The organism is Opitutales bacterium (assembly GCA_013215165.1).
Classification (GTDB): Bacteria; Verrucomicrobiota; Verrucomicrobiia; order Opitutales; family JABSRG01; genus JABSRG01.
On sequence record JABSRG010000004.1, the window covers coordinates 1 to 97,776 of the forward strand.

Annotated in this window: 89 protein-coding genes and 4 tRNA genes; 51 read left to right on the plus strand and 42 right to left on the minus strand. The window is 51.2% G+C overall.

Annotated elements, in window-relative coordinates; all coding sequences use genetic code 11:
- Positions 1 to 153: 153 nt before the first annotated feature.
- Positions 154 to 528, minus strand: a complete 375-nt coding sequence (locus HRU10_00685) for a hypothetical protein (protein NRA25749.1) — start codon at positions 526 to 528, stop codon at positions 154 to 156.
- A gap of 218 nt (positions 529 to 746) precedes the next feature.
- On the opposite strand from HRU10_00685, the gene HRU10_00690 reads away from it, so the two are divergent.
- The 10 genes from HRU10_00690 (at position 747) to HRU10_00735 (ending at position 8,208) form a co-directional block, all read left to right on the plus strand.
- On the plus strand, positions 747 to 914 hold the full coding sequence (locus HRU10_00690; GenBank protein ID NRA25750.1) for a hypothetical protein: 168 nt from the start codon (positions 747 to 749) through the stop codon (positions 912 to 914).
- An 828-nt stretch (positions 915 to 1,742) separates the two neighbouring features.
- Entirely contained in the window at positions 1,743 to 2,048 is a 306-nt protein-coding gene (locus HRU10_00695) for a hypothetical protein (protein ID NRA25751.1), read from the plus strand.
- A gap of 4 nt (positions 2,049 to 2,052) precedes the next feature.
- Positions 2,053 to 2,463, plus strand: a complete 411-nt coding sequence (locus HRU10_00700) for a type II toxin-antitoxin system VapC family toxin (protein ID NRA25752.1) — start codon at positions 2,053 to 2,055, stop codon at positions 2,461 to 2,463.
- Position 2,464: 1 nt separating this feature from the next.
- Positions 2,465 to 3,166: a ribonuclease HII gene (locus HRU10_00705; protein NRA25753.1), complete on the plus strand. Its 702-nt coding sequence runs from the start codon at positions 2,465 to 2,467 to the stop codon at positions 3,164 to 3,166.
- An 8-nt stretch (positions 3,167 to 3,174) separates the two neighbouring features.
- A complete protein-coding gene (locus tag HRU10_00710; GenBank protein ID NRA25754.1) occupies positions 3,175 to 3,942 on the plus strand; it encodes a pyridoxine 5'-phosphate synthase in 768 nt (255 codons plus the stop codon).
- An 18-nt stretch (positions 3,943 to 3,960) separates the two neighbouring features.
- Complete coding sequence (locus HRU10_00715; protein NRA25755.1) at positions 3,961 to 5,487, plus strand: NAD(P)H-hydrate dehydratase; 1,527 nt, start codon at positions 3,961 to 3,963, stop codon at positions 5,485 to 5,487.
- Positions 5,488 to 5,519: 32 nt separating this feature from the next.
- Positions 5,520 to 5,750 (plus strand): type II toxin-antitoxin system VapB family antitoxin, encoded by a 231-nt coding sequence (locus tag HRU10_00720; protein ID NRA25756.1) that lies wholly within the window; start codon positions 5,520 to 5,522, stop codon positions 5,748 to 5,750.
- On the plus strand, positions 5,731 to 6,102 hold the full coding sequence (locus HRU10_00725; protein ID NRA25757.1) for a VapC toxin family PIN domain ribonuclease: 372 nt from the start codon (positions 5,731 to 5,733) through the stop codon (positions 6,100 to 6,102). Before HRU10_00720 ends, HRU10_00725 begins: the two co-directional genes overlap by 20 nt.
- A 104-nt stretch (positions 6,103 to 6,206) precedes the next feature.
- Positions 6,207 to 6,809, plus strand: coding sequence for an HAD family phosphatase (locus tag HRU10_00730; GenBank protein NRA25758.1), 603 nt, complete (start codon positions 6,207 to 6,209; stop codon positions 6,807 to 6,809).
- Positions 6,810 to 7,155: 346 nt separating this feature from the next.
- The gene (locus tag HRU10_00735) at positions 7,156 to 8,208 is read left to right on the plus strand and encodes a glycosyltransferase (protein ID NRA25759.1); all 1,053 of its coding nucleotides are present in this window, start codon (positions 7,156 to 7,158) and stop codon (positions 8,206 to 8,208) included.
- A gap of 179 nt (positions 8,209 to 8,387) precedes the next feature.
- Here HRU10_00735 and lipB read toward each other — a convergent pair whose 3' ends face one another.
- The 4 genes from lipB to HRU10_00755 all read right to left on the minus strand — a co-directional run bounded on the left by lipB (position 8,388) and on the right by HRU10_00755 (position 10,790).
- Positions 8,388 to 9,068 (minus strand): lipoyl(octanoyl) transferase LipB, encoded by a 681-nt coding sequence (gene lipB, locus HRU10_00740; GenBank protein NRA25760.1) that lies wholly within the window; start codon positions 9,066 to 9,068, stop codon positions 8,388 to 8,390.
- Positions 9,069 to 9,131: 63 nt separating this feature from the next.
- Entirely contained in the window at positions 9,132 to 10,160 is a 1,029-nt protein-coding gene (ilvC, locus tag HRU10_00745) for a ketol-acid reductoisomerase (GenBank protein NRA25761.1), read from the minus strand.
- 49 nt (positions 10,161 to 10,209) lie between these two features.
- A complete protein-coding gene (gene ilvN / locus HRU10_00750) occupies positions 10,210 to 10,683 on the minus strand; it encodes an acetolactate synthase small subunit (protein NRA25762.1) in 474 nt (157 codons plus the stop codon).
- A 30-nt stretch (positions 10,684 to 10,713) separates the two neighbouring features.
- Positions 10,714 to 10,790: transfer RNA gene (locus HRU10_00755), tRNA-Val, on the minus strand.
- Between the two features lie 303 nt (positions 10,791 to 11,093).
- On the opposite strand from HRU10_00755, the gene HRU10_00760 reads away from it, so the two are divergent.
- Both HRU10_00760 and HRU10_00765 read left to right on the plus strand, forming a co-directional pair.
- A complete protein-coding gene (locus HRU10_00760) occupies positions 11,094 to 13,535 on the plus strand; it encodes a penicillin acylase family protein (GenBank protein ID NRA25763.1) in 2,442 nt (813 codons plus the stop codon).
- A 163-nt stretch (positions 13,536 to 13,698) separates the two neighbouring features.
- A complete protein-coding gene (locus tag HRU10_00765; GenBank protein ID NRA25764.1) occupies positions 13,699 to 14,706 on the plus strand; it encodes an RNA polymerase sigma factor RpoD/SigA in 1,008 nt (335 codons plus the stop codon).
- Positions 14,707 to 14,820: 114 nt separating this feature from the next.
- On the opposite strand, the gene HRU10_00770 is transcribed toward HRU10_00765, so the two are convergent.
- Positions 14,821 to 15,402: a methyltransferase domain-containing protein gene (locus HRU10_00770; GenBank protein NRA25765.1), complete on the minus strand. Its 582-nt coding sequence runs from the start codon at positions 15,400 to 15,402 to the stop codon at positions 14,821 to 14,823.
- Positions 15,403 to 15,473: 71 nt separating this feature from the next.
- The gene (locus HRU10_00775; GenBank protein ID NRA25766.1) at positions 15,474 to 15,749 is read right to left on the minus strand and encodes an HU family DNA-binding protein; all 276 of its coding nucleotides are present in this window, start codon (positions 15,747 to 15,749) and stop codon (positions 15,474 to 15,476) included.
- Between the two features lie 241 nt (positions 15,750 to 15,990).
- Between HRU10_00775 and HRU10_00780 the strand changes: the two genes are divergently transcribed.
- A complete protein-coding gene (locus tag HRU10_00780; protein NRA25767.1) occupies positions 15,991 to 17,055 on the plus strand; it encodes a 3-deoxy-7-phosphoheptulonate synthase in 1,065 nt (354 codons plus the stop codon).
- A gap of 67 nt (positions 17,056 to 17,122) precedes the next feature.
- Positions 17,123 to 18,112, plus strand: a complete 990-nt coding sequence (locus tag HRU10_00785; GenBank protein ID NRA25768.1) for a malate dehydrogenase — start codon at positions 17,123 to 17,125, stop codon at positions 18,110 to 18,112.
- 40 nt (positions 18,113 to 18,152) lie between these two features.
- On the opposite strand, the gene HRU10_00790 is transcribed toward HRU10_00785, so the two are convergent.
- Complete coding sequence (locus HRU10_00790) at positions 18,153 to 18,875, minus strand: hypothetical protein (GenBank protein ID NRA25769.1); 723 nt, start codon at positions 18,873 to 18,875, stop codon at positions 18,153 to 18,155.
- Positions 18,851 to 21,838 (minus strand): hypothetical protein, encoded by a 2,988-nt coding sequence (locus HRU10_00795; GenBank protein ID NRA25770.1) that lies wholly within the window; start codon positions 21,836 to 21,838, stop codon positions 18,851 to 18,853. Before HRU10_00795 ends, HRU10_00790 begins: the two co-directional genes overlap by 25 nt.
- 158 nt (positions 21,839 to 21,996) lie before the next feature.
- On the opposite strand from HRU10_00795, the gene HRU10_00800 reads away from it, so the two are divergent.
- Positions 21,997 to 23,472 carry a trypsin-like peptidase domain-containing protein gene (locus HRU10_00800; GenBank protein ID NRA25771.1) on the plus strand — a complete coding sequence of 492 codons (1,476 nt, stop codon included), beginning with the start codon at positions 21,997 to 21,999 and terminating at the stop codon, positions 23,470 to 23,472.
- 86 nt (positions 23,473 to 23,558) lie between these two features.
- Here the strand turns inward: HRU10_00800 and HRU10_00805 are convergent, their stop codons facing one another.
- The 4 genes from HRU10_00805 to trkA form a co-directional block, all read right to left on the minus strand.
- Entirely contained in the window at positions 23,559 to 25,304 is a 1,746-nt protein-coding gene (locus HRU10_00805; GenBank protein ID NRA25772.1) for an alpha-amylase, read from the minus strand.
- Positions 25,305 to 25,322: 18 nt separating this feature from the next.
- Positions 25,323 to 26,582: a glycosyltransferase family 4 protein gene (locus HRU10_00810; GenBank protein NRA25773.1), complete on the minus strand. Its 1,260-nt coding sequence runs from the start codon at positions 26,580 to 26,582 to the stop codon at positions 25,323 to 25,325.
- 83 nt (positions 26,583 to 26,665) lie between these two features.
- Positions 26,666 to 28,144 carry a TrkH family potassium uptake protein gene (locus tag HRU10_00815; protein ID NRA25774.1) on the minus strand — a complete coding sequence of 493 codons (1,479 nt, stop codon included), beginning with the start codon at positions 28,142 to 28,144 and terminating at the stop codon, positions 26,666 to 26,668.
- A 3-nt stretch (positions 28,145 to 28,147) separates the two neighbouring features.
- Positions 28,148 to 29,500: a Trk system potassium transporter TrkA gene (trkA, locus tag HRU10_00820; protein NRA25775.1), complete on the minus strand. Its 1,353-nt coding sequence runs from the start codon at positions 29,498 to 29,500 to the stop codon at positions 28,148 to 28,150.
- A gap of 121 nt (positions 29,501 to 29,621) precedes the next feature.
- Between trkA and HRU10_00825 the strand changes: the two genes are divergently transcribed.
- Positions 29,622 to 30,086 (plus strand): EVE domain-containing protein, encoded by a 465-nt coding sequence (locus HRU10_00825; GenBank protein NRA25776.1) that lies wholly within the window; start codon positions 29,622 to 29,624, stop codon positions 30,084 to 30,086.
- Positions 30,087 to 31,088: 1,002 nt separating this feature from the next.
- On the opposite strand, the gene HRU10_00830 is transcribed toward HRU10_00825, so the two are convergent.
- The 3 genes from HRU10_00830 to HRU10_00840 form a co-directional block, all read right to left on the minus strand.
- A complete protein-coding gene (locus HRU10_00830) occupies positions 31,089 to 31,682 on the minus strand; it encodes a hypothetical protein (GenBank protein ID NRA25777.1) in 594 nt (197 codons plus the stop codon).
- An 813-nt stretch (positions 31,683 to 32,495) separates the two neighbouring features.
- Positions 32,496 to 32,921: a hypothetical protein gene (locus tag HRU10_00835; GenBank protein ID NRA25778.1), complete on the minus strand. Its 426-nt coding sequence runs from the start codon at positions 32,919 to 32,921 to the stop codon at positions 32,496 to 32,498.
- Between the two features lie 819 nt (positions 32,922 to 33,740).
- Positions 33,741 to 34,451 (minus strand): divalent cation transporter, encoded by a 711-nt coding sequence (locus tag HRU10_00840; protein NRA25779.1) that lies wholly within the window; start codon positions 34,449 to 34,451, stop codon positions 33,741 to 33,743.
- Positions 34,452 to 35,159: 708 nt separating this feature from the next.
- Here HRU10_00840 and HRU10_00845 point away from each other — a divergent pair.
- Positions 35,160 to 35,321, plus strand: a complete 162-nt coding sequence (locus HRU10_00845; protein ID NRA25780.1) for a hypothetical protein — start codon at positions 35,160 to 35,162, stop codon at positions 35,319 to 35,321.
- A 30-nt stretch (positions 35,322 to 35,351) separates the two neighbouring features.
- Here the strand turns inward: HRU10_00845 and HRU10_00850 are convergent, their stop codons facing one another.
- From HRU10_00850 to HRU10_00875, 6 genes are all read right to left on the minus strand, one after another.
- Positions 35,352 to 36,062 (minus strand): NRDE family protein, encoded by a 711-nt coding sequence (locus HRU10_00850; protein NRA25781.1) that lies wholly within the window; start codon positions 36,060 to 36,062, stop codon positions 35,352 to 35,354.
- Between the two features lie 17 nt (positions 36,063 to 36,079).
- Complete coding sequence (locus HRU10_00855) at positions 36,080 to 36,580, minus strand: hypothetical protein (protein ID NRA25782.1); 501 nt, start codon at positions 36,578 to 36,580, stop codon at positions 36,080 to 36,082.
- Entirely contained in the window at positions 36,570 to 38,342 is a 1,773-nt protein-coding gene (locus HRU10_00860; protein ID NRA25783.1) for a GNAT family N-acetyltransferase, read from the minus strand. The genes HRU10_00855 and HRU10_00860 overlap by 11 nt, the downstream gene beginning before the upstream one ends.
- Positions 38,343 to 38,360: 18 nt before the next feature.
- Positions 38,361 to 39,374, minus strand: a complete 1,014-nt coding sequence (locus tag HRU10_00865; GenBank protein ID NRA25784.1) for a D-alanine--D-alanine ligase — start codon at positions 39,372 to 39,374, stop codon at positions 38,361 to 38,363.
- Between the two features lie 138 nt (positions 39,375 to 39,512).
- Positions 39,513 to 39,953 carry a YHS domain protein gene (locus HRU10_00870; protein ID NRA25785.1) on the minus strand — a complete coding sequence of 147 codons (441 nt, stop codon included), beginning with the start codon at positions 39,951 to 39,953 and terminating at the stop codon, positions 39,513 to 39,515.
- 43 nt (positions 39,954 to 39,996) lie between these two features.
- Positions 39,997 to 40,494 (minus strand): hypothetical protein, encoded by a 498-nt coding sequence (locus tag HRU10_00875; GenBank protein ID NRA25786.1) that lies wholly within the window; start codon positions 40,492 to 40,494, stop codon positions 39,997 to 39,999.
- 88 nt (positions 40,495 to 40,582) lie between these two features.
- On the opposite strand from HRU10_00875, the gene fmt reads away from it, so the two are divergent.
- The 7 genes from fmt (at position 40,583) to HRU10_00910 (ending at position 48,788) form a co-directional block, all read left to right on the plus strand.
- Positions 40,583 to 41,584 carry a methionyl-tRNA formyltransferase gene (gene fmt / locus HRU10_00880; protein ID NRA25787.1) on the plus strand — a complete coding sequence of 334 codons (1,002 nt, stop codon included), beginning with the start codon at positions 40,583 to 40,585 and terminating at the stop codon, positions 41,582 to 41,584.
- A gap of 48 nt (positions 41,585 to 41,632) precedes the next feature.
- A complete protein-coding gene (locus HRU10_00885) occupies positions 41,633 to 42,247 on the plus strand; it encodes a LysM peptidoglycan-binding domain-containing protein (protein ID NRA25788.1) in 615 nt (204 codons plus the stop codon).
- A gap of 10 nt (positions 42,248 to 42,257) precedes the next feature.
- The gene (locus HRU10_00890; protein NRA25789.1) at positions 42,258 to 43,193 is read left to right on the plus strand and encodes a ParB/RepB/Spo0J family partition protein; all 936 of its coding nucleotides are present in this window, start codon (positions 42,258 to 42,260) and stop codon (positions 43,191 to 43,193) included.
- 42 nt (positions 43,194 to 43,235) lie between these two features.
- Positions 43,236 to 44,489: an L-rhamnose isomerase gene (locus tag HRU10_00895; protein ID NRA25790.1), complete on the plus strand. Its 1,254-nt coding sequence runs from the start codon at positions 43,236 to 43,238 to the stop codon at positions 44,487 to 44,489.
- Positions 44,490 to 44,631: 142 nt separating this feature from the next.
- Positions 44,632 to 46,944 (plus strand): response regulator, encoded by a 2,313-nt coding sequence (locus HRU10_00900; GenBank protein ID NRA25791.1) that lies wholly within the window; start codon positions 44,632 to 44,634, stop codon positions 46,942 to 46,944.
- On the plus strand, positions 46,910 to 47,929 hold the full coding sequence (locus HRU10_00905) for a HAMP domain-containing histidine kinase (protein NRA25792.1): 1,020 nt from the start codon (positions 46,910 to 46,912) through the stop codon (positions 47,927 to 47,929). The genes HRU10_00900 and HRU10_00905 overlap by 35 nt, the downstream gene beginning before the upstream one ends.
- A 1-nt stretch (position 47,930) precedes the next feature.
- Entirely contained in the window at positions 47,931 to 48,788 is an 858-nt protein-coding gene (locus HRU10_00910; protein NRA25793.1) for a response regulator, read from the plus strand.
- A gap of 9 nt (positions 48,789 to 48,797) precedes the next feature.
- Here the strand turns inward: HRU10_00910 and deoC are convergent, their stop codons facing one another.
- From deoC to HRU10_00940, 6 genes are all read right to left on the minus strand, one after another.
- Positions 48,798 to 49,472 (minus strand): deoxyribose-phosphate aldolase, encoded by a 675-nt coding sequence (gene deoC, locus HRU10_00915; GenBank protein NRA25794.1) that lies wholly within the window; start codon positions 49,470 to 49,472, stop codon positions 48,798 to 48,800.
- Between the two features lie 13 nt (positions 49,473 to 49,485).
- Positions 49,486 to 50,352, minus strand: coding sequence for a branched-chain-amino-acid transaminase (gene ilvE, locus HRU10_00920; protein NRA25795.1), 867 nt, complete (start codon positions 50,350 to 50,352; stop codon positions 49,486 to 49,488).
- 46 nt (positions 50,353 to 50,398) lie between these two features.
- The gene (locus HRU10_00925; GenBank protein NRA25796.1) at positions 50,399 to 52,393 is read right to left on the minus strand and encodes an ATP-binding protein; all 1,995 of its coding nucleotides are present in this window, start codon (positions 52,391 to 52,393) and stop codon (positions 50,399 to 50,401) included.
- 130 nt (positions 52,394 to 52,523) lie between these two features.
- Positions 52,524 to 52,597 (minus strand) — tRNA-Gly (locus tag HRU10_00930).
- Positions 52,598 to 52,851: 254 nt separating this feature from the next.
- Complete coding sequence (locus HRU10_00935) at positions 52,852 to 53,796, minus strand: SDR family oxidoreductase (protein ID NRA25797.1); 945 nt, start codon at positions 53,794 to 53,796, stop codon at positions 52,852 to 52,854.
- 270 nt (positions 53,797 to 54,066) lie between these two features.
- Positions 54,067 to 54,143, minus strand: a tRNA-Val gene (locus tag HRU10_00940).
- A gap of 128 nt (positions 54,144 to 54,271) precedes the next feature.
- On the opposite strand from HRU10_00940, the gene HRU10_00945 reads away from it, so the two are divergent.
- The 5 genes from HRU10_00945 to HRU10_00965 all read left to right on the plus strand — a co-directional run bounded on the left by HRU10_00945 (position 54,272) and on the right by HRU10_00965 (position 58,283).
- A tRNA-Ser gene (locus HRU10_00945) sits at positions 54,272 to 54,361 on the plus strand.
- 229 nt (positions 54,362 to 54,590) lie between these two features.
- Entirely contained in the window at positions 54,591 to 54,770 is a 180-nt protein-coding gene (locus HRU10_00950; protein NRA25798.1) for a type II toxin-antitoxin system ParD family antitoxin, read from the plus strand.
- 5 nt (positions 54,771 to 54,775) lie between these two features.
- Positions 54,776 to 56,320: an SAM-dependent DNA methyltransferase gene (locus HRU10_00955; protein NRA25799.1), complete on the plus strand. Its 1,545-nt coding sequence runs from the start codon at positions 54,776 to 54,778 to the stop codon at positions 56,318 to 56,320.
- 2 nt (positions 56,321 to 56,322) lie between these two features.
- Positions 56,323 to 57,321: a virulence RhuM family protein gene (locus tag HRU10_00960; GenBank protein NRA25800.1), complete on the plus strand. Its 999-nt coding sequence runs from the start codon at positions 56,323 to 56,325 to the stop codon at positions 57,319 to 57,321.
- Between the two features lie 356 nt (positions 57,322 to 57,677).
- Positions 57,678 to 58,283, plus strand: a complete 606-nt coding sequence (locus HRU10_00965; protein ID NRA25801.1) for a Fic family protein — start codon at positions 57,678 to 57,680, stop codon at positions 58,281 to 58,283.
- Between the two features lie 64 nt (positions 58,284 to 58,347).
- On the opposite strand, the gene HRU10_00970 is transcribed toward HRU10_00965, so the two are convergent.
- Positions 58,348 to 59,436, minus strand: a complete 1,089-nt coding sequence (locus HRU10_00970) for a metallophosphoesterase (protein ID NRA25802.1) — start codon at positions 59,434 to 59,436, stop codon at positions 58,348 to 58,350.
- A 117-nt stretch (positions 59,437 to 59,553) separates the two neighbouring features.
- On the opposite strand from HRU10_00970, the gene HRU10_00975 reads away from it, so the two are divergent.
- From HRU10_00975 to eno, 10 genes are all read left to right on the plus strand, one after another.
- A complete protein-coding gene (locus HRU10_00975) occupies positions 59,554 to 59,970 on the plus strand; it encodes a hypothetical protein (GenBank protein NRA25803.1) in 417 nt (138 codons plus the stop codon).
- Positions 59,970 to 61,436 carry an MFS transporter gene (locus HRU10_00980; GenBank protein ID NRA25804.1) on the plus strand — a complete coding sequence of 489 codons (1,467 nt, stop codon included), beginning with the start codon at positions 59,970 to 59,972 and terminating at the stop codon, positions 61,434 to 61,436. The genes HRU10_00975 and HRU10_00980 overlap by 1 nt, the downstream gene beginning before the upstream one ends.
- Positions 61,429 to 63,474: a CAP domain-containing protein gene (locus HRU10_00985; GenBank protein ID NRA25805.1), complete on the plus strand. Its 2,046-nt coding sequence runs from the start codon at positions 61,429 to 61,431 to the stop codon at positions 63,472 to 63,474. The genes HRU10_00980 and HRU10_00985 overlap by 8 nt, the downstream gene beginning before the upstream one ends.
- Before the next feature lie 6 nt (positions 63,475 to 63,480).
- Positions 63,481 to 64,083, plus strand: coding sequence for a nicotinate-nucleotide adenylyltransferase (locus HRU10_00990; GenBank protein NRA25806.1), 603 nt, complete (start codon positions 63,481 to 63,483; stop codon positions 64,081 to 64,083).
- Between the two features lie 99 nt (positions 64,084 to 64,182).
- Complete coding sequence (gene rsfS / locus HRU10_00995; GenBank protein ID NRA25807.1) at positions 64,183 to 64,542, plus strand: ribosome silencing factor; 360 nt, start codon at positions 64,183 to 64,185, stop codon at positions 64,540 to 64,542.
- Positions 64,543 to 64,695: 153 nt separating this feature from the next.
- Positions 64,696 to 65,583, plus strand: coding sequence for an NAD(P)-dependent oxidoreductase (locus tag HRU10_01000; GenBank protein ID NRA25808.1), 888 nt, complete (start codon positions 64,696 to 64,698; stop codon positions 65,581 to 65,583).
- 15 nt (positions 65,584 to 65,598) lie between these two features.
- Positions 65,599 to 66,084 (plus strand): alpha/beta fold hydrolase, encoded by a 486-nt coding sequence (locus tag HRU10_01005; GenBank protein NRA25809.1) that lies wholly within the window; start codon positions 65,599 to 65,601, stop codon positions 66,082 to 66,084.
- Positions 66,056 to 66,340 carry an alpha/beta hydrolase gene (locus HRU10_01010; protein NRA25810.1) on the plus strand — a complete coding sequence of 95 codons (285 nt, stop codon included), beginning with the start codon at positions 66,056 to 66,058 and terminating at the stop codon, positions 66,338 to 66,340. The genes HRU10_01005 and HRU10_01010 overlap by 29 nt, the downstream gene beginning before the upstream one ends.
- 139 nt (positions 66,341 to 66,479) lie before the next feature.
- Positions 66,480 to 66,908, plus strand: a complete 429-nt coding sequence (locus HRU10_01015; protein NRA25811.1) for a response regulator transcription factor — start codon at positions 66,480 to 66,482, stop codon at positions 66,906 to 66,908.
- Between the two features lie 276 nt (positions 66,909 to 67,184).
- The gene (gene eno / locus HRU10_01020; GenBank protein NRA25812.1) at positions 67,185 to 68,504 is read left to right on the plus strand and encodes a phosphopyruvate hydratase; all 1,320 of its coding nucleotides are present in this window, start codon (positions 67,185 to 67,187) and stop codon (positions 68,502 to 68,504) included.
- A gap of 487 nt (positions 68,505 to 68,991) precedes the next feature.
- On the opposite strand, the gene HRU10_01025 is transcribed toward eno, so the two are convergent.
- Entirely contained in the window at positions 68,992 to 69,513 is a 522-nt protein-coding gene (locus HRU10_01025; protein NRA25813.1) for a GNAT family N-acetyltransferase, read from the minus strand.
- A 28-nt stretch (positions 69,514 to 69,541) separates the two neighbouring features.
- Positions 69,542 to 70,468 carry a YceI family protein gene (locus HRU10_01030; protein NRA25814.1) on the minus strand — a complete coding sequence of 309 codons (927 nt, stop codon included), beginning with the start codon at positions 70,466 to 70,468 and terminating at the stop codon, positions 69,542 to 69,544.
- A gap of 228 nt (positions 70,469 to 70,696) precedes the next feature.
- Here HRU10_01030 and gndA point away from each other — a divergent pair, with 228 nt between their 5' ends.
- From gndA to HRU10_01075, 9 genes are all read left to right on the plus strand, one after another.
- Positions 70,697 to 72,202 (plus strand): NADP-dependent phosphogluconate dehydrogenase, encoded by a 1,506-nt coding sequence (gene gndA / locus HRU10_01035; protein NRA25815.1) that lies wholly within the window; start codon positions 70,697 to 70,699, stop codon positions 72,200 to 72,202.
- A 98-nt stretch (positions 72,203 to 72,300) separates the two neighbouring features.
- Positions 72,301 to 73,617: an MFS transporter gene (locus HRU10_01040; protein ID NRA25816.1), complete on the plus strand. Its 1,317-nt coding sequence runs from the start codon at positions 72,301 to 72,303 to the stop codon at positions 73,615 to 73,617.
- Positions 73,618 to 73,888: 271 nt separating this feature from the next.
- Positions 73,889 to 76,639: a response regulator gene (locus HRU10_01045; protein NRA25817.1), complete on the plus strand. Its 2,751-nt coding sequence runs from the start codon at positions 73,889 to 73,891 to the stop codon at positions 76,637 to 76,639.
- Positions 76,620 to 78,443 carry a translational GTPase TypA gene (typA, locus tag HRU10_01050; GenBank protein NRA25818.1) on the plus strand — a complete coding sequence of 608 codons (1,824 nt, stop codon included), beginning with the start codon at positions 76,620 to 76,622 and terminating at the stop codon, positions 78,441 to 78,443. The genes HRU10_01045 and typA overlap by 20 nt, the downstream gene beginning before the upstream one ends.
- Positions 78,440 to 79,213 (plus strand): phosphoribosylformimino-5-aminoimidazole carboxamide ribotide isomerase, encoded by a 774-nt coding sequence (gene hisA / locus HRU10_01055; GenBank protein NRA25819.1) that lies wholly within the window; start codon positions 78,440 to 78,442, stop codon positions 79,211 to 79,213. The genes typA and hisA overlap by 4 nt, the downstream gene beginning before the upstream one ends.
- Positions 79,214 to 79,363: 150 nt before the next feature.
- Entirely contained in the window at positions 79,364 to 80,500 is a 1,137-nt protein-coding gene (gene rho, locus HRU10_01060) for a transcription termination factor Rho (GenBank protein ID NRA25820.1), read from the plus strand.
- A 58-nt stretch (positions 80,501 to 80,558) separates the two neighbouring features.
- Positions 80,559 to 82,325, plus strand: coding sequence for a hypothetical protein (locus tag HRU10_01065; GenBank protein NRA25821.1), 1,767 nt, complete (start codon positions 80,559 to 80,561; stop codon positions 82,323 to 82,325).
- Positions 82,326 to 82,374: 49 nt separating this feature from the next.
- Entirely contained in the window at positions 82,375 to 83,157 is a 783-nt protein-coding gene (gene hisF / locus HRU10_01070; protein ID NRA25822.1) for an imidazole glycerol phosphate synthase subunit HisF, read from the plus strand.
- 6 nt (positions 83,158 to 83,163) lie between these two features.
- Positions 83,164 to 84,072: a carbohydrate kinase gene (locus HRU10_01075; protein NRA25823.1), complete on the plus strand. Its 909-nt coding sequence runs from the start codon at positions 83,164 to 83,166 to the stop codon at positions 84,070 to 84,072.
- A gap of 328 nt (positions 84,073 to 84,400) precedes the next feature.
- Here HRU10_01075 and HRU10_01080 read toward each other — a convergent pair whose 3' ends face one another.
- From HRU10_01080 to HRU10_01130, 11 genes are all read right to left on the minus strand, one after another.
- Entirely contained in the window at positions 84,401 to 85,060 is a 660-nt protein-coding gene (locus HRU10_01080; GenBank protein NRA25824.1) for a metallophosphoesterase, read from the minus strand.
- A gap of 11 nt (positions 85,061 to 85,071) precedes the next feature.
- Complete coding sequence (gene ribF / locus HRU10_01085; GenBank protein ID NRA25825.1) at positions 85,072 to 86,031, minus strand: riboflavin biosynthesis protein RibF; 960 nt, start codon at positions 86,029 to 86,031, stop codon at positions 85,072 to 85,074.
- 23 nt (positions 86,032 to 86,054) lie between these two features.
- Positions 86,055 to 86,783: a tRNA pseudouridine(55) synthase TruB gene (gene truB, locus HRU10_01090; protein NRA25826.1), complete on the minus strand. Its 729-nt coding sequence runs from the start codon at positions 86,781 to 86,783 to the stop codon at positions 86,055 to 86,057.
- Positions 86,784 to 86,789: 6 nt separating this feature from the next.
- Positions 86,790 to 87,800, minus strand: a complete 1,011-nt coding sequence (locus tag HRU10_01095) for a DHH family phosphoesterase (GenBank protein NRA25827.1) — start codon at positions 87,798 to 87,800, stop codon at positions 86,790 to 86,792.
- A gap of 3 nt (positions 87,801 to 87,803) precedes the next feature.
- Positions 87,804 to 88,169, minus strand: coding sequence for a 30S ribosome-binding factor RbfA (gene rbfA, locus HRU10_01100; protein ID NRA25828.1), 366 nt, complete (start codon positions 88,167 to 88,169; stop codon positions 87,804 to 87,806).
- Positions 88,170 to 88,206: 37 nt separating this feature from the next.
- Entirely contained in the window at positions 88,207 to 90,714 is a 2,508-nt protein-coding gene (infB, locus tag HRU10_01105; protein ID NRA25829.1) for a translation initiation factor IF-2, read from the minus strand.
- Positions 90,715 to 90,782: 68 nt separating this feature from the next.
- On the minus strand, positions 90,783 to 92,024 hold the full coding sequence (nusA, locus tag HRU10_01110) for a transcription termination/antitermination protein NusA (protein NRA25830.1): 1,242 nt from the start codon (positions 92,022 to 92,024) through the stop codon (positions 90,783 to 90,785).
- 619 nt (positions 92,025 to 92,643) lie between these two features.
- Entirely contained in the window at positions 92,644 to 93,624 is a 981-nt protein-coding gene (locus tag HRU10_01115) for an ADP-ribosylglycohydrolase family protein (GenBank protein NRA25831.1), read from the minus strand.
- Between the two features lie 83 nt (positions 93,625 to 93,707).
- Entirely contained in the window at positions 93,708 to 94,652 is a 945-nt protein-coding gene (locus tag HRU10_01120) for a hypothetical protein (GenBank protein NRA25832.1), read from the minus strand.
- A 131-nt stretch (positions 94,653 to 94,783) separates the two neighbouring features.
- On the minus strand, positions 94,784 to 95,260 hold the full coding sequence (locus tag HRU10_01125) for a hypothetical protein (GenBank protein ID NRA25833.1): 477 nt from the start codon (positions 95,258 to 95,260) through the stop codon (positions 94,784 to 94,786).
- Positions 95,257 to 95,880 carry a DUF445 family protein gene (locus tag HRU10_01130; GenBank protein ID NRA25834.1) on the minus strand — a complete coding sequence of 208 codons (624 nt, stop codon included), beginning with the start codon at positions 95,878 to 95,880 and terminating at the stop codon, positions 95,257 to 95,259. The genes HRU10_01125 and HRU10_01130 overlap by 4 nt, the downstream gene beginning before the upstream one ends.
- Positions 95,881 to 95,924: 44 nt before the next feature.
- Here HRU10_01130 and HRU10_01135 point away from each other — a divergent pair, with 44 nt between their 5' ends.
- From HRU10_01135 to HRU10_01145, 3 genes are all read left to right on the plus strand, one after another.
- Positions 95,925 to 96,944: a ligase-associated DNA damage response exonuclease gene (locus HRU10_01135; GenBank protein NRA25835.1), complete on the plus strand. Its 1,020-nt coding sequence runs from the start codon at positions 95,925 to 95,927 to the stop codon at positions 96,942 to 96,944.
- A gap of 108 nt (positions 96,945 to 97,052) precedes the next feature.
- Complete coding sequence (locus HRU10_01140; protein ID NRA25836.1) at positions 97,053 to 97,226, plus strand: hypothetical protein; 174 nt, start codon at positions 97,053 to 97,055, stop codon at positions 97,224 to 97,226.
- Positions 97,227 to 97,234: 8 nt separating this feature from the next.
- The coding region (locus HRU10_01145) for a winged helix-turn-helix domain-containing protein (protein NRA25837.1) at positions 97,235 to 97,776 on the plus strand (542 nt) is incomplete at its 3' end.

Genomic DNA, 97,776 nt, shown 5'->3' on the forward strand with positions numbered 1-97,776 from the left:
AGAAGCGAAACTTCGGTTCTTTTTTCGCTTTCTGATTTAGCTTCCATCTCTGTGTTTGAAGTTTGTCCGGAAGGAGGTCCATGTGCACTTTATGGGAGTCCAGATAGCTTCTGTCCGGTGTTCCGTAGTGGACCTCAGGGTCAAGCGGCTTCATTACATTTTGATCGTTGCATGTTTACAGTTGGATTCCTTCGCTCCGAGTGGATTAGACTCTTCCTTGCTACTATGAATCCATCCGACTTCCAATCGGTTAGGACAACCGACCGGATCTCTCAGGTTCCTCGACTTCTCTTTGCCTACGCGCTGTCTCCAGTCACCCCGGGGAGCCCAATGGTTGCACTCAGGTATCACTTCACCATTGGTTGCAGACTTCACCATATCCGGAAGGATGGTCACTCCCATTAAGCGTAACGAGGCCGAATCGAGTTCACTTTCGTTACGGCTCGCAGGTTCGGCTAAGCGGGCTTCGGCTTGGGGATTACTCCTTTCACCGCCGCTTCGCCTACATGATGGATACCTAGTTGTCATGATGATTTCGTTTCAGATCATTAGAGAAGTCAGGCTTGGCCTGACGCACCGGAAGACGCGAAATGAGCGCGGAATTGTTTTTTAAATCGTTGTCGTGATCGCTGTCGTTGTCGGTCTGTGACTTTGATCGGTTTGATGGTTTTGATTTTTGATCCGCTAATGGACGCGAATCCACGCGAATTTTTGGGTTGGTATGCTGGGCTCTGAGTATCTCAGGTGTGAAATCCATTACAGGTCATTTTAGTGCGATTGATGCCGAGCTGGGGCTCGGCGGTCCCGGGAAGACGAACGCTGAGGTCTTGGCCGCGGAAGACGCAGAAATGACGCGGAATCTTTTAAATCGTTGTCGTGTTCGTGATCGCTATCGTTGGCGGTCGGTAACTTAGATCGGTTTGATGGTTTTGATTTTTGATCCGCGAATGGACGCGAATGAACGCGAATTTTTATAACATGTTGTGCCGAGCTGGGGCTCGGCGGCTCCCGGGGGAGAAGGATTCTAGCTCAGGCAGCGGACGAAGGTGTCGCGGAGGACGTCGGGCTGGTCGTTGGGGCGGGCAAGGATGCCTTCGAAGGCGCGGGTAAATTCGAGCTGGAAGTTGATGAGTTTGCGGAGGGGGACGCGGTCGGCGGTAGCGGCGAGGCGTCCGGCGTACCAGGCGTTTTGTGAAAAATATTGAAGGGGCTTTTACGTGGTTCGCCGGGAAAGAGGTCGTTGAATTGGTGGCTGAAATCTATGTTATTGCGGGGCGTTTGGAGCGATCTGTGCCGAGCTGGGGCTCGGCGGTCCCAGGAGGACGAACGCTGGGTTTTGCCGCGGAAGACGCGAAATGAGCGCGGTGTTTTCCTTAAATCGATGTCATATTCGTTGTCGGTGTCGCGATACCGCTGATCACAGGCGCGATCACGCGGCAAGTGGTCAGTTCTGAGGGTTTACTGTTTTTTACCCGAAAATGTCAGTAGACTCGAATGAAGTTATAGACGACAGCTCTGGACCGATCTAAGTCGCCAGTCGCTGGTAGCGCATCACGTGCGCATTCAGTCGATTCGGATGTCGATGTTTGGCTTTGGTGATGGGGCTCTGGAGACCGGTGCTTGGTGGCCGCCGATTGGTATTTGCAATCGGTGGATTTCGATGACGAAAACGACCACGATTTACGGTCGTTATTCTGATATAACAGCGTTGCAAGTATACTAGTCCACACTAGTCTATCTTTATGCAATACGATCAAAACGAACCAGCCACCTGGACTGTCGCCGAGGCCAAGGCGCGGCTTTCTGAGGTGATACGGTCTGCCAAGGCACAGGGGCCTCAAAAAATCGGCCTGAAGGAACCGTGTTATATCATCTCCGCAGAAGAATTTGCGAAATTGAGGCAACCGGAAGTGCCCTTAGGACAATGGCTGGTAGAAAACCTTGCGAACGTTGGCGAGATCGAGCTGCCCAGCCGGGAGGGGCATCACCGCGAAAAACCATTTTGGGCAGACTGGACTGAGGAGGATTGGGGTGAGATCAAAGACTAGCTGCTTGTTTGATACGAACTTACTTTCAGAACTTACACTGCCCAGGCCCAATCCTAGTGTCGTGCGCTTCATGATGCAGGCAGGAGATGCCTACATATCGGTCATTTCTATTCACGAGATGACATTTGGCTTGGGCTTGATGGAAAGGAATTCAAAAAGAGCCCGTCACTTAAAGGCGAAAATCGATGAGCTCATGCAGGCTTATACATCCAGCACTCTCAGCGTATCGCATGAATGCGCCCGCATCGCAGCCGATTTAAGGATATCCGCTCAAAATGCTGGCCGAGCTTTATCCTTTGGAGACGCCGTCATCGCCGCCACTGCCCTAGAGCATCACCTCCAGCTCGCCACTCGGAACACTAAGGATTTTGAGTTCCTAGCGATTGATTGCGTGAATCCCTGGCAGGAGGACTAATATGGCTGCCCTCTCCCCAAGCCGCTGGCTGCATGACAAACGACTGATCGCCGAGCATCCGGTGATCATCGGCGTCGATGAAGTCGGACGTGGCTGTTTGGCTGGCCCGGTGGTCGCCGGGGCTGTCGAGCTGAATCGGGCATTTTTTCAAAGCCGCATGCGTCGCGCCGCAGCTCTGGAATTTCGCGACAGTAAACAACTCACAGCTAAACGTCGCGAGGCCCTACACAAAACCATTGAAGACTGGTGCAGCGAAGGCTCCATACGCCTGGCTATCGCATCGGCCAGTGTCGAAGAAATAGACCGGCTCAACATTCTAGGCGCCAACACGCTAGCAATGCGGCGCGCCCTCAGTGAATTGTTAGGCGAATCCGTCGGCCCAACACGCATCCTCGTCGATGGGCGGCCGGTGAAGCACCTCGGATACGATCATCGCGCCATTGTAAAGGGTGACGACACGAGCCTCGCTATTGCTATCGCATCGGTAGCAGCGAAAGTGTTTCGGGACCGTCTCATGGCTGAGCTTGCCACATCATTTCCTCATTACGGCTTCGAAGAAAACGCGGGGTATGGCACAGCCAAACACCGTGAAGGCCTCAAACGGCATGGCCCTTGCAAACACCATCGTTATCTATTTATACAGAAAATATGTGGCTCAGAGCCCGCTTACAGGCAAAACGAGTTTAGCCTCTCCACCGAATAGTCCACACCATGAACGTCCCCATCCAACTTGGAGTAAATATCGACCACAGCGCCACCGTCCGTCAGGCACGCTATCGCGAATTTGAGAAAGACTGTGGCAGCAATATCGAGCCCGATCCTGTCGACGTCGCACTCTGTGCGGAAAAGGCCGGCGCTGACGGCATCACCCTCCATCCGCGCGAGGACCAACGCCACATCCAACTTTCCGATGTGCGCCGCATGCGTGAAGCGATTGGCACCCGCATGAACCTGGAGATGGCCTGTACCGATGAGATGGTAGACTTTGCTCTGGAAATCATGCCGGAGTGCGTGCTGCTCGTGCCAGAAAAACGCGAAGAAGTGACGACTGAAGGTGGCCTGGACGTAGCAAGCCAAGTGGATCGCGTAAAGGCCGCCACGCAGCGACTCCAGGAAGTGGGAATCGAAGTGAGCCTATTCATCGACTCAGATGATCGATCGATCAATGCCTCCGCAGAAATCGGAGCCGATATGGTCGAGCTGCATACAGGCGCTTACGCGAATCTCTTCTACGAGAAAAAGACCCGCAAAGAAGAGCTAGAGAAGCTCATCGCTGGCTCAGAGCTAGCACATGAACATGGTATTTTAGTCAACGCGGGCCACGGCATTAATTACACCAATGTCACCGACCTCGTAACTCAGGTGCCACATCTCTACGAGCTCAACATTGGCCACGCTATCATCTCTCGCGCCATCTTTACCGGCATCGACTCTGCGGTCCGCGAAATGCGAGCCAAGATGCATTGCGCGTTTCGTTAAGCATTGGCTGATGGCTCAGTGACATCCAATAGGTCCAGTCCCTTACATCCGATCCTCACTTGTTCTGCAGCAAAGGCGTTTGAGGACGCTTTTTTTGGAGACGACCTTGCACGAGCTGAAAGTGCCATGCGCCGCGCTGGTATGACCGTAGGACGTGCAATATTGGCGGATCTTCCAAAGAGCTTTTTCGAGCACCCTTTCCCCACACACCTGATTGTTCTTTGCGGCAAGGGAAACAATACCGGCGATGCCCTCTATGCCGCCTATGCTATCGCTCTAGAACAAAATGTTGAGGTAACACTTCTTCTGTGTGCAGATCGCGACGCGTGGAGTCCGTCGATCCAGCGCGCAGCGGATACTCTGGCATCCGAAGCACCGTGCACATTCATGAGCGCGTCAGATTTCGCCCAGCCCACACGTCATACTGAGGCCATCGAAATCGTGATTGATGGCATCGTCGGCATGCAATTTCGCCCTCCTTTAAGGGAGCCTGTTAGATCCCTGATACACAAGGTGAATCAACTCGATGGGATCCATGCACGCATCGCCATCGATATGCCCAGCGGAATAAATGCTAACGATGCAGACGCTACCTTCCGCGCTGACTTCACGTATGCTACAGGCATCCTGAAAACAGAACTCATCGAGAGCGCTCCAGAGATTACTGGGCGTATACGCTACGTCGATATCGGCTTCTTTGACGACGCGCCCGCAGATAGCATACATCGCGTCTATAGCCATCCCGCAAAGCCCGCCCCGCTGCGACCCGCTGCTTGCGATAAACGCACCTTTGGCCATTTGCTTCTCATTGCAGGATCGCGGTCGATGCCGGGAGCCTTACTCATGGCGGCAAAAGCGGCTATCCGTTCGGGAGTCGGCTTGCTGACAATCGGAGCACCTGAATCTATTTGTGCACAGCTCCAAGGGATAATCCCTGAAGCTATGTGGCTCCCTTGGCCGGAAAACGATTCGGGCGGACTCTCACTCGAAGGGACTACTCTGATCGAGGCCCACAAATCACGCTATAACGCTATGGCGCTCGGACCAGGAATGGGTAGCGCCCCCGAAACTAAAATCTTGATCAGCACACTCATTCTTGGATGGGACAAACCGCTCCTCCTTGATGCCGATGCGCTCTTTCCAGGAGCAGTTGAGGCAGTTCAACAATCCATTGAAAAACGATCAGCAACTGTCCTTACACCCCACGCCGGAGAACTGGCACGGATCGCTCATAACCGGACACCGACCCGACTAGCTGAAGACATACATGGCTTTGTGATTGAAAAAGGCCCCAGGTCCTGGGTGCACGACGCTGGGACTTCAGTACTCGTCCCTCACGGTGGCCCGGTTCTCGCACGCGGTGGCTCAGGCGATATCCTTGCCGGTCTCGTTGCTGGATTCATAGCTGCCACAGCGAATAAAATTGGAATTGAAACCGTCTGCGCTGCCGCTGCCCACCATGGCCTCGCAGCAGATCGTCTATGCCACCATTCAGGGGAGCAATTCGTTCAGACTACTGATATATTAGTGCATCTAGAGAGTTGACGTGATGCATACAAATTTCGATATTCGTATGCATGAGAACCACGTTAAACATTGATGATGCACTGCTGAAGCGGGCAATGGAACTGACTGGTGAAAGCCAGAAGACGGCCGTGGTCAATATGGCTTTAAAAGCCTTGATCTCTCAAGTTGCGGCTAGAAAACTCATGCAGATTGGTGGCTCACAAACGAATTTCGAGACGGCACCGAGGCATCAAAGAGTCGCTGAAAGTCAGGCTAAATACTATGTCTCAGATAATTCCTGATACGTGCATCTGGGTCGACTTCATCCATCAAAATGATACGCATCTAAATGAGCTTTTACTCGCTGATCGAGTGATAGTGATGGACTCAATTGTCGGAGAACTCGCCGTTGGAAATCTAAGTCAAAGAGATAAAACCCTAGAGTTTTTACATGAACTCGACCACATCGATGAGCCTAGCTTTCACTCAACGCTCGCTTTCATAGAAGACAACCAGCTCTTCGGAATCGGACTGAGCTGGGTTGATACAATTGTGCTTCATGCGGCCCAAATGGCTGGCGTCGCGCTGTGGACGCGTGATAAGCGAGTCGCATCGGTCGCGAAGGCTCTCGGCTTTGCGCATGATCTGAGTTAAATCGGTGGATGGCATTTCGACAAATCCCGATGGCGGCGACGAAGCGCCGCTCTCCAGAACTTCCGGGTTGAAGGAGCACGTTCTGGCGTTACCCCTTGCTCAGCATGATTGAATTCACCCCTCCCGAGAAGACCTACGACGGCTACCTGTTTGACTGCGACGGGACGCTGGCGGATACCATGCCGCTTTATTACGAGGCGTGGAAGGAGGCGATCGGCATTTTGGCACCCGAGGTCGATTACTCGCCCCAGTTTTTCTATAGTATGGGCGGATTGAGCGTCGCCGACACGGTTCACAACATCAACCGCCTGTGGGGAACTTCAGTCGAAATCGCAGCAGCGGATGAGCTTAAGGAAGCTGCTGTCGCACGTTTATTCACCGACGTCCAACCTATAAAACCTCTGGTTGATTATGCTCACGCTTGTTTAGATGCCGGTCATCCCGTCGCCGTCGTGTCGGGAAGCCCACGCTCTGAGGTGGAAAAGACGCTACACTCTATCGGTTTGTTAGACCGCATCCCTATACGTGTTTGTCAGGGAGAAGTGGCTCGCGGCAAACCAGCACCGGACCCCTTTCTGCGGGGAGCCGAACTCCTGGGTGTAGAACCTACAAAATGTCTTGTTCTGGAAGACTCAGATCTCGGCGTTCAGTCGGCTATCGATGCTGGGATGGATTGGATAAAAATACCGAATACGATGGGTATCTAACTTTTACTCTCGGGTCGGCGATGAGACTACCGTTTGCAGAGTGCACAGAAAGCTGCCAGAGCATGTTCGCGTGCCTTTTATGGGTGAAGCCTTCGGCGATTCACATTCACTCGTCGCAAAGACTGCCCATCATTTGTACCGCCTCGCTTCGAGCTTCCCTTCCTGAATGTGGTAAAGCGTGTATTGCGTGGGAATCGATGGAGAGGGATTTACTCAGACTCAGTCAGGTTGATTTCCATGCCGAGCAGTCTCTAAAAGCCAAAGAACTTCACCGAGAATCTTTCAGCATCGATCAAATGGTGAGGCGCACTTTCGATGTATATAGCCTGAGTATGTCTGGCTCGCTATGATCTTCCATTTCGAACTCCCTCAGCCTAAACGAGTAGGCGGCCTCGAACAGGCTGTATACGACATCGTATCGGCACTGAATGACTTTACACATCAGACACACGCACGCGTAGGCGAATATACTCCAAATAGTCTGCGCGGCGTGCAAGCCGTGCACTTCCACGGCATCTGGGACATGGCCCATATGAGTGTAGCAAAACGATGCAGAGAACTAAACATACCCTACATCGTCAGCCCTCATGGTATGTTGGAGCCGTGGCCACTGAGACATAAGCCCTTGAGAAAATGGGTCCACAGAGCACTGTTTACCAATCGCTATCTACGCGGGGCTCAATTTATTCTGGCAACCAGTGACATGGAAGCCGAACAGCTCAAGCGCTTATTTCCGGACCAGACCATTCACAATCTACCCTTGGGGATTGATAAGGTCCCGCCTATCGAACACCCAGAAGCACGGCGAAACACTGGAGTTAAGCCAGATCGTTTCCTCATTTTGTTCCTCTCCAGGATCGATGCTAAAAAAAACTTGGATGGTTTGCTCCACGCGCTGCTTAGGCTGGATACATCGACCGCCAAGAAAATCTCACTCGCGGTCATCGGCAAGGGCGAAGGGCGCTACTATCAAGAATGCATTAATCTTGGTAAACAATGCCGTGAGCGCGGCATCGAAATACAGTGGCTCGGCCCAATGTGGGGTAATGAGAAATGGTACTGGCTTTCTGGCTCAGACCTATGTGCTCTCCCATCGCTCTCGGAAAACTTTGGCTATGTATACCTCGAAAGTCTAGCTGTAGGCACCCCTATTCTTTGTACGCCGCACACACCCTGGGGGAGGATCAATGACCCAGAGAGTAGGGTTGTGTGTCAGACCGATGTAGATGCTATTGTAACAGGGCTCAAAAGCGGAATTGAGCGTTTTTCTCAATTCAAGAATCGCTCAAAAGTCCGAGAGAACACTCATCGGGAATACCATTGGGAAGCTCTGGCTCGACGCTATGCTCCGCTCTATCCATCGCCCCCTGAGGACACCTTCACACATGCCCCGTTTTGACCCCATCGCTCATCGCTCCCTCAAGAACGATACAGACTCTATCTATATTCATGCGGAGAGCTGCTTGGGGCTGCGCCAAAACATTGCTGCGCCCTGTTCCACAGTTTTGTTATAATGTGCGCAATCAGATGCTTTGTCCCTTTGGAGCCCAGACCGGAAGGGCAGTGCGCATTTATCCTTCAGCGGATCTCAGAGAGTAAAGACTCGAAGCCTTCGCTTAAAATTTGCTTCACGCGCACAGGATCCGGTGATTCGCCATCCATCTCAACCGCCATAGAAGTGACGGTGCCATCCGTGATACCGCAGGGGACGATGCCCTCAAAGTGGTGTAGATTAGGATCAAGGTTTAGAGAGAATCCGTGGTAAGTTATCCATTTACTCGATGCTAGCCCAATCGCAGCGATCTTCCGTTCCCCGAGCCAAATGCCCGTTTTTCCAGGTCGCCGCGTACCGGCCAGTCCGTAATGAGCTATTGAGCGAATGACGTAATCTTCGACCCCTCGCAAAACCCGGTGGAGATCTCGGGATTGCTGAACGTCGGCGATCACGTATCCCACGATCTGACCTGGGCCATGGTACGTCACATCTCCACCACGATTGGACTTCACCAAATCCACTGCTTCCTGGGCGCGCCGAGTCTGATCCCAAAGCACATGACGCTCGGCTCCCGTACGTGCGCCGATCGTAAATACCGCTGGATGCTCTAAAAGCGCTAAGGTATCTTCACGCTCCCCCGCCTTACGCTGTGCGACGTAGTGTTTCTGGCGCTCCAGGGCTTCCTCATAATCGATCACGCCCCAGTCCTCAACGAGACTAGACTCAGTCCGAGCAAGCGTAATCACTGGAGAGGTATCACTCATTTCAAGGCACAAAAAAGTGCGATCCCCGCAGAGATCGCACTGAATTAAATCGTTACTCCGCGCTTAGTTATAAGCGGCCTGAACACCCTTGATGTTCTTCTTTGCAACCCAAGGCATGAGACTGCGCAGGTGAGATCCTGTCTCTTCGATCTGATGTTTTTCACCTTCTTCAAGCAGGCGATTGTAATTGGGCAATCCGGCTTTGTATTCCTTAACCCAATTTTCAGTGAACTTGCCTGACTGGATGTCTTTGAGCACGGCGCGCATGTTTTCTTTCACATCTTCTGTGATGACACGCGGGCCACTTATGATGTCACCATATTTAGCAGTCTCAGAGATGGAGAAACGCATTCCAGAAACGCCCGACTCGACCATGAGGTCGACGATAAGCTTGAGCTCATGGAGACATTCGAAATAAGCCATTTCTGGTTGGTAGCCAGCCTCGACGAGCACTTCAAAACCAGCCGTAACGAGCGCGGAAGCGCCACCACAGAGAACAGCTTGCTCGCCGAATAGATCGGTTTCGGTCTCTTCCTTGAAATTCGTCTTGATCACGCCTGCACGCGCGCCCCCGATGCCGCCAGCCCATGCCAGTGCGATTGCCTTGGCGTCACCCGTTGCATCGTTATGGATGGCAATGAGTGATGGAACGCCCTTGCCTTCGACATACTGAGAACGCACCACGTGGCCCGGACCTTTAGGTGCAACCATGATCACATTTACATCGCTACTTGGCTTGATGAGGCCGTAATGAATCGCGAGTCCGTGTGTAAAAATGAGGGTCTTGCCAGCAGTGAGGTTGGCCTCCACATCTTGCTCGTAGACATCTGCCTGACGCATATCGGGGACAGCGATCATGATGACATCAGCAGCTTTGACGGCATCGGCTGTATGCATGACCACGAAACCCTGCTCCTCAGCCACAGTGCGGGACTTACTCCCGGAGTAAAGGCCGATGATTACGTCGTAACCGGAATCCTTGAGATTGCGCGCATGCGCATGGCCCTGAGAGCCATAACCAATGACAGCAAGCTTCTTTCCTTCGAAAGCGCTCATGTCTACGTCTTTTTCAGTATATACAGTAGCAGGCATTCTTATGCTTGTTTGGGTTTTATAATAGAAAGAAATTGTTTATTCGAGCTCAGCGGCCACGGCTGAGTGCGACATTTCCAGTGCGGGCCATCTCTTCGATACCAAATGGAATTACCATGTCCAAAAATGCACGGATCTTGTTAGCATTCCCAGTGACTTCGGAAATCACCGTGTCTGGGGCCACATCGATGATTTTGGCGCGGAAAATATCGCAGATCTGAACAAATTCAGCGCGTTTCTCGGAGCCGCAGTTTACCTTGAGCATAATCAGCTCGCGAGCAACGGACTCATCGCCACGAAAATGTTTTACTTCGATAACATTTACCAAGCGTTCGAGCTGCTTGAGCGCTTGGTCGAGCTCTTGCTCGTCGCCGATGATCGTAGCAGTGATACGCGATAAGCCGTCTTTTGTCGGACCCACGTTCAGCGTTTCGATATTGAATCCACGGCCGCTGAACATGCCGGCTATCCTAGCCAGCACGCCAAACCGGTTTTCGACTAAGACTGATATCGTGTAGCGCATCGGGCAGGCTTTTCCTAAATCCGTTTAAAATGGTGGGTGCTACAGGATTCGAACCTGTGACCTCCTGGGTGTAAACCAGGCGCTCTAACCAACTGAGCTAAGCACCCCTGGGATCAGGGAAAGCCTTCGAAGATGATCGGTGCACCTTTCAGATCAAGAATATATTTTGAAAAACGAGTAACCGGGCAGTTACGAGATCAACGCGGAACTGATCGAAACTTAGATAACGAGACCAATCTGGTCGCGATATATCTGTCATCTGACTCAGGTTTTGATTCGCTACTCGGCAATCGCTCCCGCGATCACGCTACAAGAACTGAATGCGTCCCGTATTTTTGATCACATTATAGCCGCTTTTTCCCGACGATAAATATTGCCATGCCGCGTTATTACACCCTGATGCGTGGGGCATGAAATTGAGGCGCCCTTTCGCTGTCATCTTCGGAATTTTTATCGTATTTACTATCCTTTTAGTCGCTGGAGGGCTCTGGGTTCGTGGCACGCTACGCGGATCACTCGCTCAGTTAGAAGGAGAAAGCGTTTTGCCTGGTTTACGAGGTCGTGTGTTAATCCAACGCGATGCACTGGGTATTCCCACAATTTCAGCATTCAACAAACTAGATCAGGCTCGCGCGATCGGGTTTTTACATGGGCAAGAGCGGTTTTTCCAAATGGATCTACTTCGGCGCGTCGCAGCAGGTGAACTGGCCGAAATCATTCCGGCAGCGCTCGAAGTCGATAAGGAGCACCGCATTCATCAGTTCCGCAGACGTGCACTCATCAGTTTCGAACAACTCGATACTGTAGAAATCCTCATCCTAGAGGCCTATGCCGAAGGCGTGAACGCTGGGGTCGACCAGTTGAATGCTAAACCCTTTGAGTATTTCCTGCTCGGTGGAGAGCCGACTCCTTGGACACCAGTTGACAGCCTGCTCGTCGCACAAGCCATGACGCTGGACCTCATGGATTCCAAGGTAATTGCAGATCGCTATCGTGGACTCCTGCACCGTCATCTCAGTCCGGAAGTTTTTGATTTTTTCTATCACAACGGTTCCCGATGGGAGGCCACACAGGATGGTTCGAATAAACCCATATTAGCCATTCCTAGTGCGACGGAATTCGAGTCCATCACAAAGGATTGGCCAGCAGCCCCAGCCTCTCCTATGTGGGCTCGTCAACCGTCGAAGGAGGCTTCTCGATATTTTCCTGAAACTGGCCCTAACAACGGAAGTAACAGTTGGGCTATTGCGGGACATCGTAACGGCAATGGAGACGCTGCCTGGGTCGCTAACGACATGCACCTAAGCATCCGCATTCCACATATTTGGTATCGAGCAGCATTTCAGACTCAATCGGATAGCGGCGAAGCAATTTTGGTCGCCGGAGCCACCCTACCCGGAACGCCTTCGGTGATCGTTGGAAGCAATGGCTCCGTCGCCTGGGGCTTAACAAATAGCAATGCTGATACCGGCGATGCAGTTATTATCGAGATCGATCCCGCAAACCCGAACAACTATCTCACTGCACAGGGCTCCATGCCGTTTACACAGGAAACCGAACAGATACAGATCGGTGCGGATTCCCTCGAAGCACTTAACTTCCGTAGCACGATCTTTGGACCGATTGTGGGCGAGGATGATTTGGAAAGACCCATTGCGGCACAGTGGACCGCTCATTTTGAGAACGCCGTAAACTTTCAGATCGATTCACTGGCTCAAGCAAGTTCTGTTGCCGAGGCCCTCCAAATTGCCCAAAGTGCAGGGACACCTTCACTCAATTTCATTGCGGGTGATCGGGCCGGAAATATCGGTTGGACACTCATGGGCAGAGTCCCGGAGCGAAGGGGCAGTTATAATGGGTTTCTTCCGATTCTCTCCAGTGCACCGGATGCACTATGGGTGGGGCCAATAGACACGAGCTCATATCCGACCCTTGAAGACCCAGACCATGGGATTTTGATCACTGCAAACGCGCGCATCGTAGGAGGCGAGGCCCTGCAAACCGTCGGAGACGGTGGCTATGCAATGCCAGCTCGGCAATTTCAGATCCATGACCGGTTGCATCGTTCAGAGTCAATCGGGATAGATGAAAATGCGGCTGCAATTATGGACTCGCGAGTGTTTGCGATGAATCCCTGGAGAGACATTTTGGTCGAATTCCTAGAGCAGATGCCGGACATATCTCCGAACGAGGCAACAATTCTAGACATAGCCAAAAAGTGGGACGGCTCAGCAGACGCCTCCTCTGCCGCTTATCGAGTGATTCGAGAATTTCGGGGCGGCATTATGGATCGGATGCACAACCGCATCTTGGGCACCATACTCGAAAAAGACTCCAGCCTTTCTGGCCTGCGTGGATTCAACGATGCCCGCATCCCCATCGAAGAAGCCTATCTTTTGGTCGCCGAAGAGAAACCTGCATACTTAACAGACCCCTATTTTGGAGATTGGGAGTCGGAGTTCCAATATGTTCTGGACAGTGTGATCACCCACGCGACAAGTAACGGCGAGTCGCTGGAAGGCTATACCTGGGGAAAAGCCAATGTCTTCCATATGCAACATCCTATCTCTTCGGCAGTCCCGGCACTATCTCCATTTCTAGATTTCGAGCCTGTGAGCATCTCAAGCGACCGCTTCGCTCCGAATGCCTTATTTGGCAACCATGGACCATCCCAGCGTATGATTATTGAAGTAGGAAAAGAGTCAGAAGCACGGTTCACCATGCCGGGGGGACAATCAGGCCACCCCCTCTCTCCTTTCTACCGATCAGGACATGTCCAATGGCTTCAAGGAGTGGACAGTCCACTTTTGCCAGGAGAAGAGGTTTATCGACTCGTAATAAATCCAGAATAATCGTTCCTTATTTTTGGAACAATTTTGGGAGAATCGGGTTATCTTCCTCAAAACCCTAAGAGTGAAACCGATATTTTAAAATATTTTGCATCAGACTCTTTGACTTTGCTAAAAAACGTTATTTTTTCATCAAAGGTACACCAAACAACACCGATCTACTTCCATGAGCACTCTCGATTACGACCAACAAGAAAACTCAGCAACCGAGCTTCCCTCCGAATCTCGTGTCCGTCGCTCTCGGGTCCTCGAGGATGCGGCCAAACCTTCTCTCGGTGAGCGTAATCCGCTTCAATTTTATCTCCAAGAGATTGGAAAGACCCCTCTCTTGAAGCCTGACGAAGAAGTTAATCTCGCAAACCGCATCAAGAAGGGCGACATGAAAGCCCGCAACCACATGATCCAGGCAAATCTGCGCTTGGTGGTAAAGATTGCTGGTGACTACAGCAATTTCGGACTCCCGCTCAATGACCTCATCAGTGAGGGAAATCTGGGGCTGGTAAAAGCAGTAGAACGCTTCGACCCCGATAAAGGAGGTAAACTGAGCACTTATGCAGCATGGTGGATTAAGCAATCGATCAAGCGCGCACTCGCGAACCAGGGTAAAACTATCCGCTTGCCCGTGCACCTTGTCGACAAGATTGCCAAGATGCGCCGAATCATCACCGAGCTGACTGAGGAATTTGGACGCGAGCCTACCGATGAGGAAGTCGGTCGCGAGATGGGCCTACCAGTCCACAAAGTTTCTCACCTAAAGACCGTTTCCGTGCGTCCAGCATCACTCGACGCTCCTATCGGCAAAGAGGAAGATACGAGCTTTGGAGAAATAGTCGGCGACGAGAATGCTATTTCTCCTTTCGAAAACCTTCGTGCAAATTCGCTTTCAGAGGATGTGACCGAAATGCTTGACCGCCTGGAAACCCGCGAGTCAGCCATCATAAAAATGCGCTTCGGCCTAGAAGGCGATCGGCCACTCACACTCGAGGAAGTCGGCCAACATTTCGACATCACACGCGAACGCGTCCGCCAGCTACAAAACATTGCCATCAAAAAAATGCGCAATGCCATGACGGAAAAAGAGCGCCAGCGCTCGGTCGATGAAGTTCGCGAAGAAAATATCAAACGCGGTAAGATGCGCGTCATTCGTGACTTTATTGCAGGTCAAGAAGACTAGATAAATCTACTTGCACAAACTTTTGGGCAGAGCCCGTGGCTGATTTATTTAGTCGCGGGTTTTTTCATGCAATCCCCATGAGTAACTGATGCAGTAAAGACCGCACGCTCATCTCTACTGGCGACGATACAGGCGCAGTTCCTCTTCTCCAACACGTTCTTCGAAAGCGACTCCTGGCAGCCATTTTTCGAGGAGCTCAAAATGCTCATCGAAGCACGCATCTAATTGAGCATCACTGCTGAAATAGGGTGGTCCTTCTTCAAGATCGGGATAATCGTTTTTGAAGAAAATGCCCAAAAATAATCCGCCTACTCTGATGGCTTTCGCAGCAGCCTCAGCATAAGCCTGACGCTGCGAGGGATTAATAGCGCAATAGAGCGTGTGCTCAACGAGGACGTTGAATCCCCCCGTCCAAGCCGCACCAAGAAAATCAATTTGTTGGAAATCTAAATTTTGCGGATTTTCGTATTCTTGTGCGCGGCATAATGCTTCCGCTGAAATATCCACCGCGAGCACTGTCGCCCTCGGAGAACGGCAGGCAACGTAACGGGCATCATGGCCCAAACCGCATCCTGGCACCAGTATTTTGCCTGAAAACTCTAATCCGTTTTCCAGCGCTTCGACCAGAGGAGGCGCCACATGCCCCTTGTCCCATGGAGTATCATTTTGCAGATAACGTCGGTTCCAATCGGTCATCGTAATGGGCACAAAAAGACCCGCTTCATTAGTTAGAAGCGGGTCTCAGAAATCTTGGGGAATTAAGCGCCTTAAACGAGAGACTTCAGACCGGAGCCAGCCTTGAACTTAACAGCCTTAGAAGCCTTGATCTGGATCTTCTCGCCAGTTTGTGGGTTAACGCCAGAACGCGCTGCGCGCTCGACGACTTCAAAAGTACCGAAACCAATCAGCTGAACACTGCCGTCCCTTGTGATTCCAGCCTTGATGCCATCAAGAACAGATTCAACTGCACGCTCGGCAGCGGCTTTGGATGCGTCATCACCCAGGAGAGATTGTACTTCGGTTACGAGATCACCTTTATTCATAGAATAGATTTTGAGGTAGTTAGTTAATTCAATTGAGTTCGTTGCAACCAATCGGCCGCAGATCGACGAGCGTCAACTGAATTTCGGGCTCCAATCCTACTTTTTATGGGCATTGAGGGATTTTTAACTGTTTTCGCCCGAAAAAGCTCTAACGCGCCATCAACGGACTAATCGCTGCCAGGTTCGAAATTTTCCGATCCAAGCTTGTCCCCGATATCGGCTAACAGCATTTTCTTCTAACATGGCTCATGTAAACGACGTCCATATTGTCTCAACCGATCCCCTTCTCGAACCTGCACAGCTTCGTGAGAAGATTCCCACGACGGAGAAGGAGAAAGCATTTATCCACAAATCACGCGAGACGATTCACAACATTATATTTGGCGACGACCCGCGTGAACTCGTCGTGATTGGCCCGTGCTCGATCCATGATCCAGAAGCAGGCTACGATTATGCACGCCGTCTGAAAGCGCTCGCGGATGAGTGTTCAGACCAGATCTATGTGGTCATGCGGGTTTATTTTGAAAAACCCAGGACAACCGTTGGCTGGAAGGGTCTGATCATGGATCCCCACCTCGACGGTAGCTGCGATTTGAACCAAGGTCTCGGCTTGGCGCGGGAGGTTTTGAAATCAGTCATCGAAATCGGACTACCAACCGCAACCGAGCTTCTGGATCCAATCACTCCGCAATACATTGCCGATCTAATCAGCTGGTCTGCTATCGGTGCCCGGACCACCGAGTCTCAAACTCATCGCCAAATGGCCTCGGGCTTGTCGATGCCAGTCGGATTTAAGAACTCCACCGAGGGCAACATCACACCGGCGATTAATGCCATTAATGCAGCCAGTAAAGAGCAGACTTTTCTAGGGGTCGATTTAGCGGGCAGAGCAGCAGCAGTCACCACGAAGGGTAATCCTGACTGCCACCTCATCCTAAGGGGGGGGAGTAGCGGTCCGAACTACTCAGCCAAGTATGTCAAAGACTCAGCGGCTAAATTAGCCCAAGCTGGGCTGATACCGGCCATCATGGTGGATGCCTCCCATGCGAATTCATCAAAAGATCCGTCCCGCCAACCAGTTGTAATCGAAGACGTCTGCAAACAAATCGCTAACGGTGAGGAATCCATCATTGGCATTATGGTCGAGAGTAATATCCACGCAGGCAATCAGGCATTTCCGCAGCCTAAAGAAGACCTCAAATATGGTGTGTCCATTACCGACGGCTGCATTGACTGGGAAACGACAGAGACGATGTTGCGAGACTTTCACCAAACCTTGAAACAAAGGAATACAGCAGTCAGTTAGTCTTTACCTAGGGGCGAGTCTTCACTGGCACGTCTTTTTTTAACAACCACGCATCGACATCTGATCTATGAAAGCACCCATCCGCATTGCAATTACGGGCGCCGCCGGCCAGATCGGCTACGCTCTCCTGTTCCGCCTCGCCTCAGGTGAAGTTTTCGGGAAAGACCAACCCATAGCGCTCAATTTAATCGAAATCCCGCCGGCGCTCGATGCCCTTAAAGGTGTCGCCATGGAGCTGGATGATTGTGCCTTCCCCTTGCTCGCTGAAATTGTGACCACAATAGATCTCGATGAAGGCTTCAAAGATGCGGACTGGGCTCTGCTCGTCGGAAGTGTCCCACGGAAAAAGGGTATGGAGCGTTCAGACCTCTTGGGCATCAACGGCAAAATTTTCACCGGACAGGGCGAAGCCATCGCACGCTCGGCAAAACCGACTGTCAAGACCCTGGTTGTGGGCAATCCCTGCAATACCAATGCATATATCGCGATGAAAAATGCTGTGGGCATCCCAAACACGCAGTTCTTCGCCATGACACGCCTCGATGAGAACCGCGCTAAAACTCAGCTCGCTCAAAAAGCGGGCGTTCCTGTAGCGTCTGTCAATCGCCTGTGCATTTGGGGCAACCACTCTGCTACTCAATATCCAGACTTCTATAACGCCCACATTAATGGAAGTCCTGCCGCGGAGGTCATTGCTGATGAGGCCTGGCTCAAAGAAACCTTCATCCCGACGGTCCAGAAACGCGGGGCGGCAATCATAGAAGCCCGTGGGGCCTCGAGCGCCGCCTCAGCCGCGAACGCTGCTCTCGACACCGTAAAATCGCTCGTGACGCCCACTCCGGAAGGCGATTGGCACGGTGTCGCTGTCATCTCCGACGGCAGCTATGGCACGGAAGCTGGCCTAATTATTTCACTGCCTATACGCACACATGCCGATCTGAGCTGGAGTGTCGTTGAAGGCCTAGAGATCAATGACTACAGCCGGGGAAAAATCGATGCTAGTGTGGCCGAATTAAAGGATGAAGCTCAGATGGTTGCTCATCTGATCCAGAACTAGGCAACGACAAATTTCAGCCGCGACCAACGGTCACGATAATTTATTTCAAGCCAACCCAGTGTCCCACCAGGTTACGGCTTCCCGCGATACGTGGTGGAGCCAGGAATAGAAGTAAATGCTCATTTTCGCTCCGACGAAAATCATCAGAAAAGACCCAACGATAACCCGATTTCTGAAAGAAAAACTGAAACCCTACGCGACCGCGCAAACCGATGGGAGTGCCGGTGCTCAACCCAGGCTTTAGACTAATTTCGATGTCTTCTAGGGCGCGCTGCTCGATCGTACCGAGGAGATTTGCCCGGGTGGCATTATAGATGAAGAGCTTCCCGGAACTCAAATTTAGCGAGTCTAGGTTCAGATTGAAGAGTATCGCAGGTATGCGTTCGTCAGCGCCACGTCGGTTGCGCGAAACAATCACTACCAACTGCTCACGGGCATCCAAGAGTTGCTGCGCTGGATAGGTGTCTCTCGCCCCCTGACCGTCTGCTGAATTGGATAAGTATAGCCTATCTGGGCCAAAATAACTGAATACTGGCGAAGCTCCCGAAGTGCGCACGGGCACAGGGAGCCATTCAATAGAAAAGTCTCCGGCCTCAATCGCATTGGGTTTGTATTGCGCCATCCACAAAGGCTCCACACCCCCAAGACAGGCCAAACGAATCTGTGTTTCCACCGGGATATGGGCTGCTTCCTGACCTATCGCCGAGACCCCGCTGAGCAAAAATAGCACCGAGATCTTTATAGCTCTGATTCGTTTAACCATCGAAAAGAAACCATCTCAAATTTACGCTGATCCGTCATACCCGTGCCTCCGATATCGACCACATCTGGCAGGCGCTGGATCACCGCTTCGCACCAAGCTTCGGTATAACCATCGCTATCGAATTGACTTTCTGAGCGCCCATAAGCCCGGACTCTGAATGTATCGCCACGCACACTGAGAATCGGTGCCAATACAGTCATCAAATCAGAGGGAAGCACCCAGGCAGGCAAACGCTCGTCAACCGTCTGTACCTCCCAGCCGTTGTCATCGCACGGCTGCTGGCGAAGTTCCGGCACCGATGCAATTGCTCGCTCGAGTAGCGAATTGCCCTCCTCGTCTACATCATTGATTAAGCGCTCCAGACTTACGATGGGCTCGTCTAGGGACCTGAGCTCATCAACGATTGCAGACGCCAAACCCGACAGAAGAGACGTATCCCCCATCTGAAAATCATTCGACATCACACCACTATGCCTCTGGCGCGCGGCGATAAATTGCCAGCCATATTGGAAAAACTGAGACGGTGGAACGTCGTGCTTAGATCTAAAACTATCTAAATCTCTACCAAGCCAAGCAGCCTGGCTGAATGAAAAGCGACCCAACGCCGGAGGGACCCGCCCTGAGCTGTGGACAGCGGTATCGTCTTCATTGTCGTCGTACGTCGAATCTGGGACCATATAGGTCAATGACTCGCTCAAAGCGACAGCCAACATGGTTGCCCATGCGCGTGCACTGAGTGAATTCACATTAAACCTGCCTGAGACCATTAAGGTGTCGTTGGCTAGTGGGACGTTGTCTGCCTGTAGAGTGAGTGCCCGCATCGCAGGATGCATGCGAAAATCAGAATTAGCGGCATCCACGCCCACCTGCTGACCAGAAAAGAAGTGAGTGTCGAATACGCTATTTTTCTCATTACCCCAGGAGTTACCCACTGCAAAAGGTGCTTTGCCGTGTACGACCACATGCTGCAACTCTCCAATCGACAAGAGCGCGCGTGTCGGAATATCGAACAAAGGTGAGTCCACCTCAGGGCTATTATGGCGCCGATTACCGGCACTCAAAACACGCTCAAATATCGAGTCATCCGGTTCAGACGCGCTGAGAGCCAAGGTGTTTGGACTCAGGTCCGGGGAGTAACCTGTCGATTCTTTGGTGGTATAACCCATCTCGGGCAAATCGCCAAATTCGTGATGAAGGCCACGCGGCTCGTGTAGTCGCATCCAATCCGACGCATTTAGGTCTATGGTGTGGGATCTCTCAAACTTGCGTGCTTGAAATGTAATGAAACGGCGGTCCCATCGTGCTTCCGTTGCTGCTGTATCCGCCGCGTCCCATTCGAAATCGTCGAGTCGTGCCAGAACCGCACCATCTGACTTTCGTCTCAACACAAACGTTAGTGAAGACGCAGGGACACGGTATCGAATTGAATCATAATCGCCGCTATCCGGAAATGCCACCCCTGGCACAGCAGGCAGATGTAGCCGTGTGGCATTAGATGACTTCGTCCCAAATACCCCATAGCCTTCGGCTGGTGTCGCACGTGTCGTATTGTTACGGCCGACCCAATACTTCACGCGGCCCCCACCCCAGTATTTCGCATCGAAACAATCCTCAGCGACTTTGCTGGCATGCGGGTCTACCACAAAAGCGAGATCGACTTTGATTCCCTGTCCCTCGCTCAAGTCTTCTCCAAAGGTCTCAATCGGACTCATTGTAAAGGCAGGAAGATCCACCTCATCTTTGACACAGAGCACTTCGATATCCGGCACACCATAGACCTCCAACGTCATCTCTTCTGGCTCAATTATTTGAGCATAGGGGTTCCAGAGCTCCAATACCGTGCGCATACTCAAATATGCAGTCCTATCGGAGGCATTGTTGGGTGCCGGCGAGAACTGGAAGCCTACATCCGTAATGACAGGCGCAAGCACATGGACAAACTCTCCATCCTCAGGATCTGTAGGATTATAAGGCTGTATGCGAAAAAAACGCCGCGGATCATCTTCGGACTGGATCAAGTCGTGATCTGGATCTGGTGGAACGATGTAGCTTTTGTGATCTAGCCATGCCCGAAGCCCCGGCCCCAACGAATCGGCATCTAGAGACAAATCCGTCTTTAATCCAAAAGTCCCATCAGTCCGCGACAGCACCCCCAAACTCTGCACGGTGAGCTCCTGGGTGGAGTAACTCACATACAAGCCGAGTGCCCTTGGCGTCGGCGACATGTTAAGAAATTTCAGATCTTGGACTTTTTGAAGAAACTGAGCGTCTGGACCCGCCACAGCATCGATAACCGGAAAATCCCCACCGTCCCAATGCTCATTGGCCAGTTGGAAATAATAGCCCACACTCCGTCCAGGATTCTGAAATAAGTCTGCGTGAACTCCCTCATATGCGGTAGATTCTGCAAACGCGCCACGCCCCAAAAATATCTGGGCCTTTGTCGCTTCGTCGGAAACATGCCAAGCATAGCCACCACCCTCCATTTCCTGGAATGGCACATCGACATCGTCTAAGCCCAGAGACGCTTCACCCTGCTCAATCAGAACACTCGAACCAATCGCCTCAGCAGACTGACCCGAGACCATCCACTGCTGAAATACCGGACTCTCTGGAACGGAAGTGTCCCACACAGATAACCACCCATGGGTGCTGTTGCCGCGGTTCTCCAGGTTATCATCGTTTCCGTAACCGACACGCGTCGCACGCGCATCGTGACCTAAATTACGACTCAGCTCCCCAACGGCAATCTGCATGGCTAGACGCGCATGCTGCCGGGCGGATCGCTGGCTTTCCTTGACAGATGTTTCTCTCAATTCGTGGGTCACCAAAACCGCCATTGAAGACAATAAAACGGTGAAAAAAGCCACCAAGAGCAGACAAGCGATGAGAGCAAAACCAGTCGGCCGCGAACAACGAATACCGGGTAATTCACCTGTAAAATCTCTTGGAAACCTAAACATTGAGTAAACTTAGAGTGATTGTGAGGAAGCAACATGCATTCCCAAAATCATCCGAGCGAAATCAAATCTTTCTGTTGAGTGATTTGATTCACATAATTTGACATGTGGAACCAAGTAGTTGAAAACCCGGTCGAGTTGGACTCACATTTCCGGTAATTATGAGTCGAACGATCGTCCTTAAAAAATTCTATCTCTTACTCGTCGCGCTACCGTTGGTAGCATGCACAGCTCAGACGCCAGACGCTGAAGCCGAAGGCTCTAAGGGGTTGATCGATATTCCGATGGATACGTCCGAGATCGACCGCAGCGACATACGTTTCAGCTATGCGCCCATGTTGAAGGCGGCAACGGAAGCTGTCGTCTCGGTGCATACATCGCGCATTGTGGTCACACGCAATAGCGGCCGCAGTCCGATGCAAGACCTACTACGGCGATTCTATGGCATCCCCATTCCCGATTCCAGCGAGACCATCGAGCGCCGACTTCCGAATGGGCTCGGTTCAGGCGTCATCGTGGACCCCTCGGGCATCATCATCACCAATTACCATGTGATTTCCGTCAACCGCTCCGAGCGCCTGGCCGACGAGATTTTGGTTCAGCTCAATGATGGGAGAGAATTTGAAGCGGAAGTCATTGGCGGTGATCGTGACACAGATCTAGCGGTGCTTAAAATAGACGCGGAAGCCCTACCATCATTGCCGATGGCCAACAGCGATGCCCTTCAAGTCGGCGATGTTGTGTTCGCCGTTGGAAACCCGTTGGGAGTCGGCTTGACTGTCACTCAAGGTATCGTCTCCGCCACCGGACGTTCTGATCTGCAAATCATTGGCGAACGCTCTTACGAAAATTTCATCCAGACCGATGCATCGATCAACCCAGGCAACTCAGGAGGGGCTCTGGTTGACGCCCAAGGCCGTCTCATCGGTATCAATACGGCCATTCTGTCTCGCACCGGAGGTAACATCGGAATCGGATTCGCCATCCCTTCAGTCTTAGCTCGAAACATCGCACTCTCCCTAGTAAATTTCGGAGAAATTCAGCGCGGATTCCTCGGAGTGAGCCTGGACGATTTAGACCAGGCGTTGGCGGAGTCTTTTGGCGGCATCGCCTACCGCGGCGCACTTATCCAATATGTCGAAGACGACACCCCGGCGGCCCAAGCTGGACTGAAACGCGGGGACATCGTAACACATCTAAACGGCATGCCGATATCCGGTGACGAGGACTTGCGCTCCCGAATAGCAAGTCGATTGCCGGGGACCGAAATCATATTAAAGGTGGTGCGTGACGGAGACACCATCGATGTCCCCGTTATGCTGGGGGATCTTTCAGAACGTATCGCTCAAGCTTCTACCAGCGCTGAACTGCTCGACGGCGTCACGGCAGAATTTGTCGATGACGCCCTCCGCGAAGAATTTGGTATCGATGAGGAAGTCAGCGGTATTTTCATCCGGCAAATCGAGACCAGCTCACCATACGTGCGCTCGATGAGTGCGGGAATCATCATTTTGGAAATCAACGGGCAAGCAACCACGTCTGTCGCACAGGCGCGGGACCTCTTCAGATCCGGGATCAATCGGCTCTACGTCCAAGCAGGCGATAGCTACGGCTTTATTGCTATTCGTGTGCCATAGAGTAATCGCGATGGGTCGCGTCGAAGCGTGACCCTCCAAGTGTAGATATCTAGCCCTCTCGGCTTTGTTCAGCCGGGTCCCACCACTTACTTCCGTGGCACCAACCACATCGCCTGATAGGGATCCAATACAACACCCTTTTTACCGGAGCCTAGCGTCTTGCCAGACAAGATGTCGTAGAAGTTTTTCGTATCCTTTAGCAGCGGTGTAGACTGTGGATTGGAAATAGTCTGCGGCTCGTGAGTGAAATTGTAGATACAGATAATCACCTCTGACTCATCGGGCGAGACGCGTGTCAGACCAAAGAGTTTAGGGCCAAGATCGTGAATAATCATAGCCCCATCTGGATGAAAGGCTGGATGACTTGCTCGACGGCGTAGGAGTTTGGTCATCAGGCCAAATATCCGGCATTGTGCATTCTCTGCATCACTGATGATTTCAGTCAACTCGCCGATTTTATACTGACGGCGATTGAGCGTCCGATTCCGCTGCGTTTCGGCAAAGCCTTCGTGCCAGTTTGGCGTACCAAGCAAAGTGTGGATGTAGACCGCTGGCATGCCTCGGAAGCTCAATGCGAGCGCCTGAGAACAAATTAGACGCCGAATGCCGAGTTCTGCGTCGGAGTCTGATAGCATCGACACATAGGTAATGTTCAGCTCATACGGAAGCTGGGTACCATCACCCAAGCTTCGATAGGACACTTTACCCCCCTTCTGCTCCACCTGTTCCACCAAGAAGTCTAGCTCCTCATCCGGCACTAGGCCAGATATAGGCCGCACACCGATACCATCGTGACTCGCAGTAAAATTAAAATAAGTGCAGCCCTTGGGAGGCAGAGATAAATTACTGGCCCACCGTGTCAGATAAGTCGAGTCGTTGCGCAACAAGCCGTGCACCAGTAGTGGAGGCAGGCTAAAGTTATAGACCATGTGCGCTTCGTTTCCAGCGCCAAAGTAACTGATGTTTTCCTCATGGGGGACATTAGTCTCGGTAAGCAGGAGTACATTCGGAGCGAGCGCATCTACAATGTCGCGGAAGAGTTGGATAACTTCGTGTGTCTCCGGCAGGTGGATGCAGGACGTCCCCATCTTCTTCCAAAGAAATGCCACAGCATCCAGACGCAGGACCCGCACACCTTTGGAAATGTAGAGAAAGAGAATGTCCAGAAACTCGAAAAACACCTCAGGGTTTTGCCAATTCAGATCGACTTGATCGGCACTAAAGGTGGTCCAAACATGCGACTCGCCATCACGAGTTGAAGTGGCGGTGAGCAAGGGGGATGTGCGCGGACGCACGACCGAACTAAGATCCGTATCCGGATCGAGGGTCAGAAAATAGTGGCGTGCAGGCTGAATGCCCTGAACGAAATCCTTAAACCAGCTACTCTGGCCAGAGCAGTGATTCAGGACGAAATCGAATGCGAGATCGAAGCTTTGTCCCAACTGCTCAACATCTCGCCAGTTCCCGTTTTCGTCAGCAACCTCACGGTAATCAATCACCGAGAAACCATCATCGGATGACCAGGGAAAAAATGGCAGTAAATGGATGATAGGCGTGGCGCCCTTCAGCTCACTTTCCGCAAATTTGCGCAGCACCTGGAGCGGCGTCTCTTTTCCATCATCGGAGACCAAAGTATTGGCATACGTAATGAGGGCCACGTCCGTCTCATTCCAACGCGTCTTCGGCGCTGGCGGGACATTAAGACCTACGCCATAACGCCCGATCATCATGAAGAAACGTTCCTCCAAGCCGTCGGCTTGGTTGCCATAGATTTTGTGGAAACGCTTGCGAATGCGGGAGAGCTGTTTCTGAGAGAAGAGCTTGATAATCATAACAATTCGTTGGGGAAATTAATATCCAGTCAAACTACCAATCACGGTGCGGAGGATGCGGCGCAGTACGCTGTAGCTATAAAAGCGGCGCGCCACCTTGTAGTTGTGCATCACCATCTCAGCGCGGTACTGGTGATCGTTGAGGACTCGATTGACCTCGTTGAGCAGGTGCTGCGTGACAAATCCATCCATCTCCATGAGTCGGAAGCCCTTCGGTTCGATATCCTGAATATAGATGGAATAGCGGTTAATTAGGACGGGCTTTAGAAAATAAATCGCCTCTAACAAAGCGTTACCGAAGCCCTCATAGGTGCTGGGGTAAGTCACCAAGTCCGCATGAGGATAAATGTCCCAAAGCGTATAAATCTTTTTGCCTTCCGCATCAAATTGGCGGACTTCCCCCACCCGAGTCGACACGAAGCGTAGATCAACATTTTCCTGGCGAGCGAGTTCCACCAATAGGTTTTTATATTCCATCCCCTCATCACCCGCATCGTGAGAAATCACAAGCTTACAGCGCGGATCATTCAGCATAGATACCATCTTAATCGCGTGCTCGATACCTTTGCGCGGCACGATCCGCGTAGGCTGAAGGATCAGGAAATCATCCTTGGTCAGCCCAATCTCTTCGCGAAAGTCAGAAGTATAAGGATCGACCACCTCCTCTGGTGGATTGTCGAAGTCGAATACGTTTGGAACGAGAAAAGCAGACGCCCCTTTCCGAAATGATAACTGTTCCTGGGCTGCTTGATTAATCACCACGTGGCGAATATTCGGCAAGCAAGCAGGGAATGCCATATCGAGATAGTCTTGAATTGCTCCCACACTAAAACGCGTCCGCTCCCAATAAAAATCGTGGTGGTGAGCAATGGCAGGCATGTTGGTCTCAGCTAGAAACTCTGTCACTGCGATGCCCAAAGGCACGTGCATCGGGATCGCCAGAATATTCTGCGGCACAAGGATATCGATTTTGTGGTATTCAACAAAACGATAGAGCGAGTCTTTCAGGTAATTAGCCAGTTCTCGAATGCGTCGCGTCACGAGACGATCTCGTTGAGAAACGCCCCAGATACGGTCATTAATCCACTTCACCTCCGGATGCCTAAAATAGGCCTCTGGCACGCAGAAGCTGAGTCCTGGCGAACGATCATTACGGCCGCTATACCAATAGCTGACATGACGATCATCCCACAGGACCTCGGCCCATTTAGCGCTCTCTAGCGACACACCGTCTGATCCGGCAAAGCGTGTTGATACAAATCCAATGTTTTTAGGCATGCTGTGTTAGGTTTAATGCCGCCTGCTTTATGTCATACAAGCGTGAAGGCGATAAAATGTTAGCAATGGTTATACCCGCTTTATCATGAAAACCGGCGCCACAGCGAAGGTGATAAAAGCGCCAAGATGGCATAGAGTTCGAGACGACCCATAATCATTAATATAGACAGAAAGACCTTAGTAATCGGCAGCATATCAGCGTAGCTTGAAGTCGGGCCCACTTGATCGAAGCCAGGACCCACGTTGAACAAACAGGCAATTGCAGCAGTAATTGTAGTCTCAAAGCTCAGATTATGCTCAAACACTGAAAGTAAAAAAATCGAAGCCGCGGTGCTCAAGAGCAGCACGACCGTGTAACTGATCACACCAAACTGAACCGACTCTTTGAGAGGTTGTTGATGAATCCTAAGCTGACGCACCAAGTGCGGCCGAATCGATCTCTGTAGGTTCAGGATAGCCACTTTGACCGTGACCACAATGCGGATCACCTTATACCCGCCTGCCGTGGAACCCGAACACCCACCGATAATCATCACCGAAAGGAGCACGATCTTGGCAGGCATGATCCAGTCATCGTAGTCCGCAGAAGCAAATCCTGAACTGGTCATCAGAGAAGCGACCTGAAAGGACGCGAGGCGAAGCCCTTCTTTCAATGAACTGGCATGCCCGCCTTCAGCGAGTTCGATTGCGATCAGCGCCGTGGCCAAAACGAAAATCATATAATAACTGCGCACCTCAGAATTCCGCGACGCCTGCCGCCAATGACCACGTAGTATTTTCAACATCCAGAGAAAACTGGTACCCCCGATAAGCATGAACACCACCATGGTCCACTCGACAGCAGGGTTTGCAAATGCAGCAATGCTATCCGAACGCGTGCTAAAACCTCCGGTGGCGATGGTCGTGAAGGCGTGACAGAGCCCTTCATACCAGTCGAGGCCCGCCAGCATGAGCAGACTCCAGCAGGTCAGAGTAAGTAACAAATACAGCTTTAGAATATTCATCGCCCCACTCTGGATACGCGAGCTCTCTACCTCAGAGGAAGTCCCACTCGACTCATTGGTAAACAGCATTTTCGCTCCAGCACCCAGCGAAGACAGAATCGCCACAAAGAAGACCACCACGCCCAAGCCACCGATCCACTGGCTCATGCACCGCCAAAAAAGCAGACTCCGCGGCCACGTTTCAAAACCCGTAAACACACTGGCACCCGTGGTAGTCAGTCCAGATACCGATTCAAAAAAAGCATCCGACACCGACACCCCAGGCAACACCATCAAATAGGGCACTGCACCCAATACACTCGCGATCAGCCAAGAATTTCCAATCAGTGCAAACGCCTCCTTGCGGAAGAATCGGTCGTCTGCACCTCTCCCTGCCACCACCAAAGCAATCCCGAGAAATAGGGAAATGCCTATCGCCCAAGCAAAACCGATTAAAGCATCCAGCTCGGTCTCTACATCGCCCCAATAGACGATGCCACATAGAGCTGAGACGATCAGCGCAGCAGTAAGCGCAAAAGTCGTATAACCCAGAAGCCTCGATATGAGCCGGTAATTCATTGCCTACTTCAAGAGCTCAGACAGCTCACGCATGTTCTCCTGACGCACGATCGTCACAATACGATCTCCCGGGAGAATTTTGTCATCGGGCCCCGGCACCTTAGCTTGATACTTATGCATGAGCGCAACGACCACAGTCCCCGGTGGCCATGCGATCTCACGCAGCGTTTTATTCCCCTGCTTGCTGTCTGCTGGAATTTTGGCCTCCACCATACGCGTGTCAGAATTACCCAACGTTGCTATCTCCAAGAGGTCATCGGTAGATATCAGGCGCATTACCTCATGGGCTGTCGCCAGCCGAGGCGATACGATCAACTCGACTCCAAGTGTTGTCTTAAGGGTATTGATGACCTCTTGGTAATCAGCCCGATTGATCACTAGCTGGACATGTTTCGTTCCCAAACGCGACACCTGAAGACTCGTCATGATGTTGTCCTCATCATCCTTAGTGCAGGCCACAAAATAGTCCGCCCCATCGACCTGTTCCTCTTCGAGGATCCTCAGAGTCGTGGCATCTCCATTAATGATCGTCACATGATCAAACTGCTGGGCAAGCTGATCACATAATTTAGAATCTCGCTCGATAATCCGGACTCGAAAACGCGGATTATTGAGTAGGCGCACCAAGGCTATAGCAGTTTCGGTAGCACCAAATAAAACGACCCGAACTTTTTGAAGTCGGTGAGCGGGATCGACACGCGCTCGCTCCTCAGTAACAGCATTCGGATGCCCAAACAATGCTACCCACATCCCAGGTTTAAGCGTGGTATCGGCAGTGGGCACCATTACCTCTTTGTCCTTCCTGACAAATCCGATGCGAACGCCATCCTCGATACGGATTTCACGCAGTGTCTTATCGGCGTAACGTGAACGCTCGCTCACCTGCACCTGTTGCACCTCGATCTGCCCACGCGCGATATTTTCCACCGCCAGGCGACCAGGATTGCGCATCGCTTTAGCGAGTTCAACAGCACATAGAGCCTCCGGGATAATCACGTGATCGATCCCGAAATGGTGCTGATAATTGACGATAGAATTATCCGAAAAGGTCTGATCGTGGATCCGTGCAATCGTCTGCACCTTCAGTCCCAAGGCTTTGGCCAACGAGCATGCGATGATATTGGTTTTATCATCACTCGTCATCGCCAAGAAGAAATCGCAGTCCTCGACACCAGCCCGCTTGATCATTGCGGCTGTGCTTCCACTACCCAGATACACCTTGGCATTCACCTCCTCGTCCAGCATCGCAGCGCGGTGCTCGGAAGACTCAATCACCGTCACCTCATGACCCTGACGACTGAGGAGATCGCTTAAATAAAAGCCTACTTCGCCGGCTCCGACGACAATGATCTTCATAGCAAAACTCTGCGCACGCTAGGTGAATACGACTACAGGTGAAGGAAAAACGCCCAAATCCGTCACCGAACAACGCACTTCGTGCATTGAACAATTCCTATTCCTCCTCCTGATTGGAGTCATGAACTATTGGCTGATGAAGTCCGAGCCGGATGTATTTTCCATTGATGATCTGGCAGCATGCCCCGAGCAGACCGAACCCTGGGACGGCGTGCGCAACTACCAAGCTCGCAATTTCATGCGCGATTCGATGCAGATCGGCGACCGCGTGCTCTTCTACCATTCACGCTGCAAACCACCTGGCGTCGTCGGAATCGCCGAAATCGTCAGCGCAGCCTACCCCGACCCCCTCGCTTTCGACAAAAAAAGCAACTACTATGACCCTAAGTCAGATCCAAACAATCCGCGCTGGCTTATGGTAGACGTGAAGTTTGTTCAAAAATTCAACACCCCAGTAGCACTCGACACACTCAAGGTGACTCCCGAGCTGGACGGCATGCTCGTCATCAAACGCGGCCAACGCCTATCGATCCAGCCAGTCGAAGCCTCGCATTACAAAAAAGTCCTCGAGCTGGCTGGGCTTTGAGGGATGCCCCACAGCGACTCATCATCTAGACACTTGACCTTCCCTAAATCATCACTCCGACCACCCCTGCGCAGATCTCTCGGGTAGAATCTATAACACATGGAGCATGCGTAGTGTTTCCAAGATCGGGGCCGAGGGTATCGGTGTCTTTGTTGGTGCAATCTGCACACATTCAGTCGCTTGGATTGCCTGACTTTGCTTGGGCTATGGGTCACTTCAAAGCGTGCCCCTCCATTCATTGAGGGCGGTGGAGAGCGGCGCTTCGCCGCCGCCGACAGCGTGGTTGTATTGCTATGCACCAACTCAAATGCAGAACGCTCTGAAATTTTCCATAACGAGAAGGGATCAAGTTCCATGCTGCCTTCTCATTCATTCTTGTTCGCTCTCCAGCTTCTGTGATGAGGCGAAAACATCAGTTCCCCTAGCTTTGAGGTGATGGCTGCCAACTGCCATATCTATCGTTCCCGACTGCAGTATTGTCGAGTTCAGTTATTTGAGGCAATCCATCTGAAGGCGTGTATGTCTCAATCATCCTAATTATAACGGTGTAGACATTTTTGAATTCGGAGCCTGAATTACGTGTCTGAATCGTATGTTTATACTCTTTCACTATTTCCCACTTAACAGTCCCAATTTTTTTATAGCTTCCAGTGTTAGAGCGTTCAAAAATATCAAGTGGGCCTTGTCCGGCGCCGAGCCATCTGTCCCCTGAATATGAGATTGGTTTTTCGCCGGCGGTTAATCTGTTAAAGTCCCAGTTTACTGTGACTTGAGTTCTGAAGACTGTTGATGCTGTTCGCTCGTCTTCCCGATTTACTCGGTATGTGTGTCGCAACTCTAAAGGGAATGTTTTGGGTCCGTGTGGCATAGCTTATGTGATTGTTGGTTTTTATCAGATTGCTGGAACGAAATCAGGGGGTGGATTTTTACGCATTCCTTTAGCGGACGTCGAGCTCAGGCGCGAGCGAAGCGAGTTGTCCTGAAGCGTCTGGATAGCATTTGTTATTCTACAATTTGGAAGGATGTGACAGCAACTGTTACCTGGTCAAAGGCAAAGCCAGCTTTCTCTTCTTCTGTGAGATGATTAGGAGTATTTCTCTCCTCTTTCGCAGTAAAACTTTCACCAGAATCCAACACCTCAATGTCATGTATATGTTCATTTTTAACATCTACCAATTCACCGTTTCTGTAGAACTCTAGGTTAACCTTAATCTGCGAAATCGCATATTCACTTTTATTTTCTAATCGAAACATTATGGCCTGCCTGCCTTTCCATTCAGACTGAATCTCTTTAACGCCGGTCACGTGAACATTCTTTTTAATACGCAAGAATTTTTCATCACGGCTCTCCTCATCGTCCTTCGATGAGAATCCGCTACTAAATCCAGTTTTTAATTGTGATGCGATTTGCTCTGCGAAGTCTTGTATCGCTTTTGTTTTCTCCGCGTCGCCACTCGCATCTTGTGCGATTGAAATCAGTTCATCATAAGCACCTCGAATTTCTGAAGCGAAGTCTGGCTTCATCTGCGATTTCAAAGTGAATGCGGAAACGATGACAATTATTGTGATTACGATAGGGCTATTTATTACTTTCATATTCTTTTTGCTAACGCAAAGTATAAGTGTCACCGATGGCAAGGCTATTCAACCTGCAACCATACCGTCATCCCACTTCACAAAACCGTCCCGCGCACAGCCCAAATCGGTGTCACTTACTACATCTTGTTATGCTATCCGGTATCCGAACCTCACTCAACTTCTAGCTTCTTTCATAACAGATGCTCTCCATCAACAATAGAAGACTTTTTCTTAAACCAAGTCTTTTTAGCCACAGTTGAGAAACCGCTCAATTAATGAGAAGCCATCACCAATAACTCTAGTTCAGAATCGGCATCGTCTCACTTCGACTCCAAGTCGAATTTCTTGTAGAAACGTTGCGCATAACGATGCTCTTTATCACTCGGTCGACAACCCTCTATCCTCCAAACAGTGCCTCCCTGAATTTTTTGAGCTCTGTAGATCTTCCCATCAGCAACATTTTTTGTCCTTCGAGTACGAAGCATAACCTTAATGTCAATGATTGGGAAAAAGCCTTTATTGACAAACTTGAAACCATACTCGCGATCATCTCCCGTTCCACGCCTCGCAATGAAAGGTGATATTTTGATCTTCGGCCGAAGACTAAAGAGGAAAAATAGAAACACCAGAGAGACGACAAATCCCGAACCTATACCAATAAAAAATGAATCCATAACCGAAGGAGCTACTGTGAGAGAGTTCGCATAACGCTAAAGGATAAGTGCAGCGATGGAAGCTTTATCTGAATTGGAACCAAACATTTCATCCCATTCTCCAAAAGCGCATCTCGCGCCGGGAACAATCGCTGTTACTTACTCCGGCTTGTTCTGCCTACTCGGATCTGCATACCCTATGAACGATGTCATCACTATCAATCCGATGAGCGGAAGATACTCTATCTGGACCGTATGAAAGAAAAACAAAGCAATCCTGCTCAATCGCCATAATGACCCCGTTTCCGAAAGAGTCGCGGATGACCCCCAATTCATCTATGTTCTTTGGATCAAATTGGTAAATAAAAGCTCCCTTTGAATTATCGCCTTCCAGCATATTCACAAGGTTAGGGAGATCACTGTAAGTCAACCTATGTCCTAGCTCTATCTCATAGGCAATCATTGCAGTACCTAAAGAATCAAAAAAAGCTTTCGACTTCGAAGACTTCACTTTGTCGCCAACAACGAAAACGCCATAAAGAGCCCACCCGAATATCAGAACCACCAAAATGGATAAGATGAGACTCACAATATATTTTTTCACTTTTGCAGAACAGTTAATATTATATCAACGAATCGTCCTGATAATTCTGGGGATTTATGTTTGTTGTGATGGCGAGATGGAAGTGGCTGAACATGATGTGCTTGGTTATGTGCTTCGCGTGCGCGGATGGATAGCTTTTAAAAGTACTTTGGTATATTGGGGCTAGGAAAAAGATAGTGCCTGGAGGCCTTTTGCGAAAAAGTCCGCTTCGATCGGGATAGGCTGTGGCTTGTTGGGGTTGCTCGCATTCGGATCTATCCGCTGATGAACGCGAATAAACGCTAAATTTTTCCCTGCTATCTTCATGCAGCGAGGATTCAGCTCAAACTATCAATATTTTCGACTGCTTTCCAGAATCGCCGACGATTGGTCAAACACTGGCCAAACAGTATCGCAATTGAGCTACCCGTGAACTATTTGTCATTCGACATATCCTCTGCGCCTCTGTGTCTTGAGCGAAGCGGGCGTGAGATGTTTGCTGTTTGAGCACAGATTCTTTGTCCTCGGATTCTGTGGGATTTAAAACGCACAAAGCATGCGTAGCGTTTCCAAGATCGAGGCCGTAGGAGTAAGTGTCTTTGTCAGCGAAATCTGCACAAATTCAGTCGCTTGGATTGTCTAACTTTGCTTAGGCTATGGGTCACGTCAAAGCGTGCCCCTCCAATCATTGACGGCGATGGAGGGCGGCGCTTCGCCGCCGCCGAATACGTGGTTGAATTGCTATGCGCCAATTACAATACAGAACGCTCTGGAATTTTCCAAAACGAGAAGAGATCGGGTTTTCTGCCGCCTTCTCATTCATTCTTGTTATCCTGCCAATCACACAAGCATCTTCCCGAGGAGACCGAGCAGAAATCCGAACACCGCCCCCATGGCGGGCATCCATCGTCGCTGCAATCGCGCCTCGGGAGCTATATCTTGAAAAACGAGATAAAGAATACCACCGCTCGCAAACAGCATCATGCAGGAGACAAGGGTGTCGTATGAAGCAAGGATGTAATAGCCACTGAGTCCAGCACATGGGCCCAGCAAAGCCATAGCAAAGAATGCGACTATCACGCGTCGACCGGACTTCTTGCTGTTCAAGGTCATTTCGCGGTATGCGTTAAAGCCCTCCGGCAAATTTTGAATGGCGATCATTGCGGCCAATAACTTTGCAGTCGGGCTTCCCGAAGCCAATGATGCACCCAGTGCAATCGCCTCAGGAACGAAGTCCGACAGCATTGCCACTAACTGCCCGCCCGGGCTCTTGATTTTGTCGAGTAGCACATCGAGCGCAAGAAATGCGAGCCCGCCACCCGCAAAACAAGTCGCAGCTAGCGGAATCGAAACCGATTCAATCCCCTCCGGCACCAGCACAAGTGCAATCGCTGACAGGAGTGCGCCTCCACCAAACGCAATAATCCCATGCCGCATCTCAGAGTTCATCCAATTCGGATGAATGCTATCCGCACATGCAAGAAGCGCCCCCACAGGCATCGCAATGCCTGCCATCAACGTAAGGGCAACAACAGTCGTTACTTCATTCATGCGACTGCTTGGTCATATGGGATAAGAGTGAAGTTCAAAGGCAAAAAGTAGCGCAAGCTACTTGGACTTTTCTGGAATGGCACGACTTGTTGCAGTTCGTTTTGTTGCATCGAGGATGATTGAGGCAAAGTGGATCGACCCGCTTTGGTTTCTGCGATCAAGTTTTGAAGATCTGTAAATCGGTGCCTCTTTTTCATTCCAATCGTTTATTTCAAATTCCCTTCTTCGTCGTGATATTCTTGGAGCGATAATTCATTACCTTGGGTGGCTCTTCAACCGTCCCAACTCTGTTCACCCGCTCCGATTATTATCTTCATTTCGTGTACTGCTGAGGCACCCTGATGGCCGTGTTATCCTATATTAGAGCCGCCGACTGGATATGGCCTTCCAGTGGCGGAGGTTGGATGTTGGCATTGGAACAGCATATTTTCTATTCAATAGCTAACAAGCAGGAAGGATGCGATAGGGATGATCTGTCAGTGAATGCCTATATCATACTTTATCTTTGCCACTCGTCTCGAGCGAAGCGGGCGCGAGGTGTTTGCTGTTTGGGCACAGATTCTTTATTCTGGGCTGCTGTGGGATTTAGAACGCATAGGGCATGCATAGCTTTTCCAAGATCGAGGCCGAGGGTGCAGGTATGTTTGTTAGCGCAATCTGCACAAATTCAGCCGCTTGGATTGTCTGACTTTGCTCAGGCTATGGATCATGTCAAAGCGTGCCCCTCCAATCATTGACGGCGATGGAGGGAAGCGCTTGAAGGGCATGAAAAGGAGACAACATCGCGCAAACAAAGAGCAGACTATCGCCTCGATTACTGCCCTAGACTGCGTCAGTGGAAACCTCAAAAAACTCTGCATGGGCTGGTAATCATACCCACCGCTCACTTTATAGATTCGCTCAGTCTACATCTGCATAACAAAACCGATGAGACGTAGCGTCACCTTCATTCAGTCGACTGCTTGTCGCCAATGCCCACTCTGGCCAATAGCGGAAGTCTACTTGGTGTGCATTGATGACAACCTGAGAAATACTCTTTGTGTGCGTCAGGGGCCTATCCACGCGCACAGAATCGCGGGGATGCGCTTCGCTGGTAATCGTGTGAAATTCGTTCAACACCCTTTGTGGACTGAGTTCTCCCTGAGCTCGAAAGTGCTCCCAAAGCTGATATCGATAACGTCTCACCTCATCAAGACGCTCCGATGATGAGGTCAGGCACAGGGGGAGTTGTTTTCTCTGAACATCTAACTGAACGCCATCCCATGAGGCTATCTCCACACTATATCGATCCACGCGGACGCAATCGAAGGGGCTAAAATCAGAAAGTCTGAAATAGTCTTTAAGCCGAACAAGCGATACGGATTCATCCGCCTTCAAGAGAATTGGAATAATCCCACCTCGCGAAATCTGGCCTGGTTGAGCGTTCTCATCTTGATAGCGATTGAGTATGGCGAAGACCACGCCTTCAGCATGCGCGCCCAACCATGTCCCCCTCGACTCTTCATCGACTGGATAACAATACTCCGAGTTCGTTTCCATATGATGTGACTCCACACGTGAACGCAGCTCATCGCGGTTCACCGATATAACGATAGAGTCTTGGTATGGCACTACTGACAGGGTGCACATCAGTCGTTGCCTCTCTCATAGCTTGCAGTCGCTGGGGCTAAACCAATGTGGTCCGCTAGGCATAAGCCCCGTTGTCCAAGTAGCACCTTAATCATGGCGGCGTGATGAATGGTGTGATTGACCACCCAGAGGATCTCGCGGAAGAGAAAGGATTCAAACTCGCCGACTTCGGTTTCGCTACAACTGATCTCAGAGACCACACGCACACTTCGATCTTTGTAGGTAAACATACACAGTTGCTCGCGGATAATCGCAATCTCCCGTTTCGCAGCATCGACATCCGTCTCCATAGGGCTCTGACGACTCCGTAAATTGTAGTCTACTACATCGCTGTCTTCGAGAAGTAGCAGGGCCTTGTAATGGTCAAGGGCATGACGCACATGACTGCCGACTCGAGTGTCGATATAAAGCACCGCCGTTTGATTATCGGGCAATTTAAGGATGGCATCCAGGATCTCTTCGATCTGGCTCAGGGTATCAATGAGAGCACTAAGCAACATGTTCTGGTTCGGGTTGTGAGAAATAGCTCGAATCTTCTAGTCCGAAATAACGCTTGAGGTGCCGCTTGGGCATTTGGCGTAAGTCGAGGACGATGAGTCCATCGAGTGAGTGATTAAAGTCTTGGTTAACCGTGAAAGAGACGAACTTGCCATTGAGCGCGAGGTAATGGCGTATCAATACCGGGACTTTCAGAGCGGAATCGACGCACCCCAACAACTTGTTCAATACGGGAATCGTATAAAGTCCCTCGAGTTGCTTATCTGTCCAAGGACGCTGATTGAGCTCGATTGGATTGCGGGCTCGCACAATCTTTTTAAGCGATTCCTCGCTACCATAATATTTGAGAAGCGAGTCGCGTAACAAACAGCTGGCTAAACGCGAATACTGAGGTGAGATACTCACGCAACCAAACAGGGTGTGATAGCCGCGATGCCGGACAGTGTAGCTTCCGATGCCTTTCCACAGGAGCTCGAGAGCGTCAGGGCGTCGCTGATACTCAGAAGCCACAAACGAGCGACCCGCCTCGATGGCGGCACCAATCGAGTCCAAGAAACGTTGGTCATATCTAAAAAGCGAATGACTGTAGACACCAGCCAGTCCAGCTTGTTTGACGATCTGATCTACCCGGCCCAGGCGGTATCCGCCGGCGATTCGCCCCTTCACCCGATCCCAGAGTAAGAGATGATCATAGAGCGGATCGAAACGGTCGCTATCCAGGGCAAGTCCCGTCCCTTCGTCGACATTACGGAAGGTTCGCTCACGTTCGATAGCCAACTGGCGCATGACCGGTCCCATTTTATCATGCGGCATCGCGTAGACTTCAAAATCGCCCCGTTCGATCAGCCGGTAAGTGCTTTGCTTAGACAGATGATCCCGCAGCAACGCTGCGTCTAAGTCTGGACAAAGAGCATCGATATTGGCTCCAGATTTTTCCTCAATAGATTTGTTATCTTTTAGAAGCTCACAGGTAAGTCTGAGAAATCCCGTCGCTGTTTCGGGATCCTTGAACACAGCCAAATCGCGCGCTGGAACCATGCGTCCGACATAGAGATCGAGGCGGCTCCCCTGCTTCTTGATCATAGCTCTAGGGAGTAATAGGGTGCGCAACCGTTTGTGGATAAAGGCGGAAAGGTAGAAGGCGTTTCCATTTTTTCCAGCTACAAACATCGGAAGGAGCGGGACCTGCAGTCGCATCGCCAGGCGTGTGATCATAGGATTCCAGTTCACATCAGTGACACTCATTGACGGCACTTCAATGGTGGATACTGTACCGGCTGGAAAGATCAGGACAGCTCCACCCTTATGGACGTGCTTAATGACTGCGCGCACACCTTTGCCATTCTCGATTTGCTTACCGGGACTGAGCACATCCACACCGATAAAAAGCTCATGAAACTCAGGAAAAATCTTGAGTAAGTCATTGGTCAAAACCTTCAAGTCGGGTCTTATTTTCAGAAGCATCTGGGCAATCAACATTCCTTCAACCCCTCCCAGTGGATGATTTGCTACGATGAAGAGCGGTCCCGAATCTGGCACTGCATCCAACAGCTCTCGATGATGTACTGTCACATCTAGCTTCAGCTTGCCCAATACGAAATCGAGGAACGGCCCATGCTTTCCATAGCTTGATGAATGTTCCCGCAGCCACTCTTCATACCAGGCCTCCAAAGCGTCGACTCGCGAAATGTGTTTGAGAGCAGTGCGCGCCAGGGGACCTTGTTGACGCCATACGCTGAGTGGATTGTCTCGGATATTCTTCACAGTTACCACTTCTACGGATCAATCCGTCAGCGGATAGTTCCGCGTCAAACGCCGCTCCTCGCGTAGCCGTTCTAAGAAATAGCCCAAACGCGGAGGGCGGAGACCGTTTCGACGGTGATGGGCGCCAATTTTAAAAAGTGTGCGGTACTGCCAGGTCAGTTCCTTGAATGCAGTCAGGAGCGAGGTATCTTTGTCCCAGATATGAATAGATTCTGAGCTGGCACCATTGATTTCGACGACCTCTAGAGTCTCGCCCAATTTCAGAGATGCGACATCGCGAAATTTCACATCGAGGCGGCCATAGAAAAATTCTGGGATGTCCGCCATGATTTCAGCGACACGAAGTCGCAGCGCCTCGGTAATAAATTCAGAAGCATTTTTGAAGATGGCGCCTTTGCTGTGACTCGCAGAAAAGACAAGCTTCACGACCTCACCGGACTCGGGCACCTCAGACCAGCGCTCACGGAAACGCGCGTGATATAGATGCTGCAACTGCCCAGCTCGCGGATCTGCCTCGACCAATTCACTCAGAGTGCGTTGCCCATCACCGACGACGTGCGGTGTATACTTAAACGTCATTGAGGGAATCGAGACCTCACCTGTCTCTGGATTTTTTACGTAAAAGATGCCTACTTCCGGCTCCCAAGATGCTAGTTGCTGGCATACGAGTTGAGCTCCCTTTGGATACAGAGAAATGACCTCGGCTAGCTGATCGCGACTCTTGATCAGCTTCACACCCACCCCACGGCAGCCGATATCAGGCTTACACACAAAAGGCAGAGTAATGCCGATGGCTTCCGCGCTTTTTAAACAGGTATCCAGCTGCTGTGACAAAGGCCGATTCCCCACGGCGTAGATAATCCAGGGAAGAATCACCTCGGCGGCTTTACCCGTAGCCTGTCCGAGTAATGTGCTTTTGGGCATCCCTACCATGCCCGCAACCGGCACATTGGGGTTGGCCAAGAATGGGAGCGTAAACGAACGATACCATACAGTCAGAAGAATCCATTGAACCGCGACCGGCGCATACATCACCCAAGTGGGCCAAAACTCAAAAAATGAAACCTGCCGACCATCCGTCGTCGAAGCACTTTGGAATGCTCGATCAAAATCTACAGAAGGCGGTGTTGAGTCTACGCTGGACATGCGGGGGGGAGTGCGCGAGGGAGCTTATTCTTTCAGGTCGACTAGCTTTGGGTAGGTTTCATTTGCAGTCTCTATGAAGGCGGCGCGATTTTCCTGCCAGGCTTGATCGATATCGCGGTTGTAGTTCAGGTAAAGTTTCCCATCGAGAACTGTGAAAACTTTGGGATCGCCTTTGGCTAATTTACCCTGAGCCACAGCCCAAGCACAGTAGCCACCGAACTGAGGAGCAAAAGCTTCTGGATCAGCTTCGAAACTCATTTTATTCTCTTCACTTGCGAACAACCATGTAGCGCTGCGCCACGTAAGCTTGTGCCTCTTTGAGCCCTTCACCGGCTGATTATCCTCTGAATAATAAGAAACGGCGTCATAACCGCCCAATGCTGTTTTGCCAAACAATCCCGTGTAGATCGGAGAGTCCGCTTGTAGGAAGCTTCCTGAGAAGACTAAGAAGAGGCAGAGACAAATATGTGAATACTTCATGCGGTATCAGACGGATACATCCGAAAACTTATTCCCGAACTCGAAGTAGCTTGGCTCTTTCCCCTTGGTAAAACTCTAGGTAACACAAGAACCCCACTACATAGATACTCCCCCAAATAATTCCCGGTAAAATCGTCGCCAAGGTATTGGGATTCCCGACCAAAGACTGAAGCGCCCAAGGAAGGCTCACAATAATGGTTAAACCTACCATGAAGCCCGTGACCATGCCCCACAATGCACGCCCCAACTTTAGGTAGACTTGCCGCACGATATAGGTGAGAAATAAGGTCGAGGTGAACGCATAGCTCGCCTGCACCGAGCCAGTAACGGCCGCGATCCTCACGCCATCTCCCCAATTTACAAAGACTGCCCAGCCGCCGTAAACCAAGGCAGCTAGAATACCTGACAACAGGTCAAATGCCTGAACATGACTCCGAATGAATCGGTAGAATCTGTTGGAAAAAATCATGGCGAGAGAGGCGTTGTCGGAGGCTACGATCCACAAGGGATAAGACCAAAATCCCACAATTTTGATCAAGATCCGATTGATTTTATTCCTCTGCCGCCCTGACAACGGTTGATTTGTTCGCTCTCTACAGCGCATCATACGCCTCATGCAAACCCGCCGCATCGTATTCATGGCCTCCGATCCCATCGCTCTACCAGCATTGGAATGGAGCAACGCTCCTGATAATGGACTCGAATTAGTCGCCGTTTTCACGCAACCGGATCGGCGTGTTGGGCGCGGCAAAAAACTCACACCGAATGAAGTCAAGATTTGGGCTGAAGCGAAGAATATCCAGGTTCATCAGCCCGAAAGGCTTGGAGCTGAGACCGTGCGATGGTTCCGGGAGCAGTCCATCGATCTCTGTTTGGTGATGGCATATGGACACTTCCTTAAACAGGACCTGCTCGATGCTCCGAGCTATGGCACGCTGAACCTTCATGGATCGATCCTTCCAAGCTACCGCGGGGCATGTCCTGTCGAAGCTTCGATTTTAGATGGTTTGACGGAAACGGGAGTATCGCTGATGCGGCTCGTCAAGAAGATGGATGCTGGGCCCGTTGTAGACGTTGAGAAGATCCCGATTTATCCCGACGACACCGCGCCTATTTTGCGCACTCGTATGGCTCATGCGTGTCCAGCCCTTCTCGATCGTGCTCTCTCGAGAGTCTTCGACGGAACAGCACCACTCGATGAACAGGATCACAAATCAGCAAGCTTTGTGCGGAGGCTGTTCAAGGCCGATGGAATCATCGATTTCTCACTCTCCGCTCAAGAAATCGAACGACGCTCCCGAGCATTTTCGCCCTGGCCTGGAACGGTGATACGTTTTGGCGACGATAACATCAAGGTCGAGGGAGTCAAAATCGGGCGCGGCATAGACGCAACTGCTGGTACCGTAATCGAAACCGACCCAGGGCTGGGCATACAGTGTGGCGAGGATGCCATCTTTCCACAGAAGCTGCAGCGCCCTGGAGGTAAGATGCTCCCCACCAAAGACTTCCTAAATGGCTACAATCTGACAGTGGGCATGCGGGCAAATTGGGTTCCCTCGGAACCCGTGATCACGGCGCAACCATACGGTTATACGCAGGTTAGAAATACTCAGTAATTCAAAATAGATTTGAACGCACCGAAGCGTTTCGATGTTTAAATTTTCATGACTTTTCTACTTCGCACCTTCACTCGCTTTTTTCCTTTATTTTGCATCACGACTGCATCCCTTTGGGCTCAGTCTGACGATCTACGTCTCAGAGTCGCAAACATGGCTCAAGACCTTGGACTCCTCACGCGCGAGGTGCGCGCCTTACGCTTAGAAATCGACACGCTGCGCGGTGAAAACCAGGCCCTCATCGAACGATTGAGAAATAGCGATGCACTGCGCGCTCAGATGCTCGTTCTCGGCGAGAAGCTCGACTCAGAAGTGACTCGTATCGAAAGGGCCATCACCACATCAGATCAAGCGCTCAAGAAAGAGGTGCTCACCACAGTTGCTGATCAAATCGACCTACTCACCGCTCAAATCAGCAAGACGCTCAATGCCCTCGGACAGGTCAGCCAGACCCAACCAGCAGCGCCGACTCAGCCAAGTATCGTTTTTGACGATGACTACCCGGTCGGTGGTCTGCCCTACGAGGTGATCAGCGGTGATACCTTAAGTGGGATCGCTCAGAAAATGAAATCGCGGGTGATCTGGATTCAAAAAGCAAACAAGATTGCTGATCCCACGAAACTTCGAGTTGGCCAAACTCTGTTCATCCCTCAAGCTGACTGATTTTTACACTATGGCGCAGTCGAAAAGCAGATTGGGACGTGGATTGGGTAGCTTAATTTCTGGAGGGGTATCCGCGGCACCCAAAAAATCTCCAGCCAAAAAGGCGAACGCCCCTTCTAAGGCAGAAGCTGCGAAGACTCCTCCTACCAGCAGCACCTTCCAGTTGGTGGAGATCAGCGTGTCCAAAGTTGTAAGCAATCCATATCAGCCACGCCGAGAGTTCCGCCAAGACCAGATAATGGAACTGGCTCACTCTATTCGCGCAGAAGGACTGCTCCAGCCCGTCGTCGTTCGAGAAAAGGACGGCAAATTCGAGCTCATTGCCGGAGAGCGCCGTCTACGGGCCTTCCAATTCCTAAAAATCCTCAAGATACCCGCACGTATTATTACTGCCAGCGACGCGTCTAGCGCTGCCTTGGCCCTGATAGAAAATCTACAGCGCGAAGGCCTGAATCCGATTGAGGAAGCCTACGGTTTTGCCAGCTTGATAGGCGATTTTGATCTCACCCAGGAAGAGGCCTCGGAACGAGTCGGCAAAGGCCGTGCGACCGTCGCCAACTCGCTGCGTTTGCTCAATTTAGATGAGAAAATCCAGGGCTATCTGGCAAAAGGACTTATTTCCACAGGCCATGCAAAAGTCATCCTAGGGCTGAGCGAACCGGCCGAACGCGAGATGCTGGCACAGCGCATCATCGAGCAAGGCATGAGCGTGCGTGAAGCTGAAAAAGCCTTGAAGCGCCTTAAAGACGGCAGCGGAGGTAAACATTCCCAATCAGGCAAAAGCGAAAACGCTGCTGTAGCTGACCTTGAGCGCAAATTAGCTTCTCAGCTTAACACGCCTGTATCGCTGAAGCACTCAGCCAAGAAGGGCAAAATCGTTATCGAATATTTCGGCAATGATGACCTCCAACGTGTCCTCGAACGACTCGGGCTAAGCAGCGAATAGAATCCCGAACTCCTTCCCAACCTAGACAACCCAAACTAATTTATGGACTCAAAAGTGTTTGATTACGCCAAGGAAGAATACGCCGCCCTCGGCATCGATGTTGAAGCCGTGCTCTCCCAGCTCGACGCTATCCCGATTTCCATACCCTGCTGGCAGGGCGACGATGTAGCCGGGTTCGAGAAGCCCGACGCAAAACTTGGCAGCGGCGGTGCCGTTGTCACCGGAAACTACATGGGCAAAGCGCGCAGCATCGCAGAGCTTCAATCGGACGCAGAAAAAGCCTTCTCGCTCATTCCCGGCAAAAAGCGTTTTAATCTTCACGCCAGTTACGGAGATTTCTTTGGCACATTGCCCGAACGCAACGCCATCACACCCGAAAATTTTGCTGGCTGGGCAGATTGGGCCAATAGCCAAGATGTGAAGCTGGATTTCAATCCAACCTACTTCTCCCATCCAAAATCCGACGACGGATTCACACTCGCCAGTTTAGACGTAGGCATTCGTGAATATTGGATCGAACATGGCATAGCCTGCCGCAAAATCGCAGAGTCTTTAGGCAAGGCAGTAGGTGAGACCGTAGTGACAAATTTCTGGATTCCAGATGGTTATAAGGACACGCCGATCAACCGCCGAATCCACCGACAGCATCTCGAAGCATCGCTGGATAAGATCTTTGCGGAAAAAATCGATCCAGGGACTAACATCGATGCTGTGGAATGTAAGCTGTTTGGGATCGCATCAGAATCCTACGTCGTGGGTAGCCACGAATTCTACCTCAGCTACGCAGTGAAAAATCAGATGACCCTGTGTCTCGATGCGGGCCATTTCCACCCCACGGAAACCCTGGCAGACAAAATCAGCTCTGTGATGCAATTTGTCCCTGGTCTACTTTTCCACCTGAGCCGCGGCGTCCGGTGGGACAGTGATCACGTGGTGATCGTCGACGATGCCACACAAGCTGCAGTGAGCGAAGTCGTGCGAGGAGGTTACCTCGAGCGCACTGCGATCGGGCTCGATTTCTTCGACGCCTCGATCAACCGCGTGGCCGCTTGGGTAATCGGTGTGCGCTCCGTTCGCAAAGCCCTACTCAACGCGCTCTTAGAGCCAACCGCAAAACTCGAAGCAGCCGAGGCAGACGGAGACTATACCGCGCGCTTGGCTTGGCTCGAGGCTTCAAAATATCTTCCCTCTCAGGTAGTATGGAATGCGTATCTCGAGCGCTCCGGCGTGCCCTCGGAGTTTGCCTGGATGGACGAGATCAAAACATATGAGCGCAACGTGTTGAGCGCTCGTTAAGGCCATCACTCATTCTCTTTTGCTATCGATTAGTCAGAATCAGCGGGAGGTTTTTTCGGTGTAATAGCGTTGCTCATACATTCTCCCTATTTTTGCACTCGCTTTTAAAGTTTATCCCTAGCCGTGTCGACGTTTGACGGGTATGGATAACCTGCTGGACCCGCCTAGTCCTGAGGAGGAAAACGACCTCTTAAAGAATGAAACCGAGCTGAAGGATAACTTCTTCCGCCAGTTTCGCCGTCGGGTCTTGCTCATCGACGACACCGAAAGCGTGCTCAATGACTATGAACGCATCCTGCGCCCCGAGCCCGAGGATGACCTCCTCGGCGAAATGGAGGATTTTCTATTCGATGACGAAGATGAATCAGATGGTAAAACAGAGAAAGGTGAGGCCAACCAGGAATACGAATTTGAACTCGCTTTCGCCCCTCAGGGTGAAGACGGATATAATTTAGCCAAAGATGCCAGAGATAAAGGGGAGCCTTTCCAACTCGCCTTCGTAGACATGCGGATGCCGCCCGGCTGGGACGGTTTGCAAACCATCCAGGCGATCATGCGTATCGACCCGGATATGCACTTTGTAATCAGCACCGCATACAGTGACTTCACGTGGGCGGAGACCATGGATAAAATTGGCCAAGCAGATTCTGACCGCGTGCTCATACTTAAAAAGCCTTTTGACACCTCTGAAGTCTGGCAGATGGCAGTCGCTTTGACTGAAAAATGGTTTTTAAAGCAGACCGCGAAAATCCGTGAAACGGAACTCGCGGAACTCGTTAAAGTCCGTACATCAGAACTCCTTAAGACCCAAGACAGCCTCGTAGAAGCGCGCAACCAAGCAATCGAAGCCAGCGAGGCGAAGAGCCGGTTCCTAGCAGGTATGAGTCATGAGATCCGCACGCCGCTTAACGCAGTAATCGGCCTCGCAGAAACACTTCAGTCTCTTGAACTCTCTGAAGAGGCTGTCGAGATGGTAACGACCCTGAATTCGTCCACCGATCATCTGCTTAACATGATCAACGACATCCTCGAATTTTCAAAGATCGAGGCTGGCAAAATGGAATTGGAGAGCATTCGTTTCGATCTCCAGACCTGCATCAATGATGTGATTCAGCTGTTTGGTCGAAAAGCTCACGAAAAAGGTATCGGGCTCTGGTTTTCATATCCGTTTTGGGTTCCCACTCGTGTGGTAGGCGACCCGACACGCTTTAAGCAGATTTTGACCAACTTAGTCTCGAATGCTGTCAAATTCACCGACGAAGGCCAAGTATACGTCTCAGTAAATTTCTCAGAGGGTAAGGACAAAGAAAAACTATTTACGATCACTGTAGACGATAGCGGCCCAGGTATATCGGAAGATTCGCAAAAGAATCTCTTCTCTGAGTATCGTCAGGCAGATAGCTCGACTGCACGCCAATTTGGAGGAACTGGACTTGGACTACAAATTAGCCGGCGGCTCGCTACCCTAATGGGAGGCAATATCCAAGTTGAGAGTACCATCGGCAAAGGAAGCCAATTCCGCGTTACACTTCCCTTTTCTGAAGCAACCGATCCTGAAAATCAAAATATGCGGATCAATACTTCAGAGATGGAGACTCGCGATTTCCACGTTATCGATCTCCGTGGAGACTCAGTCCATCTGGTGGATTGTATGCGGAATTACGCGGGAGGCGTCTTTGTCTATTCGAGCGTTCAGGAATATGCAGAGAAGGCTGATGTCCATGAGCTCGACATCGCGGTAATCAACGTGGACGAACTCACGGAACAGGTGAAAGAGTTATGCGGAGAGATGGACCGAGAAAAACGATGCTCCATTGCTAAGATCATCATTTCACATACTTATCGAAATCCAACAGCGGACGAGGCACGACCTTTCAACATCAGAGGCCACATGACCATGCCCGTAGATGTTTATGAGTTTGTCTACGCCCTCACACTTATCTGCCGCGAACGTGAATTCCATGCCGACACACCGGTAATCACACGTCAACTCGTCCGTATGCGTCGCCAAATCCCGTCCACGGATGAACGCTATGTCGTAGAAGAGCTCTCAGGCCACGTCCTTCTCGTCGAAGACAATGTCGTAAACCAACGTGTGACGAAAATGATCCTAAAGCGTATGGGCATTACAGCAGATGTCGCTGGAGATGGCGCCGAAGCCATCGAAATGTTACGCAGTGGAGAATACGATCTCGCCTTGATGGATTGTAATATGCCCGTGATGGACGGATTCGACGCAACGCGAAAAATTCGAGAATACGATCTCAAGAACCGGCAAGGAAGGGCGATCCCTATAATAGCGATGACTGCGTGCGTAATAGATGAGGAAATTAAGAATTGCTACGATGCGGGGATGAATGACTACCTACCGAAACCAGCAAAGCCGTCAGCGATTTCTATCGCGCTGAAGCGTTGGCTCAATGAGCGATCAACTGAAGGAGGCGTACGTGGCTGAGGCTTCTCCTAGCCCACCTGGCATAAAGCTTTCCACCCGTGAGCTTCCAGAGGTCACGCGAATAGTGACTCGAGGTAGCAAAGACGGCGTAGAACATACCGCCGAAGAGGCTATCCGAGATCTGATGGAAGAAATGGCCGTTCTTGCAGAAAAGGCCAACACGACAGAGATGATCAGTGGCATCATCCACAATTTAGGCAATGTCCTCAACAGCCTAAATATATCCATCCTCATGCTCGAAGATCGTCTCTCAAATTCTAAAGTTAGCGGCCTTGAGCGCCTTTGTCTGATGATTCAAGAGCATGCTAGCGAAAGCAAATTTCTTAGCGAGCATCCGAAAGGAAAGCATATACCCGATTATCTAGATAAATTGACTCAAGTGCTGAAAGAGGACATCGAGAAATCTCACACTGAAGTGATGGAACTTCAACAATACGTTTCTCACATGAAAGAGCTGACACGTGTGCAGCAAAATCTAGCGAAAAAGAGCAACACACATAGATCAATTGAACCAGTTGAAATGGAGTCGGTCGTCGAAGAGGCCATCCTGTTACATCAGCATTCTTTTAATCGTCACAGCATTGAACTCGTAACGCACTTTGAACCTGGCATCATCGCCGAGACCGATAAGCACAAGCTCATTCAAGTCGTCGTGAACTTTATCTCAAATGCCAAGGAGGCCTGCTCCAGAAAAACGCAGCCCACCCGGCGAGTCATCCTGCGGACCTGGCAAACTCCCGATAACATGGCCTGCATTGAGGTTGAAGACTCCGGGACTGGCATCAGCCCAGAGCAGTTCGAAATGCTATTTCGACACGGCTTCACAACCAAAAAATCAGGACACGGCTTCGGCTTACACAGCTGCCGCAAAATCTCTGAAGAATTGGGAGGATATATCGAGGCATTCAGCGAAGGAATCGGCTATGGGGCCCGATTTAGCGTGTTCATACCCTGCACCCCAACAGTCCACACGTCCCATGATTGATATGCCTGAGGAAACCAGAAATGATACCATGAACCGCCATGTCCTCATCATCGATGACAATCCGAGTATCCATGAAGACTTTAAGCGTATACTCGATCAAGAGCAGGACGAAGCTGGTGAAGCGCTTGATGCCGCAGCAGCATTACTTTTCGAAGAAGATGAGGGTACGAATGGAACTGATGAAGTAGTCACAGAAGAGAGTTTTGAACTAAAGCACGCAATGGGCGGTAAAGAGGGCCTTGCTCTAGTCGAAAAGCACTTGGAAACCGCCAACCCAATATCCGTTGCCTTCGTAGACATGAGGATGCCGCCAGGCTGGAATGGTTTAGAAACCATTGAGCGGCTATGGGCATCTGATCCACGTCTTCAAATTGTCATCTGTTCGGCTTACTCCGATGTCAGCTGGGATACTATTCGCCGTCAGTTTGGCCAGCGCGATAACCTCTTGATCCTCCGAAAACCTTTTGAGCCGGAGGAAGTGCAACAAATCGCAAGTTCGCTAACACAGAAATGGGATCTCGAAACGAACGGAAAAACAATCTACACCGTCGCACCCGAATACCCATTGCGCCTAGTCGAAGTGAAGCCCAAAAAAGTGACTGCTAAAGCACTGATTTGTGACGGGTATGTCTCACTCCCCAATGGCGAAAACCGCAAGGTCTTCCGCAAGGATTCGTCAGATGCCCCAACGACCCCGACCCGTGCATTGACTCAATTTGTTGAATCGCAAGAAAATGTCGTCGAGGAGCTCTCGGAAAAACTTGCCATGGAGTCTGGCAAACTCGATCAAGCACGGACGCTGCTCGCGTCGATGCAGCGCGATGAAGTAAGCTCCTTGGAAGATCTAGCAAATCCCTGACCTAGGGATTCAGTACACTTCGCTAGTCGACTCGCCATTACAGAGAGCCGCGCATGAACTATAGCCTACTCCCAGACGAGTTACGCCCATGTCGATGTACGCTTGAGCCTGCTCCGCAGTGCGAATGCCCCCGGACGCTTTTACCTGTATGCGGCCGTCAGCGGCCATAAGCATAGCCGAAATCGCTTCAACCGTTGCCCCACCCCCAGCGAATCCTGTTGAGGTCTTTACCCAATCCGCACCGGCAGTAATGCTAACCTCGGTCGCTCGTATAATTTCAGCTTCCTGGAGAAAAAACGTCTCGAAAATTACTTTAAGAGGGACACCCGCATCCCGGGTTACCGACGAGACCGCCTCGATGTCCTCGGCAACACCACCCCAATCTCCCGATCTCACCAGGCCAAAATTGACGACCATGTCGATCTCAGCGACCCCCAAGTCAATGTAACGCGCGGCTTCATCAGCCTTACTCGCACTCAGGGTCGCTCCATGCGGAAAGGCGAGTACGACACATACATCCGTTTCGCTTCCAGCGCATAGGTCCTTAGCCAGGGCGATATCCCAAGGACGCACGCAGGCAGTCCGGGCCGTGTGATCGACGCAGGTTTGTATCGCAACGCGCGCGTCGTCACGCGTCATTTCCGGCTTCAATACCGCAGCATCCAGATAGCGAGAAAGATTCATAGGGTCTGGACGTTTAAATCCTAGTGCCGCGACTGCTGACGAGTGAGCGAAACTTCTCGAGGAACTGCTTAGTGAGTTCACCGGGTTTGGCATCTCCAATAGGCCGACCATCAATACCAGTGACCGGTACGATCTCAGCCGCAGTGCCCGTGAGGAAGCATTCATCGGCACACCACATGTCGTATCGCGTGAGATTACCTTCAACTACCTCAACTCCGAGTTCGCCAGCAATGCCCATAACAAAATCACGCGTAATACCCTTGAGCGCCCCTGCGCTAGTTTCAGGAGTATAGAGTTTACCTTTATGTACGATGAAAATGTTGTCCCCCGTGCACTCGGCGACATAGCCCTGGTCATTCATCATTATGGCCTCGTGATAACCAAGCTGCTGACATTCGATCTTGGCTAAGATATTGTTGAGATAATTGAGCGACTTTACCATGGGAGGCAAAGCTGCCGGGTTTATCCGGCGTGAAGGAACAGTGATGATCTCCAGCCCTTTCTCATAAAATTCTACTGGGTAGAGCTGTATCTTATCTGCGATGATGATGAGCTGTGGCTCGACGCAGTTGTGAATCGATAATCCCAAGGTTCCCACACCCCGTGTTGCAACAAGGCGTATATAGCCGTCTTTCAGATCGTTAGCACGGCAAGTCTCACAGATTGCCTCAGCAATCTCCGCCCTGCTCCAGGGCATCTTGAGCAAGATGGCCTTGGCCGAATATTCAAAGCGCTCCAAGTGCTCATCTAGCAGAAACACACAGCCGTCATAGAGACGGATCCCTTCAAAGATCCCGTCACCATACAAAAGACCATGGTCAAAGACCGAGACCTTGGCGTCCTTCTCATCGACGAGCTGATTGTTTAAGTAGATTTTCATGACTAAAACCTACCGATAAACCAAGCCGGAGCCAATCGATCAACTTCTAAAGAATATACGGCTCCTGTAAGAGCTCATCCTTCTCACGAAGGCCTTTGCGCAATTTAGTTATTCGCGAGTTGAGTAATCCACGCTGGTTTTGGAGATCAGCATAGCGAAGATGTAGCATTCGATTCTTTTGCTGGTTCTCTGCTGTCTCAAAAGGGTTCGAGGTCGTTGTATTGTGCGCTAACGCTATCGCTTTGCGCTGCGCCTGGGAATATGGCATAAATAAGCCGTATATCATAAGTGCCAAAGCCACTGCGGACATCGGTATGGTATGACTGCCCTGAAACAAAATACTAAAATACATAGTGAGAATGCCAATGATCTCGATGATGATCGCCGACATCAGACGATTTCCACTGGGTCGGACATCACTGAGGCGTACCCGATTCGCTCTTATGGCCCGCCAACGCTCGGCACTTTTTTTGATGCCATCTATCTGATCTGCGATTTTCGAAAGATCCTGATGGGCACGTTCAAGTTTCTTTTTCTCGAGCTCAATCGAGTTTTGCAGGCTAGTAATCTCATCTTGAACCGCCTCCTCTTTCCTCTCCCACACCGCACGTGCACGGTCTGTAATAGCTTTGTCGATTGTGAAACTCGTTAACTTTTTATATTTCTCGATGTCTTTTGCAACGGAAGCACACACATGCATATTGTGCTTAGAAGAAACGATAAAATCCCTACCGCGTTCGACTACTGATTGGATTTTTCGATAATCATCGGGGAACACCTCTTTAATTAAGTCTAAGCTAAAATATCGAAATACGCTCAAATAAGATAACCATCGCCGCATATCAGCACTGGGGATTCGCTGACAGATGGCTTTAAATTGCTGGCATTTTGAAGCATACTCTGCGTAATTTTCAGGATGCTCACGCTGGCAGTATTCACGTAAAATATTGGCATAATATTCCCCGAGGTGATAACCGCCCCGACTCGCGGTTTCGTCAATAAATTGGCCGTGCTTGAGAACAAAGGGTGCAATTTTTTGCGCCTCTTCTTCGCGATGAAAGATGGACATCGACTCCTCACTAATAAAGGGCAGACAAGCGGCCTGAAGCATCCATAATTTTTGCTCCTCGTCCTTTCCACGAAACACTTTCGCAACCACCGAACTGATCTCGGCTTCGTGTTTCTGTACCACCATAGCCTGGATTTCCTTGGCGACCTCTCCCGGCAAGCCTCGAGTCTTATTGAATATGAGTGTATCCTTTTCCGGAGAGATACCACGGCGCTCCAGCATGCTCTGGATCTCTCCCATTGAGAAAGGCTCCAGATTGAAGGTTATGGGTCGCTCCCCGATAGGAGTGCGCACTGTCTTCAGGAAATCATCATCCGATAGTGTGATAATTAGACGAATGTCTTTTTTCTGAGACTCATAAAAGACCAGAGGCAAGAATTCCTTCATCAACCAGCGAAGGTATTCTGAATCAGCCTTATCAACATCCTCTAATACGAGCGTAATGCGCGGATTTTGGATAAAATTGCCATCTGCATCCGTGAGATTGTTGAAAAGAAAATAGTCCTCAAGGAGCTGCACCCAAATGCGTGTTTTCTCTGATGTTCGCGCCACCCGAGCAGAAAAATCCACATCGAGTGCAGTTGCGGCACCGGATGAATCGGTCTCTGCATGAGAACTATCGCCGCCAGACTCATCCTCTGATGACAACGCAACGCGCCCTGCTTCCCGAGCAAACGTACTCATGATGCGCGTGTGCTCGCTACGGTTTGCAATCATGCCCTTTGTGAGGGCTTCGCGTGCTTTAGACCCACTATTGATCGAATCAGTCGTAGGGACCCGCAACCACAAGTGTGGTTGATGCCCTGAAGTAACAAGCTTCCAGATATGATCGATGAGGGCTGTCTTGCCTACCTGAGCTGGTCCACTTATGATGAGAAAACGATTCGCATCCACAGCGTGGCCAGGCTTGCCCAGTTCCAGCTGCAAGTCCTCTACAATGCGCATCCGACCTATAAAAAGCGACTCCTCCATGAGTAGCTTTAAAAGTCGTCAATTGCTAAGACGTATTGAGAAACTCTGTTTCGCTTCTACCCGCCAACAACCTCACCTAGATCTGGCCAATAGCTTACAGGTAGTTCGACTCGGCAAAATGGCCCGAAAGTGGTGCGGGTAGACGGAATCGAACCGACATCATCTGCTTGGAAGGCAGAGGTTTTACCACTAAACTATACCCGCATTGAAGAAGAGTATGAAAAGCGTCACGCAATTCGGTCGTCAACGGTTTTTCTGCCTGTCGAAATGCGAACGGGTCTAATTGAGGGGACGGGGAATACTTCGGGCTGTCGTTTGGACTGGATCTATAACAAGCGCCGAGAAAGAGGGGAGCTATTGCTTCACGTGAACTTTGAGCCATCTCACGGCAATCGCCATCGTGGTCACGCTATAGGACGTCTGTGCAACCAGCCCTTGTGGTCAAACTAGCTGAAAACTTAATCGATTCCCAATTCCTTCCGGAAATAAGAAATCGTAGGTGCTAACCCCTTCTCAAGCGAAATTTCCGGTTCCCACCCCAAGCAATCCCGGGCACGCTTGATATCTGGTTGACGCTGCTGCGGGTCATCTTTGGGAAGATCTTTATGAATCAACTTCGATGATGACCCCGTCTGCTCTAGAATCTGTTCAGCTAGCTCGATCATAGTAAACTCACCCGGATTGCCGATATTCACAGGCTCATTGACCCCATCGACCTTCATGAGCTGCATCATGCCGGCGATAAGGTCATCCACATAACAAAATGATCGAGTCTGACGCCCATCTCCGAAAATAGTAATATCTTCTCCTTTCAGAGCTTGAACTATAAAATTAGACACCACACGGCCATCATTAGGGTGCATCCGCGGACCATAGGTGTTGAAGATGCGCATGATCCGGATATCGACACCGTTCTGATTATGGTAGTCATTGAATAGCGTTTCGGCACAGCGTTTGCCCTCATCGTAGCATGATCGTGGACCCACAGTGTTCACATTTCCCCAATAGCTTTCCGGCTGAGGATGGATATTAGGGTCCCCATAAATTTCCGAAGTCGAGGCCAGGAGGATGCGAGCGTTCAAACGCTTGGCCAGACCCAGTGAATTAATCGCTCCCATCACCGACGTCTTGATGGTCTTGATCGGATTGTATTGGTAATGAACCGGAGATGCAGGACAGGCGAGATTGTAGATAGCATCGACCTCAAATTTGAAGGGATCGACCACATCATGACGCACGAGCTCAAAACGGACATCATTGAGCAGATGCTCGATGTTCTTCTTACGGCCAGTGAAAAGATTATCCAAGCAGATGACCTCGTAGTCCTCCTCAATCAGACGGTCGCACAAATGGCTTCCAAGGAAGCCGGCTCCACCCATAACCAATACACGTTGCCTATCCATTGCCTCAGATCATTTGGGCTCGGCCAAACATCTCAAATATCAAATCACTAAAATTTCAGGACCTGCACTCAGAACACTCCGCATACATTCAATCGCTTGCAGAAGGTAGTCGAAATGGTGGGAGCTGCGGGAGTCGTTCCGAGCCCAGACTATCAGGGCGACAAGACCGGGCTTGGGCAAAGCTCAAGAACCGGACCACCCAGGGGAGACTCCTCGCGGTGTAGGTTCCCCAGCATAAAAAAATACAGGTTTACAACATCCGTGTCGGAATGGTGGGAGCTGCGGGAGTCGAACCCACGACCTCTACCATGTCAAGGTAGCGCTCTAACCAACTGAGCTAAGCCCCCGCAATTGGGGAAAGAAGAAAAATCGATTTTGGAATCAGAATGGTCAAGGTTTTTGTCCCACATTGTACAAATTCAAGCTTGCAGTCAGAGATCCACAATTCTTTGTTTCAACTTTTATTCAGGCTTACGGAGAGGTGACAGAGCGGTCGATTGTGCATCCCTGGAAAGGATGTGTGGGGGTAACTCCACCGAGGGTTCGAATCCCTCTCTCTCCGCCATTTAGCGCAGCAAAAGCGGAAGTGATGGATGAGAACCCGAGCAGAGGGTCGACGCAGTGAGCAGAGCGAACGAAGATGGGACCACCGCAGGTGGGTCGCACAGCGATTGCGAAGCAACCAATCCCTCTCTCCGCCATTTTGCGATTTTGACAACCTGCGCCAAGTCGAGAAAATGCGCAGCTGGGTAACAGACTTTGACATTCAAAAGCTATTTCCAGTATCCCTCAGAATGAATGTTTCCCTAACCGATAAGCTCGAAGACTTTGTCAACGAACTCGTGGAGCAAGGTCGCTACCGCTCTGCCAGTGAGGTGGTGCGCGAGGGACTTCGCCTGCTTGAAATTCGGGAAGCCCAGCTTAAAAGCGCGACTGAGGGGAATGTCGAACCAATGGAAGAGAAGAAGAATTGAGAGCTATGCCTGCTAAGAAAAAAACAACTAAGGTAGCCGAACCGTTTGAAAAGCAGCTTTTCAAAGCTGCTGACAAGCTGAGGAAGAATATTGATGCTGTCGAATACAAACACGTCGTTCTCGGGCTGATCTTCCTGAAATACATCTCGGATGCTTTCGAGGAGTATCGCGAGAAGCTAAAGGCAGGTGAAACAGACTTTGGTGATGGCGAATACATCGACCTTGAAGACCGTGATTTCTACGCTGGAGCTGGAGTGTTCTGGGTTCCACAGGAGGCTCGTTGGGAAACGATCCATGCCGTTTCTAAGCAGCCTACTATCGGGAAAGTTCTCGATACGGCTATGGATGCCATTGAGCGAGAAAACAGCTCATTAAAAGGCGTTCTGCCGAAAATTTACGCTAAAGAGAACCTCGACCAGCAAACGCTCGGTGGTTTGATAGACTTAATCGCTGATACCGCAATCGGAGATGCTGCCGCCCAAAGTAAAGACCTACTCGGTCGTGTCTATGAGTATTTCCTTGGTGAGTTCGCCAATACCGAAGGTAAGAAAGGACGCCAGTTCTACACGCCAAAGTCTATTGTTCGTCTAATGGTCGAGATGATCGAGCCTTACAAAGGGCGTGTCTACGACCCTGCTTGTGGTTCAGGTGGCATGTTTGTCATGTCCGAAAAGTTCGTGGAAGAACACGGCGGCGGACTGGATGACATTTCCCTCTATGGTCAGGAGAGCAACCAGACCACTTGGAAGCTGTCCCGTATGAATCTTGCCATCCGTGGCATCGACGGCAGCGGGATCAAGTGGAATTCGGAAGGCTCCTTCCTGAAGGATGAGCACCGTGACCTCAAGGCCGACTACATCATTGCCAATCCGCCCTTCAATCAGGACGAATGGGGCGTGGAGTTGCTCCAAGGGGATGCTCGCTGGCAATATGGCACACCGCCCAAGGGCAATGCCAACTATGGCTGGATTCAGCATATGCTCTACCACACTGCACCGAATGGGATTTGCTCTCTGGTGCTGGCGAATGGCTCGCTCTCATCGAACCAATCTGGCGAGGACGAAATTCGTGAAGCCTTGGTTCGGGCAAACTTGGTGGATTGCATTGTCGCTCTGCCTAAGCAGCTTTTCTACAATACTGGCATTCCTGCTTGCCTCTGGTTCTTGCGTCGTGGTCGAACGAATACAGAGACTCTATTTATCGATGCTTCGAGCATGGGCTACATGGAAGACCGCACTCACCGCGCTTTTGCAAAGGAAGACATCTCCAAAATTCGCGACGCCTACTTGAATTGGCGCAAAGGCAATGGCTACGAAGATGAGAAGGGCTTCAGCAAGTCAGCGAATCTCACAGATATTGAGAAGCACAGCTTCATCCTGACACCTGGGCGATACGTCGGTGTTCCTGACGAGGAAGATGACGGTATACCCTATGAAGAAAAAATTGCATCACTCACAAGCAAACTCACGGAGCAGATTAAGAAGGAAGATGCCTTAAATCAGGAAATCCAGAGCCAGCTCTCCAAAGTCGGTATTTATATCAAGTTATAGCCATGCCCGACAATAACGAGATCATTCTTTATACGACTATCGACGGGCTGACGCGCTTGGAGTGTCGCTTCGACTCCGAGACCCTTTGGCTGTCGCTAAATCAGATCGCCGAACTCTTCGATAGAGACAAATCGGTCATCTCCAAGCACCTCAAAAACATCTTTGAAGACGCTGAACTGGAGCGCGATTCAGTTGTTGCAAAACATGCAACAACTGCCGCCGACGGGAAAAGCTATCAAGTAGACTTCTATAATTTAGAAGCCATTTTTGCGGTAGGCTATCGCGTGCGTTCGCCCAGAGGGGCTCAATTCCGCAATTGGGCCACAAAGATCCTCAAAGAGTATATGACACAAGGCGCAGCATTGGACGACGAACGCCTCAAAAACCCAGACAGTAGCCCACTCTTCGAGCGCATTCTTGCTCGCATCCGAGACATCCGCTCATCGGAGAAAGTCTTTTGGCGCAAGGTCTGCGATATCTTTGCAACAAGCATAGATTACGATGGAAAGGCAGAGACTGCACAGGATTTCTTTAAACAGGTGCAGAACAAAATGCACTGGGCAGCGCACGGTAACACTGCCGCCGAGGTCATCTACAAACGAGTTGATGCAGATAAACCACACCTAGGGCTGACCAATTACCAAGGCAACGAGCCCACCAAGCAAGAAGTCGAAACAGCCAAAAACTACCTAAACGAAGCAGAGCTCAACTTACTCAACCGCATCGTCACCGCTTATCTGGAATTTGCAGAGCTACAGGCTCTACAGCGCAAGCCCATGCGGATGACGGATTGGGCAGTCAAACTAGATGACTTCCTCAAGCTTGGAGGGAATGACCTGCTCACCCACGCCGGAGAAATTTCAGCCCAACAAGCCAAGGAGAAAGCGCACTTGGAGTATGACAGATTCCGCAAAGTCATCGACGTTAACGTCTCGCAAGTAGACAGGGACTTGGAAGCTGTGCTCAAAAAACTGCCCAAACCACCATCGAAAGGCGGTTAATGATGAGCAAGATAGATGCTCGAAAATTTCAAGAAGAAAGATTAAAGACCCTACATATGCCCTCGGCAGTTAACGAATTACCAAAAGGTTGGAATTGGTGTGGCCTAGATGATGTTACCACTAGACACTGTGAACAACCATCAACAGGAGGTTATTCACTTGAAACCGATGCTGAAACAATCAAGGAGGGCTGCAAGCTGAGCTTGTCGATAATGAGAAGAAACTCGAGAATCATGAATCTCAACTCAACGATCTACAGTCCACGATTGGATCTAAGGAGAAAGCCAGAGACAGAGAGTTTACAAGTATAGCTAGTCAAAGAGATTTGTGAACAGTGAAGATTAAAAGAAACGAATATGATTTTAGAAAACAAATTAAACCTAACGAACCAAGTTGATCTGGCAAAAGCCGAGGAAGAACTCAGCAAGCGTAAGGCGAAGCAACTTTTTGATTCAGGTAATATTAATAATATTGAGGTTGGAACCTATCAGGGGCTCGCTGACATTCATACTTATCTTTTTGAAGAGATTTACTACTTCGCGGGCAAGTTACGGAAAGTAAACATTGCAAAAGGTAATTTTCGCTTTGCTTCTGTGATGTATCTGGAAAGTTCGTTGAAGCACATTGATGCAATGCCCCGGTCAACCTTCGATGAGATTATTGAAAAATATGTCGAGATGAATGTGGCGCATCCATTCCGCGAGGGAAATGGCCGTGCTACTCGCATCTGGCTTGATTTAATTCTCAAAAAAGAGATCAAGCAAGTGATTGATTGGAACCTTGTTGATAAGCAAGATTACTTATCTGCGATGGAGCGGAGTGTCGTTAAAGACGTTGAGATCAAGCACCTTCTACGGGATGCTCTGACCGATCAAATTAATGACCGAGAACTTTATATGAAAGGTATTGACGTGAGTTATTACTACGAGGGCTACACTACTTTCAAAACCGAAGAACTATAAAGCAATTTATAAACGAGATTTTCGGCCCCCAATGCGGTGAGCCGGTCCAGTCTTTACATACCAATCACAACTTCGGCACAACGGAGATGAGGGTCATTTCGGTTGGGCAGTTGAAGCGGATGATGGGTAGATCGCCGTGGCGGTCACTGCCGAGGCCGGCGGAGACGTTGAATGCTGAATTGGAGACTTCGTGGAACCCGACAGACCAGTCCTTGGGAACGTCACTATTGTGCGTCAGTGGGCCGTAGAAGGGCAGGCGCACTTGACCGCCATGGGTGTGTCCAGCGAGTGACAGATCGACTCCATAATCGATGGCATCGGGGATGAAATCGGGTCCATGTCCTAACAAAATGCTGAATACGTCCGGACTCTTGGACTCGACCCATTTGCGGATATGCTGTTCGGCCACACCGGGCCGTCGCGATTGATGCAAACTCAGTGCTTTGATCTCGATGAGGTTGCCTGCATCCGAGACGATGCGCTTGGGCCAAAAATCCATCATAACGAGCGGACTCTCCTCTGAGACGGGAATGCGGTAAAATCCTCCATCCGCGTCACCATATACGCCCCAAAATCCGAACTCTGGCTCAAATTGTGAGAGGTGTGGTTTCAACGCTTCCCAATGGGGTTGCAATGGCTCTCCCCGCTCAAGTTCAAACCAATCGCCAGTGAACACCACCATATCAGCATTGAGGGCTGCCGCCCGAGCTAAGGCCTTCTTTTCGTGCGGTCCAACTTCTAGGGCTTCAAGATCAGAGATATGGAGGAGTGTAAACGGTTCGCGGATTTTATCAGACTGTAAGGTCACTTTCCGCACCACAAGCCGACCGTGCTCAAAATCGGTCACATACCAGCGGAAAAACCACACCACACCGGCTGCGCCCATCCCAAGCATCCCGAGAAGCCAGAGCGGACCTCGCACACGAGAAAACTGTAATCCCGCGAGCATGAAAAACACAGCGACCCCGGCTAGCACGCGTGGAAACCATCCGAAATTGTAGTCAAACCCCTCGCGAATCACGGCGTAGTCGAGGGCTTCATACGCCGGCCACCAGACCAGGTTTCGTCGCACTACCCAAGCCAATACCGAGCAGTAGATAACCATACCGATTAGGAATACTGCGATTGCTTTAATTGAGATCCTTGATGACATGGTGCACTTTACATGACTGAGATGCTCTCAGAAATATCAATAGCATTGTCAGGATATCTAGATGGATGCCGCTTAATTCAGTTTGTCATTTGATGCATTCTTGTGAACCTGCCCGCCATGAAACGTCTGCCGATACTTTTGCTCTTGTGCGCGTCCCTGCTCTCTGCCCAAGAGGAGCCACTCGTAGATGAATTCCCTATCTGGGGCTGGACGGGCAGTTATGGAGCCGACGCGACAATCAATTTTCGCATCGAAGGCAATCGCCTGCGGGTCTACATGCTCGACGCGGAGATGCAGCCTTTTGACTCGGGCATAGAGCGCATCAATGCGCGCATTAATCCAAGGGGCGACGATCCATTTTTCCTTCCGCTGAACTTTGACGCTGCAAAACTTTTCTTCACCCATCCACGCTTTATCGGCAAGCCGCATATCTTTCAGGTGACGTTGTTTCTCATTGACGATGATGGGGAAGCCGAGCGCTCGTATTCATTTTTCCTGAGCCAAACCGGTAAAAACACTGAACCGAAGTCGTAGTGGCAGAATCATCACATAAGCGTTCAAGCCCTTCTCCGTTTTCTCTGCCCAATGTTCGGATGTTCTTGTTATTCCGGGTATTGTTCAATGCCCGCTACTACTATCCGATCTATGCGCTGCTCTTCTTAGATTTCGGCTTGGAGATCGAGCATTTCTTATGGCTCAATATGATCTGGGCCATTGGGATTGTCATATTGGAAGTTCCGTCTGGAGCTTTGGCCGATACGCTTGGAAGGAGAAAGCTACTCGTGGCCGGTGGCTTCTTCATGATTGTGGAGATTGCGCTTTTTGCCTTCGCACCCACAGGCAATGTGCCCCTGCTTTTCGGACTGCTGGTGGTGAATCGGATTCTTTCTGGAGCCGCTGAGGCACTGGTAAGCGGAGCTGATGAGGCGCTTGCCTACGACACGCTCAAGAATGCAGGCATGGAGAAAAGCTGGGACCGTGTGCTCGCGCGGCTCATGCAAATTCAGTCCCTAGCATTCGTAGTGGCACTGGCAGTAGGGGGTGTCGTCTATGATGAGCGCTTCCTCAACGCCATGGCCAGTGCTATCGGTTTTGAATGGGGTCTTGATCGCGAAGACACGATGCGGATTCCGCTCTACCTGACGCTTATCAATGCAATCTTTGTGTTAATCGCGGCTCTGCGCATGAAGGAGCCACTAACCAGTACTGAAACCCGCGAAACGGTAGGCGGGCAATCTTTTTTCGAGGGCAGCGATAAGCACCTTAATACAATGACGCAGGGCCCAACAGAGGATAGCTTCTGGTCGGAAACGCGACGTTCTTTCTCTTTAATTCTGAAGGCAGGCAAATGGATCTTCCAGACACCGTTCGCTCTGGCAGTGATTTGCGGCGGCTTTCTCGTCGATAGTTTTCTCAGAACGTTTGTTACTTTCAACAGCCAGTATTATCAGATCATCCAACTCCCGGAAGCGTCTTACGGGATCATCGGAGGTGCGCTTTCAGGATTTGGTGTCATCTGGCCAAGCATCGCTCAAAAGATGAGCCAGCGCTTTGGCCCAATGACCAACTACCTTATCGTCTGCGGCCTGACAGTTCTCGGACTCACCGGCGCCTGTTTGTTCGTCCCCTATGTGGGTGTGATTTGGGTGGTTGTGATGATGGTGGGTTGGGCCTTTCTAAATTACTTTCTCTCAACTTACCTCAATCGCGTCACGCCGTCCGAACAGCGCGCTACAGTGCTGAGTTTTCGCGGACTTTCTTTCAATTTAGCATATTTCACGATCTCCCTATTGGTGAACCTGCGTCTCGATCAGGTGGAACCAGCAGTCCTTGCTGCCCAGCCGGGAATCGGCGATCGAGCACTGGAAAACGCCAAGTTCGTCGCTGTGATGCCCTCGCTCCCAATTGCTTTCTTGATCTCCGTAGTGATTTTTTTAGTTTTCACAAAATTCACCGTATCCCCAAAAGATGTTCCCCCACCCCAGACTGAGCATGCATAGAACTTTGGCGATTTGCCTGGGGCTGTTGTTGGGGCCCCACTTCCTGGCTGCGCAGGACCTGTATGAAATTGGCGAACCGACGGACGAGGAGCAGCTATTCGTAGAGCTGATTAACCGGGCACGTGCCGATGCAAACGCCGAGGCTCAACGCCTCGCCAACACGACTGACCCAGATGTGCTCAACGCGATCAATCAATTTGGGGTGGATCTCGGATTGATGGTCGAGCAATTCGCGACGCTCACCCAAGTCACCCAGCCCTTGGCTATCAACGCCGCACTGCAACAGGCGGCATACCTCCACAGTGTGGACCAATTCAACAGCGGCCTTCAATCGCATACGTCATCGTCTGCCGCGGTTTCTCCCAACGTCGCCGGCGAATCCGTCGGCGATCGCGTCTCAAATCAAGGTTATCAATTTCGCACTGTCCGTGAAAACGTCTTTGCCTATGCCGACTCGGTTTATTATGGCCACGCTGGCTTTCAAATAGATTGGGGCGACGAAGGAACAGTCGGCGGCATGCAAGATCCTCCAGGACATCGGCAAGCCATCCATAATCCAGACATCCGGGAGATCGGCGTGGGGATTGTTTATGGGACGAACCAGGTGAGCAACTTTACGCCCGTTGGCCCGATGGTAGTCACCCAGAATTTCGCCGAACAGCTCAATGGGGATCCATTGATTACTGGAGTCGCTTTTCTCGATATAGACGGAGACCAATTTTATGACGAAGGCGAAGGCTTGGGCGGCATCGAATTACGCATACCAGGCAACGCATTCTACGCTCAGACAGCAGGCTCTGGCGGGTATAGCCTACCCGTAAGTAACAATGGTAATTTCTCCGTCACGATCAGTGGCCCTAGTATAGACACCCGGAATGAATCCGTATCCATCACAAACCTGCAAAATAGTAAGCTAGACCTCATCTACGAGTATAGCGAAACCAGGCTATCTGCCCCGACATCTCTCAGCGAAGGCGTTTCAGCGACCTTCACCTCCAGCAGTCAGTATGGTGCCACTGGCTATGAAATGCGTGTCGCGCGCGGGAGTGGTTTTTCTGAGTCTCTCGGTGCTGAGAATGGCACAACCGGAGTCTCTCACCAACTTCCCGAGAATGGTGAGTTGGTTCAAGCCGCGGTGGCAGCTTCGGGCTTAAGCGCCTATCAATTGTCGAATCTGGCAGTCGTCGGCGGTTTCGTCATCGGGAGCAGCATCGAAGATGCATGGCTTGAAATTGAGGGCGACTTGCTGATCGATGCGGGTGCGACACTGACCTTTGATGATCGCATAACAACCATCAGTGATAGTCAGATTCCCATTGTTGAAATCTCGACTGATAGCGGGGCGACGTGGGCCTCAATTCTGAACAGAACGCAACCCCTCTTTCCTGAATCTTCGTTCACAGCACAATCGGTATCCCTAGCAAACTACGAAGGTCAAATCGTTCAGATCCGGTTCTTTCTGGATCACCAAGGGGGAACGGTCCAGTTCGGATCAGGTTCCAACACGGGATGGTTCGTCGATAACATCCGCGTCAATGACGCCCAGTTCATCCAAACGGTGGATTCGGTCACTTCTTCGACTACGACCTTCACCTTTACGCCAGAGATCACGGGTTCGCTTATTTTCAGAGCGCGCGCACTTAACGGCGAACGGGCTTTCCCCTTTGGTCCAGTGATGAGCTTACAAGTCGGCGATGGCGGCATACCAGACACACTGGTTACTGTGTTCCCAGACGCTGAACTAGTCGCTCAAGATTGGGCTTTCGTTTCCTGGTTCGGACTCTTCAACACTGCTGACGCTCCCTGGATTTATCACAGCGAATTGGGATGGCTCTACGCAGTCAAACGCAGCGGCGATGACGGCGTTCTACTCTACCATCCCCAGCTCGAGTGGCTCTGGACCACAGACGAAGCTTTTCCCTATCTTTATCGACTCAATCAAGACCGCTGGCTCTTCTTCACGGGAGACAATGAGGAACGTGTTTGGTTTTACGATTTCGAAGCTGACTCAGACAATCGCTGGTTCACGTTTGACTGATTCATTGTGATAGCGCGCGCGAAAAAACATGTCGGAATCTACGGCGGCAGTTTTGACCCCATTCATCTAGGCCATCTCATTGTAGCTCAGGACTGTCTTGAGCAAGCAGGCTTGGAGTCTGTCATTTTCGTCCCTACCGCTCAGTCGCCTTTAAAAAGCCACGCGCCCCGGACTGAGGATAAGCATCGCCTCGAGATGGTAAAACGCTCGATTGCTCACCAATCCGCCTTCAATTGCTCCGATCATGAAATCGAACGGGGCGGTGTGAGCTATACCATTGAAACCATTCAGCACTTTAAGAACAAACAGCCAGAGACTGAATTTCACCTAATCATTGGACAGGATCAGATAGAACAGCTCCTCGCCTGGCACGCTATAGAAACGCTGGTAAAAACAGTGAATTTCATAGCGGTTTGCCGCCCAGGTTACACGGCAGAGCCGCCCAAGATCCCCGGTATTCGTTTTCAGACCATCGAAACCCATGCCATGGATATCTCCTCAAGCGAAATCCGTGAGCGTTTTCAAAACGGCCTGAGTAATGAGTTATTCCTCCACCCGGAAGTGAGTCGTTATATCACAAAGCAAGGCATTTACGGACATTCGGCGTAATTCTCTCAACGCGACCTCCCAATGACATCTGCAGGTATTGAAAACAGATTCACCATTGCCTTCGACATGAGCTTCTTCTTAATTCTTGACCTTTAAAACATGTCCCAAACCGAAACACCTGATACGCTTCACCACATAAAACTGTGCGCGGAGGCTCTTGAGGCCAAGAAGGCCAGCGAGATCCAGGTGCTCGACGTGTCAGGAAAGTCTTCGATCACTGACTATCTCGTCGTGGCATCTGGGATGTCTGAGCCCCACCTTAAGGCGTTACGCAACGATCTGGAAAAGACATGTAAAGATAACGGGATCAACGTCATCGGCGCTGATAGAGAGACGACGACCGGATGGCTCGTTTTTGATGCCTTCGACTTTATGATTCATCTATTCACCGATGAGCAACGCGCATTCTATGGTCTCGAAACACTATGGAAAGATGCTGTGCCCGTGGAATTAGCATAAGCCCATCGAAGCAATTAGCACAGTTTCGTCTCTCCCCTCAGCGCCTTCGTTTGTTAATGTTCCCCGGAGAATGATCTGATTTTCAGTTGCGAGGTGCCTTCACTCTGAGATAGCCGTGTGAGCTTTGATTGATACACGGACCCCTTACCTGAAATGAAAGAAAAGAAAATCGCATTCGTTGGACTTGGCCGCATGGGCGCCAACATGGCGCGCTGCCTCCATGACAAAGGCTACGATATCGTCGCGTTATTTGATATTCAGCCAGCAATAGCTCAATCCTTGGCAGAGGAACTAGAGGCAACAGCCATAGACACGCTGGCTGAGATCAGCACGCTGGCCGATGTGATTTTTACCGTGGTGACCAACGACGCCGCCATGGAAAGCATCTTTTTCGGCGACGACAACCTGCTCCAGCAAGGGTCAGGACGTGTTTTCATCAACTGCGCGACGCTATCGCCAGGGATCCACCAACGGGTCGAGACAGCTGCCAAAGCGGTTTCAGCGACTACTCTCGAAGCATGCATGGCTTCGAGTATTCCCCAGGCGCGCGATGGCGAATTGTTCCTCATGATCGGCGGTGAAGAATCAGTTTACAGCGATAACAAACCGATCCTCGAAGACCTCAGCAAGGCTTTACACTACATCGGAGCAACGGGGAAGGCCGCCGAGGTCAAAGCACTGGTGAACATGGTCATGAATATAAACACAGCTGCCCTCGCCGAGGGTTTAGGGCTTGGGAAAGCTCTCGGACTCGATCTTGAGATGCTGTGTGACGTCTTCCGGCAAATCGGCGCCAATTCCCGGGTATTAGAGACGGATGCCGAGGATATGATATTGCGGGACCACGACTGCTATTTTTCTGCAGAGCATGCCGCAAAAGACTCGGGCATTGCTCTCGATCTAGCAAAAGCCGAAGGCGTCAGCCTACCGCTCGCTCAAGCGACCTTAGAGCAATACCAAAAAATGGTCTCCCTCGGCTTGGGCGACTTAGACAAATCGGGTGTCGCCAAACTCACGTTTCCCGGACGAAAACCGAGCTAAACGTTCAGTAGATCAATGAATATAACCAATACCTTCGACGAGGTAATCGACCATACTCATGCCAAGAGCGAGTCGCATGAACGCCGTGCCAATTGGATAGTCATCCTGGGACACGGCGTAACGGGTAACAAAGACCGAGACCTGTTGATCGACACCGCGGAGACTCTTCAAGCACGCGGCTTCGATACCCTCAGGATTTCGTTCTCAGGTAATGGTGAGTCCGATGGAGCATTCACGGCATGCACGGTTTCCAAAGAAGTTCAGGATCTTCGTTCTGTAGTGGATGCAGCAGCTGAAGATTATGATCATATAGCTTATATCGGCCATAGTATGGGAGCTGCCGTGGGCGTTCTAGCAACGGCGAACGACGCGCGTATTCAGCTCTTAGTTTCGCTCGCTGGCATGGTCGACACCAAGAAATTTGCCCTCACAGAATTTGGCGAACTTGAACCCGGCAAAGACTGTATGTGGGATGAACGCGATTGCCCCCTTGTCATCTGAATTCATATACGATCTCACACAAGAGGTGGAAAGCGTGAGCAAGAAAGCAAAGGACATCTCCGTTCCATGGCTCCTAATTCACGGCACCGAAGACGATGTCGTTCTGCCCGACGACACACGGAGTATTTTAGACATCAATCTGCCCAATACCACGGCTCACTTTATTGAAGGCGCAGATCATAGTTTCAACGAGCCACCTTATCGCAAAGCGGCGACTGAAAAAATCGGCACTTGGTTTGTTGATCGCCTTTCCTGAAGAGCCTAATCAGCGGAAAACTGGTTGAACTCACCTCTTCGGTAGGGTCGATCAACATGGCTAGATACAGGATTCACCTGATAAAATGTTTCTTCATTCCGGGTATCATCAGACGATATCTAAAAATACCGAACTAGCTATGAGCCGTATCTACATTATAGAGGACGAACCGATCTTAAGAGACCTATTCCAGGAATACCTCCTGGCATCAGATCTCGACATCACGATCGTCGGTTCAAGTGGAAATGGCCAGGAAGCCCTCGCCGAATGTATCGAGCTCAAACCCGACATAGCACTTGTCGATATACGACTTCCTGAAGTGAACGGGTTGGAGATCTTACACATCCTCAAGATGCGGGTTCCGGAAACGAAAGTCCTTATTTTCACCGGATCAACCAATACCAACGCTGTGCGCATTGCCGTGGAAGGTAAAGCAGACGGATTCATCGAAAAGGCCGCGGGCCTCGAACAGTTGGTCGACGCGGTGAAGACAGTTACCCGCGGTGAGCATTATTACAGCCCAGCTGTCTACCGTCAGATTCTGACCTTCAAGACGACTGGGGTATAGAGTCCCAGGCCGATCTCTGTAGGCACGACAGATCGATTGAATTCTCTATTTTAAACAAGCACTTTCCAAGTGTGGGTTAAATGTTACTGCGGGTCTCATGAAAATGTCTTGAACGAACCTTCACCCACCTCATGCCAATAGATCTCGCGATCGCCCGACAAACACATGGAACGATCCCAAAAACCTTGCACATCTGGCTGGCTGGTATTGAAAGCCTCCTTTCCACATGTAGCGAATTACTTGATTTCTCTTCCACACAGTAAATAGCGATCCACTATGACATACATCGTAGACATTAACGCCCGGCAGGTCATCGACTCCCGGGGTAACCCAACAGTCGAAGTCGAGATTGAGCTCGAAGGCGGCGCCATTGGCCGCGCGGCTGTTCCTTCTGGAGCTTCTACGGGCGTAAACGAAGCAGTCGAATTGCGCGACGGCACCTTGTCCGATTCAGATTTTGAAAGCGGGTTCGACTTCAAGGGTCGCTTTCTCGGCAAGGGTGTGACCAAGGCTGTCGAAAACGTCCACAACATCCTCGCCCCTGAGCTCATCGGCCTAGACGCCGCGGATCAAGTCTCACTCGACAGCTTGATGCTCGAGCTGGACGGCACGCCCACCAAATCAAAAATCGGCGCCAACGCCATCCTGGGCGTTTCCCTAGCAGCTGCCAAAGCTGCAGCGCAGCAAGTCGGGCTCCCACTTTATCGCTACATTGGTGGTGCCAATGCCAAGGTCCTACCCGTCCCCATGATGAATATCATGAACGGCGGTGCCCACTCAGATGCTCCCATCGACATTCAAGAATTCATGGTCATGCCTACGGGAGCCGAGTCGTTTTCAGAAGGCCTTCGCATGGGTTGCGAAATCTTCCACGCTCTCAAAAAGGTATTGAAGGCAAAGGGCCTCTCCACAGCCGTCGGTGACGAGGGTGGATTCGCTCCAAACCTCGAATCCAATGAAGCCGCACTCGAAGTCATCGCTAAAGCGGTGAAGGATGCCGGCTTCAAATTCGGCGAAGACGTATTCGTTGCTCTAGACGTGGCCTCTTCTGAGTTTTTCAAAGACGGAAAGTATGTCTTTTCAAAATCCGACAACTCTGTCCGCTCCTCGGTAGAGATGTGCGACTTTCTCGCTGATCTCTGCAAAAAGTATCCCATCATCTCGATCGAAGATGGCTGTGATGAAGGCGACTGGGATGGTTGGAAAATTTTGACTGACTTAGTCGGCGACAAGGTCCAGCTCGTGGGCGACGACTTGTTCGTGACGAACACCAAGTTCCTCCAAAAGGGCATCGATCTCGGCGTAGCCAACTCCATCCTTGTGAAGGTCAACCAAATCGGTTCGCTAACGGAGACACTCGATGCCGTAGAACTCGCTAAGGAAGCCTCTTACACATCGGTCCTCTCTCACCGCTCGGGTGAAACCGAGGATACGACGATTGCGGATATCGCGGTTGCCACCAATTGCGGCCAGATCAAGACGGGCTCACTCAGCCGCTCCGATCGTATCGCCAAATACAATCAACTGTTGCGCATCGAAGAACAACTCGGCGCACACGCTATCTATGGCGGTAAGCTGATGAAGACCGGACTTTAAGAAGGTTGAGGGCTGAAGGATGAATTTTCCTTCGCCATCTCTTGAATTTGCCTCTCGCTGATCTTCGGCGAGGGGCTTTTTTGGGGGCAATGGGTTAGAAGTAGACGCCTCCCATGATAGGATCGACTAAACTTAGGCTGTCTTGCCTGAGCCGAGCTGGGGCTCGGCGTTCCCAGGGATGCCATTGGGATGGACGCCATTAATCTGCAGCAAGTTCTTTGCTCCTCGCGCTGCTTAGCGTGTATCCAGTTGTAGTCGTGGCGCTCTGTCGCCGCGTGGGCCGTTGCTCTGATCGAAACCGAGAACACGAGCCGACTATAACTCAAAGCCCCTTGCTGCGGGAACTTGGATAAACAATCTATGCGCATCTGGAAGATCTGTGATTATAAATTTTGACCACAAATCGCACGGATTTACACAGATTCTTTTTTGTTAAGGCCTATACTATTCAGCACGACCACAATGCAGGTCTCGAGAACCAGTTTTTCTAGCGCTTTGCTGATTCGTATGTCGCAGACCATTCCTTTCGATGAAGTGACCAAAACGGCTTACCTTGTCTCTTCATGTCTTTGGGTCGCGGACCTTCTCTGAGGCCGCAGCGAGTGTAGAGCTTTCTCGCTCGGGCATTTTCTACACGCGGCTCGGTCCAGACCAACTCACAACTAGAACTATGTCGAAAAGCACGGTTAATGACCTCATTCAGTGCAATTGTCGCAATCCCTTTACCTTGGCTTTCGGCGGCAAGTTTGATGTCGAGGCCTGCCATTCCATCCACAAGATTGAAACAAACCTCTCCATAACGACGCACTTGGTCATCAACTACTACAAAATGCCTGAATCCTAATTGGGCATTCCTTCGCTCAAACCACTGCAGAACTGTCGCATCTGTCTCACCCACACCATCAGGAAAGCCAACAGCTTGCATGACTCGGCCGTCATTCCAAAGATCCTTGAGAAAAGGTAGGTCCTCAATTTCGGTGCTCTTTATTGAGATATTTCTGCTGCTCATAGACCGCTCTGCTACTCGTCAATTGGGCCTAATGCGAGATTGGAAACACGGCGACTACCTGAATGTAGACTAGGTCATTGACCAGATGCAAACCGAGGGCTTCGAAGAATTTTCCTGAGCCGTAGAGGGAGCCGAACGCTGTGCGGTCGAAATCGAATTGGGCTTGGAACACATAGCCGTTATCGGAGCGGGTGTAGGTGGCCTGGAGTGTTATTTTGAGCTGGACCCCGCGAATCGTCATCTCGCCGTCTACTTCGACATTAGGACGACCTGGGATACATCCAGGTATTGGGCGCACGGCCTCTATTGAAAAGCGCGCCTCTGGAAAATCATCAGTCTTGAAAAAATCCTCGTGCGTGAGGTGCTGAATGAGCACTTGGTTGAGCTTTGGGTCGTCAATGTCGCCGCAGGTCAGACCAGTCATATCAACGACCAGCTCCCCACCCTGCAGGTTTCCATCGGAGTCGACGCTAATGGAACCCGCCTTAACCGGTGCTTGGCCATCGTGCTGGTTTAGTAAATTGCGACCAATCCAACGGATTTTTGATTGCGAGGCATCGACTGCAAACTCACCTGCGGGCACGCCGTTGTTGCCCGCTGAACCTATCCCATCTGTTACCAACCCTGCAGCTAGCCATGCGTTCAGTCCTCCGCTGACAACTGAAACCTGGGTATATCCCGCAGCAGCCAGCCGCCCTGCTGCGAGTTGGGCCGCTTTAAATTCACCCCTCTCTCCATAGACGACCAGGGATGTATCCTTATCTGGAACAGCCGCTTCCATATCGCTCAAAAAGCTCACGGCGTAGACGCATACGTTCATGCTCCCTGGTATGTGTTGCGCCTCAAATGGGTCGAAAGTGCGGACATCGATAACAATCGGCTTATTATCGGATGTGAGTGCTGCGCTCAGTTCGGCGGCTTCGATGAAGGTCAATTGGGATTCTGGTGGTAGCATGCAGCGACCCTGCACGCATATCTCCGGTTTGCGAACCGCTTAGTCTAATATTTCTCATAAGGTAGAATCTTACCCTCAAAATCGCCTTCTGATGAACTCATAGAGTTGAGAAAAAAGATTCACCTGACCCCTCAGGCCGCTCGATTCGTGTAACAAAGCGGCTTCCTAGCAGATGGGCAGACCTTTTTTCTTTCCATCTCTGCTAACATATTCAGGGTCTAGACCCTTATGTCAGACGCACTCTCAGACATCGGTCTCATCGGGCTTGCCGTAATGGGGCAGAACCTCGCTCTCAACATCGCCGACCACGGCTTCAAAATTTCGGTGTTCAACCGAACTGCTTCGAAAATGGAAGCGTTTGTGGCAAAGCATCCCGACACGCCCGGAGGGCTCGTAGGCTATCCTGAGCTCAAAGATTTTGTTCAATCCCTCAAGCGCCCACGTAAGATTGTCATTCTCGTTCAGGCAGGTGCTGCAACGGATGCTACGATCAATGGCTTGCTACCGCTTTTGGAAGAAGGCGACATCATCATCGATGGCGGCAACGCAAAATGGGACGACACCATCCGCCGCGAGAAAGATCTCAAGGAAAAGGGATTTCGCTTCGTTGGATCCGGTGTATCGGGCGGAGAAGAGGGGGCACGTTTTGGCCCATCCCTTATGCCAGGAGGTGATATTTCTTCATGGAAAGAACTTGAGCCAATCTGGACTGCTATCGCGGCTAAGGTCGACCCAGAGACGGGCAAACCTCTTGAAGGCGCAGCGCCTGGAAAACCTATCGAAGGAGGCGTCGCCTGTTCTGCTTACATCGGTGAAAATGGCGCAGGCCACTATGTGAAGATGGTACACAACGGCATCGAGTATGGTGACATGCAGATGATTTGTGAGGCTTACGACATCATGCAGAAAGTCCTCGGTCTGACTCCTGCGGAAATGGGCGACGTCTTCACTGAGTGGAACAAAGGCGATCTCGATTCTTTCCTCGTAGAAATCACCGCGGACATCCTGAAGCAGAATGACCCAGTTTCCGGTAAGCCTTTCGTAGATATCGTGTTGGACACAGCAGGCCAAAAGGGCACAGGAAAATGGACATCGGTCAATGCCCTCGATATGGGCGTCCCAGCTCCGACGGTGGCCGAAGCCGTATTTTCTCGCTGTTTGTCAGCAGTGAAAGAAGAACGTGTGGCCGCTGAGAGCATCCTGACAGCGCCGGAGACTCCCGCCTTCGATGGTGACAAACAGGAGTTCCTAGATGCCGTCCGCGATGCCCTCTACTGCTCAAAAATTTGCTCCTATGCTCAGGGCTTCCAACTCATGCGCGAGGCTCAAAAAGAATATAACTGGACGCTCAACTTTGGCGAAATCGCTCAGATTTGGCGTGGAGGTTGTATCATCCGCGCACGCTTCCTGCAAAAAATCACAGAGGCATATGCACGCGATCCTGAGCTGGCGAACCTGCTCCTCGACCCTTACTTCAATGAGTCGATTCAGAAGGCTCAGGCTTCTTGGAGGAAAGTGATCACAACGGCGGTCGCTTACGGCATCTCCATCCCCACTTTCAGCTCGGCACTATCTTACTACGATGGCTATCGCTCGAGCCGCCTGCCACAGAATTTGCTGCAGGCACAACGCGATTACTTCGGTGCACATACCTATGAGCGCGTTGATCAGGAGCGCGGCAACTTCTTCCATATCGACTGGCCCGATCCCGCACGGCCTCAGCTCGACGCTTAAATTGCATTTCAGTTTAGCTTTTTCAAAAAACGTCGGGGCCCTTACCCCGGCGTTTTTTTGTCTGCGGTGCCTACTTTCCCAGAATGTATTTGTAAGCCATGTCCAACACACTTGACAACGATCCAGATCAAAAAACGCAGTCATTCTCTGAACCGACGCGTTACACGCGCCGCAACTTCTGGATTTTCGTCTTCGAAGGGTCGCTCTATGGCGGTGGCCTCAGCTTCGTGGCGCTTGACTCTGTTATCCCAGGTGTGGTGCTGAATTTGGGCGGCGGCGATACGCTCGTGGCCTTTCTGCCTACGATGATGTTTCTTGGCTTTTGCATTCCACAACTGCTTACAGTGAAATGGATGGAGAGCCTACCCCGCTATCTCCCGGTTCTTCGCATTACCGGCTTTTTCCAGCGGATTGTTTATCTCATAGCGTTTGTTGCGCTGTGGTTTCTACCCGAAGACCAAACGCTGATTGCACTTATTTTGGTGGCGACCTGCCCGCTCATCTCGGGGTTATTTGGAGGGATTACCATCACCGGCTGGATGCGCATGACGGCTCGAACTGTACCGGGAAAGAAACGCTCCTCAGGCACAGCAAGTCGCAATTTGATCGCGGCTCTCATCGGTATTTTCGCCGGGATCTTTGTCGAACAAATATTGGCGCGAGAGTCGGGGCTGCGTGGGATCTCCATCATTCACGGGATGAGTTTTCTCTTTTTGGCAATCTCCTACCTGGTCTTCTTATTCACAGATGAACCCGAGGGTGTGGTAGAGCCAAAGGCAGCCTCAACCGAAAGTTCTACCCTGTCAGGATTCAAAGAAATCCTGCGCAAAGATCAGATATTTCGCTACTACATATTCAATCGCATGGGTGCGATGCTTGTCTGGGTCCTAGTGCCCTTTATGGCAGTGCACGCAATCGCGGTAACGGAGGCCGGACTCGAATTCACCGGTCGCCTGCTGGCATTTCAGATGGCAGGAAATATCATCGGCAACATCCTGGGCGGCTTTCTCGGAGACAAGAAGGGCAGCCTGCTCGTACTTTTAGTGGCGCGCATAGTGTTTATCGTAGCCGCTCTTTGTTCGCTTCTCTCTCAAACACCTCTGGGTTTTTGTATCGGATTCGCATGTTGGGGCGTGACGTTCGCAATGCAGATGATCGGTGAGCAAACGTTTATAGTGGAGCATGCATTCGGAAAGAAGCTACCTACTTATGTCGCATTTGGTGCGTCAGTGGCGCTGGTTATGATGTTCAGTGCGGGAGCTCTTGCAGCTCTATTGCGTAGATCTTCTGACTCTATTTGGCCACTTGGGATGACCGCACTTTTCGGCGTTACCTCCTCGATAATCATATTGATGACTCGGGTAAAGGATCCGCGCTTTCACAATCCAGCACTGACAAATGGCACAACGCGGTAAGAGCCTCAAAAGCCCTAAGATCGCCTAAGGCTCTATCATCGTTTCCTGAGAATCGCCCGAGTCCTTACCCCTAGCATCCAGGAACAGCAGAGTATTGTAGATCAGCATAAAGAGAAGGACAGCGATAACCACCCATTTCATAGGCAGATTGAAGCCATCGCTAGAATCACTGGATTGTTTTTCTGACACGTAGCTTAGGAGAATGCATTGAGTGTCGAGTAGTCAAGACGCACAAGCGGAGTCTGCCGACTCTCATTATCTCCTCTCTTTTATGTCCGCCGACTCCCATAAAGCCTTAGCAGGCTTTAGAGATGCTGTACCGTGGCCCTCGTTAACGACGACACGAGACGGTGCCATCGCATACGCAAACACAGCATTCAGAAAATTAGTAAATGCCGAAAACGACACCGAATTATCCTCTGCTGATGACTGGTTGAGGGTCGAGGAGAACAATAGCGGATCTAATCTCATAAAGCTTCTTAGAGAAATCCCAGATGATGAAGCGTGGCATGGACACCTGCTTGTTCGTATGAACCAAGTTTGGACCCCGTGTGAATTCATCATACAAAGCAACAAGGAAGCCCCGGAACAGCTTTGTATTTTTTCTACCGAGTCCCCGGTGTTAAACAACAGGACGCTACTCAGTAGCAAAAGCGAACTCCGCCTGCTCCAGGTGGTGATGGATAATTCTTTGGATTTCCTCTTCTTTAAAGACAATGAGCACAGATATATCATCGCCAACCGTGCCTACCAAAATTTTCTGGGTGTGCGCTATCTGGGATATGAGGTGGGGCGCACGATAAGTGATTTCGCGTCTAACGATACTGCTGTCGAAGTACGCCAAACCGACAGCGAAGTGATGGATTCTGGTAATCCCATGGTAAATCACCTCCATCGATTTTCATTCGCAGACGGTCGCTCATTCTGGCTTCAATCAACGAAAGTGCCTGTCCACGATCGCCTGGGAACCTGTGTCGGGCTGGTGTGTATCGCACACGATGTTTCCGAAGAGGTTCAACGGCAACAGGATCTGGAAACCGCACGTGTAACCGCCGAGCGTGCCAATCAGGCAAAATCCCAATTTCTGGCCAACATGAGCCACGAGATCAGAACGCCAATCAACGGCATCATCGGCATGGCTGAACTATGCAGAGATACAACACTGAGCGACGACCAAACGAGCTTTCTCGATACGATACTCCTGTGCAGTAACTCGCTACTGTCACTGATCAATGAGGTGCTCGACTTTTCAAAAATCGAGGCCGGCCGCTTCAGCTTAGATTTAGCACCATTCAGCATCGTAAAAACAATCGAGGAGTCTGCATCAGCATTCAGTCTACAGGCCTCTGGGAGCTACATTGATGTGAGTGTGGATATCGACCCTCGAATTCGAGATCACTATATCGGAGATGAGAAGCGCCTGCGGCAAATTATCTATAATCTCCTGGGCAATGCCCTGAAGTTTACTGAACGAGGAGAAATCACAATAAGCGCCGATCTCGTAAGCAGCGACAACGATCAGGACCGACTGGTCGTGATCGTATCCGACACGGGCATTGGAATTCCCACTGAAAACCAGTCTTCGATATTTGAAAGCTTCACTCAGGTGGATATGAGCACAACACGGAAATATAGTGGCTCTGGCCTCGGGCTTTCTATTTGTCGGGAGTTTGTCTCATTCATGGGGGGCCATATTGTTGTGTCCAGCCAACCGGGTTACCCCACTCAATTCGCTTTCTCGCTGAGTCTTGCTCTGGACCCAGATCATCCTCTGGAACCGAAAAATCCATTTTCGATTTCTGAGCGCATGCGGGTATTGATAGCACACGCACCCTGTGCGGCGGCGCGAACCTTGGAACGGCATGGGAAATTTTACGGCTTAGATATAACGCGCGTTTCAGATCTTCCGACACTACATAGAGCAATGGACGATAACGCGAGCGAGCCCTTCGAGCTTTTTGTCTTAGAAGAGACAATGGCCACCAGCCCAGACTTGGACTCTGCCACAAAGAAAAAGATAGGCCAGCAGGCCGCTATTTTGGTATCGAAAGACAACCAGAAAGCGGACTCGCTTCCCGCGTTCCTCTCCCAGTCAGTTCCACTGTCTAGTCCGATATCACGCGAAGAAGTCGCACGCGCATTTACATCCGCACTCGATCAGAAATCGCCGAAGGATTCAGATGCAAAGAACGCGAGTATGCGCGATTCTCACAAGGAAACTTCTGAGGAAGACGATCCATACCGCGTGCTACTTGTCGAAGACAATGAGATCAATCAACATGTGGCTGAGCAGCGTCTGAAGCGGCGTGGCTTCGAAGTCGACGTGGCTGACAATGGTGCCATCGCTACAGAGCTCTTTAAAAACAAGATCTACGACTTCATATTAATGGATGTGCAAATGCCGGTGATGGACGGCTTTGAAGCGACAAAACGTATTCGAGAGCTAGAAGAAGAATCCCCCGTGCACACACCGATCATCGCTATGACTGCGCGCGCAATGCGTGGGGACCGCGAGGAATGCCTCGCCGCAGGCATGGACTTTTATCTAGCCAAGCCCTTCCGCGTCTCTTCCTTCGAAGACATCCTCACCCAACAGCGTCTGCTGGAGATTATTCAAGGCAATCGCAACTTGAGGGAAGAGATCTCAAATGATGAAAACGGGGAACCCGAGAAATCCGTTCAAAAATCCGTTGGCGAAACCTTCCGAACTCTGGCTGATGAAGATCAAGAAGACCTCCTCGACGCCGCATCGCTTTTCCTAACCCACAGAGGGCGGCAGCTCCAGGCGCTCAACCAAGCCATAGAGCTGGAGTCTTATGATGACGTGAGGCATTTTGCCCATGCGCTTAAAGGGGCAGTTTCTATCTTCGGCGCAACTCCTATCGTTGATCGCTTGCAAAGAATCGAGAATTTGGCCAGTGAGAAGGTGGCCAGTGAAATCCAGGATTTCATGGAAACAGTGAGACCACAGATACATGATCTGGCCGAGACCCTGGAAACTTATGTCAATTCCGATCCGTAACATCGCCATCATCGCCCACGTCGACCATGGGAAAACCACCCTCGTCGACGAACTCCTTAAACAGAGCGGAACCTTCCGCGAGAACCAACAGGTCGAGGAACGAGCCATGGACTCCATGGACCTCGAGAAGGAAAAGGGCATCACCATCAAGGCCAAAAACACCTCCGTGCATTGGCAAGGGGCGACGATCAACATCGTCGACACTCCCGGCCACGCTGACTTTGGAGGAGAAGTCGAACGCGTCATGCGCATGGTCGACAGCGTCTTGCTCCTCGTAGATGCCTACGATGGCCCGCAGGCACAGACACGCTTCGTGTTGCGAAAGGCATTGCAAGAAGGGCTGCATCCGATCGTGGTCATCAATAAAATCGACCGTGACAACAGTGACCCCGAAGCGGTTCAAGATAAAGTACTCGAGCTGTTTCTGGAGCTTGATGCGACCGAGGAGCAATTTAATGCGCCATTCATCTACGCATCCGCAAAGAACGGGTTTGCTATGCGCAGTCTAGACGATCCGCGCGAAAACATGGAACCGCTTTTCGAAGAGATCATACGCCACTGTCCAGCTCCTGAGGCCTTTCCAGATGAGCCGTTTCGCATGCTCGTAAGTAACATCGATTGGGATAATTACGTGGGTCGTGTAGCAGTTGGAAAAATCCTGTCTGGATCCATCGAAGCCGGCAAAAATTTATTTAGACTCACGCCTGAAGGCTCCAAAGAACGAGCTAAAGTTACCAAGGTATTTGAGTATTCAGGACTCAGCACTGCTACCACCGATGCGGGCATCGCTGGCAATATAGTCGGGCTTTCTGGCTGGGAGCAGGTCAACATAGGGGAAACGATCGCAGCCGAAGACACGGCAGAGACCCTCCCCTTCGTCGCCATCGATCCACCGACCATCCAGATGCAATTTGCTGTAAACGACGGGCCCCTTGCAGGCACAGAAGGCAAACTTGTCACGTCGCGCCAAATCCGTGACCGCCTGGAGCAAGAACGCCGTCAAAATGTATCGCTACAGATTACTGACGGTGAAGAGTCGACTTCCTTCAATGTCTCAGCCCGGGGCGCCATGCAGATCGCAGTGCTCGTCGAAACAATGCGCCGAGAAGGCTTTGAACTCCTCGTTTCTCGTCCCTCAGTCATCACAAAACGCGATGAGGACGGCTCGCTTCTCGAACCGTATGAAACTGCTTGGATCGAAGTCGATGATACGGATGTGGGTGGCGTGATGAAAAGTATGGCTAATCGGCGCGGGAAAATAGAAAACATGGAGTCGCATAATTCAGGCACAACGCTTGAGGTCAGCATCCCGACTCGTGGTCTAATTGGCTTTGAATTTGAACTAGTCAACATGACGAGTGGCCGCGGTGTGATGTCACATCTATTTAAAGAGTATGGACCGTGGGCTGGTAGCCTCACTACGCGTCACACGGGAACCTTGGTCAGCGTCGCGCAAGGACCGTCGACAGGGTATTCCCTGATGGCGCTAGAGGAACGAGGCCGCCTGTTTATTGGACCGGGAGCAACAGTTTATGAGGGGCAGATCGTGGGAGAAAACCCTCGCAATGAGGACATGCCGGTCAATCCGACCAAGGCGAAACAACTCACCAACGTGCGCGCAGCCGGGAGCGACAAGAACGTCATGCTCGCTCCACCCCTACAATTTGATCTCGAGCGCGCTATCGAATATATCGAACCGGATGAATTCGTAGAGGCCACTCCCGTCTCTTTGCGCCTACGTAAGAAGATCCTCAATTCAAACGAACGCCAGAAAGCAAAGAAGCGAGAAACGGCTCAGACATGACGCAGTTTCGTCCGTGCATCGACTTGCATGGCGGCAAGGTCAAACAAATCGTCGGGGCTAGCCTTTCTGACGACCCTGCCACCCTGCAGACAAATTTTGTCAGCGAGCGGCCATCGACTTGGTTCGCTGAGCTCTATCGTGGAGATGCACTCAGCGGGGGTCACGTCATACAGCTCGGACCCGGAAACAGCGAAGCGGCGATTGCCGCCCTTGAGGCCTATCCAGGAGGCCTTCAAATCGGCGGTGGCATCCATCCGAAAAATGCCACCTCATACCTCGATGCCGGGGCGAGCCATGTCATCATCACCTCGTGGATGTTCGATGATCAATTTCGGTTTTCCCAAAACAAACTCGATACCCTGGTCAACCGGATAGGCCCTGAGCGTCTCGTCATCGACCTGAGCTGCCGCAGCGCTCAAGACGGCTGGATCGTGGCTATGAACCGATGGCAGACTCCCACTGATCTCCGGCTCAGCCATGATACGCTCGATCAATTAGCTCCCTACTGCGATGAATTCCTTATTCACGCGGCAGATGTAGAAGGTCAATGTGCGGGCATCGACGCAGATTTGGTCAGGTTTTTGGGAGACTGGGGAAAGCTACCGGTCACTTACGCAGGGGGTGCCCAAAGCACAAATGACCTGAAGACTGTGGCGGAACTTTCGGAAAACCGGGTTCACCTCTCAATCGGTAGTGCCTTAGACATATTTGGCGGATCGCAGATTCGCTATGCAGACTGTGTCGCCTGGAACCAAAGCACGTCCAAATAATTTTCGTATAAACTCCCTGTTGACAAGCCGGGGTAGCCTGCACACCGTCAGGAAATGACTTGGGATAACCGGAGCGTTTCTCCGGACCGTCAAACACGGATCCCGGCCAATTAAACGGCCACATTGCTTTTCTCGGAATCATCCGAACCTATGTCTGATTCATCCGCTCCAACTGGTGGCGAGACGATACGCGTTATCGGTATCCTCGAACCCGCCAATAACAAAACTGGGCAATTGCTTGACCCAACAAAAAACGGGAAAAAACGCCCGACTGACACATTCGTCCCACGCGAGTTGATCCGACGATTCAAGTTGAGCAAAGGTTCCCTTGTCGAAGGACAAGCAGTTCAAGACTCTCGGTTTCCAAATCCGAAGCTCAAATTTGTGGAACGCGTGGATGGCATGCCCGTCGAAGAGCGTAAACACTGTATCCCTTTTACTCAGCTGATTACCGTTGCACCCGACAAGCAGCTCAAGATGGAGACCGATGAGGGGCTGATGACGCATCGCGTAATTGATTTATTTTGCCCCATAGGAAAGGGCCAGCGCGGATTGATTGTCGCCCCACCCCGGACCGGTAAAACGACACTGCTCCAGGACATCTCCAAAGGAGTGAAGGCCAACAACCCCGAGTGTGAATTAATGGTGCTCCTGGTCGACGAACGACCCGAGGAAGTCACCGACTTCCGCAGATCCATTGATGCCACTGTTTTTGCCTCTTCAAACGATGAAGAAATTGACAGTCATGTTCGCATTGCAGACCTGGCTATTGAACACGCCAAAAAACAAGTTGAAGCCGGCAAAGACGTCGTCCTACTCCTAGATTCGCTTACCCGCCTGGCACGCGCCCACAACTCAGCAAAGGGTGGAGGCGGACGCACGATGACGGGCGGTTTGGACATCCGTGCTTTGGAAAAGCCTCGGCAGCTGTTTTCAGCTGCGAGAAACACCGAAGAGGCAGGGAGCCTCACAATTATTGCTTCCGCATTAATTGAGACCGGTAGCCGCATGGATGACCTTATTTTTCAGGAATTTAAGGGCACCGGAAATATGGAGATGGTACTCAACCGAAAAATAGCTGAACTCCGTATCTGGCCTGCGATCGATATGACCAAATCAGGCACCAGGAAGGAAGAGCTCCTCCTCGATAAAGATACCGTCACCAAGGCAAACCTCTTCCGCCGCGCTATGGCGGCCCTCAAATCTGAGGACGCCGCTGAGACCATGATCGAGCGGATGAGTAAAACCAAGACCAACGCAGAGCTGCTCGCTCTACTTGGCAGTTGACATTACCTTTCCTCCCAGACATTTCTTACCGTTTTTTCATTCGCCCATCCTTCTCTAAATGCAGAGCTTCGCAGACCAATGCTTATACATGGCCCAGACCATTCTCGGCCACAATATCGATAGCATCGCATCCGATGGATCGATCTCGCCCGTCGAAGGCGAAAACAGCCGCAACGATGAGCCCGGACACGCGGCGCTGGCGCTGGGAGAATATTTCCGGGCTACCGGTCAATCTGCGCTCAACGATGTTGATATTGTAGACCTAAGTGCTCGTTGCATCACTGCTCAAGTCTTCAATGAGGAGCATCTAGAGAATGGATTAGCCTACTCCGCTTTAGGACTCTTATCTTTCGGACCTTCAAAAGATCGCAATCAGGTCTGGGAGCGCCTTCTTGAGCCCACACGCGAAGAGCTCGACCGGAAACTTTTAGAGCGCTCTGATTACGTCGATCACTATCAAGCCTTCAACATTGCTAAAGCCGTCACCCGTTACTCGCTCGGCCTATCGAAAAAGGACGAGACCGGTAAACTGATTGATCGTTTCCTGGAGCGTCTCACGTCACAGGGAACCGGAGGTTACCTGGACGACAAACCATCCAGCATGGGTGGGTTTGGTGGCGTCTTCGACATCTATGGCGTCATGAGTTTTGTCTTCATCCGCCAGGCGCTTCAACTCCACGCCAACATGCACTTGCGCGAACGCAAGCTGCCTAGCCTGCGGACCTCAGCGGAGAAATACATCAAACTCTTACCTGACATGGTCCGCCAGGATGGGCTCGGATGGGCCTACGGTACATCGATCGGCGCCTATGGGCAGATGCACCTCATCAGCTTGTTGCTACAAGCCCTTCGCGACAACTGGTTCTCACAAGACCAAATACCTCTTTATTCAGGCATCCTGCGCCGCTTGTTCTTCTACTTTTTCGCGACTTACATTGACCAAGAACACGGATTTCTAGTAATCCGCGACAATCAGCGTAATACCATCGATCGCCACACCACACGGATGGCTAACTTCGATGCAGCGCGTTACCTCTGCCAATGGTCACGCCTCGCCAAGTCGCTTGGAGACTTACCCGAATTTCCAGAGCCAGCTCCAAAGCGCGCAAGCCGCCTCATCTCCTTTGATCGATCCCAAAAAAAGGAGCACTGCCTTTTCATCTACAAAGAGCCCAACAGTGGTTTGGCTCTCCAACTACCTTTAGTGGGCAAGGGTAACGACGCCGCGACACCCTCTTTAGCTTTCCCACACTGCCCCGGAATCTTTGATCATCCAGCCCAGACTTACCTACCCATCATGGTGCCTGAGCTGACTTTTGGAGAGCATGTCACCGTGCCGTCGTTCTACGGTAAGCGTTGCACAACTGGCCTAGGTCTACGCCAAAGCGTATTCTTCCGCTACGAGCAACCTGAGTTAATCACCGTTGGTGAAAAAATGGTGAACGGCCTCGGCAGTTGTAAGGTCAATTGGACCTTCGCTGGCACTAAGATTACGTGCGAGTTCCTCTATCAAGTAAGGCAGCAATTCCAACTGGATCGCTTCCGCTATATGCTCGCCATCGCAGGGCCACACCAACATTACCAGCTCCCCACGACATTCACACTCGGAGCAGAAGGCCTTCGGGCCCAAGTCGTCAAAGACGACTTCCAAGCTGTGTGGGGCGAGACTGAAGATGTGACCGAAGATCCTGCTTACCGCACAGTCCAGGGAAACGTCTACTACCTTCAAACACTCCAGCGTGACCACCCACTCATCATGCGGCCCGGTCAACAATACCGCCTTTCTCTGGAATTCGAACCCGACATCGCCTTCGCGGGCGAATAGGTGATTTTTTTCAACGCGAGGCGCTCTTATGAGCGTCTCTTTTTTTGCTATGCTCTCTACAAGAATAATTCCCTGCCTTGATGTGACAGCCGGTCGCGTAGTGAAAGGCATCAAATTTCAAGAACTGCGCGACGCTGGAGATCCAGTAGACTCAGCCAAGGCGTATCAGGACCAGGGGGCAGACGAACTCGTCTTTCTCGACATCACCGCATCAAGCGACAATCGAGCTACTATGCATGACGTCGTCGAACGCACCGCCGCAGAGTGCTTTATGCCTCTCACCGTCGGCGGCGGAATTAGGACAGTCGAAGACATCCGACTCATGCTCAACAGCGGTGCGGACAAAATCAGCCTCAATACCGCTGCGATCAAAAACCCAGAGCTGATTCGAGAAGCTTCTCAGAAGTTTGGAAATCAATGCATCGTGGTAGCTATTGATGCGAAACGTGACCCCAATTCAGCAAATGGATGGCGCGTATTTACCCACGGAGGGCGCAACCCAACCGAGCTCGACGCCATCGACTGGGCAAAGCAAGCCGTAGCCCTCGGTGCCGGAGAAATTCTTCTGACCAGCATGGACCAAGACGGTATGAAAACCGGGTATGACATTCCTCTCAATCGTGTCATCAGCGACGCGGTTGAAGTCCCAGTCATCGCTTCAGGAGGTGCAGGTGAGCTCAGTCACATGGCCGAGGTTATCGAAGAAGGTAAGGCTAGCGCTGTTTTGGCGGCATCGATCTTTCACTTCGGTCAGTTTACCATCCCTGAAACGAAGGATTATCTCGCCAGCCGAGGCATTCCCGTCCGAAAAGTTAAGACTGCAAAGGATTGAGGTGCAATGGACGTCGACATCGTCTGTGTCGGTCTCGCCTGCTGGGACCTAAATTACTACATCGCTGAACACCCGGGCCCCGACGACAAAATTCACGCTCACAAAAGTTTCGGATGCCCTGGAGGCCCGGCGCTAAATGCAGCAGTACAGATCGCACGTCTGGGTGGATCCGTTGCCTTTCTTGGACGTCTTGGGAACGATAGCTGGGGCGAGTCCATTGCCGATGCCCTTGAACATGAAGGCGTGAGAACAGGGTTAATCCATTGGGATCATCAACCCACTCCACTTGCGACGATCCTCATCAAGCCTGATGGCAAACGATCGGTAGTCAGTCCAGCGCCTGCCGAATCTCTCGATTCGACATACATCCAACCTTCCGATTATCAACCAAAACTATTTCTCTTTGACGGCCATCAAATGGATGTATCGCTTGCGCTCGCAAAATCTGCAAAAGAAATGGGTATACCCAGCCTACTTGATGCAGGCTCAAATAAAGCCGGCATGAATGAGCTGGCTCACCTCGTCACACACATCGCAGCGTCTGCTCACTATGCTCAATCAGTCACAGACGAGTCTCAGAGCGTCGCAGCGGCCGAGAAATTCAGAGCCATTCATGATGCAAAACAACTTCAGTGCGTCACCCATGGCTCGGAAGGCCTCTATTGGTCCCAAGTAGGTCAAAAACTAAAATACATGAAGGCAACCCCGGTCTCTGAGGTAGACACAAACGGTTGTGGAGATGCATTCCATGGCGCTCTGGCTTGGGCAATTTCGGAAAACTACGTTATCGCAGAAGCGATCGAATGGGCCGCGCTTGCGGGCGCACTCACCGCCACGCAATACGGCGCGTTCCCGAGCCTTCCCACGAAAACAAACCTGACTTATTGGAGACATACGTATGCCGGGCCTAATTGAAACAACGGGGACATGTCTCCAACTGCCTTTGTTGTGGTCGCGCCGCTCTGTCGGGGCGCGGGCCGTTGCTTCGATCAACACCGTAGGGGGCGAGGCGACAGAGCGCCTCAACCAATGGAGCCGAGGAGCGACTACTGGAAAGACTCCCCGCCCCTCCAATTGCACCCTCCTGTAACCGATGGCCAAAAAGATGGTTGGCTCTTAATCATCACAAGCCTCGGGTGGGCCTAAGGCCCTCAAATTTCCGAAATTCAATCTGTGTATATCCGCGCAATCTGTGGTTCATTAAAAATTCCAAATCCCATGGGATCACTGTGAAAGAATATAGCTAAACTTCACGGACATACTGATTTTCAAGAATAGCGAAAAAACGATCTTGCGGCTCTTCCACATGAGACATCCGTGTCAGTTCACCAAATGCCGGTAATATCATCGCCCTCGAACGCAACCAGAACCCGCGAACCAAAACACTCTGCCTCGGACCGAGTTTAACCCGACGCCCAGGGTGGAAGTGCCCCATAACAGATGGAAGATCCGTATCCATTTTTCGATCGCCATGCATATAACAAATCGATGAGGAAATGAGGCTCACCTCAGTTTGCACACCGACGTCACGCCACAACGCAGACCAAGCGCGATCGTGGTTTCCCATAAGCAGGAGCACGGGGCACCGTAAGTCTTTAACAAAGCGTCTGAGCCTATCTTTCAACACCGCACCGTCTTCGAGTCGTGCATGAATCCAATCGCCCAGCACAACTAAACGATGCGCGTTATACCGTTCAGCCAATTGGGTGACTCTAACAAACTCATCCACCGTTGCTTGCTCCGGCATCGCTACCCCAGATTCTTGTAACTTCAGGGCCTTTCCAAGATGCCAATCTGCAATAAGAAGCTCCTTCGTATCTTCACGAAATAGGGCCCTACCCGGATCCAAGATCCAATCCACACCTTGCCAAGCAAGTCGATAACCCTTGTGCGACGGAATCATCAAACCGTCTTTCACTCGTCTAAGCCAAACTGCTTGCGTGCACTGTTCACGTCCTGAGCAATTTGACTTTTCAGAGAGTCAAAACCATCAAACTTCATTTCGGGACGAATGAAATCATGCCAATAAACACGCAAAGGATCTCCGGGTGTAACATGAGGATCGCGATCCAAGACATGCACCTCAAGAAGCGGCTCCTTCAGATCACCCACCGTCGGCCTGAGGCCGTAGTTAGCGACAGACGGCATACGCGCACCATCGGCGTCAGCACCGGATTTCTCCACCTCCACCTGATAGACGCCATAGCGCGGTTTTAAATCTGGATTCCATACTAAGTTCATTGTGGGGAACCCAATTTTACGCCCATTTTGCTTTCCGGGAATCACTTCGCCTCCACACACATAAGTATATCCTAGAAGCTGGTTTGCTGCTGCAATGTCACCTCTTGAGATCTGGCTTCGGATACGGGTGCTGCTGATCGCCTCCCCACCAGCCCGTACACGGTTACCAGAAAACACCTGGATCTGTTCTGCCGACGCCTGCTCTATCAGAGAAGTAATATCTCCGGCGCGCTGCGCTCCGTAACGGAAATTCTCTCCAACAAATATTTGCTTCAATTCAGGCAGATGCTTCTTGAGCATTGGAATGAAGGCTTCTGCGTCGAGGGATGCGAAGTCAGCGTCGAAGTTGAGTTCTATCATTAGATCCACCCCGTTCGTCGCTAGCTTAAATCTCTTCTGATAGGGGTTCAGAATCATTAGCTTGGGATCTTCCGGGGTAAACAACCGGCTCGGATGAGGCCAAAATGTCAGCACTGCCACCATGCCACCGCGCAGTCGAGACAGTCTCCGAGCGGCATCGAGTACTGACTGATGACCCAAATGCACGCCATCAAACATACCCACAGCTAAAAACACAGGGCCTTTTCCAGACGCTACCGCCCCAGCTTCTTCAAGTGTTCTTACGTGCTCCATAACAAGAGGTTGAGCCCGCCCCATCAGGACATCACATGACTTGGCACCGCTTTATTAACTGGGATCAACACCGAGCGTTTGTCTGCATTCGACATCTCCTTAAGAGACTCCAAATCATGGGATTCTGAAATCAAGAAACGATCAATTTTCGTCCGTCGCAAGGCCGACAAGTGCGCACCGCATTCGAGCTTCGCACCAAGATCATGCGCCACGCTACGAACATAAGTACCTTTGCTGCATGCGAGTTCAAAATCGATGTCTGGTGTCTCGAAGCGTTTCATCTCAAATTTGCTGACACGTATAAACCGTGGCTCGCGCTCCACCGTCTTACCTTTACGTGCCATTTTGTAGAGCGGCACTCCTTTGATCTTCTTTGCCGAGAACATTGGGGGTTCCTGGTATTGGTCGCCAACGAAAGCAGCCATTGACATCATGAGGCTCTCCTCGCGCAGCTCCGGCACCGGCTTTGTGTCCAAAACCTCACCATCTGCGTCATAAGAATCTGTTTCGACACCGAGCGTAATCGTCCCGGTGTAGACCTTGTCGAGACTCATCAAGAACTGCGAAATTTTGGTAGCACGCCCCACGAGCACAATCATCAACCCGGTGGCCATGGGATCGAGAGTGCCCGCATGCCCGACTTGCTTTAATTGATATATCCGACGCACACGATCTACCACATCGTGGGACGTAATGCCCTGAGGTTTATCTACTAAAAGAACACCCTCTGGTTTGTTTTCCTGAACAGACATAAGACTTTAACCTTCTTCGCGGTCTATGGCATGTAATTGCTTACCCACAGCTTCAATCAATACCGGGTAAAATTCCTCGATCGAGCAGTCTTGATTCAATCCTGCAGCAGCGGCATGACCCCCGCCGGAGAACTGTTTAGCGACTTGATCGACGCGATACTTAGGATCTTTTGCTCTCAAGCTACCTTTCAGCTTACCCCGATACTCCTCTAGAAGGATACCCATATCGACGCCCTCAATGGCACGCGCATAATCCACTAGTCCTTCCGAGTCCTCAGGAGTCGTGCCGGTAGATTCATACACACCGTCCTCAATCAATCCCACCACCACACGGCCATCAAACTCCTTGCGAAAGGACGCCAGAAAACGCTGTAAGAGCTGCAACTTGCCATAGGTCTCATTTTCGTAGAGCTCGTAGGCAGCTGTTGCCGGGTCTGCTCCGAGAGACATCAAGCGGCGACACACGTTAAATACCGCCTCGGTCGTCGCCGAAAACCGGAATTGGCCAGTATCCGTTGCGATTCCGATGTAGAGTGCCTGAGCGGCCACTGCATCGACGACATAACCCCCATCCAGCGCCAGGTTCGCGAGAATTTCGCCTGTTGCCGCCGCGGTGCCTATAATGATATTTTCCTCAGCATAGCCTGGGTTCGAGAGATGATGATCGATATTGAGACGGATCGTATCCACCCGCTCCTTTAGATGAGGACCAAAACGCTTGATATCAGCACAATCTACACTGACTAAGGCATCTGCTGTTCCATCCCATTCTGCGGAAGTCATGAAAGGTGTATCGCCAACAAAAGGCTTAAGCACACGAGGCACAGAATCATTATTGACGCAAAAGGCATCGATTCCACTGGCCCGGAATATACGGCATAACCCGACTTGGGAGCCAATACAGTCACCATCTGGACGCACATGCCCCAAGACAGCCACACGTTTCCCACGCAAACTGTTCAGGGCAGCATCGAATATTGGCTGCTGCTCTGGGTAGCTCAAAACCTCAGCGCTCATAAATCACTCCGCCTGTTCTTTAGATGGTGGCTCTTCGTCAACTATCGAATCGATCAGCGACACAGTCCGCGTACCGCGAGCCATGGAATCGTCTTCGACATACTTTAGGAACGGTGTGTATTTTATCTTCACCATTTTGGAAACACTCTGTCGCAAGGGCGCTGCGACCCGGTGAAAAAATTTTCGTGCAGCACGGCTCTTCTCTTCATCGCCGAGAACCGAATAATAGACCACACCGCTGCGTAGATCCGGAGACACGTCTACATCCGTTATGGTGATGTAAACGGACTCGTCCTTGTAAGTCGTGTGGAGCTGCAACGATAGCTCGCGCATCAGCAGCTCGTTGACTCGGGTGATTCTCTTTCCCATGGCGTAATCTTCCCGGTTATTTCAAAGAAACCCGACCTCAGAGCGAGGCACGGATTTTCTCTACTTCAAAGCACTCGATGATATCGCCCTCCTCGTAGGAATTGATATCCTGAAGATGAATACCGCATTCGTAGCCAGCACGCACTTCTGATACGTCGTCCTTGAAGCGTCGCAGGGTATCAATCTTAGCCTCGCCCACCATCTCGCCTTTGCGCATGAGACGCGCCTTGGCATTGCGGGAAATACCACCGTCGATCACCATGCAACCAGCCACTTGACCACGACCAATACTGAAGACCTGGCGAATTTCAGCGCTACCGACCTTCTTTTCGCGCAATTCGGGATCGAGTAGATCGGCCATGGCTTCGGTTACCATATCCAACAACTCATAAATGATGCTGTGTTGGTAGATATCGATACCGTGGTGTTTCGCCAGACCTTGCACACCATTTTCGATACGGACGTTGAAGCCCAGAATCGCAGAACCCGCCGTGGTTGCCAGAGTCACGTCAGCTTTGGTGATTGGGCCAACAGACCCAGAAATGACCTTCAATTCGACTTTGTCAGAGTTTATTTCCTCCAGGCTTTGTTTGATCGCCGCAAGCGAGCCACTGACGTCCGACTTAAGGATAACGGAGTAGACTTTCTTCTGCTGGTTTTCGATCGCTGCAAACAGATCGTCAATCGTCGCTCCACCTGCTATACCTTGTGTGCTTTGCTGGCTCGCCGCCATCTTCGCCTCGTGGATTCGCTCTTCTACGATTTTCTTTGCTTCACGCTCGTTCTTTACAGTTTCGAAACGCCCACCCACATCGGGAGCATCCGACCAGCCAATAATCTTGACCGCTGTAGCTGGCGTAGCGGTCTTCACCTGCTTACCGTGCTCATCAAGCATCGCACGCACACGGCAATAACACTCGCCACAAACAATCGCAGCACCTGGCTTGAGCGTTCCCTTCTCGACAATGATCGTCGCGCTAGCACCACGGCCTTGTTCGACCTGTGATTCAATCACAATCCCAGCAGCCTTAGCGTCAGGATTTGCGCGCAACTCCATGATCTCAGACTGGAGATTGATATTGTCTAATAATTCTTCAACGCCGTCGCCGTTAAGCGCAGAGATGGGAACACAGAGGGTTTCCCCACCCCAGTCCTCAGGAGCAATTCCGTGTTCTTGCATCTGAGTCTTCACGCGATCCAAATTGGCTCCTTTAGAATCCATCTTGTTCACGGCGACCACCACCGCATTTTGCGCCTTTCGGGCAAATTTGAGCGCCTCATCGGTCTGCGGCATGAAACCGTCATCTGCAGCAACGACCAAAATCGCGATGTCGGTCACGTTCGCGCCCATTTCACGCATCGCAGAAAAGGCTGCGTGGCCGGGCGTATCGATAAATGACATGACATGGTCCGCATGTTTCACTCGATAGGCTCCGATGTGTTGGGTAATCCCACCCGCCTCGCCATCCGCTACATTCGCCTTGCGCACGGCATCCATGAGCGTGGTCTTTCCGTGATCTACATGGCCTAAAATACATACCACCGGAGGACGCGGCTTAAGGAATTTCTCGTCATCTTCATCCGGCACATCCTCTTTCTTTTTCGCCTCCTGGACAAATTCACCGCGATGTCGAATCTCCAGCTGCACGCCATGGTTTGCTGCGATGCGCTTGGCGACGTCTTCTTCAACCGCACCATTCATGGAGGCGAAAATACCCATTTCCATAAACTCAGCGATGAGCCGGAAACTCTTTACTCCCAGCACGTCCGCCAAATCTCTCAAGACAACCGGCGGTTTCATCGTCACCTGGCGCATTTTCTTTTCACCCTCGTCCTCACCGGCAGTCTCTGAAGGAGCGTCGCCGGAGGGCGGTGTGGCAGCACCAGGAGGCACCATAGCTTTTGGAGCACTCGCAACCGGAGGCCGTCCCGCCATACCCGGTGGTGGCGTCTTGGCCGCTGGAGCACCCGCTGCAGGGCGAGCCATCGGAGGGGCGGTCGTTTTCGGAGCATCACCAGTCGATGGAGCCGCTTTGACTCCCGACGGAGCAGCGGTTGCAGGACTTGTCTTGGGCGCTGCTGGAGAAGAAGATGTTCCTGCTGGAGCCCGTGGGGGCACGGCTTTTCCGGGTGCTACTCGAGGAGGCGCTGCGCTCCCTGGGCCCTTAGGCGCGGGAGGTGTCTTCGGAGCCGGCGCAGGGGGCGTCGGCGTCAAACCTGCAGCTGCATTACGCTTTGCTTCAGCTTCAGCCTTCTTGGCTGCCTCACGTTCTTCACGTTCACGATCAATATCTTCCTTACTGCGCACAATCGCTCCGGGTGGAATACCCACTGCCGGTTTTTTGGGCTCGGAAGGAGATTCTGAAGTGACCGCGGGTTCCTTTTCCTCAGTCTTGGTAAATTCTTCGCGTAGAGATTCGGCTGAGATGTTGTCGATCGTGCTAGATACGCTTTTCACCTCATACCCACGCTGTTGCAGGAGCTCAACGAGCTCCTTGTTTTCCATCCCGATTTCTTTGGCTAATTGGTGTATCCGTATACTCATGCGACGTGTCGTCTATCTTATCCTGTGGGTGCTTTTTCTATCTGGAGTTTCGTTTCGGGCAGAGGCAATTAGGCGAGAAACTCAGATACTTTTGAGATAACCGTATCCGCTTCGTCTTCGGTGAAGCCGATGCTAACAAGATCTTGAGCCGTAACACCCTCGAAGACTTCGGGGCTTACAAATCCACAAGCGACCAGACGTCCCGCCAGCTCGTTGTCGAGGCCAGGAATAGAAGCTAAGCCCTCTTCAGCACGGCCCAGGCGCTCATCAAATCCAACGGGACGCTCCTCTGCCTTAGCGATATCAAGCTTCCAACCGAGTAGGCGTGAAGTCAGCCGCGCGTTTTGGCCGCGGCGACCAATTGCAACGGAGAGATCGTCTTCGGATACTTCGAAGTAGATCAGGCGCTTGGCTTCGTCGATCTTCACATTGCGTGGCAGTGCTGGCTTGAGTGCCTCTTCCAGCATCTGTGTCGGATCCTCGAAGTAACGGACGATGTCAATCTTCTCACCACCCAGCTCTCTCACAATGCTCTTCACGCGAGCACCACGGGCACCGACACAGGCGCCGACTGGATCGACCTTGGGATCTGAGGTATCGACTGAAATTTTTGTCCGGTAGCCGGGCTCGCGAGACATACTCTGGATAGTGACAGTGCCATCGGCGATCTCCGCTACTTCCAATTCGAACAGTCTCTTCACAAACCGTGCATTGGATCGGGAGAGGACGAGATCCGGCCCGCGATTTCCGCTTTCGATCTTCAAGAGTAAGCAGCGAATACGCTCGCCGGGCTGGTAATCCTCGCCAGGAACACGCTCCCTGGGCGGCAAAATTGCCTCAGCCTTACCGATATCTACAATCAAATCCCCACGCTCACGACGTCGAACTGTGCCTGAGATAATATCTCCTACTTGGTCTTTGAAATCGTCATAGATCCGCTCTTTTTCAAATTGACGGATGCGTTGCATAATCGCTTGGCGAGCCGTCTGTGCGGCAATGCGTCCTAAGAACGAGGGATCTATTTCCTTTTCTGCGATATCACCCAACTTTGGCTCGTCGAGGAACTCCCCCGCCTTACTGATATGGATCTCAGTCTGTGGGTCTGAAAGGGAATCTACGACGACCAACTGGGTCCAAGCGTTCATCGCACCGGTGCGAGGATTAATCTCAACGCGGATTTCCTGACCCGCGTTAACACCCTTGGTTGCTGCGCCCTTGATGGCACCAGAGATAGCTTGGATCATGTCATCGCGACCGATCCCTTTCTCTTTTTCCATGTATTCAAGGACTGATAAAATTTCGTTGCTCATGGCAGGCGGTAAATGGGAAGCAAAAAAGCGGGTGATCGCCCGCTTTTTAAAGAAGTAGGTGTGTTAGAAACCTAGAATCAACAACGCACAGCCATGACTGTCAAGGGACCGTTTGAGGGATTTGAATATGCGGGCCTAATTGAGGGGACGGGGAGTTCTTTGCACTGGATATGCAACGATCACCGTAAAAGAGAGGAGCTATTACTCGCTATCCCTGTTACCCGTCGGTGCCCTTGTTGTGGTTGGGGCGCTCTGTCGGCTCGCGTCTTCGATTTGGATCGAGGTAGGGAGGGTCACGCACAATCGTTGTCGTTGTCGAGATCCCGTCGACTACGAAAACGACCACGATAGCGACAACGAGACGAGATACGAAAACCGCTGGAGGGCGGTGCTTTGTCGCCGCCGGTGGCCTGTTGCTTGGGCGGTCGTTCCAATCGATACGCAAACCGCGAGCCGACAGAGCAGCTCAACTACAACAGAGGCAGTTGGGGCAATCTCCCCGCTGTTTCAATTGCACCCTGAATATGCAATCTCGTCGTGGGATAACAAATACGCCCACGACAGAGACACCGATCCACTAAAAACCGACCCCATGAGCAGCGGTCAGCGCGAGCCTATTCTAAGACAAAAGTGCCGCCAGCAATTCTTTAATCCGGGAAGCTGCGCTCATCTTAGCGATCCATTGTTGCGGCAAATTGCTTGCACCCAAGCGCGCCCCGATCCAACTGCCAACAATCGCGGCGCGCCCTGCACTGTCGCCCCCAGCACGGATGATGTCCAAAATCGCCGATTCAAATTCTTCGTTGTGTTTTGCAGTAGCCTGAACTGACGACGGGAAGCTACAAATCAACGGACAGCTCTGTCCAAGTTCGTCGGTAGCATCGACCACGGTTTTGTGCTTCAGGTCAAAAGCTTCTTTCGTCTTGCGGAGGAGTTCGACACTGAAACTACCCACTGCATCCATTTCGGACTCAGCCCGATGAAATGCGCTGTGCACATCGCGGCCGTTAAGTAGCTCGAAAAGAATGAGTGCGTGAGCCTGGCAGTAAGCGACGGCACGGTCGTTATTCTGCCGAACTCGGGTCAAGGTTTCGACCTGTTCGAGCAGTGCAGTCTTCGTTTCGAGTCCATTTTTCGCGACAAACCAACCGACAAAGATTGCTAAGCTCGAGATGGTGGCCAATTGATCATCATCAGCACCTTCCTGAAAGGAGTAGGTGTCCGCATCGCCAGCAGCGACCGCGTTTTTATAATTTTCAATGGTACCGCGAGTGGCAGCGTCGAAATAGCCCGCATAGCCCTTCTTCGGATCTATCGACTCGACAAATCGTTTTCCATAAGAACGGGCATCAAACTGATCGACTTCAGCGAGCGCCTCCAAGAGCACCAGTGAGGCGTCGCCATAATGGGTGAAGTCTCCCGAGAGTTTGCCTGCGTGATAATGGCCGTCGGCGGGACTTTCAAAGCCCTGAATGCCGCCGGGGAACTGTTGGGCGAGGTCCGTAGTATTATAAATCCAATGCGCACCCAACGCCGCGGCGTCGCCGAGGAACTGTCCGAGGATCATGCCCTCGATTCGATTTTTCAATGAAGCATCCATGCAAGAACCGCTAGATAATCATCATGAAAAAACAAGTATAGGAACGTTTATATGACGCTCAGAGACCGAAAAACGGAAATCAGCTAGATCTTTCGCAACTTGCTCACCCGTCCTCCGATAATCCACTCGGCCAGGTAAATATTGCCCGAGGCATCCATGACAGCACCGTGAGGACTAATACATTTCCCTGGAATACGGATGCGTGGGTTGATCTGAGGCCATGCAGGTTTGGCACAGATGGCGTCGTTTTCGCCAATGTGGCAGATCAGTTGATCGTCTTTGTCACAGAGGGTGATCCGAGCCTTAAGTTCGGGAATAATCGTGATATCACCCTGGGCTGAAAAACCATCGGGGCTGGTCATGAAGTCTTCGCCGAAGCAGCGTTTGAATTTACCCTCAATATCAAAGACCTGCACGCGTGCGTTGCCGCGATCTGCAATGTATAATTCAGGCTCGCCTTTGCTATAGTCGATCCAGCAACCGTGCGGACACTTAAAACGCCGTGCCCCGTCGGAACCGTCAATACAGCCAATATATACGCCATCGCTGTTAAACCGGTGCGCTACCGACGCACCATAACCATCGACCAACCAGATGTCTCCATTACCGCCGCTTTCGGCCCGAGCCTGATCTGCCCAAGTGGGTATATATTTCTTCTCCGAATAGGCAGGATGCGTCAGCTCAGGCTTAATACTCAGGAGCACATCACCATCGAGATTGGCTTTGTGCGCGACCGCCAAATGCTCATCGACGAGCCAGAGATATTCATCCCCGCCCTCTTCTCCGATGTGTATACCGTGTGCACCCGGGTAGTCGCCCCAGCTCTTCACCAGCTCGCCGTCAGGCGAATAGAATAAAACAGCCGGTGAGGCCTGATGAAAGATAACAACATGACCATCCTTGGTGACCACTACGCCATGAGTCCGTCCGTTTTCATCCCCAATAGGTGACCGAGGCACCGTGATCCAGTTTTCAATCCACTCATAGCTGCCAAGCGGTGTATCAGTTATCGCGGAAGTATTAGACATGATAAATTAAATTTATCTCCCCAGAGAGCTTCGAGCGGACCCATTATTGTCAAAGAAAAAGAAAGCAGTGGAGCAGTCCTCATTCGATAGCGAACGACTCGTCCCAGCCTCTACAGCTTTCCATGAGAAGCTCAACGGACCCAAACGAAATGCTTGAGTTTGTTGTTCAAGGGCGAGTCCACTACCAGCGAACCGTCTAGAAGCTTCACTTCAAGAACGAGGAGTTTTTGCTGAACGAAGCTTCCGAGGATCCATACACCCGACTCGGGGTTTTCTAGTACGGACACTTCAAAGGTTTCCTCTGCTCTATCAGAACGCATGTGCCAACTGCGTGGTCCGAAAGTTATGATGGTATTACGCGATTCCTCGACATCGGGCTCACCGAGCGGAGTCCTCCGGGAGGCAGTCATTGAAACAGTATAGTCCAAGCGCCATTCCCCGAGAAGCATCGGAGGCAGATCTTCGCCGCCTTCGACCACAGCACGGTCGGAACGCTCGTTTTCGACCTTGTCTGCGGGAAAAAAGCTAAAGTCCTGGATAAGCGCTAAGGCGAACCCAAGGATCAAGATAATGAATGCGATGATACTGCCTTTGACCCAAATATTCATCCCATTCCTCCGGTGAACCAAATGAGAGCCACTTGGAGGCAGCCCACGACAAAGCCCAAAACAAAGCCTAATCGTTCAATGGTCTTAAATTCCTTTCTGGCCACCTCCATCACGATGGACTCAAGACGGTCCAAGTCGAACTCTTGAATCCGCTGCTCGACGATATGCTTCACATCAAAGTTACTCTCAAACTTCGTGGCAATTTTCTCCATCAGGACCTCTCCCTCTTTATCTATTTCCTCAAGGGCCATGTTCTCAAGCGATTCGACGGCCTGATCATTTACAAAATTCCCCACTAATGGAATTCCCTGAAGCTTCGGAACTAAGCGTTGGCGGATCAGACGAGATACGGCCGTGCGCAGGCCAGGTTTGATATCTACACCTCGGATTTTGTCATGAATTACATGATTACTGACCAGCTCGCGTTCAATGATCTCAGCCGCCTTCGCCGCGAGTTCCGGTTGACGTCGCGGAATGAGCCCCTGCCAAGTAACGAGACCCAGAACCCGCTGAGGGCGCTGAGGGCGGAAAAGCATCTTGATGGCGACCCAATTAGTAAGCCATCCAATGAATGCTGTTATAAAGGGGATCGAAAAGATTATGATCGTTTTTGCAGTCACACTGGTTCGACAGTCGGAGAAAAACCTCAAGGGTAAGCAATGTCATGAGCTCAGGAGCAACGCAAAAGTGGGGAAATGGCTTGGTCGAGCTAAGTCGAGCAGGCCTTTACTGTCCCAAAGGGGGGTTTCATATCGACCCCTGGAAAGGCGTTGATCGTGCACTCATCACCCATGGTCATGCGGACCACACACGCGTCGGAAGTAGCCATTACACCTGTGCGGATATTGGACTGCCCATTTTAGAACTTCGCCTTGGCAAAAAGGCACCGATCGAGGGTTGGCCCTATGGAGAACGGCGTCGATTAGGGGATGTTTGGGTCAGCTTTCACCCGGCCGGACATGTCTTGGGCAGCGCGCAGATTCGTATAGAGTCGGGCGAAAACGTCACTGTAATCACAGGGGATTACAAACGTCACTGGGACCCGAGTTGCCATCCCTTTGAAGTGGTTCCTTGCGACACATTCATTACTGAGTCCACCTTCGGCCTTCCCATTTATCAATGGCCCGACCCGTCCGCTGAGTTCGAAAAAATAAATACCTGGTGGCGCAGGAATAGCGAGCAAGGACGCACATCGGTGATCTATGCTTATTCGCTCGGCAAAGCACAACGCATCCTCGCCGGCATCGATCCAAAAATTGGCCCCATCGGCGTGCATCGAGCAGTGGACGAATTTCTGCCAATTTACCGCAATGCTGGTTTTCCGATTCCGGAAACAGTACGGATTGGCTCAGAGAATCCTCAAATCATAAAGGGAAGCGGTCTCTTTGTCCTACCCCCATCCGCCGAAGCAAAATGGATGTCAAAGCTGGGCCCCTCATCAGAGGCAGCAGCATCAGGCTGGATGCGCGTCCGTGGCATGCGTCGTTGGCAGTCTTATGACCAGGGGTTTGTGATCTCCGACCACGCAGACTGGCCGACCCTGCATCAAACAATCCAGGAAACCGGAGCCCACCACATTGGCGTCACCCACGGCTACACCACCGAAATGGTCCGCTACCTCCGCGAAGTGGGTCATAACGCCTTTGAAGTGCCCACTTGGTTTACGGGGGACAGAGAAGATTAAGAAGAGCCTAAAATCTCCTTGCGAAGGGTTCGTACTGTCCTCTAAGCAACTCAAATGCGCGTGATCCTTTGGTTATCTGTATCGTTTCTTTTCTGCAGCACTCTCCTGATGGGCCAAGCTCCAGGACTAGAGCCTGAACGACTCCTTAGGCCTCCAACGATTTTCGACCCGGCCATGTCTCCGGACGGCAAACACATCGCCTACTCCGCCGAGCATAAGGGAGAACGCGTCGTCATCATCCTAGATGAGGAGATGAATCCATTCAAATTATTAACTCGCTAATATAATACATGACTTTCACCCATGCATCATTCATCCTTTCAGGCATGGAAAAACGAGATGCTAGGATGCTCGGTCAGCAGGCCCAAGAGGAGGTGCGTCGTCAGGCGATCAAGTTGCTCAAAGCTGGTCACACCCGCGTCGCTGTTGCGGCTCAATTGGATGTGTCACGCCAACATGTTGGAGAGTGGTGGCATCGTTATCAGCAAGGCGGTTGGGCGGCTCTGAAGAAACGCAAACGCGGCGTTCCCAAGGGCACATCGCGCAAGCTCACGCCGGAGCAAGAAAACGAAGTCAGACGACTCATTACCGACAAGATGCCAGACCAACTGAAACTCTCTTTTGCGCTGTGGACGCGTGAAGCGGTGCGCCAGCTCATCAAAGAACGTTACGGCGTGGACTACGCGCTGCAAAGCTTGAGTGTCGTGCTGCGCCGCTGGGGTCTCACACCCCAACGTCCGGTCAAACGTGCCTACGAGCAGCGCCCGGCTGAGGTCAAACAGTGGCTCAATGAGAGCTACCCAGCCATCGCTGAGCGCGCTAAAACAGAGGG

Bases quoted from the DNA above. Each gene is read 5' to 3' on its own strand.
- HRU10_00965 (NRA25801.1), top strand. From the start codon at position 57,678: ATGATTTTAGAAAACAAATTAAACCTAACGAACCAAGTTGATCTGGCA.
- HRU10_00735 (NRA25759.1), top strand. From the start codon at position 7,156: ATGATCTTCCATTTCGAACTCCCTCAGCCTAAACGAGTAGGCGGCCTC.
- HRU10_00765 (NRA25764.1), top strand. From the start codon at position 13,699: ATGAGCACTCTCGATTACGACCAACAAGAAAACTCAGCAACCGAGCTT.
- HRU10_00865 (NRA25784.1), bottom strand. From the start codon at position 39,374: ATGTATGCGCCGGTCGCGGTTCAATGGATTCTTCTGACTGTATGGTAT.
- HRU10_01015 (NRA25811.1), top strand. From the start codon at position 66,480: ATGAGCCGTATCTACATTATAGAGGACGAACCGATCTTAAGAGACCTA.
- HRU10_00780 (NRA25767.1), top strand. From the start codon at position 15,991: ATGGCTCATGTAAACGACGTCCATATTGTCTCAACCGATCCCCTTCTC.
- typA (NRA25818.1), top strand. From the start codon at position 76,620: ATGTCAATTCCGATCCGTAACATCGCCATCATCGCCCACGTCGACCAT.
- HRU10_00960 (NRA25800.1), top strand. From the start codon at position 56,323: ATGCCCGACAATAACGAGATCATTCTTTATACGACTATCGACGGGCTG.
- HRU10_01030 (NRA25814.1), bottom strand. From the start codon at position 70,468: ATGCTACCACCAGAATCCCAATTGACCTTCATCGAAGCCGCCGAACTG.
- HRU10_00905 (NRA25792.1), top strand. From the start codon at position 46,910: ATGAGCGATCAACTGAAGGAGGCGTACGTGGCTGAGGCTTCTCCTAGC.
- lipB (NRA25760.1), bottom strand. From the start codon at position 9,068: ATGAGTGATACCTCTCCAGTGATTACGCTTGCTCGGACTGAGTCTAGT.
- rho (NRA25820.1), top strand. From the start codon at position 79,364: ATGTCTGATTCATCCGCTCCAACTGGTGGCGAGACGATACGCGTTATC.
- HRU10_00825 (NRA25776.1), top strand. From the start codon at position 29,622: ATGAACTATTGGCTGATGAAGTCCGAGCCGGATGTATTTTCCATTGAT.
- HRU10_00840 (NRA25779.1), bottom strand. From the start codon at position 34,451: ATGAATGAAGTAACGACTGTTGTTGCCCTTACGTTGATGGCAGGCATT.
- HRU10_01075 (NRA25823.1), top strand. From the start codon at position 83,164: ATGGACGTCGACATCGTCTGTGTCGGTCTCGCCTGCTGGGACCTAAAT.
- hisF (NRA25822.1), top strand. From the start codon at position 82,375: ATGCTCTCTACAAGAATAATTCCCTGCCTTGATGTGACAGCCGGTCGC.
- hisA (NRA25819.1), top strand. From the start codon at position 78,440: ATGACGCAGTTTCGTCCGTGCATCGACTTGCATGGCGGCAAGGTCAAA.
- HRU10_00845 (NRA25780.1), top strand. From the start codon at position 35,160: ATGTCAAAGCGTGCCCCTCCAATCATTGACGGCGATGGAGGGAAGCGC.
- HRU10_00725 (NRA25757.1), top strand. From the start codon at position 5,731: ATGTCTCAGATAATTCCTGATACGTGCATCTGGGTCGACTTCATCCAT.
- HRU10_01135 (NRA25835.1), top strand. From the start codon at position 95,925: ATGAGCTCAGGAGCAACGCAAAAGTGGGGAAATGGCTTGGTCGAGCTA.
- HRU10_01125 (NRA25833.1), bottom strand. From the start codon at position 95,260: ATGAATATTTGGGTCAAAGGCAGTATCATCGCATTCATTATCTTGATC.
- ilvN (NRA25762.1), bottom strand. From the start codon at position 10,683: ATGCGCTACACGATATCAGTCTTAGTCGAAAACCGGTTTGGCGTGCTG.
- HRU10_00975 (NRA25803.1), top strand. From the start codon at position 59,554: ATGAAACGTCTGCCGATACTTTTGCTCTTGTGCGCGTCCCTGCTCTCT.
- HRU10_00775 (NRA25766.1), bottom strand. From the start codon at position 15,749: ATGAATAAAGGTGATCTCGTAACCGAAGTACAATCTCTCCTGGGTGAT.
- HRU10_00710 (NRA25754.1), top strand. From the start codon at position 3,175: ATGAACGTCCCCATCCAACTTGGAGTAAATATCGACCACAGCGCCACC.
- HRU10_00685 (NRA25749.1), bottom strand. From the start codon at position 528: ATGACAACTAGGTATCCATCATGTAGGCGAAGCGGCGGTGAAAGGAGT.
- HRU10_01010 (NRA25810.1), top strand. From the start codon at position 66,056: ATGAACGCGATTGCCCCCTTGTCATCTGAATTCATATACGATCTCACA.
- HRU10_01080 (NRA25824.1), bottom strand. From the start codon at position 85,060: ATGATTCCGTCGCACAAGGGTTATCGACTTGCTTGGCAAGGTGTGGAT.
- trkA (NRA25775.1), bottom strand. From the start codon at position 29,500: ATGAAGATCATTGTCGTCGGAGCCGGCGAAGTAGGCTTTTATTTAAGC.
- HRU10_01095 (NRA25827.1), bottom strand. From the start codon at position 87,800: ATGAGCGCTGAGGTTTTGAGCTACCCAGAGCAGCAGCCAATATTCGAT.
- deoC (NRA25794.1), bottom strand. From the start codon at position 49,472: ATGAATCTTTCTCGCTATCTGGATGCTGCGGTATTGAAGCCGGAAATG.
- nusA (NRA25830.1), bottom strand. From the start codon at position 92,024: ATGAGCAACGAAATTTTATCAGTCCTTGAATACATGGAAAAAGAGAAA.
- HRU10_00790 (NRA25769.1), bottom strand. From the start codon at position 18,875: ATGGTTAAACGAATCAGAGCTATAAAGATCTCGGTGCTATTTTTGCTC.
- HRU10_00800 (NRA25771.1), top strand. From the start codon at position 21,997: ATGAGTCGAACGATCGTCCTTAAAAAATTCTATCTCTTACTCGTCGCG.
- HRU10_01115 (NRA25831.1), bottom strand. From the start codon at position 93,624: ATGGATGCTTCATTGAAAAATCGAATCGAGGGCATGATCCTCGGACAG.
- HRU10_00910 (NRA25793.1), top strand. From the start codon at position 47,931: ATGCCTGAGGAAACCAGAAATGATACCATGAACCGCCATGTCCTCATC.
- ilvE (NRA25795.1), bottom strand. From the start codon at position 50,352: ATGAAAATCTACTTAAACAATCAGCTCGTCGATGAGAAGGACGCCAAG.
- HRU10_01045 (NRA25817.1), top strand. From the start codon at position 73,889: ATGTCCGCCGACTCCCATAAAGCCTTAGCAGGCTTTAGAGATGCTGTA.
- HRU10_00885 (NRA25788.1), top strand. From the start codon at position 41,633: ATGACTTTTCTACTTCGCACCTTCACTCGCTTTTTTCCTTTATTTTGC.
- HRU10_00770 (NRA25765.1), bottom strand. From the start codon at position 15,402: ATGACCGATTGGAACCGACGTTATCTGCAAAATGATACTCCATGGGAC.
- HRU10_00760 (NRA25763.1), top strand. From the start codon at position 11,094: ATGAAATTGAGGCGCCCTTTCGCTGTCATCTTCGGAATTTTTATCGTA.
- HRU10_00935 (NRA25797.1), bottom strand. From the start codon at position 53,796: ATGGATAGGCAACGTGTATTGGTTATGGGTGGAGCCGGCTTCCTTGGA.
- eno (NRA25812.1), top strand. From the start codon at position 67,185: ATGACATACATCGTAGACATTAACGCCCGGCAGGTCATCGACTCCCGG.
- HRU10_01040 (NRA25816.1), top strand. From the start codon at position 72,301: ATGTCCAACACACTTGACAACGATCCAGATCAAAAAACGCAGTCATTC.
- HRU10_01140 (NRA25836.1), top strand. From the start codon at position 97,053: ATGGGCCAAGCTCCAGGACTAGAGCCTGAACGACTCCTTAGGCCTCCA.
- fmt (NRA25787.1), top strand. From the start codon at position 40,583: ATGCAAACCCGCCGCATCGTATTCATGGCCTCCGATCCCATCGCTCTA.
- rbfA (NRA25828.1), bottom strand. From the start codon at position 88,169: ATGGGAAAGAGAATCACCCGAGTCAACGAGCTGCTGATGCGCGAGCTA.
- ribF (NRA25825.1), bottom strand. From the start codon at position 86,031: ATGGAGCACGTAAGAACACTTGAAGAAGCTGGGGCGGTAGCGTCTGGA.
- HRU10_00855 (NRA25782.1), bottom strand. From the start codon at position 36,580: ATGTTGCTTAGTGCTCTCATTGATACCCTGAGCCAGATCGAAGAGATC.
- rsfS (NRA25807.1), top strand. From the start codon at position 64,183: ATGTCCCAAACCGAAACACCTGATACGCTTCACCACATAAAACTGTGC.
- HRU10_00815 (NRA25774.1), bottom strand. From the start codon at position 28,144: ATGAATTACCGGCTCATATCGAGGCTTCTGGGTTATACGACTTTTGCG.
- HRU10_01065 (NRA25821.1), top strand. From the start codon at position 80,559: ATGCAGAGCTTCGCAGACCAATGCTTATACATGGCCCAGACCATTCTC.
- HRU10_00900 (NRA25791.1), top strand. From the start codon at position 44,632: ATGGATAACCTGCTGGACCCGCCTAGTCCTGAGGAGGAAAACGACCTC.
- HRU10_01120 (NRA25832.1), bottom strand. From the start codon at position 94,652: ATGTCTAATACTTCCGCGATAACTGATACACCGCTTGGCAGCTATGAG.
- HRU10_00730 (NRA25758.1), top strand. From the start codon at position 6,207: ATGATTGAATTCACCCCTCCCGAGAAGACCTACGACGGCTACCTGTTT.
- HRU10_00890 (NRA25789.1), top strand. From the start codon at position 42,258: ATGGCGCAGTCGAAAAGCAGATTGGGACGTGGATTGGGTAGCTTAATT.
- infB (NRA25829.1), bottom strand. From the start codon at position 90,714: ATGAGTATACGGATACACCAATTAGCCAAAGAAATCGGGATGGAAAAC.
- HRU10_00705 (NRA25753.1), top strand. From the start codon at position 2,465: ATGGCTGCCCTCTCCCCAAGCCGCTGGCTGCATGACAAACGACTGATC.
- HRU10_00785 (NRA25768.1), top strand. From the start codon at position 17,123: ATGAAAGCACCCATCCGCATTGCAATTACGGGCGCCGCCGGCCAGATC.
- gndA (NRA25815.1), top strand. From the start codon at position 70,697: ATGTCAGACGCACTCTCAGACATCGGTCTCATCGGGCTTGCCGTAATG.
- HRU10_00895 (NRA25790.1), top strand. From the start codon at position 43,236: ATGGACTCAAAAGTGTTTGATTACGCCAAGGAAGAATACGCCGCCCTC.
- HRU10_00830 (NRA25777.1), bottom strand. From the start codon at position 31,682: ATGAAAGTAATAAATAGCCCTATCGTAATCACAATAATTGTCATCGTT.
- HRU10_00810 (NRA25773.1), bottom strand. From the start codon at position 26,582: ATGCCTAAAAACATTGGATTTGTATCAACACGCTTTGCCGGATCAGAC.
- HRU10_00695 (NRA25751.1), top strand. From the start codon at position 1,743: ATGCAATACGATCAAAACGAACCAGCCACCTGGACTGTCGCCGAGGCC.
- HRU10_00805 (NRA25772.1), bottom strand. From the start codon at position 25,304: ATGATTATCAAGCTCTTCTCTCAGAAACAGCTCTCCCGCATTCGCAAG.
- HRU10_00985 (NRA25805.1), top strand. From the start codon at position 61,429: ATGCATAGAACTTTGGCGATTTGCCTGGGGCTGTTGTTGGGGCCCCAC.
- ilvC (NRA25761.1), bottom strand. From the start codon at position 10,160: ATGCCTGCTACTGTATATACTGAAAAAGACGTAGACATGAGCGCTTTC.
- HRU10_00950 (NRA25798.1), top strand. From the start codon at position 54,591: ATGAATGTTTCCCTAACCGATAAGCTCGAAGACTTTGTCAACGAACTC.
- HRU10_01025 (NRA25813.1), bottom strand. From the start codon at position 69,513: ATGAGCAGCAGAAATATCTCAATAAAGAGCACCGAAATTGAGGACCTA.
- HRU10_00720 (NRA25756.1), top strand. From the start codon at position 5,520: ATGAGAACCACGTTAAACATTGATGATGCACTGCTGAAGCGGGCAATG.
- HRU10_01000 (NRA25808.1), top strand. From the start codon at position 64,696: ATGAAAGAAAAGAAAATCGCATTCGTTGGACTTGGCCGCATGGGCGCC.
- HRU10_00955 (NRA25799.1), top strand. From the start codon at position 54,776: ATGCCTGCTAAGAAAAAAACAACTAAGGTAGCCGAACCGTTTGAAAAG.
- HRU10_00925 (NRA25796.1), bottom strand. From the start codon at position 52,393: ATGGAGGAGTCGCTTTTTATAGGTCGGATGCGCATTGTAGAGGACTTG.
- truB (NRA25826.1), bottom strand. From the start codon at position 86,783: ATGTCTGTTCAGGAAAACAAACCAGAGGGTGTTCTTTTAGTAGATAAA.
- HRU10_00795 (NRA25770.1), bottom strand. From the start codon at position 21,838: ATGTTTAGGTTTCCAAGAGATTTTACAGGTGAATTACCCGGTATTCGT.
- HRU10_01005 (NRA25809.1), top strand. From the start codon at position 65,599: ATGAATATAACCAATACCTTCGACGAGGTAATCGACCATACTCATGCC.
- HRU10_00970 (NRA25802.1), bottom strand. From the start codon at position 59,436: ATGTCATCAAGGATCTCAATTAAAGCAATCGCAGTATTCCTAATCGGT.